We start from the raw sequence: 115,343 nt of genomic DNA on the forward strand, positions 1-115,343 counted from the left end.
TTGCTGAATTTCACCCGTCGAGGCCTGGGTGCGGCTTGCCAGGGTTCGCACCTCGTCAGCCACCACGGCAAAGCCACGGCCCATTTCCCCGGCGCGGGCGGCTTCGATGGCGGCGTTCAAGGCGAGCAGGTTGGTTTGTTCGGAAATGCCGCGAATCACCGACAGCACCTGGTCAATGGACGCCACTTCGTTGGCCAATTCGCCGACGGCGCCAGACGCCTCGCCGATGTCGTCGGACATTTGCTCGATCTGCTTGATTGAACCGCCGACCACTTGCCGCGCTTGCACGGCTTCGTCGCGGGCACTTTGCGAGGTACTGGCAGCGCTGCTGGCGTTGCGGGCGATTTCCTGAACGGTAAGGCCCATCTCATGCACGGCGGTGGCGACCATGTCGGTCATTTCCTGCTGGCGCCCGGCACGGCCGGCGGTGTTTTCCACCACGGTGGCCACTTGGTCGACAGCGGTGCGCAGCTTGACGCTGGTGCCGAGCACGGCGCTGATCAAGTCGCGCTGGCTGGCGATGAAGCGGTTGAAACCTCGGGCCAGATCGCCCAATTCGTCCTGGCGCGTTTCATTCAGACGGCGGGTAAGGTCACCGCCACCGCCACCGATTTCCACCAGGGCATCGGTCACCTGCTTGATCGGACGCACCAGCCCACGGGCCAGCAGCACCACCAGTCCCAAGGAGAACAGCGCCACCGCAAGACCGATCAGGCTGCTGGTGATCAGCGCCTGGTTGGCGTCGGCATAGATTTCCGCCTCGGGCACTTCGCTGACCAGTAGCCAACCCAGGGTTTTCAAGGGCTGCGCCACGGCCAGGTAAGCTTCGCCGTCGCGCTCGAAGTGCACAGCCTTGCCGCTGTCGACCAGCAACTTTCCGGCGGCTTCGCTCCCCAGCAAGTCGCTGAGTTGGCGGGTGTCGTTGAATTCGGCCTGTGGGTGAATCTTCACTTTGCCGTCGGCGCTAACCAGAAAGATTCGCCCGGTTTTGCCAAAGTGAAAGTTGCGCACCAGATCGGACATCGCCTGCAAACCGTAGCCCAGCCCGGCCAAGCCAAGGGTTTTGCCATTGGCGGTGATGCGCTGGTTGATAAACAGCGTCGGCTGGTTGGTGGTTTTGTCGGTGTCGATCTGCACCACGCGGTTCTCGCTGCCATCGACAAAGCTGTAGAACCAGCCGTTCTCGGAGGGGCCGCGTGTAAGCGTGCGATCCAACTTGGTTTCGGTGAGGTAATGGCCGCTGTCGGCCGCGACAATAAAGGTGGTCAGCGCCTTTTGCTGGCCTTGCACGCCGCGCAGGTAGCGCATGAACGCTTCCTGCTGGGCCGGGTCTTCGCCGTTGGCCAGCCATTCCTCGACCATGCTGTTTTCCGCAATGCTGCGGGCGGCGGTGAGGGGTTCGGTGAGAATCCGTTCCAGGTCATTGCCAATGGCGGTCACGCTGGCCGGCAAGGCCTGCTCGACCAACGCCTTCTCCGCAAGGCGGTTAACCACGGCGGCATAAATGCCGACAACAATCAGAATGCTCGCCAGCAGAGCGGCGCCCATGCTGAGGATTAATTGCCACTGAATACTGCGTTGCCAGAGGCGCATGGGCGGTTACCTGTATGGGCTTGGAGGGAGATTGAAGGCAGATTGTATACAAAGCGACTGACTTTTCGGTCAGCAAATTTCATTGTTATGACTACACGCTTTGTTCTTATCGACCGCCGCTATTAGTAGCTTTAGCTCCTAATCGGCTCTCCCGCTGACCACTCGTCAGGGTTTTCGCTTGGCCTCGCCCTGGGCCACGGTCCACGGCACTAACTGGGCGCTCAAGGCATCGCTGGCCTGACCAAAGGCACGCACCACGTCAGCCACTTGCGCGCTGCTTGCCGGCTGCTGCACATCGAAGCGCCGTGCCGCGAGAATTTTACGGCTGGCGCTGTCCACCAGTTGCACGTCCAGGCGCACCACCACCGCTACTTGGCCGTCGTGATATTCGGCCTGGAACGCACGCAGGTCGCTGCTCAACACCACATCGGCCTGAAGCTGCGCGTCGTCGCTGCTCACCTGCTGAACGCGACCGTCGGCCTGGAAGCCATCGAGCAGTCGATTGCGCAGCAGCACCGGGCCGGTGTCGCCCCAGCGCGCGCCTTGGTAATTGCTGATCACACTGCCCTGCGGGACCACCGCGATGCGCGGGCTGTCGAGCACCATGGTCGCCTGCGGTTTGGCCACGCGCAGCGACCAACTCACCGGCGCGCCCGCGCTAACAGCCGACACCGGCGCAGCAGGCAGTTGGTAAATGGTGCTCGGCTCGGTTTTCGGCAAAATTGAACAGGCCGATAACAGGCTCAACAGCCCGAGCATCAACAACGGGCGATGGGCGCGCGGGGTCATGGTTGGAACTCCTTGTTCTTCTCGCCGCCGAGCAGGTAGCCGGCCGGGTCTTCCTGCAGGCGACGGGTAATCGCGCGCAGGCTGCTGAGGGTTTCGCGCAACTCGCCAACCGCCGGGCCAATGGCGCTCAGGCCCTGGGCGCCGGCATTCAGCGAATCGCGGTTTTCATTGAGCAGGTTTTCAATGCTCTGGCTGGCACGGTCCAGCGCGGCCATGGCGTCGCGGGCGCTGTTGAGCGCTTCCTTGCCTTGCTGATCGAGCAGGTTGTTGGCGGTGGCCATGACCTTGCTACTTTGCTCCAGGGTCACGCTGGCTTGGCGCGAAGCGGCGGCCAGTTGTTTGACGATGGCGCGCATGTCCTCGCGCTCATCGGCAATGGCGCCAGTGGCTTGTTCAAGGTGATCGAGCGTGCGGCTGACCCGCGCTACGTTGTCGGGCGACACCAATGCGTTGGCGCTGGCGGCCAGCTTGTTGATGTTGGTCAGCAGGTCTTCACCACTGGCCAGCAGGGCCGTGATCGGCGAACGGTCGGCGACAATCACCGGCACTTTGCCGGTCTTGCTCAGCAGGCGCGGGCTTTCGGGCGAGCCGCTGTGCATCTGAATAAACGAGCCACCAGTAATGCCCACCAGCGACAACTTGGCGTGGGTGTCTTGCTTGACCGGCGTATCCGCCGCAACGCGAATGCGCGCGCGGACTTTGCGCGGGTCTTTAGGGTCGAGTTTCAAGGCGATGACTTCGCCCACTTTGATGCCGCTGTACTGCACGGTGCTGCCGGGCGACAAACCGTTCACGGCCTCATAAAAGACGATGTCGTACAGGGCGAATTCGCGGTCAGCCGTGGACTTGGCCAGCCACAGGCCGAACAGCAGCGCGGCGCCGACGGCAATCACCGTGAACAAGCCGATCAGCACGTGATGGGCGCGGGTTTCCATATCAGTTGTTCTCCGTTAAACGGGCGCTGGCTTGCAGCGCGGCACGGCCACGGGGGCCATGAAAGTAATCGTGAACCCAAGCGTCCGGCGTGGCCGCCACGGTGGTCAGGTCGCCGGCCACCAGCACGCGTTTCTGCGACAGCACCGCCACCCGATCGCAGATGGTGTACAGCGTGTCGAGGTCGTGGGTGACGAGAAACACCGTCAGGCCCAACGCATCGCGCAGGGTCAGAATCAGTTGGTCAAACGCCGCCGCACTGATGGGGTCGAGGCCGGCCGTGGGTTCGTCGAGAAAGACGATTTCCGGGTCCAGCGCCAAGGCGCGGGCCAGCGCGGCACGTTTCACCATGCCGCCCGAGAGCGAATCCGGGTACTTGTAGGCCGCCGTTTCCGGCAATCCGGCCAGGGCCAGTTTCACCACGGCCAGGCTTTCAGCCTCATCGCGGCTAAGGCCGGCGTGCTCAATCAGCGGCAAGGCAATGTTTTCCAGAACCGTGAGCGAGGAAAACAGCGCGCCGGACTGAAACAACACGCCAAAGCGGCGTTCCACCTGCGAGCGTTTTTCCGGCGACAAACTCAGCAAGTTTTCGCCAAACACTTTTACGCTGCCCGCCGTGGGCCGTTGCAGGCCGACGATGGAGCGCAGCAGCACCGACTTGCCGGTGCCCGAACCGCCGACAATGCCGAGAATTTCACCGCGCATGACGTCCAGGTCCAAGTGCTCATGCACCACCTGCGCGCCAAAGGCGTTGGTGAGGTCGCGAACCTCGATCAGGGCGCTCGCTTGTGCACTCACCAGCCCATCTCCATAAAGAACATTGCCGCCACCGCATCCAGCAGAATCACCACAAAAATCGACTGCACCACCGCCGAGGTCGTGTGCTCACCCACCGACTGCGCGCTGCCGCTGACCTTGAAGCCTTCGAGGCAACCAATCACGGCAATCAAAAACGCAAACACCGGCGCCTTGCTCAAGCCCACCAGCAAGTGCTGCACCTCAATGCCCTGAAGAATGGTCAGGTACATGGTCGGCGAAATATTCAGCACCAGCAGGCACACCACGGCGCCGCCGAGAATGCCGGACAGCATGGCCAGAAACGTCAGGATTGGCAGCGACACCAGCAGCGCCAGCACGCGCGGCAGCACCAGCAACTCAATCGGGTTGAGGCCCAAGGTGCGAATGGCGTCGACCTCTTCGTTGGCCTTCATCGAACCGATTTGCGCCGTAAACGCACTGGCCGTGCGACCGGCCATGAGGATGGCGGTGAGCAGCACACCGAACTCACGCAAAAAAGCGAAGGCCACCAGGTTGACCGTATAAATAGTGGCGCCGAAATTGGCCAGCACCGTGGCGCCGAGAAACGCCACCACCGCGCCGACCATAAACGTCAGCAGCACCACGATGGGCACCGCGTCCAGGCCGGTTTGCTCGATATTGGAAACCAGCGACGTAACCCGCCAACGGCGCGGCGCGAACAGCCCACGCAGCAGGGTTTCCAGCACCAGGCCAATAAACCCGAGCAGCGCCGCGACGCGCTCCCACAAACTCGCGACAAAGCCGCCGATATGCGCGAGCACATCGGCCAAGCCGGCACGGGGTTTGGGTTTTTCTGGTTGGCAGTAAGTACGCAGCGCGGCGCCCACGGAGTTGAGCAGCGCTTGCCGCGCGGGCGTAAGGGACGCATCGCTGGCCGCCAAATCAATCAAGCGCTCCGCACCGAGCAAGTCAGCCAACAGCGCTGCACCGGAGGTGTCGAGCGCCTGCAGGTCAGCGAGGTGAACAGCGGTGGCGCCATCGAGCCGTGGGCGCATGGTCGCCACGTCGCGGGCCAACTGGCTGTAATGGGACAAGGTCCAGTCGCCGCTGATCCTCAGCTGCGCAGGCGATGCGGCGGTGTCTAACTGTAAGGCTGAAGTCATGTAAAACGGCTTACTCATCCTGGGTGGCCGGTAGCGTAGCAACGGCAGGTTACATCACGCGCGCGTTAAGGTGTTTCTTGCTCTTGCGGCTTGCAGATGCGGCCGCAGTTTGTAGCAGCGAGCTGGCTCGCGAAGCTCTAGCCCGGCCCATCGTTTCCAGGATTCGCCAGCAAGCTGGCTCCTACACAGGCAATACCGTACAAATGGAACCGCCAGACGCTGCGCTTGCCCAAGCTTAACGTCGTTGTTCATGCACCCCGAGGACAGAGCATGCAGGTAGAAGGATTCTTCGATTGGCTTGGCCACGCGCTGGGCACGGTTATCCGCTTTATCGTCGACGGGCTGAGCGGCCTGTTGCACCTGATCGGCAACGCCGGCAGCCAGTTCCTGCATGGTCTGTCCAGCGCGCTGGGGATTACCCCATCGTTGCTGAGCATTGTCGCGCTGGTCATCGGTCTGCTGTTTCTCTACAGCGCCGTGCGCGCCTTTATGCGCCGCTCGGTGGTGCTGGGCATTATCTGGTTGCTGCTGGGGTTATGGCTGATCAGTCTATTGATCAGCTAAGCCTGCTGGCTTGCACATTTGTGTCGCCTTCTGCGTTTGCAACCGCGCGGGCAACTGCGAAGCTACACGCCATACACGCCCGGTAACGGGCGACGGACAGATGTAGAGGCTCACCATGCGAATCAGCTCCCAATTCGACAGCGGCAACATCGAGGTTCACGACCTCAGCAACGCGCAGCACCCGCTGCTGAAAATGCGCAAAGACCTCAACAGCGCCCACTTCCAGTGGTTCCACTTCAAGGCCGAAGACCTCACACCCGGCCAGCGCTACGACTTCAGCATCACCAACGCCGGCGAAGCTGCCTACAGCTGGGCCTGGCCCGGCTATAACGCCGCCGCCTCGTACGACCAAAAAACCTGGTTTCGCGTGCCCAGCACCTACGTCGACGGCACCTTGAGCTTCGGCCTTGACGTTGAGCAGCCGCAAATCTGGTTCGCCTACTTCGAACCCTATAGCCGCGAGCGCCACGACTGGCTAATCGACCAGGCGCTGGTCAAAGCCGACGCGCAATTGGTCGCCTGTGGCAAAAGCATCGAAGGCCGTGACATCCAACTGCTGCGTATCAGCCGCACCCCCAACGCACAGCGGAAAATCTGGATCATCGCCCAGCAGCATCCCGGCGAGCACATGGCCGAATGGTTTATGGAAGGCCTGATCGAACGCCTGAAAAACCGCGACGACGCCGAGCTCAACACCTTGCTCAGCAAAGCCGACTTGTACCTGGTGCCCAACATGAACCCCGACGGCGCCTACCGCGGCCACCTGCGCACCAACGCCGCCGGCAAAGACCTCAACCGCGCCTGGCAATCGGCCAACGAAACGCAAACCCCGGAAGTCTTCTTCGTGCAACAACACATGCGCGCCGTGGGCGTGGACTTGTTCCTGGACATCCACGGCGACGAAGAAATCCCCCACGTCTTCACCGCCGCCTGCGAAGGCAACCCCGGCTACACCCCGCGTATCGCAACCTTGGAAGAACGCTTCCGCCAACGCCTCGTCGCCCACGGCGCCGAATTCCAAACCCGCTACGGCTACCCCCGCAGCGAACCGGGCAAAGCCAACATGGCCCTGGCCTGCAACGCCGTTGGGCAAGAATTTGACTGCCTGTCCTTCACCATCGAAATGCCCTTCAAAGACCACAACGACACCCCAAACCCAACAACGGGTTGGGACGGCAAACGGTCAAAGCAACTGGCCAAAGATGTACTGAGCGTGACTGCCAGCATGGTCGATGAACTGCGATAAAACCCCACTCTCCGACGCTCGCCCCTGTAGGAGCGGCTTTAGCCGCGAGCTTTTGATTGCCTGTAATCAGCTCGTGATCTGGCTCGTGATCTGGCTCGTGATCTGGCTCGTGATCTACCGCTCTTGACCTACCCCGCACCGTTCATCGCAGGCCGAGTGGAGTCGTTGTGTAGGGGGTTGAGCGGCCGGGAGCCGCGAGAGGCGTGTCGGGCCAAGGATGGCCCGTCTCGCCGTGCCCCCGGAGCAAGGACGGAGCGAGGGAACCTGGAGCGCAGCGGAGGGCCAAGGTAGGGGCTAGACCTTTTGGTTACTTTTGGGTGGTCCGGCAATCCGGCAATGCTAAAAGTGACTCGCGCGTAAGGCGCGAAACAAGAACGTTCAGCGCACGCGGTTATGAATACCTTCGCCGATCCACCGTGTACGGCAGAAATACTGGATTCCCGCCTGCGCGAGAATGACGGGGTTTTGATAACGAGCGTGGCAGAGAAGCTCGCGCGTAAGGCGCGAAACAAAAATGTTCAGCGCATGCGGTAATGAATACCTCCACAACTGCGTCCGCCTGGAAATTCTGGATCCCCGCGTTCGCGAGGATGACGGAGGATCTGATAACGAACGCGGCAGAGAATACCTTCGCCCATCTACCGTGTAAGGCTCGAAATTCTGGATTCCCGCCTGCGCGGGAATGACGGAGGTTTTGATAACGATCGCAGCAGAGAAGCTCGCGCGTAAGGCGCGAAACAAAAACGCTCAGCGCACGCGGCTAAAGAATACCTGCGAAGTCCAACCCCAGACCGCCAGATCAAGGCGAGGCTCGGCCCTCGAGCCACCCCTCACCGCATTGAACTCAACCACCCCGTATGCGGCACACACTGATCCTGCTTACACGAAATCGACGCCACCGGCGGCCCCTGCCGCGCCAACTCAACCCGCACCGCCGCCGCGCCATACACCAAGCAAACCGCCAACAGCCCAACCGCGATCATGAATTTTCTTGTTCTTATAGTCATGGCAACACCTCCCGGAAAGAAGTCCGTACTTTCAGCGTAGGCCAGCCACCGCCGCTAGCATCAACCGTTTAGCCATATTCACCGCTCGTATAAGCACCTATGGCGTGCTCGGGCCGGCCTCTATACTGCGGCGTCCACAGGAGTCCCCGATGCTGCGCCACGCCTGGAACCACACCCCCACTCACCAGAAAGTCTGGGCGCTGGCCGCCCCGATGATCCTTTCCAATATTTCTGTGCCGCTGGTGGCATTGGTCGACAGCACCGTGGTCGGCCATCTGCCCAACGCCCACCAGCTCGGCGCCGTGGCGGTGGGCAGTACGTTGTACGTGATGATCGTCGGCATTCTCGGTTTCCTGCGCATGGGCACCACCGGCTTTGCGGCGCAGGCCAGTGGCCGTGCCGACGGCGGTGCGTTGCGGCAGGTGTTGGTGCAAGGCTTGGTGTTGGCGGCGCTGCTGGCGCTGACCCTGGGGTTGCTCGCGCTGCCGTTTGGCGACATGGCGCTGGGGCTGATGAATCCTTCCGCTGAACTGGATGAACAAACCCGCGCGTTCTTCCACACGCGCCTGTGGGGCCTACCCGCTGCGCTGGCCAATTTCGCGTTGATCGGCTGGTTTCTTGGTACGCAAAACGCGCGGGCGCCACTGGCGATTCTGCTGGGCACTAACGTGCTGAATATAGTGCTGTCGTTGTGGTTCGTACTGGGGCTCGAGTGGGGCGTAGTCGGCGCCGCACGGGCGGCGGTGCTTAGTGAATGGGGCGGCGCGCTGTTGGGCTTGGCGCTAACCGGAGGGGCGCTGCGGCGCTATCCCGGGCGCACCCAGTGGGCGGCGATGGCGTTGTGGCGAAACTGGCGGCCACTGCTGGCGGTGAACCGCGACATCTTTATTCGCTCGTTGGCGCTGCAAGGTGTGTTCTTCCTGCTGACAGTCCAGGGCGCGCGCCTGGGCGACGAAACCGTCGCAGCCAACGCTCTGCTTCTTAATGGCTTACTGCTGACTGCCTATGCCCTCGACGGGTTTGCCCATGCCGTCGAAGCGCTGTGCGGCCACGCGCTGGGCAGTCGTGACCGGCAAGGCCTGCTGCGCAGTCTGGTGGTGGCCGGCGGCTGGTCGCTGATTGCCAGTCTGGTCTTTGCGTTGTGCTTTGCCGTAGGCGGTCACCTGTTTATCGCCCTGCAAACCGATATCGCCGCCGTGCGCCACACCGCCGACATTTACCTGCCGTACCTCGCCGTCCTGCCGCTGGTGGCTGTGTGGAGTTACTTGCTCGACGGCCTGTTTATCGGTGCCACCCGAGGCACGGGAAATGCGCGACTCCATGCTGCTCAGCGTGGCGCTCGCCCTGCCGCTGGCCTGGTGGCTGCAGGATTTCGGTAATCATGGGCTGTGGTTGGCGTTTCTGGCTTTCATGGGACTACGAAGCCTGTGTTTGGGTGTCTATGCTTATTACCTGACCCGCCACGACCTGTGGTTCGTTTCGCCAAGTCCCGAAGGTTCAGCGAATGCTCATACCGAAGAATCCCGTTAACGAACTTGTTCGTCAGGAAGTACTGGATAACCAGGAGCTGCTCGATACGCCGGCCGACCCTTATCTCGACGTGCTGGTGCGCATCGTCAGCGAGATGTTCGAGGTCAAGACCGTGCTCATCAGCCTGGTAGATCGCGAGCGTCAATGGTTCAAGGCGCGCCTCGGCCTGGAGGTTCCTGAAACGCCCCGCAGCGTGTCGTTCTGCGGCCACGCGATTCTGCAAGATGACGTGTTTATCGTCGAAGACACCCACACCGACTTACGTTTCGCCGACAACCCTGTGGTCACTGGTCCGCCGTGGCTGCGCTTTTACGCCGGGCAGCCCTTGTTTGCGCAGGATGGCCACGCCATTGGCACCCTCTGCCTGCTGCACCCGGCGCCCAAAACCCTCAACCGCAAACAGAAACAGCGGTTGCGCGACATGGCCACTTTGGCCGAAGGCTATTTGAAGCTGCGCCATGTCAGCGAGCAAACCGTGCAGCTGCGCGCCGCGTTGAGTCGCGAACAACGCAAAACCATGCTCGATACGCTCACCCAAGTGTGGAACCGCGCCGGTCTCGAACACTTCCTGCCCCGCGAACAATCGCGCGCCGAGGAACGCGGTATGCATCTGGGGCTGCTGTTCTGCGACCTCGACTATTTCAAACGGGTAAACGACGCTCATGGCCACGACGCCGGCGACAAAGTGCTATGGGAAAGTGCTCGCCGCATTGCCGCCGCGGTGCGCCCGCAAGACGTCGTGACCCGCAGCGGCGGCGAGGAATTTGTGGTGCTCACGCAAGTGCACGACGAACAGGAGTTACGCCTGATCGGCGAGCGTATCCGCACCGCCGTGACACGCACGCCCATACCAGCGGGTGATGTGGAACTGGCCCTGACCATCAGCGTCGGCTGCGCGCTGGCCGAGCCGCAGGAAAACCCCGAGCGGGCGCTCAAACGCGCGGACAAAGCGCTGTACCACGCCAAGGGCAACGGACGTAATCGTGTGGAGTTTGAAGAATTTGCCGGCAAAGGGCTGAACTGAACAACGCCTAATACCGCGCCGCTTTTTGTAGGAGCGAGCTTGCTCGCGAACCCTGAATACGTCGGAAAATGACGTGTGCAGGGTTCGCCAGCAAGCTAGCTCCTACAGGAGAAATACCTCCCCCAGACCGAGAGAGCCCAACATGGCCGCCGCTATCGCCGCGTACCTGCACTACCTATCGATCTTCCTGCTATTCGCCCTGCTCACCCTCGAACACCAACTGTTCAAACTGCCGCTAGACCTAAGCCGCGCCCGCAGCCTGATCCGCATCGACATCGCCTACGGCGCCACCGCCGGCCTGGTGCTGGCCACCGGCGCAGCACGCGTAATGTGGTACGGCAAAGGGTTGGACTACTACCTGAACAACAGCGTGTTCCACGCCAAGTTCGGCCTGTTCATTCTGGTCGGCCTGATCTCCGTCGTGCCAACCTTCGTGTTCCTCAACTGGCGCAACACCCTCAAAGCTGGCGAACTCCCCACCGTCAGCGCCAAGCAAGCGATGCTGGTGACCATGGTCATCCGCATCGAACTGCTACTCCTGCTGATCATCCCGCTGTTGGCTGCGCTGATGGCTCGGGGTTACGGGGTTATCGGCTCGTAGCGCTCAGTTTGAGCCGCTACTTATCCGGCAACGCATACGCAATCACGTAATCCCCCCGCTCCGGTGACTGACGGGCGCCGCCGGCGCTGATGACGATGTATTGCTTGCCGGTTTTCGGTGACACGTAGGTCATCGGGCCGGATTGACTGCCGACGGGCAGACGGGATTTCCAGATTTCCTTGCCGTTGCCGCTGTCGAAGGCGCGCAGGTAGAAGTCCTGGGTGCCGGCGAAGAACAGCAGGCCGGATTGGGTGGCCATGGAGGCGCCCAAGGTCGGCATGCCGATGGGAATCGGCAGGTGCATTTTGATGCCCAGCGGGCCGGTGTCTTGCACGGTACCGACGGGTACTTGCCAGACTAGCTTGCGGGTTTTCAGGTCGATGGCGGACAGGGTGCCAAACGGCGGTTTGGCACGGAATGCCGGCCACTGACAGAAAGCGCTGACGCATCGCGCCGAACGGCGTGCCGGACTGCGGCACTACGCCCATTTCGATGCCGCTGGCGCCAGCGGCAATTTTGTCGCGCGGGATCATGTAGTTGGCCAAGCCCAGGCGCATGTCGTTGACGAACATGTAGTGGGTGTTCGGGTCCACCGACACGCTGCCCCAGTTCATGCCGCCCAGGGAGCCGGGGAATTGCAAAGCCGGGTCCAGACCGGGCGGGGTATACACGCCTTCATGACGCATGCTTTTGAACTGGATGCGGCAGAGCAATTGGTCGAAAACGGTGGCGCCCCACATGTCGGCTTCGTACAGCTGCTGGTTGCCAATTGAGGGCATGTCGACCGAGAACGGCTGCGTCGGCGAGTAGCGCTCGCCCGGCACGTTGCCTTGCGGCACGGGGCGTTCGTCGACCTTGGCAATCGGCACGCCGGTGGCGCGGTTGAGCAGGAAAATTTCGCCTTGCTTGGTGATTTGCGCCAGCGCCGGCTGGGTGCCGCCGGCATCGTCTGGCACATCGTAAAGCAGCGGCTGGGCCGGGATGTCGAAGTCCCAGAGGTCGTGGTGGGTCATTTGGAAATGCCAACGGATGGCACCGGTGGCGGCTTCGACGGCGACTACCGACGAGCTGTATTTATCGTCCAGTTCGGTGCGGCTGCCCGCCCAGAAATCCGGTGTGGCGTTGCCGGTAGGCAAGTAGATGAGGCCAAGCTTTTCGTCGTACGCCATGGCCGACCACACGTTCGGCGTGCCGCGCGTGTAAGTTTGCCCTTCGGGTGGACGTTGGGTGGTTTGCGGGTTGCCCGGGTCCCACGCCCACACCAGTGCGCCGGTGTGCACATCGAAAGCACGCACCACGCCTGGCGGTTCCTCGGTGGAAAAGTTGTCGGCGACGCGACCACCCACGACCACCACATTGCCGGCCACCAACGGGGTTGAGGTTTGCTGGTAGTAGCCCGGCTTGACCTCGCCCATGTCCGTGGTCAGATCGACCGTGCCCTGGTTGCCGAAGTCGCTGCACGGCTCGCCGGTTTCGGCGTTCAGGGCGATCAGGCGGGCGTCGATGGTGGGCAGGAAGATGCGCTTGGCGCAGGCAGTCGGCGCGCTCGGCGCCGTGCTTGCTGCCGCGTTTTGAGCGGCAGGCTGCTCGCTCGGCGCGTCCTCGAAATAGCCCAGGCCCCGGCAGCGCTGCCAGTTGGGCGCCGAGCCTTTGGGGTCGAAGTGCCAACGTTCTTTGCCGCTGTCCACATCCAGGGCGAACACCTTGCCGTAGGCGGTGCAGTGGTAAAGCGTGTCGCCGATTTGCAGCGGCGTGTTCTGGTCTTCAGCGCCGGAGCCGCTGCTTTCAGGCAGGTCGCCGGTGCGGAAGGTCCAGGCCACTTGCAGCTTATTGATGTTGTCTTTATTGATCTGGTCGAGCGCGGCGAAGCGGTCGCCATGGGTGGTGTTGCCCCAATGCTTCCAGTCTTTCTGTTCCTGCCCTTTGACCACGGGTGTGACCGGCGCATCGCTGTCGGCGGCCACCATCGGCGTGGGCAAAAAGGCGTAGGCGCAGGTGGCAATAATCCCGACGGCCAGCACAGCGCTCAATACGTACGAAAAGCGCCCGGGCTCGTCGTGCAGCTCTGGCGACAGACGTACCAGCGTCGGGTAAAGCAGCGCGACGACCAGACCGATCACGGCAAAGACAAACAGCCGCGACACCAGCGGCCAGAATTCCAGGCCGGTTTCCCACACCGCCCAAATAGCCGAAAGCACCACGATCACACCAAACAACGCAGCCCCGTTCGGATTGCGCTTTGCAATCAGCACACCGGCGCCCAGGGTCGCCAAACCGCACAAGCCGAAGTACCAACTGCCGCCGAGCACGGCCAGGTAAGCGCCGCCCCCAATCAGGTACAAACCAACCAAGGCAATGGCAATGCCCACGGCCATTACCAGCCAGCGGGCCGCTTTGCCGGGGCGCCGGGCGCCAACGGTTATGGGATCTGTCATGCATCGTTCCTCGTGTTCGTTTGCCCGGTCGCGGCGGGCAATTGGCAATCAGATTGGCAACCAAACGCGGGCGGCCAAAACGGCGAGCAAGGGTGCAACATCCGGCGCCAGAGCGGCTGCGCTGAGGTGACTTTTATGCCGATAATCGCCCACTATGCCCATTCCGCATCGTTTGCGGTTTTCACTGACCTGTATAAAACCGGCCATGACTGCATTGAATCGAATCCCGCCTTACACCCTGCTACTCACCGCGCTCGCCGTCGCCACCGCCAACGCCGAGCAAGCCGTTCCAACCGTACAGCTCGATCCGCTGGTGGTCAGCGGCTCTCGCCAAGCGAGCGACAGCTTTCACCTGCCCTTCTCGGTAGACAGCGTAGATCGCCAGCAAATCAGCGATGGTCAGCTGGGCATCAACGCCTCGGAGGCGCTTAGTCGCGTGCCGGGGCTGGTGGTACAAAACCGTCAGAACTACGCGCAAGACCTACAAATTTCCTCACGCGGTTTCGGTGCCCGATCGGCGTTTGGCGTGCGTGGCATCAAGCTGATCACCGACGGCATTCCAGCCAGTACCGCCGATGGCCAAGGCCAGGCGGCGACCTTCAATCTGGACACCGCCGAGCGCATCGAAGTGCTGCGCGGGCCGGCGTCTACCCTGTATGGCAGCAACGCGGGGGGCGTGGTTCAGGTCTTTTCGCGTGACCCTGAAGGGCCGCCGACCGTGGGTGCCGAGACCATTTTTGGCAGCGACGGCCTGAACAAAAATCACCTGAGCGCTGAAGGCGCGAATGAAAAGGCCGGTTTTCTCTTGGACGCTTCGCGCATGGACACCGACGGCTACCGCGACCACAGCGCCGCCCGCCGCGACCAGACCTTCGCCAAGCTGAACCTCAAGCCGGACGACGACAGCAAACTCGCGCTGATTTTCAGCAGCCTGGAGCAGAACGGCACCCAGGATCCGCTCGGCCAGAGCTGGGACGCGTACAAGGCCGACCCGCGCTCGGTGGCGACCAACGCCGAAACCTACAACACACGCAAAAGCATCGACCACCAGCAGGTCGGGGCGAACTATGAACGCTACATCGGCAACGCGACGTTGCAGGCCACGGCTTATGCGGGCAGGCGCAGCGTGGTTCAGTATTTGTCGATTCTAAATTCGTCGGGGAGACGACCGTCATTACGCCGTCAAACGCCAACGGCGGCGGCGTTGTGTCGTTCGACGAGACGCTTCCACGAGGGCAGCCTGCGTTGGCTGCAACCTGTTGGTGAGGTCGACCTGGTGTTCGGCCTGGATTACGACCAGAGCGAAGACGACCGCCAGGGTTACCAAAACTTCAACGGCGACCAACTGGGCGTAAAAGGCGCCCTGCGCCGCGATGAAAAGGACACCGCCACCAGCCTCGACCCTTACGCCCAAGCCACTTGGCAGGTTGGCGACTGGACGTTGCAGGGCGGCGTGCGCTACAGCACCGTGGAAATCGACGTCGACGATCATTACCTGATTAATGGCGATGACAGCGGCAATCGGCGCTACGAACAGGCAAGCCCGGCCTTCAGCGTTGGATATGCCTTTACGCCTGAGCTGAACGGTTATGTCAGCGTGGGTCGAGGGTTTGAAACGCCCACCCAGGGCGAACTCGCGTACGCGCCGAACAACGTTTCGGGGTCAATTACAACCTCGACCCGTCCACCAGCACCCAATACGAGGTCGGCCTTAAAGCAGTGGCCGGCAGCGCCACGCGCATCAATGCAGCGGTGTTTCAGATCGAGACTGACGACGAAATCGTGGTATTCGCCAATCGCAACGGCCGCACCAGTTACCAGAACGCGGGCCGCACGCTACGGCGTGGTTTCGAGTTGGGCGTGGAAAGTCAGCTCAGCGAGCATTGGCGCGCAAACCTTGCCTATACGTATCTGCAGGCGCAGTACGACTCCAGCTTCGTCAGCGGCACCCGCGCCATCGACAGCGGCAACAACCTACCCGGCGTCCCGCGCACCACTTTGTTCGCAGAACTCGACTGGCAACCCATCGACGGCATCAGCACCGCCGTCGAAGGCCTGTACCGCAGCAAGGTCTATGTCGAAGACAGCAACAGCGCCAAGCCCGCGCCGGCGTACAGCGTGTTCAACTGGCGCGCGCGCTTCGAGCAAAAACATGGCGCCTGGACGGTTCACCAACTGGTGCGGCTGGACAACCTGTTCGACAAGCAATACGTGGGCTCGGTGATCGTAGGAGACGGCAACAGCCGGTACTACGAGGCCGCACCGGGGCGCAGTTGGTATGCGGGGGTGGGGGCTTCTTACCAGTTCGAGTGACTGGGTTTTCAGGATCAAAAGATCGCGGCTAAAGCCGCTCCCACAGTTATCTATTTCTTTTAGAGCACCGGCAAGCGCTGATCCAGCAACTGATACAAGGCCGACTCCGCCGGCCAATTACGCAAGAACCGCGCGCGGTCACGGGCGTAGGCGCTGGCGAAGCTGCTTTGGCTGCGGTGTTGTTGCATGGCATCCAAATCGATCAGCGTCCACTGTTCCTGGTGCCAGAACAGGTTGTGACCTTTGAAGTCGCCGTGGCTGATGCGCTCGAGGATCAGCGCGGCGAACAACCGGTCCAGTTGCACCAGTTCGTGCTCGGGCGGCGCGCTGTTCAGGTATGGGGCAAAGCGGGCGATCAAGTCTTCTTCGCCGCAGTAGGCGGTTACCAAATACGCGCGGCGGCGCAACCAGCACCAGCGGTGTTCGATTACAGCCAGCGGCAACGGCGTGGCGATGCCCAGCACCAGCAAGCGATTGCCTTCCAGCCAGCTATGCCAGGCGCGGCTCGGGCGCCAGAAGCGTTTCAGCCAGTGGGCGAGGTTTTTCACGTTGTAGCGTTTGACCACCAACGGCTCGCCATTCAGCTCAACCCGCGCCACGGTCGCAGCGCCGCCGGTTTTGTACAGGTGGCCGCTGTCGATGGCGGCATCCGGTGCGCTGAGCAAGGCTTGCAAGCGCGGCTCGGCCTGGCGCCGCACAACCCGCGCACCGAACGCGCCGATGCGGGCGCTGAACAGGCTGCAATCACGGGCGGCTTTTTTCAGGTAGTCGCGCACGCGCCAGCGACGCACGTTGGCGATTTCGCCGAGCAGTTTCTCCAGTGGCAAGGCGTGCTCGCCGTTGGCCAGCAGGTAGTGAATCAGCAGTTCTTCCAGAAACGGTTCCAGGTTGCCGGGCAACTGGGCGAAGAACACGCCGAGGTTGCGCAGCACTTCGTCCCGGCCCAACGGCTGGCCCGGCACTTGCGCTTGCACCCCGCCACCGTCGATCAGGTACAGCTGGCCGTTGTGCTGCAAGAGGTTGTCGGGGTGCAGGTCGGCTTGCCACAGGCCTTTGCTGTGCAATTTGCCGATGGCCTCCAGCGCTTGGGCCAGCACCGCTTGCTGGCCGTCAGAGGCTGGCGCTTCGTGCTCAACCAGACGCCAGGCATCGCCGATGCTCTGGGCGTTATCCAGGTATTCGAACAGCAGCCAGCCGCCCTCGCCTGGCTCAAAGCCTTCGGCCAATAGCGCAGGCGTCAGCAGCCCCTGGTCGAGGAGCAAATGCACGCCTTTGGACTCGCGATGAAAGCGCCGTTCCGCCTTGGGGCCGACCAGCAACTTTGCGAACACCTCGCGCCCGCGCCAGGTGGCTACACCGACATAACGGTGCCCCGGCAGCACGCGCAGCAGGGTGTGCAGTTGCAACGGTTCGCCGCCCACTTGCACGGTGATGGGCAGCGGTGGCGTGCGGCCGGCGCCGTTCAGTTGGCTCAGGCTCATTTACGCGCTGCCTTGTGGGCGCTGCGAGCGCCGAGTCGTTTGCTCCAGGTTTGCGCGCTGCCTTTGTCGCCCACATAGGCGAGCAGCAGGTGCCAGATTTCTTCCTGACTCCAACTGCTGGCACGGCGCAGCAACGGCTCAAGGTCTTTGATGCGGTCGCGCTTGCCGAAGACCAGGCGGCGGGTTTTTTCCAGGTCGATCAGTTGGGCGTCGAAGCCGTCAGCCGATTCACGCAAGAAAATATGTTTGGGGTAAAAGCAGCCGTGCATTTGATGGGCGCTGTGCAGACGGCGGGCCAGTTCACCGCACGCACGCAAAATGGCCATGCGCTGGGCTTCGCTGTGGCCGTTCCAGTCGCGCAGCCAATATTCAAGATCATTCCAACCGTCCAGCGCGCGGGTCAGCAGAATCGCCTGCTCGTTGCCGTCTACCCGGCGCTGGGCGAAAAACGCCGCGTGCAGCGCCGGAATGCCGAGTTTCTGGTAGCGCTCGATGTTGCGCAGCTCGCGGGCAAAGGTCGGTTCGCCGAAAGGGTGCAGCGGGCTGCGGGTCAGGTGGTTGGTCTGGCGTTTGAGGTAATAGGCGTGATCGCCCAGCACCAACCGCGACACCGAGCTGTAACCGCCCCGCTCGGTATTCGGCTCGTCCACCGCCTCCAGCTCCAGCGCCCACAGCGCGTCGAAGCTGTCGAGTTGGTGGGCGGCTAGAATCGCCCGGTCTTCAGCGGCGATAAAATCCTTCATTCCCGACCCTCAAAAAATTTCACGATCTTGCGGATCTGTTTTTTGTCCGCTTGGTTAAGCCGGGCGCGCCCGCTGTATTGCAGGTAGAAGCGCAGGCGCTGGGTGTTCGACAGCTTGTACTTGGCCACTTTGTCGAGGCAGGCGAGGTCTTTGATGATCCGGTAACGCAGGATAAACCCGCGCCAGAACGCGCCGTTGGGGCAGTCGATAAAAAACAGCGTGCGATGGTCATCGACCAGCAAGTTGCGCCATTTCAAATCGTTGTGGGTGAAGTGATGGTCGTGCATCACGCGCGTTCCGTGGGCCAACTGGCGGCTGACGCCATCGACCCAGGCCGGGTCTTGCAGCCGCGCATCACCTTTTTTTGCCATCCGCCCAAGGTCGTCGGTATTAGGCAGCTCGCGGGTAATCATGGCGCCGCGCACAAACGCGCCATTGCGCCGCTCGAAACCACGCGCCACCACTTCGGCGGTGGGCAGGCCCCAGTCGGCGAAACGTTGCAGGTTTTGCCATTCGCTGCGCACCCGTAGGCGCGCCAGGTATGGACGCAGGCCCTTGCCGGCGCTGCGGTAACGCTTCACGTAATAACCGACGCCGTCGCGCTCGACGCGGATCACTTCGGAAATCGGGTCGCGGGTCATGCGCTTGCCGGTCAGGGCGAACACTTCGTCGAGTCCACCGAAGTCGGCGTCCAAGTGTTGGTAGTTCGGGTGCAGGTGCCACGACGCCATCAGAGCGCGTCCCCGTAGCGCTGTTTGCGGTCGTACAGTTTTGCCGCTTTGCGTTCCAGCCACGCCAGCAGCGGCGCCTGTTCGCGCAGGATCTGGCGCAACGAATCGGTGCCATTGGCGGCTTGGAAATAAGTGCGCAGGAACCGCAGTTTGTCCCGTTGGGTCAGGCCGATATCCAGCGCCGAGAAATACAAGGCGGCGAGGTCTTTATCGCGCCAGCGGCGGCTGATTTTGTCACGGCTCTGGGCACGGTGCAGGTCGATGACGGAGAGTTTGAAATCATCGGCCGTCACCGGTTTATCGGTGTGCAGCAGGAAGTGGCAGATGTAGCAGTCGCGGTGGTTGACGCCGGCGCGGTGCATGGTGCCGGTCATGCGCGCCACTTCGTCAATCAGCGCCCACTTGAGCCGAGGCGCGGGCGGCTGCTTGATCCAGTCGATGCTGAAATCTTCGAGGCTGACGGTCGGCGCCAACTCTTCGGTGACAATAAACGAGTGCTGCGCCGCCGGGTTGGCGCCACGCTCGCCGTAAGCCACGGCGGTCATGGTCGGCACGCCTGCTTCGGTGAGGCGTTCGATGGCTTTCAGTTCCTGCCTGGCGCCGAGCACTGGCAGCTTGGCGGTGAACAGGTTTTTGAAGATTTCGCCCCAGCCAATGCCACGGTGAATTTTCACGAAATAGCCACGGCCGTCGACTTCGGTGCGCAAGGTGCGGCGGCCTTCCAGCTCGCGGTACACCTGGCCGTCCAGACGCTCGACCTCGGCAAAGGCGTCGCGCCCTGCCCACAAGTGTTTGAATGGTTCAGTCAGCATCAGCTTCATGGGCGCGCCTCCAGAATTACATCGGCTGCCCGTTGCGGCAGGCTGTAGAGGTCGGCGCTGTCGGCGAAGGCCAGGCCGTTGGCCGCCCAGGCCGCGCGCTGGGCGTCGTCTTCGAGCATGACGCGCAAGGTGCTGTTCAGCCGTTCCTGGTCGAACGGGCTGGGAATGACGCGCCCGCAATCGGCTTCTTCGATGTAGTGGGCATAGCCGCACACATCGGTAACCAGCACCGGCAATCCCGCCACCAACGCTTCAAGCAACACGGTGCCGGTGTTTTCGTTATAGGCCGGGTGAATCAACAGATCGGCGCCGAGCAAGAAGCGCGGAATATCGCTGCGACCTTTGAGAATCTGTACCTGCTCGCTAATGCCCAGCGCCGCCACTTGCAGCAGGAACGGCTTGGGATCGTCCTGACCGATCACGATCAGCCGCGTGCGTTTGCGCAGTTCTTTAGGCAGCGCGGCCACGGCTTTGAGGCTGCGGTCCAGGCCTTTGGTTTTAAAGCCGGAGCCGATCTGCACCAGCAGCAAGTCGTTGTCGCCCAGGTTGAACTCACGGCGGAACTCAGCGCGAATGTCGGCGGCATTGGCCGGCGCGCGACGGTCGGCGGCAATGCCCGGCGGCAGCAAATGAAAGCGCTCGGCGGGCGTGCCGTAGTGTTTGACGAACAGCGGCTGCTGCACCTCGGAAATCATCAGCACGTCGGTTTTCGCGCTGGGGGCGAACACGGCGCGCTCGTAGTCGGAGAAGTGTTTGTAGCGGCCCCATTTGCGGTACAGGGCGTTGCGCAGGTTTTGCGCTTTGTCTTCAAAGCAGCCGTCGGCGGCGTAGTACACGTCCAGCCCCGGCATTTTGTTGAAGCCAACCACGCGGTCCACCGGGCGTCTGGCCAGGTCGGCTTGCACCCAGGCCAGCAGCTTTTCGTTGCGACGGTGGTTGAACCAGGCTTTGACCGGCGCCACCAGCACTTCGAAGCCGGGAGGAATGTCGCCTTCCCAGATCAAGGTGTAGACGCGGATGCTGTGGCCACGCTGCTGGCACTCCAGGGCGATGCGCATGAAGTCACGCTGCAGGCCGCCGAAGGGGAAGTATTTGTAGAGCACAAAAGCCAGTTGCATTACACAGTCTCCGGCGCCAAGAGCAGGGCTTGTAACTCGGTGGCCACACGCTCGGGCAGCAGGTCATCGAAACAGGGTTTTTCGCGGTCGCCCAGACCCGCGTTCGGGCCGGTGGCGCACAGGTGAATCTGCGAACGGCCATAGGCGCCGACGCGGCCCGGCAAGGTCGGGCCGTACAGCGAAATGGTCGGCACATCCAGCGCGGCGGCCAGATGGCCCAGGCCGGTGTCCACCGCCACACAGGCTTGCGCCCCGGCGATCACTTTCGCCACGCCCGCCAGGTTTAATTTGGGCAGTACCACGGCGTTTTCCAACCCCGCGGCGATCCGTTCGGCGCGTTGCTGCTCGGCTTCGTTGCCCCACGGCAGGCGAATGGCGTAACCCAGCTCGCTCATCCGCTCGGCCAAACTGCGCCAATAGGCTTCCGGCCAGTGCTTGCTGGCCCACGTAGTGCCGTGCAGAAACAGCAAATACGGCGGCGCGCCGGGGTCGGCGAGCAAAGCGCGATTAAGGCCGTAGTCGCCGATAGTCGTTGGCAGCGGATAGTCCAGCGCCTGGGCGAACAACTGGCGAATGCGCTCCAAGGCATGCTGCTCGCGCGGCACGGCGTAGGTGCGGTCGTAGAAGCGGCAGGCAATCGGCTCGCGCGCCGAATCGCGGTCGCAGCCGGCGATGGGGCCGTTGACGTAGCGGGTCAGCCAGGCGCTTTTGAGCAGGCCCTGGGCGTCGATCACCAGGTCGTAACGGGTTTCACCGAGGCGCTGTTTGAAGCGTTTCCAATCGCCGTTCTTGAAGGTTTGCCAGAGGTTTTTCCGCCAGCGGCGGATCGCCACCGGAATCACCTGCGCCACGGCGGGGTGCCAGGCAGGAATTTCCGCGAAGCCCTCTTCCACCACCCAGTCGAATTGAATGCCGGGAATGGCGCGCGCCGCATCGGTGAGCGCCGGCAGGCTATGAATCACATCGCCGAGCGACGAGGTTTTAATCAGCAAAACCCGCATCAATCGACCTCGACCGGGTCTGGCGCGAGCCGTCCCAGCGCTTCCATCACCGGCCGTGGTTTCAGTTCGCGCAGGCAGTTGTAGTGACCAAAGCGACAGGTGCGGTCGAAGCATGGGCTGCATTCGATGCCCAGGCGCACGATTTCCACCTGATCGGCCAGCGGCGGCGTAAAGCCCGGGGAGGTAGAGCCGTAAATCGCTACCAGCGGACGGTTCAGCGCAGCCGCCACGTGCATTAAGCCAGAGTCGTTGGAGGCCACGGCCGAGGCGCAGGAGAGCAAGTCGATGGCTTCGGCCAGCGAGGTTTCGCCGGCCAGGTTGCGGGCCTCTTCGCGCAGGCCGGGAATCAGCCGGGCGCGAATGGCTTCGCCAACGGCGTGGTCGTTTTTCGAACCAAACAACCACACTTGCCAGCCGGCACGAATTTTCAGCTCGGCGACTTTCGCGTAGTGCTCAGCCGGCCACTTTTTCGACTCGCCAAACTCGGCGCCCGGGCACAGCGCCAGCACGGGGCGGTCCAGGCTCAAGCCGAACTTGGCCAAAGCGGCGTCGCGACTTTGCGGCTCAATGCGCAGGCTCGGCTGCGGGTACGGCTTGGGCAGCTCGGCGCCACGCTCGTAGGCCAGCGCCATAAAGCGCTCGATCATCAGCGGGTAGCGTTCTTTGTCGAGTTTGCGCACATCGTTGAGCACGCCGTAACGCAGCTCGCCTTTCCAGCCGGTGCGTTTGGGGATGCCGGCGAAAAACGGCACCAGCGCCGATTTCAGCGAATTGGGCAGCACAATGGCTTGATCGTACTGGCCCGCCAGCGACTTGCCGATGCGCCGACGAACGCCCAGTTCCAGCGCGCCATGGCCAAGGGGAAAACTCAGCGCACTGCGCACTTCGGGCATGCGCTCGAGAATCGGCCGGCTCCAGTCGGGCGCCAGCACGTCGATGTGGCAGTCGGGGTGGCGTTGCTTGAGGCACTGGAACAAGGTTTGCGCCATCACCATGTCGCCTACCCAGCTCGGCCCTACGATCAGTATGTTCATTCAAACTCCGCAAATGAGCAGGGAGGCGGTTAAGCCTCCCTGTCACTGCTTGATAGCGGTTGTCGCGGCGTTATTTAACAGCGGTGCGCCATTCGGCGTGGGCGCTGGTCTGGCCAGTTACCAGGTCGAAGTAGGCTTTCTGCAGTTTCTCGGTGACAGGACCACGGCTGCCGATACCGATGCTGCGGCCGTCGACTTCGCGGATCGGCGTGACTTCAGCGGCGGTGCCGGTGAAGAACGCTTCGTCGGCGATGTACACCTCGTCGCGGGTGATGCGTTTTTCCACCACCGGAATATTCAGCTCGCCGGCCAGGGTCAGCACGGTGCTGCGGGTGATGCCGTTCAAGCACGAGGTCACTTCCGGGGTGTAAAGGACGCCATCTTTGATCAGGAAGATGTTCTCGCCCGAGCCTTCGGCTACGTAGCCTTCCGGGTCCAGCAACATGGCTTCGTCGGCACCGGCCGATACCGCTTCCTGCAAGGCCAGCATCGAGTTGATGTAGTTGCCGTTGGCCTTGGCGCGGGTCATGGAAATGTTGACGTGGTGGCGGGTGAAGGAGCTGGTGCGCACCTTGATGCCTTTTTGCAGGGCTTCGTCGCCCATGTATGCGCCCCAGTGCCAGGCAGCGACGATCACGTGCACTTTCAAGGTGTCGGCGCGGATGCCCATGGCTTCAGACCCGTAGAACACCATGGGGCGGATATAAGCGGATTCCAGGTTGTTTTCACGCACGGCCGCACGGGTGGCTTCGTTGATCTGCTCTTTGGTGAACGGCATCTTCATGTTCATGATGTGAGCCGAATCGAACAGGCGGTCGGTGTGCGCTTGCAGGCGGAAAATCGAGGTGCCCTGCGGGGTGTTGTAAGCGCGAACGCCTTCGAATACACCCATGCCGTAATGCAGGGTATGGGTCAGCACGTGGGTGGTTGCGTCGCGCCATTGCACCAGCTCGCCGTCATACCAAATCACACCATCACGATCGGCCATCGACATCGTTCAGCTCCTCAGAAATTTGCTTCAGTAGGGTTGCTTGAAATACGAGAATTACGGGTTGGGTTCGCTTGATTCGGTTGTGCCGCTGCAGGGCGTTTCAACTGAGCCCCAGTTCGCGCCAGACGCGCATCACTTCCTGGCGTTCATGCTGGAATTGCTCGCCGCTGACGATGCCGGGCTGCTTCTGCAGCGCCAGGCGGTGCGAGGCGGAGCGGTAGGCTTTGTAGACTTCCTGCAGCAGCGTGACATCGGCTGCGGGCATCAAGCCCAGGCGTTCAAGGCCTTCCAGAATGCGAATGTTGTCGGTGTACTGCAACAGCGGCGGATACGCGCCGGACCAAGCCAAGGCCGCGTATTGCACCATAAATTCTATATCGACGATACCTCCGGCATCCTGCTTGAGATCGAACGGCGCAGCGGCCTCGAAGGTGTTTGCCGCGGTGCCGCCAGCGGTTTGCTTGCTGCCCAGGTTGTCGCGCATCTTGGCGCGCATCTCGCTGACTTCAGCGCGCAGTTTGTCCAGATCGCGGCTGCGGCCGAGCACTTGAGCACGCACCGCTTCGAAGGCTTGACCCACTCTTTCGCTGCCGACCAATACGCGTGCACGCACCAGCGCCTGGTGCTCCCAGGTCCAGGCTTCGTTCGCTTGATAGCGCTCGAACGCGCCCAGGGAACTGACCAGCAAGCCCGCCGCGCCGGAGGGGCGCAAGCGCATGTCCACTTCATATAACTGGCCGGAGTTGGTCTGCGCGGTGAGCAGGTGAATGATGCGCTGCCCCAGACGGTTGAAAAACTGTGCGCCGTCGATGGGCTTGGCGCCGTCGGTTTCGGCCTGCGGGTCGCCGTCGTGGATAAACACCAGATCCAGGTCCGAGCCGTGGCCGAGTTCGATGCCGCCGACTTTGCCGTAACCGACGATGATGAAATCCGGATCGCACAACCCACCGTCCGCGCGCTGCGGCGTGCCGTGCTTGGCCACGGTGTGGCGCCAGGCCAGCGCCAGCACTTGTTCCAGAATGGCTTCGGCCAGCCACGTCAGGTAATCGCTTACCTTCATTAAGGGCAGCGCCCCGGAGATTTCCGACGCGGCCACGCGAAGCCGGTGCGCCAGTTTGAAATGGCGCAGGGCTTCCATTTGCTGCTCAAGATCGTCTTCCGGAATGCGCGTAAGGCGCTCGCGCAATTCGGCGGCCAGCTCCGGCGCCAACGGCGGCTTGAACAGGCGGCCTTCATTCAGCAATTCGTCCAGCAGCAGCGGGAAGCGACTGATCTGTTCGGCAATCCACGGGCTCGCCGCGCACAGGGTCAAGAGTTGCTGCAACGCGCCGGGGTTTTCGGTGAGCAGCACCAGATAGGCCGAGCGCCGCGCCACCGCTTCAATCAACGGCAATACGCGTTCGAGCACCAGGTCGGGATTTTCGTGCTCCACCGCCTGCGCCAGCAGACGCGGAATAAAGGCATCCAGGCGCTCACGCCCCAGACGCTGCATGGCGCGCACCTGGTTGCCATTGCGCAGACCAGCCAGGCGGTGCAGCGCAGCGGCCGCGTCACTGAAGCCGGCGTCAGCCAGTTGCCGGCAGGCGCTTTCCTCGTCCAGCCCGTCTTCCCACAGGGGCAGCCACTCGCTGCCAACGCACAGGTCGGCCTCGCCGTTTTCGTCTTCATCCGGGTCGGCGATCACCTGCCCGAAGTGCCAGGCGATGCGCTCGCGCCAATACATCAGGCGCTCGTGGAACGCGGCCCAGGTGTCGAAGCCCATGATGAAGGCAACGCGGGCGCGGTCATCGTCGTTGTCCGGCAGCATTTGCGTCTGGCGGTCGGCGATGGCCTGGATGGCGTGTTCGGTGTAACGCAGAAACTCGTAGCCGTCGCGCATTTCGGCGACCACGGCAGGTGGCAAGTAGCCCTGCCCTTCCAGGGTTTTCAGCACCTTTAATAGCGGCCGCTGTTGCAGGCTGAGGTCGCGGCCGCCGTGAATTAACTGAAAGGCCTGGGCAATGAACTCCACTTCACGAATGCCGCCGGAGCCAAGTTTGATGTTGTCGGCCATGCCCTTGCGCCGCACTTCCTGCTGAATCAGCAGCTTCATGGCGCGCAGCGCTTCGATGGCGGAAAAGTCGAGGTAACGGCGGTAAACGAAGGGGCGCAGCAGGTCGAGCAACTGCGCGCCGGCCGCCTGGTCGCCGCCAACCACGCGCGCCTTGATCATGGCGTAGCGCTCCCAGTCGCGGCCCTGGTCCTGGTAGTACTGCTCCAGCGCGTTAAAGCTGAACACCAGCGAACCGGCCGAGCCGTGGGCGCAGGCGCATGTCGACACGGAACACAAAGCCATCGACGGTGATGGCGTCCAGCGCTTTGATCAGCCGCTGGCCGAGCTTGATAAAGAATTCCTGATTATCCAGCGAGCGCTTCACGCCTTCGGTTTCGCCGCCTTCGGGGTAGGCGAAAATCAGGTCGATGTCGGACGACAGGTTCAACTCCACCGCGCCCAACTTGCCCATACCGAGCACCACCATGTGCTGCGGCTCGCCACTGCGCCGGCCGATGGGCGTGCCGAACTGCTCGCAGTGACGCGGGTACAACCATTGATAGGTGAGGTCGATGCTGGTGTCGGCCAGGTCGGACAGGTCTCGGCAGGTTTGCGCCAGGTCGGCCAGGCGGTTGACGTCGCGCCAGATGATCCGCACTTGCTGGCGGTTACGCAGACGGCGCAGCACGTGGCCCAGTTGCGCTTCATCGGTGCAGGCCGTCAGCGCTTGCGCCATCTGTTCGCGCAGTTCGCCCGGTTGCAGCGCTCGTTCCAGCTCACCGCTGTCGGCCAGCGCCAGCAGCATGTGCGGATCACGGGTGGCTTGTTCGCTGACAAAATCGCTGGCGCCAACCACGCGTTTGAACGCCTCCACGCGCTCTGCCGGCCAGGCATCGAACTGCCCCGCTGCTTCGCCGAGGGCGTTGCGGAACGATTGGTCAGCGCGTTGGACGAAAGAAATAAGGGAGGGCGGCAGGGCGACGAGCGGCGGCAGGTTCATGATCTATCCTGTTTGATCTGCTATCACATACAAACCGCTGAGAGCCCCGGATTGTCGCGATTTTTGCGTTGTAATGTGTACACAATGTAGTTTTACTACTAAAGAATGTGTCCCAAGGGCTGAAACCTCCGTCGATTTGTAGTAAAACTACACGCGGCCGGTCCTACCTCCGGTAAATCCAAGAATTCACGTGCCCGCCCAAAAGGCCGGCAACGAACACAAGGTTTTCGATTCTGGAAGCCTTTCCGCCATGGAGCAAGCCATGCAAGACCTCGATCCCGTCGAAACCCAGGAATGGCTGGACGCGCTTGAATCCGTCCTAGACCGTGAAGGTGAAGACCGTGCTCATTACCTGATGACCCGTATGGGCGAACTGGCCACCCGCAGCGGTGCGCAACTGCCCTACGCCATCACCACGCCGTACCGCAACACCATCCCCGTGACCCACGAAGCACGCATGCCTGGCGACCTGTTCATGGAACGCCGCATTCGCTCGCTGGTACGCTGGAACGCCCTGGCGATGGTGATGCGCACCAACCTGCGCGATTCGGACCTGGGTGGCCACATCTCCAGCTTCGCCTCCAGCGCCACGCTGTACGACATCGGCTTCAACTACTTCTTCCAGGCCCCGACCGACGAACACGGCGGCGACCTTATTTACTTCCAGGGCCACGCCTCGCCAGGCGTTTACGCCCGCGCCTTCATGGAAGGCCGCATCAGCGAAGACCAGATGAACAACTTCCGCCAGGAAGTGGACGGTAACGGCCTGTCGTCGTACCCGCACCCGTGGCTGATGCCCGATTTCTGGCAGTTCCCGACCGTGTCCATGGGCCTTGGCCCGATTCAGGCGATCTACCAGGCACGTTTCATGAAGTACCTGGAAAGCCGTGGCTTCATCCCGGCTGGCAAACAGAAAGTCTGGTGTTTCATGGGCGACGGCGAGTGTGACGAGCCGGAATCGCTCGGCGCCATTTCCCTGGCTGGCCGCGAAAAACTCGACAACCTGATCTTCGTCATCAACTGCAACCTGCAGCGCCTCGACGGCCCGGTACGCGGTAACGGCAAGATCATCCAGGAACTCGAAGGCGTGTTCCGCGGCGCCCAGTGGAACGTGAACAAAGTGGTCTGGGGCCGCTTCTGGGATCCGCTGCTGGCCAAAGACACCGACGGCATCCTGCAACGCCGTATGGACGAAGTCATCGACGGCGAGTACCAGAACTACAAAGCCAAAGACGGCGCGTTTGTACGCGAACACTTCTTCAACTCGCCAGAACTCAAGGCGATGGTTGCTGACCTTTCCGACGACGAAATCTGGAAGCTCAACCGTGGTGGTCACGACCCGTACAAGGTGTACGCGGCCTATCACCAGGCGGTTAACCATAAAGAGCAGCCAACCGTCATTCTGGCCAAGACCATCAAGGGTTACGGCACCGGTGCTGGCGAAGCCAAGAACACCGCGCACAACACCAAGAAAGTCGATGTCGACAGTCTGAAGAAATTCCGCGACCGCTTCGATATTCCGGTCAAAGACGAAGAGCTGGAAAACCTGCCGTTCTTCAAACCGGAACCTGGCAGCGCCGAAGCCCGCTACCTCAGCGAGCGTCGTGCTGCACTCGGCGGTTTCGTGCCGCAGCGTCGGGCCAAGAGCTTCAGCATTCCGACCCCGCCACTGGAAAGCCTCAAGGCCATTCTGGACGGCAGCGGCGACCGCGAAATCTCCACCACCATGGCCTTCGTGCGCATCCTGTCGCAGCTGGTGAAAGACAAGGAAATCGGTCAACGCATCGTGCCGATCATCCCGGACGAAGCCCGTACCTTCGGTATGGAAGGCATGTTCCGTCAGCTCGGTATCTACCCTCGGTCGGCCAGCTCTACGAGCCGGTGGATAAAGACCAGGTGATGTTCTACCGCGAAGACAAGAAGGGCCAGATTCTCGAGGAAGGCATCAACGAAGCCGGCGCCATGTCTTCGTTTATCGCCGCCGGTACTTCGTACTCCAGCCACAACCAGCCGATGCTGCCGTTCTACATCTTCTACTCGATGTTCGGCTTCCAGCGTATCGGCGACCTGGCTTGGGCCGCTGGCGACAGCCGCACCCGTGGCTTCCTGATCGGCGGCACCGCTGGCCGCACCACGCTGAACGGTGAAGGCCTGCAGCACGAAGACGGTCACAGCCACATGCTGGCCGGCACCATTCCGAACTGCCGCACCTATGACCCCACCTACGGCTACGAGCTGGCGGTGATCATTCAGGACGGCATGAAGAAGATGACCGAAGAGCAACAGGACGTCTTCTACTACATCACCGTCATGAACGAGTCCTACGCCCAGCCCGCCATTCCGGCCGGCGTGGAAGAAGGCATCGTCAAGGGCATGTACCTGCTCGAAGAAGACAAGCGCGACGCGGCGCATCACGTGCAGTTGCTCGGTTCGGGCACCATCCTGCGTGAAGTGCGTGAAGCAGCGAAGATTCTGCGCGACGAGTTCAACATCGGCGCTGATGTCTGGAGCGTCACCAGCTTCAACGAACTGCGTCGCGACGGCCTCGCCGTTGAGCGCAGCAACCGCCTGAAGCCTGGCCAGAAGCCGAAGAAAACCTACGTCGAAGAATGCCTGGGCGGCCGTAAAGGTCCGGTCATTGCTTCCACCGACTACATGAAGCTGTTCGCTGAACAGATTCGTCAGTGGGTGCCGGTCAAGGAATACAAAGTGTTGGGCACCGACGGTTTCGGCCGTAGCGACAGCCGCAAGAAGCTGCGTCACTTCTTCGAAGTCGACCGTCACTTCGTGGTGCTGGCCGCTCTCGAAGCTCTGGCCGATCGCGGCGATATCGAACCGAAGGTGGTGGCAGAAGCCATCGTCAAGTTCGGCATCAACCCCGAAAAACTCAACCCACTGGACTGCTAAGGGAGCACAACGATGAGTGAATTAATCCGCGTGCCCGACATTGGCAGTGGCGAGGGTGAAGTCATCGAACTGATGGTCAAGGTAGGTGATCGCATCGAAGCCGATCAAAGCCTACTGACGCTCGAGTCGGACAAAGCCAGCATGGAAATTCCCGCGCCCAAAGCCGGCGTGGTGAAAAGCCTCAAGGTCAAACTCGGCGATCGCCTGAAAGAAGGCGATGAGTTGCTGGAGCTGGAAGTGGAAGGCGCCGAAGCAGCGCCAGCCGCTGCCGAACCGGCGGCCAAGGCCGAAGCCGCTCCGGCTGCCGAGCCTGCCAAAGCCGCCGACCCTGCCCCGGCGCCTGCTGCTCCGGCAGCGGCGGCCAGCAGTTCGGTTCAGGACATCAACGTTCCGGATATCGGTTCCTCGGGCAAAGCCAAAATCATCGAGCTGTTGGTGAAGGTTGGCGACACCGTTGAAGCCGACCAATCCTTGTTGGTGCTGGAATCCGACAAAGCCAGCATGGAAATCCCCTCGCCGGCTGCCGGCGTGGTGGAAAGCCTGAGCGTGAAGCTGGACGACGAAGTCGGCACCGGCGACCCGATCCTCAAGCTGAAAGTGGCAGGCGCTGCACCGGCTGCCGCGCCTGCTCCAGCAGCAGCGCCGGCCGCTGCTCCGGCGGCCAAAGCCGAAGCAGCGCCCGCTTCTGCTGCTGCACCAGCCAAAGCCGAGGCGGCACCGGCTGCCCCGGCAGCGCCAGCCAAAGACGGCGCCAAAACCCACGCCGGCCCGGCTGTACGCCAACTGGCCCGTGAGTTTGGCGTTGAGCTGAGCGCGGTAACCGCCAGCGGTCCGCACGGTCGTGTGCTCAAAGAAGACGTGCAGGTTTACGTCAAAGCCATGATGCAGAAGGCCAAGGAAGCACCGGCTGCCGGCGCTACCGGTGGCGCGGGCATTCCGCCGGTTCCGGAAGTCGATTTCAGCCGTTTTGGTGAAATTGAAGAAGTGCCGATGACCCGCCTGATGCAGGTTGGCGCCACCAACCTGCACCGCAGCTGGCTCAACGTGCCGCACGTGACGCAATTCGACTCCGCCGACATCACCGAGCTGGAAGCTTTCCGCATTGCGCAGAAAGCCGTGGCCGAGAAAGCGGGCGTCAAACTCACCGTGTTGCCGCTGCTGCTTAAAGCGTGCGCCTACTTGCTCAAGGAACTGCCGGACTTCAACAGTTCGCTGGCGCCGTCTGGCAAAGCAATCATCCGCAAGAAGTACGTCAACATCGGCTTCGCCGTCGACACACCGGATGGCCTGCTGGTGCCGGTGATCAAAGACGTCGACAAGAAGAGCTTGCTGCAACTGGCTGCCGAAGCCGCTGAACTGGCGGAAAAAGCGCGTACCAAGAAGCTCTCGGCCGACGCCATGCAAGGCGCCTGCTTCACCATTTCCAGCCTCGGCCACATTGGCGGCACCGGCTTCACGCCGATCGTCAACGCGCCGGAAGTGGCGATTCTCGGGGTCTCCAAGGCCACCATGCAGCCGTTGTGGGACGGTAAAGCGTTCCAGCCGAAACTGATGCTGCCGCTGTCCTTGTCTTACGACCACCGCGTGATCAACGGCGCGGCTGCCGCTCGCTTCACCAAACGTCTGAGCGACGTGCTGGGCGACATCCGCACCATGCTGCTGTAAGGCTAAAACGTTTCACACTTTCGGGCATGCCACGCTCGTACCTCAGCCCCGCCGTTTGGCGGGGTTTTTTTGCGTGTTTTTAGTGGAGACAGAAACCTAATAAAGCCCACCGTCATTCCCGCGCAGGCGGGAATCCAGAATTCTGGATGGGATAAACATTGCGTATCAACGCAAGATTCTGGGTCCCCGCCTTCGCGGGGACGACGGTGTAAAGGCGTGAAGATCAGCCCTTCTGCATATTGCGCAGCAGAAACGACAGCGCCTTGGCCAGCTGCGCCGCGCCTTGATGATCCCGGCGAATGGTTAGCCACGGGCTGCCGTCCTGGGGGTTTTTCAAGGTGCAGACCTGCTCACTCGGCAGGCACTCGTATTTGATGTACGGGTCGACGCCAAACACCTCCAGCCGCTGATTGCGCACGGCCACGTTCACCCCTTCGGCTTCACGGGTTTTCTGCTGGATCAGCAATTCCCCAGGCGCCCCCACGCTGAGCTGGTACACCTGGTCGCGACGCTCGGCCTGGCCCACCTGAAAGGCCGCGCGCACCGCGTAGGTGTCGAGCAGTTCGTTGCTTTGCGCCAACAACGCTTGGCGCTCGTCGCTGGTGAGGTAGAGCTTCTTCAATTCGTTGAGGTAGCTGTGCCTGTTCGGCACCACTCAACTCTGCCCTCCGGCTCTGCCGCCTGCGCGCTAGACGCGGCGAGCAATACCACAGCGATTGCAGGCAATATTCCCAGCCGCCTTGTCAGTCTTGTTCGCATGATGCACCCTTACCGATGAAGTGGCCCTGAGCCACTCGTTCAGCATACTGGAAGCGAGTCTCCCGATGAAAAGCCATACCGATGCCGCCAGCCGTCCGGCGGTCGAGGTTGTGACGCAGTTGCCAGTGCCTTCGCGGCTTGGCATGTTGCGTTTCGAGCGGCTTAATGAGGCGAGCTGGACCCTTCTGTTTTTAGACGCCGCGTGCGAAAGCCAATTGGGCCTCGCCGCCGGTGAGCTTTGTGGGTTGGTGGGTTCGCCCTACGCCAGCCTTATGGAGCCGGAAGAACGCTACCAGTTGCACGACACCATCCAACTGCAACTCAAAGACAGCCCGCACTGGCAAGTGCACCACAAGCTGCACACCCCCATCGGCATGCTGCATCTGGTGGAATTGGGTGAAGCCTTCAAGCAGCATCGGTCGGCAGCTGCTGCGCGGCTACTATTGCCGGCCGATGAGCCGCTGTTCCCCGACCGCCAGCCGCAGCAGTCAGAACTGCAAATCCAGAACAACCGCCTGCAAGCCTCCCTCGAACTGTATCAACGCTCTCAGGAAGAACACCTTCAGCACCTGGTTCGCAGCCGCGCCCAGCAGAGCATGATCGTGCGCCTGGCGCGCCACCGTTACAGCTCGGACAACCAGGTGTTCGAGGCCGCGCAGCTGATTACCAAGGCCGCCTGCGAGACCTTCAGCGTCGCCCGCGCCAGCCTCTGGTACCTGCGCCAGGAACAGCTTGAGCCGGTGACGATGTACAGCACCGACATCGGCCAACACGAACTGCCCACCCCAATCAACGCCAGCAAATACCCGCACTACCTCGCCGCCCTCCATAGCGGCCGCGCCATCGACGCCCACAGCGCCATGCGCGACCCACGCACCCGTGAGCTGGCTGAAACCCACCTGCTGCCCCGTGGCGTCAGCGCCATGCTCGATGCCAGCGTGCGCGTGGCCGGCGAAGTGGTGGCGGTGTTGTGCCTGGAACACGTGGGCACTGAGCGCGTGTGGCAGGCCGATGAAATTGCGTTTGCCGGCGAGCTGGCCGACCAGTTCGCCCACGCGCTGGTCAACCAGCAGCGCCGCAGCGCCAACAGTGAATTGCAGCTGTTCCGCCGCGCCGTCGAGCAAAGCGCCAGCGCCTTTTTGCTGATCGACCGCGAAGGCATCGTCGAATACGTCAACCCAAGCTTCACCGCCATTACCCAGTTCAGCCCGGAAGAAGTGCAAGGCCGGCGCCTGTCCGACTTACCGGCGCTGGCCAACCTCAGCGACCTGCTGTTCGACGCCCACTCCAACCTAGCCCAGCAAAACAGCTGGAACGGCGAATTCCGCAGCCGGCGCAAAAGCCTGGAACCCTATTGGGGGCACCTGTCGATTTCCAAGGTGTACGGCGGCGCCGGCGAGCTGACGCACCTACATCGGCATTTACGAAGACATCACGCAAAGCAAACTCGCCCAGCAGCGCATCGAGCGCCTGGCCTACACCGACAACCTCACCCGCCTCGGCAACCGCCCGGCCTTTATCCGCAGCATGGAAGAGCGCTTTTCGCGCAACAGCGATCAGCCCACCAGTTTGCTGCTGGTAGACATCGACAACTTCAAACGCATCAACGACAGCCTCGGCCACCAGACCGGCGACAAGCTGCTCATGAGCCTGGCCCGCCGCCTGCGCAACAGCCTCAACGCCAACAACAGCCTCGCCCGTTTCGCCAGCAACGAATTCGCCGTGCTGCTGGACAACTGCGACGTCGCCGAAGGCCAGCGCATTGCCGGGCAAGTGCTGCAAACCCTGGACAAACCGCTGTTCGTCGACAACCAGCTGATCAGCGTCACCGGCTCGGTCGGCCTGGCTTGCGCGCCGCTGCATGGGCAAGATTCCCACACCCTGATGAAGCACGCGGGCCTCGCGCTGCACAAAGCCAAAGCCAACGGCAAGCACCAGGTGCAGGTGTTCACCGAAGTGCTGAATGCCGAGGCCAACTACAAGCTGTTCGTCGAAAACAACCTGCGCCGCGCCCTGACCCAGAACGAACTTGAGGTGTTCTACCAGCCCAAGCTCGACCTGCGCACCGGCCAGCTCACCGGCATGGAGGCGCTGCTGCGCTGGAACCATCCGGAAAAAGGCATGATCAACCCGGACCAGTTCATCAGCGTGGCCGAAGACACCGGCCTGATCATTCCCATCGGCAAATGGGTGGCGCGCCAGGCCTGCCGCATGAGCAAGCAGCTGTCAGCGCTTGGCCTGGGCGACATTCAGGTGGCGATCAACCTGTCGCCCAAGCAATTTTCCGACCCCGACCTGGTCGGCTCGATTGCCGAGCCATCCTTCAGGAAGAACTGCTGCCGCCGCACCTGCTCGAGCTGGAGCTGACCGAAAGCCTGCTGTTGGAAGCCACCGACGACACGCGCGCCAGCAGCTCAATCGCTTGAAAAGCCTGGGCCTGACCCTGGCCATGGACGACTTCGGCACCGGCTATTCGTCGCTCAGCTACCTGAAGAAATTCCCCATCGACGTGATCAAGATCGATCGCAGCTTTATCAAAGACATCCCGGAAAATCAGGACGACATGGAAATCACCTCCGCGGTGATTGCCATGGCCCACAACCTCAAGCTCAAAGTCGTCGCTGAAGGCATCGAAACGGCCGCCCAGCTGAGCTTCTTGCGCCGACATAAATGCGATATCGGCCAGGGTTACTTGTTCGACCGCCCGATTCCCGGCCGCGACCTGCTCGACAGCCTGCGCCGTTACCCGTGTCGCCCGCAAAACTGAATCGGCTGTAACGTCTCGCCGCGAGCGAACTCTAAACACACGCTGAACTGCTACGTTTCAATCAACCACCCCATCAGGAGCCTGCCATGGTGCTGCGTTCGCAAATTCTCGCCCACAAGCTCGACCTGCCAACCGCCGAGCAAGCCCTGCCCGGCCGTGAAAGCCCGATGCCCGTGCCGGAGAAGCACTTCGTCAACGGCAACCCGCTGCAAGGTCCCTTCCTGCTGGTATGGAAACCGCGATTTTCGGCCTTGGCTGTTTCTGGGGCGCCGAGCGGCGCTTCTGGCAGCAACCGGGTGTTTATTCCACGGCGGCAGGTTATGCCGGTGGCCACACGCCAAACCCGACGTACGACGAAACCTGCTCGGGCCTGACCGGCCACACCGAAGTGGTGTTGGTGGTGTTTGACCCGAAGGTGACCAGTTACGACGCGCTGTTGAAAGTGTTCTGGGAAGCGCACAACCCAACGCAAGGCATGCGTCAGGGCAATGATGTGGGCAGCCAGTATCGCTCGGCCATTTACGCCACCAGCCCGGCGCAACTCGATGCCGCGCTGACCACCCAGGCCGCGTTCCAGAAGCAATTGGAAGCTGCCGGCTTTGGCGCTATTGCCACGGAAATCATCGAGGCGCCGGCGTTCTATTACGCCGAGGCTTATCACCAGCAGTACCTGGCGAAGAATCCGAATGGTTATTGCGGGTTGGGCGGCACCGGGGTTTGCTTGCTGTAAAACAGGCCGGCTATCGGTCGTTGGTGGCTGCAACCAACGACCGGGTTCACGCCCTTGCGAACGTCTAAGTGCGCCTGTAATACGCAACTTGTAGGATGACTCTCTGCCAGCCGTTTTCGCCGTTGCTGCGCGCGCAGCCGCAGCGCAAGCGCCTATAAAAAAGAGAGAGTCCGCATGAACACGTTAACCCTGGGGCGCTGCCGCCTGGTTGTAGGTTTCGCCGCGTTATTGAGTTTCGCCAGTGCCGTGCTGGCCGACGACGCACCTATCGTCATCAAGTTTTCCCACGTAGTCGCTGAAGACACGCCCAAGGGCCAAGGCGCGCTGCTGTTCAAAAAGCTCGCCGAAGAACGCCTGGCCGGCAAAGTGACCGTCGAGATTTATCCCAACTCCAGCCTGTTTGGCGACGCCGATGAGCTGCAAGCCTTGCGCGACAACAAGGTGCAGATTCTCGCGCCTTCGCTGGCCAAGTTCAGCGAGTACAACAAGCAGTTGCAGATTTTCGACCTGCCGTTCCTGTTCGATGACCTCGCCGCCGTCGACCGCTTCCAGCAACGCGCCAAAGGCCGTCAGTTGCTCAGCGCCATGCAGGAGCACAACATCACCGGCCTGGCCTATTGGCACAACGGCATGAAGCAGCTGTCGGCCACCAAAGCGCTGAACAATCCGGCCGACGCCAAAGGCCTTGCCTTCCGCATTCAGCCCTCGCCCGTGATCGAAAGCCAGTTCAACGCCCTGGGCGCTACGCCGGTAAAACTGCCGTTCGCCGCCACACTGCAAGCGATGCAAGACGGCAAAGTGCAAGGCACCGAAAACACGTGGTCGAACCTGTACAGCCAGAAATACGCACCGTTTCAGCCGTACATGACCGAAACCAACCACGGCGTGCTCGACTACATGTTGGTGGCCAATACCAAGTTCTGGTACGCCATTCCGCATGCCACGCGCACCGAGCTGGAAGGCATCATCGAAGAAGTGACCTTTGCCGTGAACAACGCCGCCGAGCAGCAGAACGTCGTCGCGCGCCAGCAGTTGAGCCAGGGTAAAACCCACCTCATCAGCCTCACCGAGCAAGAGCGCAGCACCTGGCGTGCGGCCATGCAGCCGGTGTGGAAGCAGTACGAAAGCGTGATTGGTGCCGACATCATCCACGCCGCCGAACAGGTCAATCGCAAGAGCGCCAACAAGCAATAGCTGGCTGTTAGCCATTAGGCAGGCTGCTTCGCCGGCAAAAGGCCGGCTAGACTTAGGCTTTATTGACCCAAGCCTCAAGTCTTTGCATGTCCGATTCCCGCAAACAGTACCTCGCGCCCGAACAGCTGTGCGTCGGCCTCTTCGTCCAACTGGACCTGGGCTGGTGGAGCACGACTTCGCCTTCAGCAGTTTCAAAATCAAAGACCAGGCCCAGCTCGACGCGCTGCTTCAGTTGAGCCTGCCGCGTGTACGTTACGACCCGGCGCGCAGCGACTGCGAGCCGCTGCCGCACCCGGACGAACTGCCGCCACCCATCGTTGAAGCGCCGCCCGCCGCGCCGCAGCCGCCCAGCGCCGAAGAGCTGGCCGCCCAGGCGCGCGCGGTGAAACTGAGCAAATTGCGCAAGCGCCTGGCCGAAGTGGACCGCAAGTTCATCCACACCAGCCAGATGGTCAAAGAGCTGACCAAAACCCTGCACCGCGCCCCCGAAGACGTGCTCAAACAAGCGGGCGAAGTGGTGCGCGAATTGGTCGGCACCATGATGGCCGAGGACGGCGTGGTGCTGCACAGCATCAACGGCAAGGCCGCCGAAGACGCCTACTCACATGCGCTGAACGTGACGGTGCTGTCGATGATGCTCGGCCGCCAGTTGGGCTACGACAGCGAGGCCTGCCATTCCCTGGGCCTCGGCGCGCTGCTGCACGACATGGGCAAGATCGACGTGCCAGCAAAGTGCTGCTCAAAACCGAACCGCTGAACCGCCCCGAGCAGCAGTTTCTGCAAATGCACACCGAATTCGGCCGGCGCCGTGGGCAGAAGCTGATGCTCGACGACGACGTGCTGCGCATCATCGCTGAGCACCACGAGTACTGCGACGGCAGCGGTTACCCCAACCAATTGCATGAAGCCGCCATTGGCCGCCTGAGCCGGGTGGTGAGCATCACCAACTTTTTCGACAACCTCTGCAACCCGCAGAACCCGCGCGACGCCATCAGCCCCCACGAAGCGCTGGCGCGGATGTTCAAGCAATACAAAGAACGCTTCGACCAGGTGGCGCTGAAAGCCTTTATCCGCTGCATGGGCGTTTACCCGCCGGGCAGCCTGGTGCAGCTTGAGGACGGCCGCTTCGGCCTGGTACTCGGCATGCACCCGACCTTGCCGCTGAAACCGACGGTGATCGTCTACGAGCCGAACGTGCCGAAAACCGAGGCATTGATCCTCAACCTGGAGCAAGAGCCGCAGCTGGCGATTGCCAAAAGCGTGAGGGTGTCGGAGCTGGATGAAGCGGCGCGCGAATATTTGAATCCACGGCAGCAGGTGAGTTACTACGTGGATCCGAAGCGGGGGAAATAACCTCGGCTCGCGATACTGTAGGGAGCGGCTTCAGCCGCGATGCTCTTGATCTAGCCGTTCCAGGAATCGCGGCTAAAGCCGCTCCCACAGGTAAGGCAGCGCTTATTCCGCAATCAACCAATCCAACCGCCAATTCCCCTCGCTCTGCGCCAACGTCTTGGCCAGCCACGGCAGCAGCTCTTTGAGCTCCTCCTCCAACCCCCACGGCGCATTGGCGATCACCAGCCCCGAACCGCTCAGGCGCGTGGCGTCGTCCGGGCTGTGCACGAACAGTTCGGCGCGCAGCAGTTTCGGCGCGGTGGATTTGCCCAGGCTTTGGTAGAAACGCTTGAGCTGGCTTTCATCCTTGATCGGGTACCAGATGGCAACGATGGTCTGGCGCATGCGGCCTATGCTTTCGTTCAGCGCGGTGACGCAGCGGTCCAGCTCGTCGCTCTGTTCAAACGGCGGGTCGATCAACAGCAGCGCTCGCTTCTCGGCCACCGGCAGCAAGGCGCGCGGCACATGCCAACCTTCGCCCAGGTGCACCGCCACACGGCGATCGCCGCGCATGTTTTCTTTGAGCAACTGGCCGTCTTGCGGATGTTTTTCGTTGAGCAGTACGCGGTCCTGGTCGCGGGTGAGCTGGCGCGCCAGCTCGGGCGAACCGGGGTAATAGCGCAGCTCGCCGTCGGGATTCATGGCCTTGAGCACGTCGAAATAATCGTCGGTGCTGGCCGGCAAATCGTCGGCGTTCCACAGCCGGGCAATGCGCTTCGAGCCATTCACCGGTGCGGCTCGCTTCATCGCCCTTGAGGTCGTACAAACCCAGGCCGGCGTGGCTGTCGAGGCACACGAACGGTGCTTCCTTGCGCGCCAGCAGCGCAATGATGCGGCTGATGATCAGGTGCTTGAGCACATCGGCGTGGTTGCCGGCGTGGAAGGCGTGGCGGTAGTTCATGCGAGAAGATCCTCGGGGCGCGCTGAGGCGGCGAAGTTTACCAGCCCGCCCCGGGGGCATGGCGACTGGGTTTTGCTGCTTTATCACTCCCTGTATGAAGCTAGGCGCTGCCCGCCGCGCGCAATAGACTCCGGCAACGTTGAATAAAACCGTCCCATCACAACAGGTACGCCGCATGTCCGAGACTCTTGCTCAGCTCCCGTAACCTGGCCTTCGAACTCTACGAAGTGCTGGATGCCGAAGCCCTGACCCAACGCGAGCGTTTCGCCGAGCACAGCCGCGAAACCTTCGATGCTGCCATCGACACCGCCCGCAGCATCGCCGAAAACCTGTTCGCGCCGCACTGCCGCAAGAACGACGAGCACGAGCCGCAATTGCGTTGACGGCGCAGCGGTGCTGATTCCGGAAGTAAAACCAGCGGTCGACGCCTTCCTCGAAGCGGGCTTTCTCAATGCCTCGCGTGACTTCGAAGCCGGCGGCATGCAGTTGCCGACGCTGCTGTCGCAAGCCTGCTTCTGCCACTTCCAGTCAGCGAACGCGGCGACCACCTCGTACCCGTTCCTGACCATGGGCGCAGCGAACCTGATCGAAAGTTTCGGCACTGAAGAGCAAAAGCAGCGCTTCCTGCAGCCGATGATCGACGGCCGCTTCTTCGGCACCATGGCCCTTACCGAGCCGCACGCCGGCTCTTCCCGTCAGACCTGCGCACCCGTGCTGAACCAGCAGGCGATGGTAGCTATCGGATCAAGGGCAACAAAATCTTTATCTCCGGCGGCGACCACCCGCTGTCGGAAAACATCGTGCACATGGTGCTGGCCAAGCTGCCCGACGCACCGCCCGGCGTAAAAGGCATCTCGCTGTTTATCGTGCCCAAGTTCCTGGTTAACGACGACGGCTCGCTGGGCAAACGCAACGACGTGATCCTGGCTGGCCTGTTCCACAAGATGGGCTGGCGCGGCACCACCTCCACCGCGCTGAACTTCGGCGATAACGGCGAGTGCGTGGGCTACTTGGTCGGCAAACCGCACGCCGGTCTGTCGTACATGTTCCAGATGATGAACGAGGCGCGCATCGGCGTCGGCATGGGCGCGGTCATGCTCGGCTACGCCGGTTACCTGTACTCGCTCGACTACGCCCGCCAGCGCCCACAAGGTCGCCTGCCCGACGGCAAAGACCCGAGCACCGCGCAAGTGGCGATCATCGAGCACGCCGACGTACGCCGCATGCTGCTCACCCAGAAAGCTTATGTAGAAGGCTCGTTCGACCTGGCCTTGTACGCCGCGCGCCTGTTTGACGACACGCAAACCCTGAGCACTGAAGAAGAGCGCAAAACCGCGCTGGAACTGCTCGACCTGCTGACGCCAATTGTTAAATCTTGGCCGTCGGACTACTGCCTGAAAGCCAACGAACTGGCGATCCAGATTCTCGGCGGCCACGGCTACACCCGCGAATACCCGGTGGAGCAGTACTACCGCGACAACCGCCTGAACCCGATTCACGAAGGCACCTACGGCATCCAGTCCCTCGACCTGCTGGGCCGCAAGGTTTCCATGAACGGCGGCGCGGCGCTCAAACAGCTGGTGAAGCTGATTCAAACCTGCTGCCAGCGCGCCGAAGCGCATCCCTCGCTCAATGCCTTGCGTGAGCCGCTGGAGCATCTGCTGTCGCGCCTGTCGACCGTCACCCTGTCGCTGCTGGGCGACCTGATGCAGGGCAAGGTCAACGAAAGCCTGGCCAACTCGGCGCTGTACCTGAAAGTGTTCGGCCACATGGTGATTGGCTGGCGCTGGCTGGAACAAGCCATCCGTGCCGAAGAAGGCCTGGCCAAAGGCAACGCCCAGGACCACGACTTCTACACCGGCAAACTGCAGGCCGCGCGCTACTTCCTGACCTGGGAAGTGCCCGCCATGCACCATGACTTGGCGATTCTGGAGGCCAAGGACGATACGTGCCTGGCGATGCAGGATGCTTGGTTTTAATTGAGGTTTGAGCGTTGACGTTTTGTTCTGATCGTTCCCCAAACCGTGGTCCGATCCGAAATTCTGGATTCCGAATCGTCGGACCGCCGCCTCCGCGGGAATGACGGTTATTTCTGTCCAAACTTCCGTCATCCCCGCGCAGGCGGGGATCCAGAGTCGCTAGCCAGACATATTTGTCTAAAGCGACCCCGGTCTTTCAAAGGGATGCGCATCGCTCCACCCAAGCCCCGCCCCAACGCGGGGCTTTTTTTTGACAGGCGCAGGAAAACGCGGGTTAGAATCGTCTGGCATGCCTGCTGCATGCTCTAAGCTACTTTCGATCTAAACCCGTTTACCTGGAGTTCCGCCTTTGGATGCCACCGCCATCAATAGCCTGTTCCTGATCGGCGCATTGCTGGTAGGCGCGAGCATTTTGGTGAGCTCGCTTTCTTCGCGTCTGGGCATCCCGATTCTGGTGATCATTCTGGGCGTCGGCATGTTGGCCGGCGTCGATGGCCCGGGCGGCATCGGTTTCAGCAACTACCCCTTTCCTATCTGGTGGGCAACCTGGCCCTGGCGGTAATCCTGCTGGACGGCGGTTTGCGTACCCGCGTGTCGAGCTTCCGCGTGGCGCTGTCGCCGGCCTTGTCGCTGGCCACCGTTGGCGTGCTGATCACCACCGGCCTCACTGGCATGGCCGCCGCCTGGCTGTTCAATCTCAACCTGATGCAGGGCCTGCTGATCGGCGCGATTGTCGGTTCGACCGACGCCGCTGCGGTGTTCTCGTTGCTGGGCGGCAAAGGCCTGAACGAGCGGGTAAACGCTACCCTGGAAATAGAATCCGGTAGCAACGACCCCATGGCGGTGTTTCTCACCGTTACGCTGATCGACATGCTCGCCAGCGGCCAGGATGAATTCGGCTTTGGCCTGTTACTGCATCTGCTGCGCGAATTCGGCATCGGTGCTGTTATTGGTCTTGGCGGCGGCTGGGTGGTGCTCAAGCTGGTCAACCGCATTCACCTGGCGCACGGTTTGTATCCGTTGCTGGTGGTCAGCGGCGGCCTGCTGACCTTTGCCCTGACCAACGCACTGCATGGCAGCGGCATTCTTGCCGTGTACCTGTGCGGTCTGGTGCTGGGCAACAAGGCCATTCGCTCGCGCCACGGTATTTTGCATATGCTCGACGGCCTCGCCTGGCTGGCGCAGATCGGCATGTTTCTGGTGCTCGGCCTGCTGGTTACGCCGGCCGACTTCTGCTGCCTATCGCCTTGCCGGCCCTGGCCTTGGCGTTGTGGATGATTCTGGTTGCCCGGCCACTGTCGGTGGCCGTGAGCCTGTTTCCGTTCAAGGCCTTCCATGACCGGGAAAACTGTTTATCGCCTGGGTCGGCCTGCGCGGCGCGGTGCCGATCATTCTGGCTGTGTTCCCGTTGATGGCCGGTCTGGAGCACGCGCAGCTGTATTTCAACCTGGCGTTCTTCATTGTGCTGGTGTCGCTGGTGCTGCAAGGCACCAGCCTGCCGTGGGTGGCGAAGTGGCTGCGGGTAACCGTTCCGCCGGAGCCGGCGCCAATCTCCCGCGCAGGCCTTGAAGTGCACCCCACCAGTCAGTGGGAGCTGTTCGTGTACCGCCTGGGCGCGGAGAAGTGGTGCATCGGCGCCGCCCTGCGCGAACTGAAGATGCCCGACGGCACGCGCATTGCCGCGCTGTTCCGCGGCACCGAGCTGCTGCACCCGTCCGGTAGTACCACGCTTGAAGCCGGCGACATGCTCTGCGTAGTCGGCCACGAACACGACCTGCCCGCCCTCGGCAAGCTGTTCAGCCAGGCGCCGAAACGCGGGCTGGACCTGCGCTTCTTCGGCGATTTCTTTGTGCTTGAAGGCGACGCCGAGCTCAGCGCCATTGCTGCGCTGTATGGCCTGAAAATCGGCGACGTGGATGGCAGCATGCCGCTGGGCCGGTTCATCGCCCACGAAATTGGCGGCGAGCCGGTTATAGGCGACCAGGTTGAATGGAACGGCCTGACCTGGACCGTCGCGGCCATGGAAGGCAACAAGATTCGCAAGGTCGGCGTCAAATTCCCGAAGGCAGCCGCCCCGGCCCCCGGCCTGTTCCTCTAAACTGCTCGCTTCCCGAGCCGCACGATTGGCGACCATGTCTCTGTTTCCTACTTCGCTCCGTACCCTTCTACGGCCAGCCTGCTTGGCCTCGCGCTGATCATTCCGTCTTTGCATGCCGCCGAACCCCCTGAGCAGCGCCGATGTTCAGCGCAACCTCGACGGTCACTGGCCGCACGCAAACTGGCCGAGCCTGATGCCTCGACTATCAAGCAGATCCTGGAAAACACCCTGGAACTGCTGGCGGAAAAAGGCGACGCCGAAGTTCGCCCGGACCCAGCTCAAGCAAAAGCTCGCCGAGGCGCCAAAGCTCACCGCCGACAGCCAGCGCGACCTGGCCAAACTCAAAGCCAACCCGCCGGACGCTTTTCGCGAGCGTTACGGCGCGCTGAGCATCCCGCAGCTTGAACAAAAACTGACCGACATCAGCACCCAGCTCAGCGACTGGCAAAAAGCGCTGGCCGTGGCCAATAGCGACATTCTTACCGCGCAAACCCGGCCCGAACGCGCCCAGGCGGAGATCAGTAACGGGCAGACGCGCATGCAGGAGATCGGCAACCTGCTCAAGGTGGGCAAAGAGGCCAACAAGCCACTGAGCCCTGAACGCCGCGACCAACTGAACGCCGAGCAGGCAGCCCTGGTGGCAAAAATGGCCTTGCGCCGCGCCGAGCTGGCGGGCAACAACGTGCTGCAAGACTTGGGCAACATCCAGCGCGACTTGCTGGTGGAACGCATCGCCCGTGCCGAACAACGCAGCAATGACCTGCAAACCTTGATCAGCGAAAAACGCCGGGCGCAGTCGGAAAAAACCTTGGTGGAATTATCCAAGGAGGCGCAGAACGCCGGCCCCGACAGCGTGGTAGCCCTGGAAAGCGCTGAGAACCTCAAGCTCTCCGACTACCTGCTGCGCGCCACCGACCGCCTCAACGACCTGACCAAGCAGAACCTGCTGACCAAGCAGCAACTCGACAGCGTCAACCAGGCCGATCAGTCGCTGGAAGAACAGATCAACGTGCTCAAGGGCAGCCTGCTGCTCTCGAAGATTCTTTATCAGCAGAAAGAATCGTTGCCGCAACTGACGATGAATCAGGACCTGGCCGACGAGATTGCCGACATCCGGCTCTACCAGTTCAACCTCGACCAGACCCGCGACCAATACGGCTCGCCGCAAGCCTATGTCGACAGTCTGTTGGCCAAACAACCTGCCGAGCAGGTGACGCCGGAGGTGCGCCGCACGCTGCTGGACCTGGCCAATACCCGCGCCGAACTGCTTGAGCGGCTTGAGCCGCGAGCTCAATGCGCTGCTCAACGAATCGATCACCCTGCAACTCAACCAGAAGCAGCTGCAAGCCACAGCCAAAGCCCTGCGCGCCACGCTTGAAGAGCAGATGTTCTGGATTCCCAGCAACAAGCCGCTGGACCTTTCGTGGCTGCGGGTTGCGCCGCGCTACCTGCAAAGCCAGCTGGCCGACCTGCCGTGGGGCGATGGGCTCCAAGCAGTTGTTCGAAGCCCTGGGCGAGCGGCCGTGGTTTTCCCTGCCGCTGGCGTTGGTCAGTGGCCTGCTGATCTGGCAGCGCAGCACCATCTATCGCAAGCTCGGCGAACTGCACGAAGACATCGGCCACTACAAACGCGACAGCCAGCTGCACACGCCCTTGGCATTGCTGCTGAACATCTTGCTGGCTTTGCCGGTGTCGCTGCTGCTGGCGTTGGGCGGGCTGGCACTGCGGGTGGATGCCCGTGGACTGAACGCCGCACTGGGCGGCGCGCTGCTGGAAATGGCCCAGGCCTGGCTGGTGTTTTACACGCTGTACCGGATTCTGGCGCCCGGCGGCATGGCCGAGCTGCACTTCCGCTGGCCGCGCCCGCAAGTGGCGTTTATCAGCAATCAGGTGCGCAAACTGGGGCTGGTGGTAATGGCCTTGGTGGCGGTGGTGAGTGTGGCCGAGCAGCAACTCGCTGCGCTGGCCGAAGACGTCATCGGCATCATCATCGTGCTTGCCTGTTTCTGCCTGATGACCTGGCTGCTGGGCAAATTGCTGCTCACCGAGCCGCTCAGGGAGCACGCGTCACCGTTCCGTCTGGTGATCGGTACGGCGTTCACCCTGTTGCCGTTTGCGCTGATCATCGCGGTCGGCTTTGGCTACTACTACACCTCGCTGAAGCTCACGGATCGGCTGATCAACACCCTGTACTTGCTGATCGTCTGGCTGATTATCGAAGCCGCGTTTGTGCGCGGTCTGGCTGTGGCGGCACGGCGTCTGGCCTATGCCCGCGCCCTGGCGAAACGTCAGGCGCAGGCCAAAGAGAACGTCGACGGCGAAGAAGTGCCGGTAGAAACCGCGCGGCTGGACATCGAGCAGGTCAACCAACAGTCGTTGCGACTGATCTCGCCTGGCGCTGCTGTCCGGCTTTATTGGCTGCCTGTATTTGGTCTGGGCCGACCTGATCAGCGTTTTCGCCTACCTCGACAACGTCACCCTCTACCAATACGCCGCCGGCACGGGCGCTGCTGCCACGCAGTTGCCCATCAGCCTGCTGGATGTACTCGGCGCGTTGCTCATCATCGGCGTCACCATCGCCCTGGCCAATAACCTGCCCGGTTTGCTGGAAGTGTTGGTGCTGTCGCGCCTGTCATTGGCGCAAGGCAGCGCATATGCGACGACCACGCTGTTGTCTTACGCCATTGCCGGCATCGGCATCGTCAGCACGCTGTCGACCCTGGGCGTGAGTTGGGACAAGTTGCAATGGCTGGTGGCGGCGCTGTCGGTGGGTATCGGTTTCGGTATGCAGGCGATTTTCGCCAACTTCATTTCCGGCATCATTCTGCTGTTCGAGCGTCCGGTGCGCATCGGCGACCTGGTGACCATCGGCACCGTGACCGGCACGGTGAACCGCATCCGCATCCGCGCCACGCACATCACTGACGGCGACCGTAAAGCGGTGATCGTGCCGAACCAGACCATTCTCACCAGTCAGCTGATCAACTGGACGCTGACCGACACCATCACCCGCATCGTGCTGACCTTCAATGTGCAGCGCGGCTCGGACCTCGAGCTGGTGCGCAAGCTGATGCTGCAAGCCACCCAGGAAAACTCCCGCGTGCTGCGCGACCCGGCGCCCACCGTGCAACTGACCGCCTACGGCGCCAGCACCCTGGATCACGAGCTGAAAATTTATGTGCGCGAACTGGGTGACCGCGGCCTGGCCACCGACGAATTGAACCGCCGTATCGACCAGCTGTTCCGCGACAACAACATCAACTCCAGCTCCACGCCGAAGATGGAAATTTTCCTCACCAATGCCGAAGGGAAGGAGCATCAGGTGGAGGCGGCTGAGGAAGCGCAAGCGCCGAAACCGACGCCGTGACATTAAACCTATCGCGGCTAAAGCCGCTCCTGCAGGTTTCGTGTTCTGTGGGAGCGGCTTCAGCCGCGATGCTGTTCGGCAGGTTTATTGACCCGTAGCTGGCGATAGCTGTCCACATCATTTCCGATCCCAGCCTTTTCGGACAACGCCTTTGAAAACCCTCGCCGATCTCAATTTCGATAACCGCTTCGCCCGTCTCGGCGATGCGTTTTCCACTGAAGTGCTTCCAGAGCCCATCGACGAACCACGTCTGGTGGTCGCCAGCCCGGCCGCCATGGCGCTGCTGGATCTGGACCCGAACGAAGCCACGAAACCGGAATTCGCTGAAATTTTCGCCGGCCACAAACTGTGGGAAAGCGCCGAGCCGCGCGCCATGGTGTATTCCGGTCATCAGTTCGGCTCGTGACAACCCGCGCCTGGGCGACGGTCGTGGGCTGCTGCTGGGCGAGGTGGTAAACGATGCGGGCGAGCATTGGGATTTGCACCTCAAGGGCGCCGGGCAAACCCCGTACTCGCGCATGGGCGATGGCCGTGCGGTGTTGCGTTCCTCGATCCGCGAGTTCCTTGCCTCTGAAGCCATGCACGCGCTCGGTATTCCCAGCAGCCGCGCGCTGTGTGTGGTGGGGTCGAGCACACCGGTGTGGCGCGAGAAGAAAGAAACGGCGGCCATGTGCTGCGCATGGCCCCCAGCCATGTGCGCTTCGGCCACTTCGAGTACTTCTATTACACCAAGCAGGAAGAACAGTTGAAGGTGCTCGGCGAGCACATGCTGCGCAGCCATTTTCCCCAGTGCCTGGAGCAACCGGAGCCGTACCTGGCGATGTTCCGCGAGGTGCTAGAGCGCAACGCCGAAATGATCGCCTACTGGCAGGCCTATGGCTTCTGCCACGGGGTGATGAACACCGACAACATGTCGATTTTAGGCATCACCTTCGACTACGGCCCGTTCGCCTTTCTCGACGACTTCGACGCGCGCTTTATCTGCAACCACTCCGACGACAGCGGCCGCTACTCCTTCAGCAACCAGGTGCCCATCGCGCACTGGAACCTGTCGGCGCTGGCCCAGGCGCTCACGCCGTTTATCAGCGCTGAAGCGCTGCGCGAAACCCTCAACCTGTTCCTGCCGCTGTACCAGGCGCACTACCTCGACCTGATGCGTAAACGCCTGGGCCTGTACCAACCGCATGATGACGACAACGGCCTGATCGAACGGCTGTTGCAGCTGATGCAGACCAGCCCGGTCGACTACAGCCGTTTCTTCCGCGAACTGGGCGAGAGCGCCCCGGCCGATGCGTTGAAACGCTTGCGCGAAGACTTCGTCGACCTGGCCGGCTTTGACGCCTGGGCCGCCGACTACCTGGCCCGCTGCGGCGATCTGGACGTCGCCGAACGGCGCACGCGGATGCACGCGGTCAACCCGAAATACATCCTGCGCAACTACCTGGCACAGCAAGCGATCGAAGCCGCCGAGCGCGGTGACTACAGCGAAGTGCGCCTGCTGCACGAGGTATTGAGCAAGCCGTTTGACGAGCAGCCGGGCATGGAACGGTTCGCCGAGCGGCCGCCGGAATGGGGCAAGCACCTGGAAATCAGCTGCTCTTCGTGATTACACGCCGGGCCGCTGGTCGTCGGCCATACTGCGTTGCTCCCTCACCTCACATGCTCACGTAGTTGACTACGCTGCGCTGTTCGGCTCGGGTGCGCCTTGTCTGGCCTTAGCCCAGCGGCCCTACCTCGGCGTCTATAAAAAGCCAATCGAGCCCCATCCGCACATGCTCATGGGTGCTGTCAATCAAGGGCAGCGGCGCCTCGCAGCCTTCGAGTAGCAGACCAATTTCCGTACAGCCCAGAATCGCCGCCTCGGCGCCTTGGGCTTTTAGCTCGCCCAGGCAATCGAGGTAGTAGCGTTGCGACGCTTCCGGAAACTGGCCCAGGCAGAGCTGCTGAAAAATGATCCGGTCAATTTCGGACTGCGCTTCGAGCGCAGGCACCAGCACCTCGATGCCGAAGCGCTCACTGAGGCGCTCGCGGTAAAACGCTTCCTGCATGGTGAAGCGGGTGCCGAGCAGCGCCGCCTTGCGGATGCCTTGCGCTTGCAACGCCTGCCCCACCGCATCGCCAATGTGCAGGAGAGGAATATCCACCGCCGCCTCGATGGCCGGTGCCACTTTGTGCATGGTGTTGGTCGCCAACAGCAGCGCCGTGGCGCCGGCGTTTTGCAGGCCTGCGGCGGCTTGCGCCAACACCTCGCCGGCGCCCTGCCAGTCACCACTTTTTTGCATGGCGGCGATCTGCGCGAAATCCACCGAATGCAACAGCAACGGCGCCGAATGCAGCCCGCCGAGCTGGTCGCGAACGCCTTCGTTGAGCAGGCGGTATACGTGACAGTCGATTCCCAACTCATGCCGCCTAGAACGCCGAGGGTGTGCATGGTGATCTCCTTGTTGTGAACCTGAAGGCTAGTGGGTTCGCAGGCGGGTACACAGATACAGCAACGGTTGGAGGCGGCGGCACAGTCGCGGTGCTTCCAAACGCTAAATTCCTAGATGGCATATAAACCTGCCCAATCAGTCTTAGACTCCTCTAAGCAAAGCTCTCTATCGTTGCGCCACCGAACGGCTAACCGCTCGCCCCGCTTAAGGCTCCGCTGTAGATGAAAATCCGCGAACTCGATTACTCCGCAAGCCCTCTCAATACCGAACACCAGGCAATGGGCTTGCCGCCGGTTGAAGACTACGTCTCCCATCCCGCCAATCACCCGGTATTGCGCATTGCCATGTGGCTGGCGGTGGCGATTCTGGTGAGCCTGCTGGGCTTTCTGGCGTGGCGCCTGTTCTTTGGTAACCACGAGAGCAGCGGCCTGGAAATTATCGAGAGCGCGCTGACCAGCCCGCTGTTCTGGAGCGCCGTGGCCGTGGGCTTTTTCGCCCAGGCTATCGACGGTGCGTTGGGCATGGCCTACGGCATTACCGCGACCACCTTCCTGCTCAGCGCCGGCGCCTCGCCTGCTGCGGCCAGCGCCAGCGTGCACATCGCCGAAGTGTTCACCACCGGCCTGTCTGGCATCTCCCACGTGAAGCTGGGCAACGTGAATAAATCGCTATTTTTGCGTTTGCTGATTCCCGGCATGATCGGTGCCGTGTTGGGCGCGGTGATCATCACGCAGTTCGACGGCAAGGTGCTCAAGCCCTTTATTTCTGCGTACTTGCTGATCATGGGCCTGTACATCCTGCGCAAGGCGTTCAAGCACATCGTGGAAAAACGCGAGCCCAAACACATCGCCAAGCTGGCGCTGTTTGGTGGTTTCGTTGATGCAGCGGGTGGCGGCGGCTGGGGTCCGGTAGTCACCACGACGCTGATTGGCTCGGGCAGCGACCCGCGCACCACCATCGGCTCGGTGAACTTCGCCGAGTTCTTCCTGACCATCGCCAGCGCCACCTCGTTCATTCTGCTGGCCGGCCAACCGAGCACCTGGTTGCTGGTGGCGGGTTTGGTGTTCGGCGGCTTGTTCGCCGCGCCCTTCGCGGCCTTGCTGTGCAAAAAGCTGCATGCGAAAACGTTGCTGATCATGATCGGCAGCCTGATCACGCTGATCAGCGCGTACAACATCTATATCAGTCTCACCGCTTGAAAGCGCCGGCCTGCGGCTCCAGATAGCGCGTATAGCCTCTGGAGCCTGACATGTCCGACCCTCTCGTCATTCCCTGCCCGCACTGCAACGGCCTTAATCGCATTCCTTCCGACCGCACTGGCGACAGCCCGCGCTGCGGCCGCTGCAAAGAGCCTGTGTTGCTGAGCACGCCGTTCGATCTCACCCAAGCCAGCTACGCCAGCCAGATTAAAGGCGACCTGCCGCTGCTGGTGGACGTGTGGGCCAGTTGGTGCGGCCCGTGCCAGGCGTTTGCGCCGACGTTCAAGCAAGCCGCCGGGCAGTTGCTCGGCCGGGCGCGCCTGGCCAAGCTCGACAGCGAAGCCAACCAACAGCTCTCCGCGCAGTTGGGCATTCGCTCGATTCCAAGTTTGCTGCTGTTCAAAAACGGCAAAGAAGTCGCACGCCAAAGTGGCGCGATGCCACTGGCGCAACTGCTCGGCTGGTTGAAAACCCAGGGCGTGTGACGTCACTTTTAGTCAGGCGCAGCGAGCGCCGCGGTCATTGTGGTGCGCCGTCTACACGCTAGGCTGGGGCCTTCCCTAATAAGAAGAGACTCCGGCCATGGCATTTCCCCTTGAGGTTGCGCGGCAGCTCACTGAAGAGCAGATCGCGTTCGTCAAACGCAGCCAGTTGAAGGCCGAGGTGCTGGAGCCAGGCTTTGTGCGGTTGTGCATGCCACTGGCCGGCAACCAGAACCATATCGGCAGCATGTACGCCGGCGCCCTTTTCACCCTCGCGGAAATACCCGGCGGCGCGCTGTTTCTCACCAGCTTCGACACCCAGCGCTTCTACCCAATCATCAAGGAAATGAACCTGCGCTTTCGCCGTCCGGCGACCGGCGATATCCGCGTGGAAGCGCGCCTGGACGCCGCCGACATCGAGCGTCTGCAAGCCGAAGCCGCCGAAACGGGCAAGGCCGAGTACGTATTGGAGTTGGCGCTGGTGGATGACAGCGGTGAGGTGGTTGCGCAGAGCCGAGGGCTGTACCAGCTGCGCAAGCACTAAGCGCAGGCTTAGCGGCCGAGCAGCTTGGCCAGGCCGACGTCCATCGGTGTTGGCTCGGCGACGTGATAGCGGCTTAGCAGCCGCCCGTTGTTGGCGCGGGAATGACGGATGTCGCCGTCACGTGCCGGCGCGTACGAGACGGCAGGCAAATTGCCAACCACAGCGCGAATATGCTCTAGCAACTGGTTGAGGCTGGTGGCGCGATTAAGGCCCACGTTGGCCGCGCCCTCTTCCACGCCGGGCAGTTCCAGTGCCTGCACCAGCAAGTCGATCAGATCACCCACATAAAAGAAATCGCGGGTCTGCTCGCCGTCCCCGAATACGGTGATCGGCAGCCCTTGCTGGGCGCGCTGAATAAAGATGCTGATGACCCCGGAATACGGCGAAGAAGGATCTTGCCGTGGGCCAAAGATATTGAAAAAGCGGAAGATCGCCGGCTCAAGGCCGTGCTGGCGGCGATAGAAGTCCAGGTACTGCTCGCTGGCCAATTTGTCGACGGCATACGGGGTGAGCGGCGCTTTCGGCGTGTCTTCATCAATCGCCAAGCCCTCGCCGTTGTTGCCATACACCGCCGCGCTGGAGGCAAACAGCACGCGCTTCACGCCGTGTTGGCGCATGGCCTCACACACATTCAGGGTGCCGACAAAATTGCTCTGGTGCGTGCTCACCGGATCGTCCACCGAGGCCTGCACCGAGGCCACTGCGGCCAAGTGCACCACGGCCTGGCAGCCTTGCACCGCCTGTGTCACTAACGCCGCATCGGCCACGCTGCCAACGCGCAATTCCAGCCGTGGGTTATCCAGCGGCAGATTGCTGCGCTTACCCATCGATAGATCATCCAACACGCGCACTGCATAGCCTTTGGCCAACAGGGCATCGACCAGGTTGGAGCCGATAAAACCAGCGCCCCCGGTAATCAGAACGGGACGATCAGGCATGGCGGTAATAACGGTCCAGAAGACTCGGCAAGCCGGCACGCCAGGCGCGCGGTTTGATGCCAAAGGTGTGGAGAATTTTCTTGCAGGCCAGCACGGCGTGCTGCGGTTCGTCAGCCGCATCCGGGCGCGCGGCATGGGCTTGAGCGCCCACTTCCTGCACCGCCAGTTGCCGGAAATTACGGGCTTCGGTCAGCACCGCCTGGCCGAGGGCCAGCGAGGTGGTCGCTTCGTATCCACCGTAGTGGTACGTGCCCCACAGCGGCGCCTGGCAATCGAGCTGTTTGATCACGGCAATCAGCACGCGAGCCGCGTCGTCGATAGGTGTGGGATTGCCGCGTCGGTCATCGGCCAGAAACAGCTCCGACTCGTGCTCGGCGCGGGCCAGAAAACGGCCCAGCAAACCTTCGGCACTGGCATCAAGCAGCCAGCCAAAGCGAATCAGCACATGCCGTGGGCACGCCGCCCGCACGCTCTGTTCAATGCGCCACAACGCCTGACCACGCAGACCAAGCGGTACCTGCTCTTCCTTTTCGCTGTAGGCAGTCGCGCGCGAACCGTCGAAAACGCGGTAGCTCGACGGCTGAACCAGGCGAATGGAGTGATGTTGGCAAAGTTCGGCGAGGCGCTCGACGGCGCGCTCTTGCGGGGCGAAACGCTCGGCGCCCACGGTTTCGGCCTGAAACCAGTCGAAGTAGTACGCGAGGTTTACCACCACGTCGGGACGGGTTTCATCGAGCAGCAAGGTCAGGCTGGTGGCATCCCAGCCGCCCTCGGGGGGCGCGGCGCGAGGAAGCCGATGTCATCTTCGGCTCCAAGGCGGATCAGCGCCTGCCCAAGGGCATTGCCGCCGCCCAGAAGCATCAGGCGCATTTGCATACGTCAGAAATGCCTGATCAGAACGGAATGTCGTCGTCGAAGCTGTCGTAGTTCGGCGCTGGCTGGGCCGCCGGTTGCGGTGCCGGGCGCGACTCGCGCGGCGCTTGCTGCTCGCGCTGCTGCGGTGCTGGACGCTGTTGACGGGGGCGGAATCGCCACCGCCGTTATCAGGACGGCCGCCCAGCAGCTGCATGGTGCCCTGCATGTCGACGATGATTTCGGTGGTGTAGCGTTTTACGCCGTCTTTTTCCCACTCGCGGGTTTGCAGCTTGCCTTCGATGTACACCTGCGAACCTTTGCGCAGGTATTCGCCGGCGATTTCAGCGACCTTGCCGAACAGGGCCACACGGTGCCATTCGGTTTTTTCGACTTTCTGGCCGCTCTGCTTATCGGTCCACTGCTCGCTGGTAGCCAGGCTCAGGTTGGTGACCGCGTTGCCGTTGGGCATGTAGCGTGTTTCCGGGTCCTGGCCGCAGGTTCCGACCAGAATGACTTTGTTAACCCCACGGGCCATAACGTTCTCCTAGGAATCGGCACGCGCGTCGAGCAAGGCGTCGAGCGCGGGGCGATCCAATTGTTCGGAATCGAATTTGATATACACGGCGGCTTCGTCAGCCACCACAACTGCATCTGTTACTCCGGTCACTGCTACAAGGCGCTCGACCAAGCCAGCATCGCGCACCGCAGCGGGCGAAAGCGGCAAGCGCAGGCTAGTGACATACGGAGGTTCGCGCATAGTAACAGCAATAATCAGCCAGATCCCACAGAGGGCAGCACATCCTAAGAACACCGTATCCAGGCCACCGTGCTGGAACAACCAGCCGCCCAGAATGCCGCCCAGCGCCGCGCCGAGGAACTGGCTGGTGGAGTAAACGCCCATGGCCGTGCCCTTGCCGCCAGCCGGCGAAACCTTGCTGATCAGCGACGGCAGCGAAGCCTCCAGCAGGTTGAACGCGGTGAAGAACACCACGGTGCCAACCACTAATTCGTGCAAGGTGCCGTCGGCCAGCCAGAAGAACACTTCGCAGCCCAGCAGCACAGCAACGGCGCCGAGCAGTACGCGCTTCATCTGGCGCTTTTTCTCGCCATAAATAATGAAGGGGATCATGGCGAAGAAGCCGACCAGCAGCGCGGTCAGGTATACCCACCAGTGCTGTTCTTTCGGCAGTTCGGCGCGCTCGACCAAAGCGAGCGGTAATGCGACGAAACTGGCCATCAATACCGCATGCAAAACGAAGATGCCCACATCCAGGCGCAACAAGTCTGGGTGGCGCAGGGTTTTGCCGAGGGCGTCTTTCGCCACACCGGATTCCCGATGCTGCAACGGCCCGGCCGAGCGCGGCACCCACCAGGCCACCAGCACAATGCCCACCAGCGCCATGGCGGCGGTGGCCAGAAACAGGCCCGACAACCCGAAGGCGCGCGTGAGCAGCGGCCCAACCACCATCGCCACCGCGAACGACAAACCGATGCTCATGCCAATCATGGCCATCGCTTTGGTGCGGTGTTGCTCGCGGGTCAGGTCGGACAGCAGCGCCATCACGGCGGCGGAAATCGCCCCGGCGCCTTGCAGCACGCGACCGGCGATCACGCCCCAGATGGAGTCGGCATTGGCGGCCAGCACGCTACCCGCCGCAAAAACGATGAGACCAAAATAAATGACCGGACGGCGGCCGATGCGGTCAGAGATGATGCCGAAGGGAATCTGCAAGACGGCCTGGGTCAGCCCGTAGGCGCCGATGGCAAGACCGATCAGTGCCGGCGTTGCGCCGGCCAGGTCCATGCCATAGGTGGCCAGCACCGGCAGGACCATGAACATGCCAAGCATTCGGAACGCAAAGACCAGCGACAACCCACTCGCTGCGCGGGTTTCGCTGCCACTCATGCGTTCGCTGTGCGGATCGTGCATGGAAGTACCTCAAGAAAATGCGCGCCGATTCTAACAGCCCGTATCCGGCATCGCACAGGCCGGCGCTTCCGGCTGGCTTGACAAGGCCCGTATACTCATCCGTTTTCGCCCGCCAAGCGAGGCTGCAATTGGACAAGATCCTGATTCGTGGGGCCCGGACCCACAACCTGAAAAATATCGACCTGACCCTGCCAAGGGACAAACTGATCGTCATTACCGGCTTGTCCGGTTCCGGCAAGTCTTCGTTGGCCTTCGACACGCTGTATGCCGAAGGTCAGCGCCGCTACGTGGAGTCGCTCTCGGCGTACGCGCGGCAATTTCTGTCGATGATGGAAAAGCCCGATGTCGACACCATCGAAGGCCTGTCGCCGGCGATTTCCATCGAGCAGAAGTCCACTTCGCACAACCCGCGCTCCACCGTCGGCACCATCACCGAAATCTACGACTACCTGCGCCTGCTCTACGCCCGAGTGGGTACGCCGCGTTGCCCGGACCACGATCTACCGCTGGAAGCGCAAACCGTCAGCCAGATGGTCGACCAGGTATTGGCCCTGCCCGAAGGCAAAAAGCTGATGCTGCTGGCGCCGATCATTCGCGAGCGCAAAGGCGAGCACCTGGCCGTTTTTGACGAGCTGCGTGCCCAGGGTTTCGTGCGTGTGCGGGTGAACGGCAAGCTCTATGAGCTGGACGAACTGCCCAAGCTGGATAAACAGAAGAAGCACTCCATCGACGCCGTGGTCGACCGCTTCAAAGCCCGTGGCGACCTGCAGCAGCGCCTGGCCGAGTCGTTTGAAACCGCGTTGAAGCTGGCAGACGGCCTGGCGTTCGTGGCGCCGATGGACGACGAAGAAGGGGAGGAAATGGTCTTTTCCGCGCGCTTCGCCTGCCCGGTGTGCGGCCACTCCATCAGCGAGCTGGAACCCAAGCTGTTCTCCTTCAACAACCCGGCCGGCGCCTGTCCGACCTGCGACGGCCTGGGCGTGAAGCAGTTTTTCGACACCAAACGCCTGGTCAATGGCGAGCTGACCCTGGCCGAAGGCGCCATTCGCGGCTGGGACCGGCGCAACGTTTATTACTTCCAGATGCTCGGCTCGCTGGCCAAACACTTCGGCTTCAGCCTCGACAAGCCGTTCGACAGCCTCAGCACCGAGCACAAGAAAGTCATCTTGAGCGGCAGCGGCAGCGCCAACGTCGACTTCCGCTACCTGAACGACCGTGGCGACATCGTTAAACGCGCCCACCCGTTCGAAGGCATCGTGCCGAATCTGGAGCGGCGCTACCGGGAAACCGAATCGACCACCGTGCGTGAAGAACTGGCCAAGTTCCTCAGCACCCAGCCGTGCCCGGATTGCCGTGGCACGCGCCTGCGCCGTGAAGCGCGGCACGTGTTTGTCGGCGAGCGCAACTTGCCGGCCGTCAGTGGCCTGCCGATTGGCGATGCCACGGAATACTTCGGCAGCCTGGCCCTGACCGGGCGCAAAGGCGAGATCGCCGAGAAAATCCTCAAGGAAATTCGCGAGCGCCTGCAGTTTCTGGTCAACGTCGGCCTCGACTACCTGACCCTCGACCGCAGCGCCGACACCTTGTCCGGAGGTGAAGCGCAGCGTATCCGCCTGGCCAGCCAGATCGGCGCGGGCCTGGTGGGGGTGATGTACATCCTCGACGAGCCGTCGATTGGTCTGCACCAGCGCGACAACGAACGCTTGCTGGCGACCCTGCGGCACCTGCGCGACATCGGCAACACGGTGATCGTGGTCGAGCACGATGAAGACGCCATTCGCATGGCCGACTACGTGGTCGATATTGGCCCCGGCGCGGGCGTGCACGGCGGCAACATCGTCGCTGAGGGCACCGCTGCAGAAGTCATGGCGCACCCGGATTCGCTGACCGGCAAGTACCTGTCCGGGCGCACCAAAATCCAGTACCCGGCCAAGCGCACGCCGCGCGACAAGAAGCTGTCGCTCAAGGTCAAAGGCGCACGCGGCAACAACCTGCGCAACGTCGACCTGGAAATTCCGATTGGCCTGCTCACCTGCATCACCGGGGTTTCCGGCTCGGGCAAATCGACGCTGATCAACAACACGCTGTTCCCCCTCAGCGCCACTGCGCTGAACGGTGCGACCACGCTGGAAGCGGCGCCGCACGACAGCATCGACGGCTTGCAGCATCTGGATAAGGTCGTCGACATCGACCAGAGCCCGATTGGCCGCACCCCGCGTTCCAACCCGGCGACCTATACCGGCTTGTTCACGCCGATTCGCGAACTGTTTGCCGGTGTGCCGGAAGCGCGCTCGCGCGGCTACGGGCCAGGACGTTTCTCCTTCAACGTCAAAGGCGGCCGCTGTGAAGCATGCCAAGGCGATGGCCTGATCAAGGTGGAAATGCACTTCCTGCCGGACATCTACGTGCCGTGCGACGTGTGCAAGAGCAAGCGCTACAACCGTGAAACCCTGGAAATCAAATACAAAGGCAAGAACATCCACGAAGTGCTGGAAATGACCATTGAAGAAGCGCGACCGTTCTTCGATGCCGTGCCGGCGCTGTCGCGCAAGCTGCAAACCCTGGTGGATGTGGGCCTGTCGTATATCAAGCTGGGGCAATCGGCGACCACGCTCTCGGGCGGGGAAGCGCAGCGGGTAAAGCTGTCGCGCGAGCTATCCAAGCGCGACACCGGCAAGACCCTGTACATTCTCGACGAACCCACCACCGGCCTGCACTTTGCCGACATTCAGCAACTGCTCGACGTGCTGCATCGCCTGCGCGACCACGGCAACACAGTGGTGGTGATCGAGCACAACCTGGACGTAATCAAAACCGCGGACTGGCTGGTCGATCTGGGCCCGGAAGGCGGTTCACGCGGCGGGCAGATCATTGCCTGCGGCACGCCGGAAGAAGTTGCCGAGATGCCGCAATCGCATACCGGTCACTTCCTCAAGCCGCTGCTGGAACGTGATAAAGCGTGATGTTCGCGCCATAAAAAAACCGGGCCACGTGCCCGGTTTTTTATGCCCCTCGGCACCCTGTAGGAGCGGCTTTAGCCGCGATGTTCCTAGCGTCAAAAGCATCGCGGCTAAAGCCGCTCCTACAGATGACCGAGGGCCTACGCTTGGCCGTCGCGATCCCGATAGCCCAGCAGATACAGCACGCCGTCCAACCCAAGCGTCGAAATCGCCTGTTTGGCCGATTGCTTCACCAGCGGCTTCGCACGGAACGCAACGCCCAAACCGGCAATCGCCAGCATCGGCAAGTCGTTGGCGCCGTCGCCCACGGCGATGGTTTGCTCCAGGCTCACGCCTTCCTGTTCGGCCAGCTGACGCAGCAAATCGGCTTTGCGCTGAGCGTCGACAATCGGCTCGATCGCCACGCCGGTCAGTTTGCCGTCTTCGATCTGCAGCTCGTTGGCAAACACGTAATCAATGCCCAGTTTGGCTTGCAGTTGCTTGGCGAAATAGCTGAAGCCGCCCGAGAGAATCGCGGTTTTGTAGCCTAGGCGCTTGAGTTCGGTGAACAGCGTTTCGGCGCCTTCGGTCAGGCGCAGCGAGGCGCCAATGGCGGCCAATTCGCTTTCCGGCAGGCCTTTGAGCAAGGCCAGACGCTCTTTGAAGCTGGCGCGAAAATCCAGTTCGCCGCGCATGGCGCGCTCGGTGATTTCCGATACTTTCTCGCCCACGCCCGCCACCTTGGCCAGCTCGTCGATCACTTCCGCTTCAATCAGCGTCGAGTCCATGTCGAACACCGCCAGGCGGCGGTTGCGGCGGAATACAGAGTCTTGCTGGAAGGCGATGTCAACGTTCAGTTCCTGCGCGACGCTGAGGAACTCGGCCCGCAGCGCGCCTGGATCGGCCGGCTCGCCGCGCACGGAAAACTCGATGCAGCCTTTGCTCTGGTCGGCGGGCGTGTCGAGCGGCATACGCCCGGAAAGACGGTCAATGTGGTCGATGTTCAAGCCGTATTTGGCGGTGATCGAACTCACGCGCTGCAATTGCTCGGCAGTCACGCGGCGCGTCAGCAGGGTAACGATGTGCCGGGCTTTGCCCTGGCCGCTGACCCATTGCTGGTAGTCGGCCTCGGAGACGGGCGTGAAGCGCACTTGCTGATCAAGTTTGTAGGCGGTGAACAGCACGTCCTTGAGCACCACGGAGCCCTGCTCGGTGCCCGGAATCTCTACCAGAATGCCGAACGACAAGGTGTTGTGGATAACGGCCTGGCCGATGTCGAGAATGTTCACGCCGCCCTGCGCCAGCACGCCGGTAATGGCGGCTGTCAGACCCGGGCGGTCTTCGCCGGTGATATTGATCAGAACGATTTCGCGCAAGGCGGACCTCCACAAGGCACGGCAGAAGCGTCAACGCATTGCCCACATAGGGCGCACACAGGGCGTTGAGGGTGAGGAAAAGGCGCACATTCTAACCACTTTCACCGCTATACGGGCACGCACAGCGCTTTGCCCTCCCCCATGCCCTCGTTATACTGCGCGCCAATTCCATTTCGAAAAGAGCCGCGCTCTGTGAACCGGCCCGCGCCTGTAAAACCCGACAACTTCTTCCTGCTGATCTTCCACGCGCTGCGCCAGCGCCGCGTGCCGTTGGCCTTGCGCATTGCCAGTCACAGCCTGTTGCTGGTGGCCGCGGCGCTGGTCATCTATGCCTTGGTCATGGGCATGCAGTTCAAGCAGGCGATGCAGCAGCAGGCCGACGCGCTGGGCCAGAGCCTGACCATTCAAACGGCCGCCTCGGCCACCGAGCTGCTGGTGTCCAACGACATTCTCAGCCTCAACGTGCTGCTCAATAACCTGGTGAAAAACCCGCTGGTGGCCCACGCCGCTATCTATAGCGTCGACAACCGCATCCTCGCCGAGGCCGGTTCGCGGCCCACGCAAAGCATGCTGGGTGAAACCGAGGGGCTGTATTCCACGCCCATCACCTTTCAGGAAGTGATCGCCGGCCACCTGCGCATCAGCCTGGACATGCAGCAATTCCAGCAGCCCATGACCATCAGTCTGCAGAGCATGGGCTTACTCAGTCTGATTCTGCTGGCCCTGACCTTGAGCCTGAGCCTGCGCTTGGGCCGCCATATTTCCACGCCATTGATGCAGCTGCGCCTGTGGCTGCGCGACCCGGATGACCCGGCACCGGCTGCCGGTCGCAACGATGAAATCGGCGATCTGGCCCGCCAACTGCAATCGCGCCTGGTGCCGGAAAAACCAAAACCGGTCGCGCCGCCGGAGCCTGAATATGACGAGGACGACTACGAAGACGACGAGCGCACCTTCGCCGAAGACGACGACGCCTACGTAGACGAAGACGCCGACGAGGAGCCCGAATTCGAAGTGCGCGACCTGCGCGATGACAGTTACGACAGCGACCATGACGACCTGCGCGAGCCACCGCGCCGCGTGCAGTCACCGCTGCGGGTAAAACCGATTCAGGCGCCGCTGGACGAAGACGACCCGTTCGCCGACCTGCAGGATCCGGTGCTCGACGTTGAAGAAGACGATTACGCCCCCGAGCAAAACAAGCCTGAACTGACCGCCGTACTGGCCATTCAGCTCGGCGCCCAGGAACAACTGCGCCGCTTGCCGCGTGCGCGCTTGATGGATCTGCTGCAACGCTACCGCGACTGCCTCGACCAGGCTGCCTCGCTGTACAACGGCGTGCTGCACACCCTGAAAGACGGCAGCAGCCTGATGCTGTTCAACAGCGACGACAGCGGCGAGGACTACCTCACCCACGCCATCTGCTGCGGCGAGCTGATGCGCGCCTTGGGCCATGCCCTGCAAATTGAAGTGGCCGACAGCGGCATCACCCTGCAACTGCAGCTCGGCCTCACCGCCGGCGAAGACCTCGGCGACCTTAGCCAGGGCGACCTGCTGCTCAGCGACACCGCCCAGGATGCCCTGGCGCTGTCGCAACACAGCCGCAACTTGTTGCTGGTCGAGCGCAGCATTGGCGACGACGTGCTGCTGCGCCAACGCGTACGCATTCGTCCGATTGCCAGCCCGGAAGGCGCGTGCTGCGTCGAACGCTTGCTGGAACCGTACCCGTCGCTGCTGGAGCGCCAACTGGCGCGCATGCACGAACAACCCGCCCGCCCTTGACCACCCTCATCACCCACCCGCTGCCCGTCCTGGCCATTGGCCTGGCGCTGGGCAGCCGGGTTATCCCCACGCGCTTGCTGCTGGCCGGCATAATCGCCGCCTGCCTGCCGGATGCCGACGTGCTGGCGTTCAAATTTGGCATCGCCTATGCCGACAGCTTTGGCCATCGCGGTGCGAGTCACTCCCTGCTGTTTGCCGCACTGATGGGCGTGCTGGGCCTGGATATTCGCGCCGCTGCTCAACAGTGGTCGGATCAAAGCCGGCGTGTTCCTGGCGCTGGCCGCCGCCTCCCACAGCCTGCTCGATGCCTTCACCAACGGCGGCCTGGGTGTGGCGTGGTTATGGCCCTGGAGCGAACAACGCTTCTTCGCGCCCTGGCGACCGATTGCCGTGTCGCCGTTTATCAACGGTTTCTTTAGCGAACGTGGGCTGGCGGTACTGGCCTCGGAGGCGCGGTGGGTGTGGTTGCCGTGTGCGGGTGTGGCGGTGACCGGAATCGTCGCCCGCAAGGCAATCAGACGGTAGGAGACGGACAGGCCGAGCTCTTATAAATGGCGGCCGTTACTCGGTCGAGGGTTTCTCCCACAGGCCTACAAGTCCTTGTAGGAGCGGCTCGGCGGCATTCCGATTAGCCGCGATGATCTTGACCACCAAAAGCATCGCGGCTAAAGCCGCTCCCACAAGGTCTCGAACCAATAAAAAAGCCCCGCACTTGGCGGGGTTTTTTTTGCCTCATCGGATCAATATTCCGGTTTGGCCTTGAGGTTCTGCTCAGCCGACTTGGCCAAATCCGGCGGCAAGAAGTCTTTGTCCGGGTTGTAGTCCGGCTTGAGGAAGCGCGCCAGGGTTTCCAGATCCGCCGGGCTCAACGGCGTACCAGCGGCCTGCTTCAGGCGCAGGTTGTCGAGAATGTAGTCGTAGCGGGCGTTGTTGTAGTTACGCACCGAACTGTAGAGCTGACGCTGGGCGTCGAGCACGTCGACGATGTTGCGCGTACCGACCTGGTAGCCGATTTCGGTCGCTTCCAGCGCGCTCTGGTTGGAGATGATCGACTGCTTGCGCGCCTGCACGGTTTCCACGTCGGTGTTTACCGCGCGGTGCAGGTTACGGGTGTTTTCCACCACTTGGCGACGCAGGCTTTCGCGCTGCTGCTCGGCCTGGTTCAGGCGCTGGTAAGCCTCACGCGCTTGTGAACTGGTAAGGCCGCCGCTGTAGATCGGGATATTCAACTGCAGGCCAATGCTGCGTTGCTCAACGTCGCCGTTGTAACGCGGCGCGCCAAAGGTGCCGCTGTTGACGTAGCCAAGGCTGTCGTTGTCGCCGCGCTGGTATTGCGCCACGGCATCAACGGTCGGCGCGTGGCCGGCCTTGCGTTGACGCAGGGTTTCTTCGGCGGCGTTAACGGCAAAGTTGCTGGCTTGCAGGTTGAGGTTCTGCTGCGCGGCGGTGTCGACCCAGGCTTTGGCGTCGTTCGGCGCGGGAGCCAGCACCGGCAGCGTGTGCTTGATGCCTTCAACCGAGTTGTAGTCGTGGTTGGTCAGGGTAATCAACGACTGGAACGAATCGTCTACCGAGCGCTGCGCCAGAATGCGGTTGGCGCGGGCGGTGTCGAAGCTGGCCTGGGCTTCAAGTACGTCGGTTTTATCCGAGAGGCCGACATCGAAGCGCTCATTGGCTTGGTCGAGCTGACGTTGGAACGCCGCCTCTTCGGCCTTGGTCGAGGCCAGGTTGTCTTGCGCGCGCAGCACAGCGAAATACGCTTCGGCGGTTTGCAGAATCAGGTTCTGTTCGGTGGCGGACAGTTCCAGCGAAGCTTGCTCGTCAATCGCTTCGGCCGCTTGCAGTTGGAACCAGCGGTCGGCGCGGAAAATCGGTTGGCTCAGGGTGGCCTGGTACACGGTGCCGCTACGGCTCAATGTCGGGGTCGCCGGCAGAGGTTTCCACTTTGGTGCGGCTGTTGTCGCTGGCGCCGCCCGAAATGTTCGGCAGCAGCCCGGCGCGGGCCTGAGGGCACCACTTCTTTACGGGCTTCATAGTCGGCGCGGGCGGCGGCCAGGTCGGCGTTGTTGTTGACCGCTTCCTGATAAACGCTCACCAGGTCTGTCTTGGCTGACAGGGGTGCTTCCGCTGCCCAGGCAGCGCCGCTTGATGCTGAAGCCACGGCAAGTGCCAGGGAAAGTCTGCGCAGCATGCTAATCATCCTAATTGGTGTGGCCCCTGAACCAGCGGCAGCGGGGCGGTGATGGGCAAGGCTAAGGGGCGCGCTGCAGGGGGTCAAGCGCCCTGAACGCGCCGTGAGTGTAGTTTGCGACAAGCTATGTTGCTTGCCCGCAACAATCATCTTTAGGCGACGCTGGCGTCGTCACGATCCGACGCATCAGTCAGACTTTTTTTGACTTCGGGGTTGGTTTTCTTCCGCCCCTTGTTTAGAGTGGCCGAGTTCTTGTCGGGGTGCCTTGAGTGAAAGGCTGAGATCGGTTAATCCGGATCCCGTTGAACCTGATCAGGTTAACGCCTGCGTAGGGAACAAGATTGCTCGCATGCCGTCCGTTTGCGAGTCCTCTGGCACCAGCCCCGGTGCACCTCTGCCCCCTTCAGGTCCACTCCGACAATCCCGTTCAGGATGACGTTGGAGAGCCTTGATGAGCACAAAACAACAACTAAAAAACTTGAGCGAGAGCGCCCAGGTCGATCAGCAATCGGTACAACCCTTCACTCGCTCGCAGAAGATTTATGTGCAGGGCTCACGCCCGGACATTCTCGTGCCCATGCGCGAAATCAGCCTCGACGTCACGCCGACCGGGTTTTCAGGACAGAGAGCGGGGCGAAATCAACGCGCCCGTGCTGGTGTATGACACCAGCGGCCCCTACACCGACCCCGCCGTACAAATCGACGTGCGCAAAGGCCTGGCCGACATCCGCTCGCCGTGGATCGAAGCCCGTGGCGACACCGAGCGCCTGCCGGGCCTCAGCTCCCATTTTGGCCAGGAGCGCCTGAGCAACCCTGAACTCACCGCCATGCGCTTTGCCCACGTGCGCAACCCGCGCCGAGCCAAAGCCGGCGCCAACGTCAGCCAAATGCACTACGCGCGCCAGGGCATCATCACCCCGGAGATGGAGTTCGTCGCCATTCGCGAGAACATGAAACTCCAGGAACACCGCGCCGCCGGCTTGCTCGACCAGCAACACCCCGGCCATAGCTTCGGCGCCAGCATTCCCAAAGAAATCACCGCCGAGTTCGTGCGCGAAGAAATTGCCCGCGGCCGCGCCATCATTCCGGCCAACATCAACCACGTCGAATTGGAGCCGATGATTATCGGCCGCAACTTCCTGGTGAAAATCAACGGCAACATCGGCAACAGCGCACTCGGCTCCTCGATTGAAGAAGAAGTGGCCAAGCTGACCTGGGGCATTCGCTGGGGTTCGGACACGGTCATGGACTTGTCCACCGGCAAACACATTCACGAAACCCGCGAATGGATCATCCGCAACTCGCCCGTGCCGATCGGCACCGTACCGATCTACCAGGCGCTGGAAAAAGTCGGCGGCGCGGCCGAAGACCTGACCTGGGAGTTGTTCCGCGACACCCTGATCGAGCAAGCCGAACAAGGCGTCGACTACTTCACCATTCCGCCGGCGTGCTCTTGCGCTACGTGCCGCTGACCGCCAAACGCGTGACCGGCATCGTTTCGCGCGGCGGCTCGATCATGGCCGAGTGGTGCCTGGCGCACCACAAAGAGAACTTCCTGTACACGCACTTCGACGACATCTGCGAAATCATGAAGGCTTACGACGTGTCGTTCTCCCTCGGCGACGGCCTGCGCCCCGGCTCGATTGCCGACGCCAACGACGCCGCGCAATTCGGTGAACTGGAAACCCTCGGCGAGCCGACCAAAATCGCCTGGAAGCACGACGTCCAATGCATGATCGAAGGCCCCGGCCACGTGCCGATGCAGCTGATCAAAGAGAACATGGACAAGCAGCTGGAATGCCGCGACGAGGCGCCGTTCTACACCCTCGGCCCACTGACCACCGACATTGCGCCGGGCTACGACCACATCACCTCGGGGAATCGGCGCCGCCATGATCGGCTGGTTCGGCTGCGCCATGCTCTGCTACGTCACGCCCAAAGAGCACCTGGGTTTGCCGAACAAAGATGACGTCAAGACCGGCATCATCACTACAAGATCGCGGCCCACGCCGCCGACCTTGCCAAGGGGCATCCGGGTGCGCAAATCCGCGACAACGCACTGTCCAAAGCACGCTTCGAATTCCGCTGGGAAGACCAGTTCAACCTGGCCTGGACCCCGACACGGCGCGCGCCTACCACGACGAAACCTTGCCCAAAGACTCGGCCAAGGTCGCGCACTTCTGCTCCATGTGCGGGCCGAAATTCTGCTCGATGAAAATCACCCAGGAAGTACGCGAATACGCCGCTAATCAACGCATCGAGGCGGTGGATATCGACGTGCAGCAAGGCATGCAGGAGCAGGCTGAGCGGTTTAAGCAGGAAGGTAGTCAGCTTTACAAAAAAGTCTAAGGCGGCAGCAACGTCCCCCTCACCCCAACCCTCTCCCGCGAGAGGGGGCGGATCGAGGCTACGGCGAACATTTGCGACACCTCAACGATCAGTCCCCTCGCCCCAGCGGGGAGGGCTAGGGTGAGGGAACCGGCCAGCCAGCCGAACCCCACACTCACCACCAACGCGTCCCCCGAGAACAAAAAGCCGTGAACACACCCAGCACCTATTCCCCCGATCTCGCCGTCCCGGCCAGCCAGCGCGTGTTCGGCGCGCGTGATCTGTTTCCCCTGTGGTTTCCCTCGGCATTGGCCTGATGGTGCTGCAAACCGGCGCCCTCCTCGCCCCCGGCCTGGGCCTGGCGTTCGGCTTGCTGGCAATCGCCCTGGGCACCGCCGTCGGCGTTTTGCTGCTGGCCGCCGTTGGCGTGATTGGCAGCGACACCGGCCTGGCGTCGATGGCGGCGATCAAACTCAGCCTCGGCAACCAGGGCGCCAGCCTGCCGGCGCTGTTGAATTTGCTGCAGCTGATTGGCTGGGGCTCGTTCGAAATTATCGTGATGCGCGACGCCGCCAGCCTGCTGGCGACACGCGCGTTCGGCGAAGAGAGTCTGTGGACCCAACCGCTGCTCTGGACCCTGCTGTTCGGTGCGCTCGTCACCTTGCTGGCCGTCACTGGGCCGCTCACATTCGTGCGGCAAGTGCTGCGCAAATGGGGCGTTTGGCTGTTGCTCGGCGCCTGCATTTGGCTGACCTGGAACCTGTTCGCCAAAGCCGATCTCGCCACCCTGTGGGCGCAGCGCGGTGACGGCACGTTGCCATTCGCCCTTGGTTTCGACATCGCTATCGCCATGCCGCTGTCGTGGCTGCCGCTGATTGCCGACTACTCGCGCTTCGGCAAACGCGCCGGCAGCGTATTCGGCGGCACCGCCGTGGGTTTCTTTATTGGCAACGTGTGGCTGATGGGCCTGGGCGTGGCGTACACCCTGGCGTTCGCGCCGAGCGGTGAAGCGAACGCGCTGCTGCTGGCATTGGCAGGGGCGGGCCTGGGTATTCCGTTGCTGCTGATTTTGCTGGATGAATCGGAAAACGCGTTCGCCGACGTTCACTCGGCGGCCGTTTCCAGCGGCACGTTTGTGCGTGTGAAAGTGGAGCATCTGGCGCTGGCCATCGGCGTGATGTGCACCGTGATCGCCTGCGTGGCCCCGCTGGCGCAGTACCAGAACTTCCTGCTGCTGATCGGCTCGGTATTTGCGCCGCTGTTTGGCGTGGTGCTGGTCGACCACTTCATCCTGCGCCGCCGCGCCAGCGCGGTCGTGCAGCACGCCTTGCGCTGGTCTGCTCTGGCAGCCTGGGCGGGTGGCGTGGCGACTTACCATTTGCTGGCTAACTTCTATCCAGAACTGGGCGCGACGTTGCCAGCGCTGATCGTGGCGGGCGTGTTGCAGTTTGGGTTGGGCAGCGTGGGCGCCAGAACAGCGGCCGCACAGGCGTAAAAAGCTCGCGGCTGAAGCCGCTCCTACAGGTTTACGATTTCTGTGGGAGCGGTTGGGCGGCATTCCGATTAGCCGCGATGCTTTTCGGGTTAACCACGACCCGGGAAATACTGCGGCTTCACAATGCCATTCAAGCGCGGGTACGGAATCTTCAACTCCGGATGACCCGAGGCGTACGGCGCAATGCTGTACACGTCGTACATCAGGCTCACGGCGCCAAAGGTCAGGCCGATGTTGTCGGTGCGCATAAACGGCCAGGTTTTGATGAATTCAGGATCTGATCCAGCTTGTTGGCCATCAGCCAACCCTTGTGCGCCAACTCGGCGGCCTGCCAAAAGGCGGCTTCCTGGCCGGGGATGAGGATGTCTTGCAGCGTCAGTACTTTGTGCAGTTTGCGGTCGTAGTTGATCAGCTGCCGACCCGGCATGCCGTGGGCGCCGCCGGTGAACAAGTAGCTGGACAATTCGATGATCACCAGGCCGTCATGCTGCTCGCGTACTTTGGCTTGCAGGTAGCTCGACCAACCCGGCTCGGCTGATTGCAGAAAGCTTTTTTTCGTAGCTCTGCAGGGTGGCCGGCAAGGTGGCGTCGGGGGTGTTGATGGTCATCTGGCGCAGACGCTGGTCGATCAATGCGGTCAGTTGCGGCTCGTCGGCAAAGCTCACGGTGTCGATATTGACCAACGGGCAATCGCTGCCTTGGCAACCCGGCTGAGTGTGTTCCCAGGCCGTGCGTTTAACGTCCAGCTTGTCGGTCAAGTCGGGCTGAAACAGGCTGGCGCAGCCGCCGAGCAGCAGGGCCAGAGCGAGCGGTGAACAGGCTTTCAACAGGGACATGGCATTCCTTGGCAGAGAGGCAAATTTACGCGGGTGAAAAACAGCAAGTGTCGGGCTTCGACTGCCGTTGCCGACATGAGTTCGGCGTTTGTGGCTTTGCGCGGGCGGCTATCCTCTCAGCCCGTCGGCATTCTTGAAAGGGGCTGCGGTGCTCGCCGAGGCAAGCTAGGATGACAGCAATCGACGTTTCAGTAGCGAATAGGTAACCGATGACCAAGACCTTCACGCCAGGCCCGGATGACGTAGAAATCATTGAGCGGGAAAACTGCTTCAAGGGCTTTTACAAGGTCGACCGCCTGCACCTGCGCCATCGCCAGTTCTCCGGCGAGATGGGGCAGAAAATCAGCCGCGAGCTGTTCGTGCGCCACGACGCCGTCTGCGTGTTGCCGTACGACCCCAAGGCCGACAACGTGGTGCTGATCGAACAGTTTCGCGTCGGCGCCATGACCAAAGGCGTTAACCCGTGGCTGCTGGAACTGGTGGCCGGGTTGATCGACAAAGATGAGCAGCCCGAAGAAGTGGCCCGCCGTGAAGCGGTGGAAGAAGCCGATCTGGAGTTGGGTGCCTTGTGGCCCCTACCCTCGTACTTCCCTTCGCCCGGTGGCTCGGATGAAAAAGTGCACCTCTACATCGGTCGCTGCGACAGCAGCAATGCCGGCGGCGTGCATGGTTTGGAAGAAGAAGGCGAAGACATTCGCGTACACGTAGTGCCCTTCGAAGAACGCCCTGGCGGCGGTTCGCGATGGGCGGATTTATAACGCGGCAACGATCATTGCCATTCAATGGCTGGCACTTAACCGTGCTGAAGTGAGGGGAATGTGGGCGTAACCCTGCTGCGCGACCGCTACCGCGTCGACCTGATCGAACTGCAAGCAGCCTGCGAGGCCAACTACGCGCGGCTGATGCGGCTGCTGCCAGCCATGCGTGATGAGCGCGGCTCGCGGCGCGTGGCGTTGAGTCAGGGCGAACGCTTGCTCGGTGTGCTGGCGCTGGATGTGTTGGAGGCCTGCCCCTACACCACCACGTTGCAGGTGAGGCAGGAACACAGTTTGCCGTGGTTGCCGATTCCGCGGCTGGAAGTGCGCGTGTACCACGATGCGCGTATGGCCGAAGTGGTTGAGCGCCGAGAATGCGCGGCGCTTTCGCAGCATCTACGCGTACCCCAATGCGGCGATGCACCAGCCGGATGAGAAAACCCAGTTGAACCTATTCCTCGGCGAATGGCTCAGTCATTGCCTGGCGTGCGGGCACGAACTGGAACCCTGTGCGGTAGACGTCCCTGCGTTTAGCCCATGCGGCGTCACGCAGTGACTCGTTCTCGAAAAAGAGAACTTTCGCTCTACCGCGCCACTTAACTGTGACCCATGTCCGCATCCTGCCTTTACCAGTAGCGTGCTAAACAATCATAATTCTCACCAAACCGCTCAAGGAGACGGCCTTGCCGAGCTCGTCCATTCCCTCTGCTGATTCGTCGGTGCTGCTGGTGCAGCTGTCCGACAGCCATTTATTTGCAGAAGCGGACGGCAAACTGCTGGGCATGGACACCCGTCACAGCCTGGAAAAAGTCATCGAACGCGTGCAGCTCGAGCAGCCGCACATCGATTTGATGCTCGCCACCGGCGACCTTTCTCAAGATGGCTCGCTGCAATCGTATAACCGTTTCCGTGAAATGACCGCCGTGCTGCCTGGCGCCGCGCGCTGGTTTCCGGGCAACCACGACGAATTGCCGGCCATGCAGCAAGCCTGCGTGGGCACCGAGCTGATGGCGCCGGTGCTGGATGTCGGCAATTGGCGCGTGACGGTGCTCGATTCCTCCATTCCTGGCGCCGTTCCTGGCTACCTCGAAGAAGCGCAGCTGAATCTGCTGGTCAATGCCCTGAGCGAAGCCCCGGACCGTCATCACCTGGTGTGTTTCCATCATCACCCGGTGTCCATTGGTTGCCGCTGGATGGAGCCCATTGGCTTGCGCAATCCGGATGAGTTGTTCGCCGTACTCGACCGTTTCCCACAAGTGAAAGCGGTGCTGTGGGGGCACATCCACCAGGAATTTGACCAGATGCGCAACGACGTGCGCCTGCTGGCCTCGCCGTCCACCTGTGTGCAATTTGCACCCGGTAGCGAAGAATTTCAGGTCGACGACACCGCGCCGGGCTACCGCTGGCTGCGCCTGCACGACGATGGCCGCCTGGAGACGGGCGTTTCCCGCGTCACCGGCATTCATTTCGTGGTCGATTACACCATCAAGGGTTACTGACCGCCGCAAGGCGTAACAGCCCAACGCACAACGACCCAACCAACGCCCACACCATCTTTGCTAAAGTGCGCCGCTACGGTTTTATGGAGTCGCCCGCGTGCTGACCGACACCCCCACCCTTCTTTATATACACGGCCTCAACAGCTCACCGGCATCGCACAAAGCCGGCCAGTTGAGCGGCGTCATGCAGCGCCTCGGCTGGGCCGATCAGGTGCGCATGCCTGCGCTGCATCACCACCCGCGCCAGGCCATGGCGCAGCTGGAGGAAGCGATCATGGAGCTGGGCAGCCCGACGCTGGTCGGCAGCTCCCTTGGCGGCTACTATGCGACCCACTTGGCCGAGCGCCACGGCCTGAAGGCGCTGGTGATCAACCCGGCGGTCAACCCTCACCGCCTGTTCGCTGGCCATCTGGGCACCCAGACCAACCATTACACCGGCGAAACCTGGAGACTGACCCTCGACCACGTCACCGCTTTGAGCGAACTGGAAGTGCCGGCGCCCGCCGACCCCGCCCGCTATCAGGTGTGGTTGCAGACCGCCGACGAAACCCTTGATTATCGGCACGCCCAGACCTTCTACCGGGACTGCGCCCTGCGCATTCAGGCAGGTGGCGACCATGGCTTCCAGGGTTTTGCCCAGCGCCTGCCGGCCTTGCTGGCGTTTGCCGGGTTTGCCTCGAGCACCTGGCGCGATTTCGACTTTTCCGACATTTAACGACTGACGAACGAGACCCCATGGCCCAGCAAGGTTCCAGCTCTTACAACGCAGACGCCATCGAAGTCCTTTCCGGCCTCGATCCGGTGCGCAAGCGCCCGGGCATGTACACCGACACCAGCCGTCCCAACCACCTGGCCCAGGAAGTCATCGACAACAGCGTCGACGAAGCCCTGGCCGGCCACGCCAGATCAGTGCAGGTGATCCTGCACGAAGACAACTCGCTGGAAGTGAGCGACGACGGCCGCGGGATGCCGGTGGACATCCACCCTGAAGAAGGCGTGCCGGGCGTTGAGCTGATCCTGACCAAGCTGCATGCCGGCGGCAAATTCTCGAACAAGAACTACCAATTCTCCGGTGGTCTGCACGGCGTGGGTATTTCGGTCGTTAACGCCTTGTCCACCAGCGTGGAAGTGCGGGTAAAACGCGACGGCAACGAATACCGCATGACCTTCGCCGACGGCTTCAAAGCCACCGATCTGGAAGTGATCGGCACTGTTGGCAAGCGCAATACCGGCACCAGCGTGCATTTCTGGCCCGACGGCAAATACTTCGACTCGCACAAATTTTCGGTCAGCCGCCTCAAGCACGTGCTCAAGGCCAAGGCCGTGCTGTGCCCGGGCCTGTCGGTGAGCTTTGAAGACAAAGCCAGCGGCGAAAAAATTGAATGGTTCTACGAAGATGGCCTGCGCTCGTATCTGGCCGATTCCGTCGCTGAGGTCGAGCGTCTGCCCAACGAGCCGTTCTGCGGCAGCCTGGCCGAGTAAAGAAGCCGTTGACTGGGCCTTGCTGTGGCTGCCCGAAGGCGGCGAAAGCGTGCAGGAAAGCTACGTCAACCTGATTCCTACCGCCCAAGGCGGCACCCATGTGAACGGCCTGCGCCAAGGCCTGCTGGATGCGATGCGCGAGTTTTGCGAATTCCGTAGCCTGCTGCCGCGCGGCGTGAAGCTGGCGCCGGAAGACGTGTGGGAACGCATCGCTTTTGTGCTGTCGATGAAGATGCAGGAGCCGCAATTCTCCGGGCAGACCAAAGAGCGCTTGTCCTCCCGCGAAGCGTCGGCCTTTGTTTCCGGCGTGGTCAAAGATGCCTTTAGCCTGTGGCTGAACCAGCACCCGGAACTCGGTCTGCAATTGGCGGAACTGGCCATCAGCAACGCCGGCCGGCGCCTGAAAGCCGGTAAGAAAGTCGAACGCAAACGCATCACCCAGGGCCCGGCGCTGCCTGGCAAGCTGGCCGATTGCGCCGGCCAGGACCCGATGCGCTCCGAGCTGTTTCTGGTGGAAGGTGATTCCGCCGGCGGTTCGGCCAAGCAAGCGCAGGATAAAGAATTCCAAGCCATTCTTCCCCTGCGCGGCAAGATTCTGAACACCTGGGAAGTGGACGGCGGTGAAGTGCTGGCCAGCCAGGAAGTGCACAACATTGCCGTCGCCATTGGCGTCGACCCCGGCGCGGCGGACCTTTCGCAGCTGCGCTACGGCAAAATCTGCATCCTCGCCGACGCCGACTCGGACGGTCTGCACATCGCCACCTTGCTCTGTGCCTTGTTCGTGCGGCACTTCCGCGCACTGGTCGATGCCGGCCACGTGTATGTCGCCATGCCGCCGCTGTACCGCATCGACCTGGGCAAAGAGATTTACTACGCCCTCGACGAAGCGGAACGCGATGGCATTCTCGACCGCCTGGTGGCCGAGAAAAACGCGGCAAGCCGCAGGTCGCGCGCTTTAAAGGGCTGGGCGAGATGAACCCGCCGCAACTGCGCGAAACCACCATGGACCCCAACACGCGCCGCCTGGTGCAGTTGACCCTGGAAGACTTCGAGCTGACCCAGGAATTGATGGACATGCTGCTGGCGAAAAAACGCGCGGGCGACCGTAAAACCTGGCTGGAATCCAAAGGCGACTTGGCCGAGGTTCTGACCCTGATGCGCCAGCTGTTCGCGGCCCTGCTGCTGATAGCTGCTCCCGTTTTCGCGCAAACCTCGCCCCCACCTGCGGCCGCCAAGCCGCAACCGGTGGTGGCCATGGATGCCGCCGAACCCGAGCAAGCGCCGGCGCCTGCGCCGCCTTTCGAAGAGCTGAAACTGCTCAGCGAACAGGCGGTAGACGGCATGCCGACTGGCAACTTGTCTGGCCTGGCATGGTGCGGCGATGCGCTATGGACGGTGTCCGACCGCGACGACGATCGCGTTTACCGCCTCATTAACAAAGGCGCCGTGCTTAAGGCCGAGGTGGAACTGTTCGACGCCCGCCTGCACCGCAAAGCCCGCTGCCCTGGGGCACGCGCGTGCGCAATTGGCTCGCCAGCCTGACCCGTGGCGGCGCCCTGGATTTCGAAGGCATCAGCTGCGATGCCAAGGGCAACCTGTACCTGGTCAGCGAAGCGGCGTCGGCCGTTCTGATGATTCCACCGGCCGGCACGGGCGAATGGCTGAACCTGCCGCCGGGCATGGTCCGTCAGGCGCGTGCCAGCGGCATGCTGCTGCATTTCAATGCGCTGTTCGAAGGGCTGGTGGTCGATGCCAAGGCCGAACGGTTGTGGCTGGCGGCCGAGCGCGAACGCCGGGGCTTGCTGGTGCTGCACAAGGTTGACGGTAGTTGGAAATGCGCCGGTGGCTGCGTGCTGATGAGCGAGGGCGGCGACGAACTGCCGCCGCCGCAAATGGGCACCAAACCCATGCCCAAAGACTTCGGCGACCTCGCCTTATACAAGAATCATCTGTACACCCTTGAGCGCCTGACCCACCGAATTTGCCGCCGCGCCGTGGACACCGGCGAAGCCGAACACTGCTGGTCATTCGCCAACGAAGCGCTGACCGACGCCCGCAAGTACGACGAACCGTGGGGCATGGCAGAAGCGCTGACCATCGATGAACAAGGTGCCTGGATCGGCCTAGACAACGGCAACAAAGCCCGTGGCGACGGTGAAGACCGCCCTATCGTCTGGCGCTTTGCCGCGCCGGCTGATGGCTGGAGCGCCAAGCCGTGACCGAACAAACCGTCGGCCGCCGCGCCGGTCGCGTGATGTGGGTGCTGTTCTGGGGCGCCGGCTTGGCGTTGGCCACGCACTTTTTCGGGCAGTGGGAAGAGAAAAAGCACAACCCGAACCAGGTGCCGAGCTCGTCCCACGGCCAAGGCTTTATCGAAGTGCGCCTGGCCGGAAATGGCCAAGGCCACTTTGTTTCGACCGGCGCCATTAATGGCAACACCGTGCTGTTTATGCTCGACACCGGCGCCACCGACGTGGCCATTCCCGGCGAGATGGCCGACGGCCTCAAGCTGGAACGCGGCGCGCCGGTAACCGTGAGCACTGCCAACGGCATGAGCACCGGTTACCGCACCCGAATCGACAGCCTGCAATTGGGCGAGATCGTCCTGCACAACGTGCGCGCCCTGGTGGCGCCCGGCATGCAGGGCGACGAAGTGCTGCTGGGCATGAGCGCACTCAAACAACTGGAATTCACCCAGCGCGACGGCACTTTGGTGCTGCGCCAGACCACCACACAATGAGGCACGCATGAGCGACTCTCTAGACCTGAGCCTGGACGGCGTGGAGCGGCGCTCCCTGGCCGACTTCACCGAGCAGGCCTACCTCAACTATTCCATGTACGTAATCATGGACCGCGCCCTGCCGCACATTGGCGACGGCCTGAAACCGGTACAGCGGCGCATCATCTACGCCATGAGCGAGCTGGGCCTGGATGCCGATTCCAAGCACAAGAAATCAGCGCGTACCGTCGGTGACGTGCTGGGTAAGTTCCCCCCCCACGGCGACTCCGCGTGCTACGAAGCCATGGTGCTGATGGCCCAGCCGTTCAGCTATCGCTACACGCTGGTCGACGGCCAGGGCAACTGGGGCGCGCCGGATGATCCGAAATCCTTCGCCGCCATGCGCTACACCGAGGCGCGCCTGTCGCGTTACTCGGAAGTGCTGCTCACCGAACTGGGCCAAGGCACCGCCGACTGGGTGCCGAACTTCGACGGCACGCTCGACGAACCCGCCGTGCTGCCGGCGCGCCTGCCCAACCTGCTGCTCAACGGCACCACCGGTATTGCCGTGGGCATGGCCACCGACGTACCGCCGCACAACCTGCGCGAAGTCGCCAGCGCCTGCGTGCGCCTGCTCGATGAGCCGAAGGCCACGGTTGAAGAGCTCTGCGAACACGTGCTCGGCCCGGATTACCCGACCGAAGCGGAAGTGATTACCCCGCGCGCCGACCTGCTGAAAATCTACGAAACCGGCAAAGGCTCGGTACGTATGCGCGCGGTGTACCGCGTGGAAGATGGCGACATCGTTGTTACCGCGCTGCCGCACCAAGTGTCGGGCGCCAAAGTGCTGGAACAGATCGCCGGTCAGATGCAGGCGAAAAAGCTGCCGATGGTCGCGGACCTGCGCGATGAGTCGGACCACGAACACCCGTGCCGCATCGTCATCATTCCGCGTTCCAACCGCGTCGATGCCGACGAGCTGATGCAGCATCTGTTTGCCACCACCGAGCTGGAATCCAGCTACCGGGTGAACATCAACATCATTGGCCTGGACGGCAAACCGCAGGTGAAAAACCTGCGCGACCTGCTCAGCGAATGGCTGGTGTTCCGCATCGGCACCGTGCGCCGTCGCCTGCAATTCCGCCTAGATAAAGTCGAGCGCCGCCTGCACCTGTTGGACGGCTTGCTGATCGCCTTCCTCAACCTGGATGAAGTCATTCATATCATCCGCACCGAGGACCATCCCAAGTCGGTGCTGATGGAGCGCTTTGCGCTGACCGACACCCAGGCCGATTACATCCTCGACACCCGCCTGCGCCAATTGGCACGGCTGGAAGAGATGAAAATCCGTGGCGAACAGGAAGAGCTCGCCAAGGAACAAGCCAAGCTGCAGGCCCTGCTGGGCAGCGAAACCAAGCTGCGCAAACTGGTGCGCACCGAGCTGATCGCCGACGCCGAAACCTACGGCGACAACCGCCGCTCGCCCATCGTGGCGCGCGCCGAAGCCAAAGCACTGTCGGAAACCGAGCTGATGCCCACCGAGCCGGTCACCGTGGTGGTGTCGGAAAAAGGCTGGGTGCGCTGTGCCAAAGGTCACGACATCGACGCCACCTCGCTCTCCTACAAAGCCGGCGACGAATTCAAAGCCTCGGCACCGGGGCGCTCGAACCAATACGCGGTATTTATCGACTCCACCGGGCGCAGCTACTCGCTGGCCGCGCATTCGCTGCCGTCCGCACGGGGCCAGGGCGAACCGTTGACCGGCCGCCTGACGCCACCGCCAGGCGCCACGTTCGAATGCGTGTTGCTGCCCGAGGACGACGCGCTGTTCGTCATCGCCTCCGACGCCGGCTACGGCTTCGTGGTGAAAGGTGAAGACCTGCAAGCCAAGAACAAGGCCGGTAAGGCCCTGCTCAGCCTGCCCAACGGCGCCAAAGTGTTGCTGCCGCAACCGGTGGCAAACCGTGAGGAAGATTGGCTGGCGGCGGTGACCACCGAAGGCCGCCTGCTGCTGTTCAAGGTTGCCGACCTGCCGCAACTGGGCAAAGGCAAGGGCAACAAAATCATCGGCGTGCCGGGTGATCGCGTGGCCAATCGCGAAGAGTTCGTCACCGGGCTTGCCGTGCTGCCAGCCGGCGCCACGCTGGTGCTGCAAGCCGGCAAGCGCACGCTGTCGCTGAAAGCCGATGATCTGGAGCATTACAAAGGCGAACGCGGCCGTCGCGGCGACAAACTGCCCGTGGCTTCCAGCGTGTCGATGGATTGCTCGTCGAGGCGTAACGGCACGAACGGCGCGCATTACCGCTTGAAGCGCGCCGTTCGCTACCAGATCGGCGCGTTTTGCCTGCCTGCGCCGCTCTAAATCGCCATCACGAAGCACGCCGTAACCTTCGCAAGGCTGGAGTCACAGGCAGGTTTGTCGGATGATAGCCGGCCTTGGCCCAGTGTTTTGACTGCAAGCGGCCCCGCGCCGCTGCCTGGATGAACTGGAGATGATTTCGTTGCGAATTCCCTCGCTGCTGTTACTGACCAGCCTGTTGAGCATGGTCGGCTGCGTCGCTCAGCAACCAGTGACGTTGTACCAACTCGACAGTGGCAACCCGAAAATGCCCGTCGCCAACAAAGGCGTCGCGGTGCTGCTGGGGCCGGTGTCCATCGCCGACTACCTGCAACAACCCACCCTGCTGCAACGCCAACCAGACGGCAGCCTGACGCCCGCCACCGAAGCCCGCTGGGCCGGAGCGCTGGGCGCGGATATCGATCAGGTATTGCTGCGCCAACTGGCCTCGCGCCTGGAAACCCAACGTCTGGTCATGGCGCCTGGCGGTGCCGGGTTCGTGCCCGACGTGCAAGTGGAATTGACCATCAGCCGCATGGACTCAGGTCCGCTGCAACCAGCGGTGTTGGACGCGCAGTGGCGCTTGCTGGACCGTCGCGGCCAACTGCGTGACAGCCGCCTGATTCATATCGAAGAACCGCACCTGGGCGGCTCGGCCGATCAGGTTCGGGCGCAGAGCGTGGTGTTGCGGCGCTTGGCCGAGCAGTTGGCGACAGCCATCAAGCCGATGTCGGAACAGCCCATCGCTGAAGAAACGCGCAAGCCAGCTGCGGTGCCCACACCGGCCAAAACGCCGGAACCCCCGCAAATTCCCAAGGCGGCGCCGGTCAGGCAGCAGACCGAAGTGTTCCGCTTCTAGGAAGAAAAAAACCGCCCCAGATGGCGGTTTTTTTATGCGCGGCGTAACAATCAAAAAGCATCGCGGCTAAAGCCGCTCCCACAAGTTGCACAGCCTGTAGGAGCGGCTTTAGCGCGGTGCATTGCCTGGCCACCGTCTTACTTCAGCAACGAACCCAAGCCGACAAGCAACCGCTCAAGCGCGCCCTTGTTGCGCTGCATCACCGCCAGCCCCGCCGCGCTCATCAGCTCGGCTTGCTGCGGTTGCTGCCACAGCTCGCCCACCGCTTCGGCCAGCGCCTGGGCGTCGTTCACTTCGCGCAAGGCTTGGGCATCGCGCAATTGCGCAGCGATATCGAGAAAGTTGAATAGATGCGGTCCGCTCAATACCGGTTTGCCCAGCGCCGCCGGTTCCAGCAGGTTATGCCCGCCATTGGCGACCAGGCTACCGCCGACCAGAGCGATATCCGCCAGCGCATAGAGAAACAGCAGCTCGCCCATGGTGTCGCCGAGCAGCACTTGCGTGGTGTCATTGACCGGCGCGGCGGTGGAGCGGCGCACGGTGTTCAGGCCGGCCTTGCCACATAACTCGAATACGCTGTTGAAGCCGTTCTGGGTGGCGCGGCACCAGAATCAGCAGCGCATCGCGGCGCTCGGCGAGCAAGCGTTGGTGGGCGGCCAGCACGATTTCGTCTTCGCCGGCATGGGTGCTGGCGGCGATCCACACCGGACGGCCTTCGGCCTGCCATTCAATGCGCAGCGCGTGGGCGCGTTGCAGCAGTTCGGGGTCAATGCTGAGGTCGAACTTGATCGAGCCGGTCACCGTTACGCATTCAGGCCGCGCGCCCAAGCTGCGAAAAGCGTTCGGCTTCGGCGTCGGTTTGCGCGGCCAACAGGCTCATCTCTGCCAGCATCGGCGCGGTCAGCTTGGCGAAACGCCCGTAGCCGCGCGCCGACCGCTCGGACAAGCGCCCGTTGGCCAGCGCCACCGGAATGCCCCGTCGCGCGCACTGGTGAATGTGGTTGGGCCACAGCTCGGTTTCCATGATGATCGCCAACCTCGGTTGCGCGCGGTCGAAAAACGCGCCGCCGCCCACGGCAAGTCATACGGCAGATAGCAATGTTGAATCAGCGGGTCGCCAGCAAACAGCGCCTGAATGCGCTCGAGCCCGTGGGCGTCATGCAGGTGACGGTGATCGGCAGCTGCGGATAACGCTGGCGCAGAGCGCGCACCATCGGCGCGGCGGCGATGCTCTCGCCCACCGACACGGCGTGCACCCATATGCCGCCGGTTTTCAGCGGCGGCAAACCGATAGCGAAGCGCTCATTGACGCGTTGGCCGTAGGCCGGCGCCTTGCGGGCGCGAAGCAACAGACGCAGCGCAATCAGCGGCAGGGCCAGGTGAAACAGTACGGTGTAGAGGGTTCTATTCATGCCGCGCAGTTTACTGAGTTCACCATCAAGATGAAGCGCCTCGCTTAGCCGATTGCTTGCAGGTGCTCAGCAAAGCAGTCGGCCAGCCACACGGCGGCGGGCCCCAAGGCTTCATCACGGCGACAGAACCAATTCGACCACCAGCGGCGGCGGCGTCCAGTCGCTGCGCAGTTCCACCAGTTGATTGAGATAGGTCGGGTATTGCGCGACGTGGCGCGGCAACCAGGCCCAGCCCAAGTTACGCATCACCAACTCAGCCATGGAATAAAAGCTGTCGGTACGCCACACCGCCGGGCTAATCTGCTCGCCGCCCGGGTAGTGCCGTTCCTGCGGCGCCATGAGCAGCTGCCGGTGTTGCGCCAGCGCATGTCGGTCAACGTAGTGCGCCTTGGCCAGGGCGTGCCCGGCGCCGCACACGGTGACCATCTCGATCGTGCCCAGGCGCTGACGCTCTAAGGCGCGCGGCATGTTTTCGTGGTGGAACAGCAAGCCAAGGTCAGCGCGCCGCTCCAGCAGTTTCCCCGCCACATCGCCCTGCGCGCCGCTGGATAACTGCACTTCCAAGCGCGGAAATTGCCGGGCCAGCGCTTCGAGGCTATCGAGCACAGGTTGGTAGGGCATGGCCTCATCTTGTGCCAGACGAAGGCACGCTTCTTCGCCCTTTACCAATCCCATGGCGCGACCTTCCAAGCGCTCGCACTGGCGCAAGATTTCCCGCGCATCTTCCAGCAGCACCTGTCCGGCCTCGGTGAGACGCGGTTGACGGCCGCTGCTGCGGTCGAACAGCAACATGCCCAAGTCGGCCTCCAACAGCGCAATAGCGCTGCTCACCGCCGACTGCGCGCGCCCCAAACGCCGGGCAACCGCCGGAGAACGACTGGCTTTCCGCCACGCTGACAAACAACCGTAACTGCTCGAAGTTCCACTGCATGGCGGCAACCCATCTCTAAATCAGATAGCTAATGACTTTATCCCATCGCCACAGCGCTTAGAATCCCGCCATCGAAACAGTCGCCTATATAGGGAGCGCCGCCATGTCCGGTTACCTGTACCTCGGCATCGCCATTGCCTCGGAAGTGATCGCCACCACCTCAATGAAAGCCATCGACGGCTTCAACAAGCCGCTGCCATTGGTGCTGGTGATCGTTGGCTACGCCATTTCCTTCTGGATGCTGACGCTGGTGGTGCGCAGCATTCCGGTCGGCGTGGCGTACGCAGTGTGGGCCGGGTTGGGCATCGTGCTGGTGAGCATTGCGGCGGCGATTATTTACAGCCAGAAGCTGGATGTGCCGGCCATGCTGGGCATGGCCATGATCGTGGCGGGGGTGGTGGTTATTCAGCTGTTTTCCAGCACGACTGGCCACTAACACCAGCGCGCTTTTCGTAGGAGCGAGCTTGCTGGCGAATGGGCCCCGTGCCAGCAGCGCTTCGCGAGCAAGCTCGCTCCTACAGAAACAGCAAGCCGCCCCTACCCTCAAAACCCAGCGTTATACTGCCGCCCTGTTTTTCTGAAGGCAGCTCCCATGTCCCAAGCCCTTAGTACTGACATTCTCATCGTTGGCGGCGGCATTGCCGGCCTGTGGCTCAATGCGCGCCTGCGCCAGCAAGATTCGCCACCCTATTGGTTGAAAGCGCCAGCCTGGGCGGCGGGCAGAGCGTGAAGTCGCAGGGCATCATTCACGGCGGCGCCAAGTACGCGTTACACGGCGCGCTGACCGGCGCATCCGAAGCCATCGCCGATATGCCGCGCCGCTGGCGCGAGGCGCTGGAGGGCAGCGGCGAGCTGGACTTGCGCGGCGCGCGCGTGCTTTCCAACGCGCATTACCTGTGGTCTCCCGGCACCCTGGCCGGCAACCTGACCAGTTTTTTCGCCAGCAAAGCCGTGCGTTCGCGCGTCGATCAAGTCAAAGGCGCCGACCTGCCGCCCGCCCTGCAAGACCCCAAATTCAAAGGCAAGGTGTACCGCCTCAATGAGCTGGTGTTGGATGTGCCGAGCCTGATCCAGCGCCTGGCCGAACTGGCGGGTGACAGCTTGCTCAGCGGCGAGCACATCGAACCACTGCTGGAAAACGGCGAGCTGGCGGGCCTTACGGTCGACGGGCGTGAAATACGTGCCCAGCGCGTGGTGCTCAGCGCTGGCGCCGGCAATGCCGCATTGCTCACGGCGCTCGGCCAGAGCCAACCGTTGATGCAGCGCCGGCCGCTGCACATGGTGATGGTCAAGGGGCCGACCCTCAAACCGCTGTACGCCCATTGCCTGGGCGGCGGCCCCAAGCCCCGCGTCACCGTCACCAGCCACCCGACCGCTGACGGCCAATGGCTGTGGTACCTGGGCGGCGACCTCGCCGAAGCCGACGGCGTTGCCCGCGACGGCCAGGCGCAAATTGCCGCCGCGCAGAAAGAGCTGAGCAACCTGCTGCCGTGGGTCGATTTCAGTCAGGCGCATTGGGCCACCTTGCGCGTCGACCGCGCCGAGCCTGCGCAAAGCGGCCTGGTTCGCCCCGACAACGCCTTCCTCACCGAAAGCAAACGGCTGCTGATTGGCTGGCCCACCAAACTGGCGCTGGCCCCGGATTTCGCGGATCGCGTGTTAGCCGCTCTGAAGCGCGACAACGTGCAGCCGGGCAATCACCCGGCCCTGCCCGAACTGCCACGCCCACCCGTAGCGCCAACAGCCTGGGAGACGCTGCTGCCATGAGCCAGAAAACCCTGCACGATCTGCATCGCCCGCTCGGCAGCACCGGCCTGCGGGTGTCGCCGCTAGGGCTGGGCACCGTCAAGCTGGGCCGCGACCAAGGGGTGAAATACCCGAATGGTTTTCAGATTCCCGACGACCATGAAGCGCGCCTGCTGCTGAGCCTGGCGCGCGAGCTGGGCATCAACCTGATCGACACCGCGCCCGCCTATGGCCGCAGTGAAGAGCGGCTGGGGCCGCTGCTGCGTGGCCAGCGTGATGAATGGGTGATTGTCAGCAAGGTCGGCGAAGAATTTACCGACGGCCTTTCGCATCATGATTTCTCCGCCGCCCACACCCGACTGTCGGTCGAGCGCAGCCTTACTCGCCTGGAAACCGACCGCATCGACCTGGTGCTGGTGCATTCCGACGGCAACGACCTCGACGTGCTGCACCAACATGAGGTGTATCAAACCCTGGCGGCGCTAAAGGCAGAGGGCAAAATCGGCGCGTACGGCTTTTCCGGCAAAACCGTCGAAGGCGGCTTGTTGGCGCTGGAGCAAGGCGACTGCGCGATGGTCACCTACAACCTCAATGAGCAGGGCGAACGCCCGGTGCTCGACTACGCTTGGCAGCACGGCAAAGGCATTCTGCTGAAGAAAGCCCTGGCCAGCGGGCATGTGTGTCTGGAACCGGGCGTTGATCCGGTGCGTGCCAGCTTCGAATTGGCCTTTGCGCACCCGGCTGTTGCCAGCGCGATAGTCGGAACCATCAATCCGCTGCACCTGTCACACAACGTCTCTACAGCCGCGTCCGTTATCCACTCTCTCGGGCGGGGTTAAAACAATAACGACCGCCATTCGCTGAGCCGTAACAATCATCAGCGAGCATGCGCAGTAGCTGTCCCCAGGAAGGAGCCGATATGCCGAAGGTCCTCGTCCGCAAGGCCCCCACTGATTTCAAAACCTTGGCGCTGCATGTCGAAGCCAGCGCCACCGGCCTGAGCTACCAGGGCATTGGCCCACCGCTGAATTTTTCCCAGGTGCTGGATCGCCGCCAGCCCCTGCCGCTGGATAACGCCGAGCGGTTTCAAGTCGATCTGGCCAACTTGGGCGTGTCTGTTCGCCTGACGCTGAACTGGCAAGGCCGCGATTACTGGGTACTGGTTCGCCAGCGCCGTCTGGACCGTGGCGATGTGGTGCTCAAGCTGATTTCCGGCTACGTGCCGGCCCACGAACTCAACCTGCCGCTGCTGACCGCCATTCAGGAAGTCGCCGAAGAATGCTTGCTGGAAACACCGGAAGGCTGGCTGGGCGGGCGTTTCGGTGACACCTGGCTGCCCACGCCGTACCACAGCGCCCTGCGTTACCGCGAATCGACAAGCTTCAGCCTAAGTCCGTTATCCGGCGCGGCGCGACCGATTCGTTGTGGCAACCTGACCCTGATCGAACGCCCGCGCGCCTATGTGCACGTGCCGACTTCGTCGTTGCAGCTGGTTTACGACCTGCGCCTGGAACTGCCGAAAGAAGCGCGTCTGCTCAGCCTGTTTCACGTCGACGAGCGTTTGGAAGACGGCAAACTGGTCGCCCGCCTCGACCGCACCAAACCCGACCTCTATCTGATTCCCTTGAACCAGGGCAAACCGAGCGCGGAGCTGCTTACCCTCAAGCAAGGCGCGCTGGTGCCGGCCAGCACGCGCGGTATTTTCCTCGCCGAAAGCTTTGCCCCGCAGGAAGGGTGGTTAGTGCGAGAAGAACGGGTTCGCTGGAAAGACTGGGTTGCCCAGCAAGGATTGGGCGCAAAAAAGCCCCAGGCGAGAGCGGTGGCTAGCTGAAAAGCTCGCGGCTAATCGGAATGCCGCCCAACCGCTCCCACAGAAACGCACGACCTGTGGGAGCGGCTTTAGCCGCGATGCTTTTGATTAACGCGCTACTTCAATTCGCTGGAGCTTTTGCCCAGCAACCGCCGCGCCACGATCAGCAGTTGTATCTGCTGGGTGCCTTCGAAGATGTCGAGAATCTTCGAATCCCGCGCCCATTTCTCCAGCAGCTCGTCCTCGCCATAGCCCAATGCACCCGCCAGCTCCACGCATTTAAGCGTCACTTCGTTCGCCACGCGTCCGGCCTTGGCTTTGGCGATGGACGCTTCCTTTGAGTTGGGCAGCTTGTTATCGGCCATCCACGCCGCTTTCAAGGTGAGCAGCCGCGCGGCTTCCCACTCGGCTTCCAGGCGGTACAGCGTCGCCTCGGCATGGCTGACGGCAAGCAAGGGCTTGGCGTAGTCGAAGCGAAAGGTGTCTTTGAGCAATTCGCGCGTGCGGTCCAGCGACGCTTTTGCCACGCCGATGGCCATGCCGGCCACCAGCGGCCGCGTGTTGTCGAAGGTTTCCATCACCCCGGCAAAACCTTTCTGCACGTCCACTTCCGGATTGCCGAGCAGGTTGGCAGCCGGCACCCGGCAGTCGTTGAAGCTGATGGAGGCGGTGTCCGACGCTTTGATGCCGAGCTTTTTCTCCAGCCGCGTCACGCTCATGCCGGGCGTGCCGTGTTCGACCACGAATGACTTGATCGCCGCGCGGCCCAGGGCTTTGTCCAGGGTGGCCCAAACCACCACCGAGTCAGCCCGCTCGCCGGAGGTGACGTAGATTTTTTCGCCGTTGAGCACGTAGTGGTCGCCCTCCTTGCGCGCTGTGGTGCGAATGGCGGCGGAGTCGGAGCCGCAGCTCGGCTCGGTGATCGCCATCGCCGCCCAGGTACCGTTGAAGCGTTGCAACTGTTCGTCGTTGGCCACAGCGGCAATGGCAGCGTTACCCAAGCCTTGGCGCGGCATGGCCAGCAGCAAGCCGACGTCGCCCCAGCACAACTCCATCACGCCCAGCAGCGCCGACAGATTACCGCCGTTTTTCACGCCCTCTTCCACCGATTTAGCCGCGCCGCGCTTGCTCGCCGAGGTGGCGCCGATGGCGTCTGGCGAGCCGGCGTTCATGCCGTCCAGCAGGGCGGCGAGCAGGTCGAGTTCTTTCGGGTAAGCGTGTTCGGCCTTGTCGTATTTACGCGAAATGGGGCGGAAATAGTTAGCCGCCACTTGGTGCGCCTGGTGCACCAGGCCAGAGAACTTTTTCGGGGTTTCCAGGTTCATGTGCGTAACTCCTGCTCACAGTTGCAGGCCGCCGGCCATTACGGCCACGGCGCGCAGGTCGCGGTACCAGCGCTCGGCTGGGTGTTCTTTGGTAAAGCCATGGCCGCCCAACAACTGCACCGCGTCGGTGCCGATCTTCATGGCTTTCTCCGCGCATAACAGGCGAGCCAGATACGCCTCGCGGTGAAATTCCAACCCTTGCTCGGAGCGGGCGCAGGCGCGCCAGACCAACATGCGCATGGCGTCCAGCTCGATGGCGATGTCGGCGACCATAAACGCCACGCCCTGGCGATGGCTGATCGGCTCGCCAAAGGCGATGCGTTCGTTGCAATACGTCGTCACGTAGTCCAGCGCCGCCTGGCCGGTGCCCACAGCCAGCGCACACCAGGCCAGCGCGGCGTGGTCCAGAAAGCTCTGGTAACTGAAATGCTCGGCGTTCAGGCGCTGTTCAGCCGGCACTTTCACGCCCTTGAGTTTGACCCGCGCCGTGGCGCCGGCCTTGAGCCCCATGCCCGGCTCGGGGAAACGTTGCAGCCCTTTGCTGCCGGCCTCGACGATAAACAGCGCCGGACCATTTTCGGCGCGCGCGGCGATGATCAAGTGGCTGGCGTCCAACCCACGCAGCACCAGGCATTTCTCGCCGCTGAGGGTGTAATGCTTGCCCTTGCGCTTGGCTTTGGTGCCCAGCTTGAGCGGGTCGAACAGCGCTTCGGGCTCGTTGACGGCAATGGCCATCACCGGCGCACTGGCCTCGCCCACAAACGCCGGCAACCAGCGTTGCTGCTGCTCGGGCGAGCCCCAACGGCGAATGCAATTGGCGGCTGACAACGGCACCAGCAACGCGGCGGCCAGCGACATATCGCCCTTGGCCAACGCTTCGGCGATCAAGGCATTGCTCACCGTGGTGCGCTCGCCGGCCATGCCGCCATGGGCTTCGCTGACGCCATAAAACGTCAGGCCCAGGTCTTGCGCCTGATTGAGCAATTCAGCGGGGACGGCAGCATTGGCGTCGGCGTCGTGGGCGGCGGGACGCAGCACATCGCTGGCAAAACCGGCGAGCATATCGACGAGCATTTGCTGCTCTTCGCTAAGGGACAAATCGAACAGCGCGTCCGGGTCGACCTTGCGCGGCGTGCGGCTGCCTCCTTTTTGCGCGCGATCAGCGGCCATGCGAAAGCTGGCGCGGCTGCCGCTGTAAACCAGTTTTTCGAAGGGTTTGCGCAGGTTCAGGCGATCAGGCCAATCGGCCTGCGCCATGCGATTGAGAAGGGCCAGAGCGCGGCCTTGTACATCGGCATTCATGGGCATCTTTCCGTCCAGGATGAAGATGCCCGCAGCATGCGCGCGTCAAAACGCCGCGCCTATGACCGCTACGCCGGGGGTGATTGGCAGGTCAGCCAAAGGGAGGACGCAGTGCGCCTTGCGGCTGAAGCTGCCCAGGCACCACCGATTCGTTGCCGATGTGCAGATCTACTGTAGGAGCGGCTTTAGCCGCGATGCGGTGCGCCTGCGCAAAAGCGATTCGGAGTAAACCAGTCAATCACCGCGCCTGGATTCCCGCTTTCGCGGGAATGACGTAGGGGGGAGGCCCCTCGGTGGGCTGCGCCATGCGCACCTCGGCCAACGGGTTATTTACGCTCGCGAATCTTGTTAACGATGGCCGTCGTGGAGCTGTTTTCCACCAACCCCAACACCCGCACTTCGCCGCCGTAGGCTTTGACGATATCGGCACCGACAACCTGCTCAACGCCGTAGTCGCCGCCTTTCACCAACACGTCCGGTTTAACCGCACGCAGCAGGTTTTCCGGGGTGTCTTCGCTGAAGCACACCACCCAATCCACGGCGCCGAGACCGGCGAGCACGGCCATGCGGCGGTCGACCGAATTGATCGGCCGACCCGGGCCTTTCAGGCGGCTAACCGACGCGTCGTCGTTGACCGCCAACACCAGCCGATCACCTTGCGCGCGAGCCTGTTCCAGGTAGGTCACGTGGCCGGCGTGAAGAATGTCGAAGCAGCCGTTGGTGAAGACAATTTTTTCGCCATGGGCGCGGGCGTCGTCGATGCTGGTCAGCAGTTGATCCAAGGTCAACACGCCGCGCTCGGAGCCTTCTTCACGCTGCACGGCGCGGCGCAGTTCCGGCGCGCTGATGGCGGCGGTGCCGAGCTTGCCGACCACGATGCCGGCCGCCAGGTTGGCCAACGCCACGGCTTGCGGCAGTTCCTCACCGGCAGCAATGGAGGCGGCCAGGGTGGAAATCACGGTGTCCCCTGCGCCGGTCACATCAAACACTTCACGGGCACGGGCTGGCAGATGCAGGGCTGCATGATCGGGACGCAGCAGGGTCATGCCGTGCTCGCCACGGGTCACCAGCAAGGCGCCCAATTCCAGTTCGCGCATCAGCTCGGCGCCCTTGGCGACCAGCTCGGCTTCGTCGGCGCAGCGGCCGACGATGGTTTCAAATTCGCTGAGATTCGGGGTGATCAGGCTGGCGCCACGGTAGATGGCGAAGTCTTTGCCCTTGGGGTCGGCCAGCACCGGAATGTTGCGTGCGCGGGCGGCCTGGATCAGCTCCTGGTGGTTCTTCAGCGCGCCTTTGCCGTAGTCCGATAGCACCAGCACTTTGATGCCGTTGAGCTGGCTTTCGACCGAGGCGGTGAGCGCCACGGTGTCGGTTCTGAACGGTTCTTCGAAGTCCATGCGCAGCAGTTGCTGATGACGGCTCATGACCCGCAGTTTGACGATGGTCGGCTGGCCGGCAATACGTTGGAACTGGGCGCTCACGCCAGCGGCCTGCAGGCTGTCGGCAAGGCTGACGGCGGCTTCGTCTTCGCCGGTCACGCCCACCAGACGAGCCGGCGCGCCCAGGGCGGCGATGTTCAGCGCAACGTTGGCGGCGCCACCGGGACGGTCTTCAATCTGGTCAACGCGCACCACGGGAACCGGCGCTTCCGGGGAAATCCGCGAGGTGCCGCCGTGCCAGTAGCGGTCGAGCATGACATCACCGACCACTAAAACTGAGGCCTGATCAAAACGGGGCATGGACAACTTCATGGACTCTCCGGGGACGCTTAAACGCGGCAAAAAATATAGCACAGCGAGGTACGCGCCCAGCCTCAAGCGGCCGGGCGCTGCGCCTCAATCAGGTAAACGGCGGACCCAGAACAGCTCGTGCCGTCGGACCGCTTTGCGAAAGAACTCATCCTCACCGGTGGCCGGCCAGCGGCGCCCGGCGAGGAACTGTTGAATAACGCGGCGCAGGCGCTTTTTCAGCGGCGGCCGCCCTTGCAAATCGTGCTGCATGCCCAGGGCCATGGCTTTGTCGATCTGCGTGGCCGCACCCAATACCGGGCTCCACAGCAGGTCCGCCGGCAACGCGTCGATGGCGGGCGGCAAAGCAATGCCGTTGCCCGCCGGGCCCATGGGCCAACGGTCGTTGTCGTGCAGGTGGTTGGCGTAGAACAACAAGGTGTGCGGTTTCCAGGTGCTACGGGCGATAGCCTGACGCAGGGCCTCGGTGGTGGCGACGTGGTCGGCGTGCGGATCCAATTCCGGGTGCGGGGTAACCACAACGCTTGGGCGGAAATGCTCCAGGGCAAACACCAGATCGGCGAGCAAATTATTCCAGCTCGGCACGCCATCGCCGTCACTCGGCAAGCGCAGCGGATTAAGCCGCCGCACGCTGCGCCATCGCTTTCGCCCGACTCGCGCGAGCCAAACGCCTTGTCCGGTTCGGCGGCCATGGCCGGCAACTGCAGGCAGTAATAACCCAGCTGCAGACAATGGCTGGCGGGCACGCCGCCCCACAGCGGCACGGTCAGGCTGTCCCAGGCGCGCAAGCGGCCCTTGAGCGAGGCGGCCTCGGCGCGGGGCAAGCCCATCTGCTGGAAGCGTTCGGCTTCGATTTCGCCCTGAGTCAGGGTCACTATGCTGACGTTTTTGCTGCGGCTGTAGAGGCCGAAGGCGGCCAGCTCGGCGTCGTCGGCATGGGGAGCCAGAATCATCACCGGCTCTTCGGCGTAGTCCGGATTGCTCAGGCAGAACAGTTCGCCAGCCGATGCCAGGCGGCAGAAGCGGCCCTTGATGGTCAGCTGTCCTTGCGCCAAGGCGGCGGCCTGCCCGGACACATTGAGGTAGCGCCGCCCCGCCACGCCGCGCTCGAAGTCCTGTCGGTCATCGCCCACCAGAACGTGCGGATCCAGCAAGCGGCCGAGCAAGGTGGCGCGCACCCGTACCGACAAAATCAGCGTATCGCCTTCAACCACCGCATCGCGCAAGTGCACCGTGCCGTCGGCCAGCGTCACAGCAAAACGTGGCGTGCCGGCGGGGAAGCGGTACAGGTAGTCGTCTTTAGGGGAGTAGAACAAATGGTCGGCGAACCAGGCCTCATGCCCAATCCAGCCCAGCACCAGCAGCAGCGGCACCAGCCACCAGGCGACAATCAGCCCCAGCAGCGCCAACACAACCAGGGCGACGGCGAGGAACAGGCGCTTGTTACGCCGATGCTGTTTGAGAAGCTGCTGCTTGCGTGTGCTCATGGGAAAACCTGGGGCTCTATACCTGAAACACCGGCACGCTATGGCACCAGCGGTCTTTGTATTCGCGGTCGGCGCGGCCGAAGGAATAGCGCAGCGGTTTATTTAATGCGCGGGCGGCGGCCCAGGCGTCTTGGGTGTTGACGAAGCTGAGCACGCTGCCGGGGCTGAACTCGCGGTTCTGCGGGTCGACACCACCGTTTATGTACTCAAGGCTCACCCAGTTCGGCGCCTGCACCTGATACAGCACTTGAATCGCTACCGGCAGGTCGTTGAGGTAAATCAGCGAGCCGGTCATGAATTCACGCAACAGGGCGAACACCTCGGCCAGATGCGCCTTGCCGGTCGCCTCGAAGCCCCAGCGGCGCTGGAACAGGTCGGCATAAATGCTCGCCTGTTCAGCGGGCGTCAGATCGAGCATCGGCCGAATCACCCCGCCCGCCTCTTCCAGCAAGCGCTGCTCGCGGCGCTGGTTGTAGCGGAATTTTTCGAATAATCCTCGGGGGCGCGGGCCAGCGCCAAGCCTTCAGGTTGCGGCTTGAGCGTGTCGATCCGGCCGCTGTTCAGCTCCGAGACATAGCGCATGCGCTGGCGCACCGGCACCTGAACATCGGGCGCCACCGGCAGAATGATCTCGGCATTGCCCAGATCGAACAGCCCGCGTTTGCCCTTGGCCTTGAGCACGTCTTTGGACAAGGCCAAGTGGCGACCCCAGCACGGCACGGCGGCGACCAGTTCAGCGCCGGCGAACCAACCGAGGTAGCGCACGGGAAGCCCCGCCAGGCCGGCGAGGCGCTCGATGACCTGCGGATGAGTGGCCACGCTGCCGCCGAAGCGGTTCCAGGCGGCGGCGTAAGCGTCGGCTTCGATCAGGGTCCAGCCACGTTCACGCCAGCCCCGCCACACGCGACCGATCATGCCGGGAAGCAGCTCGGCTTCGGCTTCGTCGCCGTCTTTGAACTGCTTGGCGTGCAAGCGCGAGTAGTAGCCGTTCAGGGCCAACAACTCGTCGTGGCTGCCGCGCTCGACGATCTCGCCTTGGTCCATGACCAGAATCAGATCGGCCTTTTCAATGGTGCTCAGACGGTGGGCAATCACCAGCGTGGTACGGCCCTGCATAACCTTGTCGAGGGCGCCCTGAATATGGCGTTCGGATTCGGTATCCAGCGCCGAGGTGGCCTCGTCGAGAATCAGCAGTGGCGCGTTTTTCAGCAGCGCACGGGCAATGGCCAGACGCTGACGTTGGCCACCAGACAGCAGCACGCCGTTCTCGCCAACCAAGGTGTCGTAGCCTTGCGGCATCTTCTCGATGAACTCGGCCGCATACGCATCTTCAGCCGACTGGCGCACGGCATCGAACGGCGCGCCGGCCAAATCGCCATAGGCAATGTTGTTGGTAACGGTGTCGTTGAACAGGGTGACGTGCTGGGTCACCAGCGCGATATGACGGCGCAGGTTGGTCAGCTTGAAGGTTTCGATTTCCAGACCATCGAGCAAAATTTCGCCCTGGTTGTGGTGATAGAAACGCGGAATCAAATTGGCCAGCGTCGACTTGCCGCTGCCCGAGCGGCCCACCAGGGCGACCATTTGCCCAGGCTTGGCGACGAAGGAAATGTTGCTCAGTACCTCACGCTCGGTGCCAGGGTATTGGAAGCTCAGATTGCGCACTTCCAGCAGGCCTGTGGCGCGTTCCAGCTCCACGGTGCCGGTGTCCACTTCCGGCTCTTCATCGAGCTGCTCGAAGATGCTTTCCGCGCCGGCCAGACCTTTCTGAATGGTGGCGCTGACTTCTGACAGTTGGCGGATCGGCTTGGGCAGCAGGCCGGCGGCGGTGATGTAGGCCACCAGTTCGGCGGGCGAGGCATCACCCCGGAAGTACAGCACCAGGTACATCAGCACGGCCATGCCGATATAAATGACCAGTTGCAGGCTGGGCGTGTAGATCGACTGGGTGCGCGTCATGCCCAGGCTGCGGTTCATGTTGTCTTCGCTGGCTTCGCGGAAACGGGTTTTCTCGTAGGTTTCGCCGCCGAAGCTGCGCACCACGCGATAGCCCTGAATGGTCTCCGAGGCCACGTGGGTGACGTCGCCCATCGCCACCTGGATCTTCTTACTTTGGCTGCGAAACTTCTTACTGGCGGTCGTTACCAGCACCGCAATAACCGGCAGGATGCACAGCAGCACCGAGGTCAGTTTCCAGTTGCTGTAAACCAGATAACCGAACAGAAACACCACGGTCAGGCCTTCACGAATCACCACCTTGATAGCATCGGTGGCGGCCCCGGTGACCATGGTCACGTTGTAGGTAATACGGGAAATCAGGTGGCCGGAATTGTGGTTATCAAAGTACCGGTTGGGCAGCGTCAGCAGACTGTTGAACAGCGCCACCCGCAGGTCGTGGACCAAGCCGCGGGAGACTTTTGCAAGGTAGTAGTTGCCCAGAAATGAGCCTATGCCCTGATAGACGGCAATGAGTACAATCAACAACGGCACGCCAAGGACCATTGAAACGCCGAGAAACTTGGTGTCGTTGGTGCCTTCCAGGGCGCGGATAAAGTGTTTGAGCATGTCGGCCAGCAACGGTTGGCTGGACGCGAAAATCACGAAACCGACAATACTGATCGCAAAAGCACCCCAATACGGCAGCACATACTTGAGCAGTCTCAAATAGACTTTCAGACTGGATTGCTCACTGGTTTTGGCCATTCGGCACGCCTCATACGACTGGCTTGAGAGAAAAGATGCGGATTGTAGCAGCGAACGAATTGCAAGATTGGCTCGACCACGGCGAGCTTCTGGAAAAAAGACAGTTTTGGGCCGAAGGTGGTGCGCTTGGCGGACGGCCGCTTGCTCAAGATCATGCGCAGTCGCCGCACGCCGCTTCTGGCCCGCTTGCTGCCCTCGGCACAACGTTTCAGCCGCAATGCGCAACGCTTGCAACAGGCCGGCATCGCCACCCCGACCATTAATGAAAGCGTGTGGATTGACCGCGAAAAAGCGGTCAGCGCTTGCCTCTATGAGCCCCTGCCAGGCGAGCCGCTCGACGGCCTGTTCCGCCACGACAAACCCCGGTTTATCAAACTGCTTCCGCAGTTGGCGGCTTACATCTATCGCCTGCATCAGCGTGGCATTTACTTCCGCTCGCTGCACCTGGGCAACATCTTGCTCACGCCTGATGGCGACTTCGGCCTGATTGATTTCCTCGACTTGCGCTTCAAGCGCGCGCCGCTGAATAAGCGCCTGGTGCGGCGAAACTTCGAACACTTGCGCGGCTATTTACAGCGGCGCAAGGTCGAGGGTTTTCCGTGGGACGATTTGCTTGCGGCTTACGCGCGGGCCAGCAGCGCGTCGAGCTGATCGCGCTGCAGCTTGGGAATCAGGCGCTCCGGCAGCCGGCTTTGCGCCGACAGGTTGTACACCTGAAATTGCGGCTTGATCACACGCTCAGCCAGTAGCTGAAAGCTCGGCAGAATGTAGTCATCGAAGTCGCCATCCAAGCGACTGGGCACCGCTTTTTCGCCGTCCTCATAGAAGCGGCCGGCCTTGGTGTTCAAGTCCACGCCCACCAGCAGCACCTGTGTAAACCCCAAGTGATAGGCCAGTTGGATGCCCGCATAGGGCACGGTGCGGCCGTTGAAGTAGCCTTTCTGTAGATTGCGACTGAACCCGATGCGGTTCGGCTTTTGCCGGAACCAGGAATAGTTGCACTCGATGTCGTCGTCGTGGCGCATCGCCCGCGCGAATTGCCGTGGGCTCAAATGCCGGTGCGCCTCGTCGCAGCGCCCTGCGCGCTCGAAACGAAACACCGAGCGCCCTTCCAAGGCGTCCGGCACGGTGCCCAGCAGGGTTTCAATCACGCGCGGGGAAAGCACCAAGTGGCGAGCATGCTCGACCGCTTGCAGCATCAATGGCAGACGGTTGCGAACGAAGCTGCTGTCGTCACACAGGTAATAATCCGGCGCCATGCCGACAGAGGTGAAACGGCAGATCGAGCCGTTCAACGCCATCATCGGGTACTGGCCGTATTGCTCCAGCGGGAAATTTTTAGTGGACGGCCCGGACGCCACGATAAATACCGGACCAGAGCGGCTGTTGCGACACGCGTCGAATGATTCGAACGGCACCGATTTATTCGAAAGGTAAAACTCGCCCATCCAAGGCGTCCCTCTTTTCATGGAGGCGTCGAGAATCGACACCACTCCCTATGATTTTCGATAAACGTGACAGCGCGGGGTTCAGACTGATTTAGGTTCGCCCAACTTTCGGCTGGCCAGCACCAGACTCAGGCCAATCGGCAGCCAGGTGACCAACCAATCGGCATTGGGCTTGAGCCACACGCCGATGCCATCGGTCATCAGCGACACCGTCGCAAACACCCAGATCGCCAGCAGCGCCTGCCCGAGCGGCTCGGCGCGGTGGCGCCAGGCGCGCCAGGCCACGCTGGCCCACAACGTCAGGTACAACGCCAAGCCGATGACACCTTCACGCGCGCCGATATTCAGGAACAAGTTGTGCGGGTGCTTGAAGGTGCGGTTCAGCTCGGGCACAAAAATGCCGTATTCGTTGAAGCCGTAGCCCAACACCCCATTGCCCAGCATCAGGTTCAGACCGCCAGCCCACAACGTCGGACGCGCCGAGGCGCCACGCTGAGTGAGCACATCCGGGCAGATCACAGCGACAACGGCAATCGTAATGACGCCAAGTGCAATGAGCGCGTAACCGCGGCGAGAACGCAGTGCCACCACCATCACAACAAAGGTCATTACCAAGGCGAGCCAGACGCCACGCGTCTGGTTGATGACCAGAAACGCGACATAGCCCAGCGCTGCCACGGCCAGCAGGCCCAACTGCCACATCGGCAAGCGTTGCGTTGGGCGCAGGAAATAGGCGAGCAGTGCCAGAGCGCCCACGGCATGAGCCGCCATGATCGCGGTATTCCAAACGCCCAAGGCAACCACACGCCCAAAAGGCGGCGGGTTCAAAAAGGAAATGCGCTACCGAGGCCAGTGACAGCACGCCGCCGAACAGGGCTGCGCCGAACAGCCACGTCTCGATGCGGATGCGTGCTTGTGAGGCCAGTACGATGCCCAGCAGCGATAACGTCACGTAAAGGGTGACCTTGTAATCGCCGATCAGGTCATCGCTGCCTTTAATGGCCAGCACCAGCCAGGTCCACGCCATGAACAAGCCGAACAATGCCAGCTCAGGTTGCTTCAGTGCGGCGCGAAAATCGGCGCGAAACAGTGCCGGAATGACCGGCAGCCACAACAGCGCAATGATTGCCTGATGGTAGTGCTTAGTGGGGAGAAACCAGGCGAAGCACAGCAGCGCCGTTAACCCCAGACATGCCCAACTCGGCAACGAAACCTTGCGCAGTACTGCAATACCTTTCATCCATCAACCCTTGTTCAACATGCGCTGTGCCACTCGTTTCAACTGCGCAGCGTCGGCGTTTTGCCAGCTGCCTTTAATGCAATAGTCATGCGCCAGGTAGCGCAGGAAGTTGCGTTTCACGCGTTCATCCAGCGGCCAATCCGGGAAGCTTGTGGCCGCCGCCACCAGTTCGTCGGCGGAGTCGGCGTGCATGACCACGCCGGGAATATTGAAAAATGCCTGACCGAGGGTGAGCACCGGCTTGCCCAATAACAAACTCTCCAGCCCCACCGTCGAGTTCAGCGTGATTACGAACTGGCTTTGCTCGATCAACTGCTGAGTGGCATTGCCGTTGGCAAACAACAGGCGTTCATGGGTGCGTTGGTGCAGATCGGGATACACCTCGCGGCTCGACGGGTGTTCCTTGAACACCACGGTCATGCCGGTTTGCGCTGCCAGCCTTTCGCCCAAAGCAAACAGCTCACGCATGTTGCCAACCCACGGGGAAAACAGGCGCACTTGCGTGTCGCGGTCGTCCTGGAAGGGAATGAACACGTAACGCGGCGGCAGCTCGATAGGCACCAGGTCGCTCACGCGCGGCTTGCGTGGAATCAGCGTCACCTCGTCCTCACCGTCGGCTGCCTCGGGCTCGGGGTAGTTGAGATAGAACGCCTGATCGCGCGGCACGGAGTTGCGGAAGTTCACGCCTTTGGCATCCAGCGTGGTGGTGTCGGGCAATAAGCCATTTTCGAAGAAGAAGGTGCCACAGGTGGCTGGCTTCAGCGCCAGCAGCAATTGGCAGTAACGGTGCGAGCCGTTCCACATCACCAGATTCTTCGGCTTTTCGCGCTTGAGCAAGGCGTTGGCGCGCAGGGCGATCCAGGCTAATTCCAGGCGCAGCAAGGCGCGATAAAACGAGCCTTCGTATTTATTTTTGACCCGCCGCTCCTGGCATTTTTCCTCCACCAGATGCGCCCAGTCGATACGCGAAATAATGGCCGGCAACTGCCAAGGACGCGGCCACGGCATTTGCCCCGGCACCACGACCTTGCCCTCCAGCTCCGTCTCGTTGAGCAGGCGCTGGAAATAAATGCTTTGGTGTTTGGCCAGGGAGAAAAAAAGAAACTGGGTCATGGTCGATCCGTGCCATTCAAAGGGGCGTGCTCGATGTCGTCGGGTAGGGGCTGATCGCGCAGCAAGCACTCGAGGACACGCACGTTCTGCGCCAAGCCTTGCGAGCCATGAGACAGATGAAACAGCGCGAAGGCGCGAGCCACTTTCACCTGTTCGTCGTAAGCACCGACGATCTGCTCCAGGCGCTGCTGGAGCGCGGCCGGCGTTTCGATCCGCGATCCGAAAAAGCGCTCCTGGGCGAAAATGTCGCCATCCTCGCTGAGGTTGGCGTACAGCACCAGGCGACCGGCCAAGCCAGCCTCAATCACCGCATTGGACATGATGTTAACCACCACCGACGCCTGGCCCAGCGCCTCGGCCAATGAGCATTCGGCGGCGAGCAGTTGCACGTTGGGCAACTCATCGGCCACGGGCCGCCAATAACCGGCCTGGCTGCGCGGGTGGCGCTTGATCAACACCTGCCAGTTCGGGTTGGCAGCAGCCCAATCGCGGAGCAAGGCATAGGTGCGCTGATAGCCGGGCTCTTTCTCTTTGTCCGGCCCAACGCCGAGCACCAGCAGACGCTTTTGTTGCGGGTCGGCAAACGGTAAGTCATACGCGCTGTCGATCATGTGCGAGCCGGCCAACACGGCGGTCGAGTCGCCAAAGCGCAACGTCCGCGCCAGCAGCGCTTCCAGCGAACTGCGGCCGAATAGCAGGTAATAGTCGTAGTCGTTCATGCCCAGGCGGCGTGAGCTTTCCACCGTTGAGGCATGGGCCAACTGCACCAGCGGCCGGCCGCGCGTGTTCATGGCCAAACGCAGAAAAGGCGAATACAGGCTGCCGTTGCGGTCGTTGAGCAGCACCGCTGGCTGATGGTGATTGACCAGCCATTGCGCGTAGGCGGCGTAACCGAAATAGCGCAGTGGCAGCGGTTGCGGCGGCGCGTTGAGCAAGCGCTCGCGGCACATCATTCGTGGGCTCTGCAACGCCGTTTCGATCAACGAATGACCGCGCTCGCGCATGGCCTGGATAAAGGCTTTTTTGCGGGCAAAGGCGATCACTTTGGGGGCCGACTGCAACAGCAAGAAGTCACACGGCTCGGCGGCGTGTTGCGCGGCCAGACAACGCCTGGCACGCCAGCCGAAGCGCAGGTCGGCCAGCGCCTCGCGAGCGAACCGTAACGCGCTACCGACTACGCCGTAGCGCTCGCGCAGCAACTGCCAGCGGTAACGGTCCAGCGCGCGTGCGCGGTCAGCCCAAAGGGTTTCGGTGGGGCGAGAAATCATCGTTTCCCGGCCATCATTGGCAAGGCCCAAAAAGCGCACCCGTACGGCTTCATCGGTGAAGCGCTCGCGCAACCGCATGGCCATGCGCGCACGGCATTCAGGCAGGCGCTCAGCTTCCCCCGCCTGGCGTTGCAGCTGGCGCGCCAACTCGGCAGCGTCGCCCAGCGCAAACAACAGCCCGACACCGGCCACCACTTCCGCACCGCCGCCGCAGTCGGTGCAAATAACCGGCACGTCGGCGGCCATGGCTTCCAGCAAAACCATGCCGAACGGCTCGTGATCGGAGCTCAAAGCAAACACATCGAAGGCGCGAAAATAGCGGCGACCGTGGGCCACCTGGCCGAGAAAACGCACCTGCTCGGCCACGCCCAGATGCTGCGCCAGCGCCTTGAGCGGAGCCTCGAGCTTGCCGCTGCCCATGATCACCAACAGGCTGTTGGCCGGCAGGTTTGGCAAGGCTTCAGCAAAACCGCGAAGCAACGTGGTTTGGTCTTTGTCCGGGTGCAGACGGCCGACGTTGCCGACAATCCACGCATCGCTCGCCAGGCCCAACGCTTCACGGGCCTGCTCGCGGCTGAGCAGCTCGGCTTGAATGGCGGCCGGGTCTACGCGGTTGTACAGGGTTTCAATGCGCTCAGCCGGCCAGCCTGGCAGGCTTTCGCGCAGGTCATCGCGCACGGCGTCAGAACACCCCGAGCAAGCTCAGGCGGCGCTTAAACCAGTTGGCGAACATAAAGCGCGAGCGCCGACGATAATCGCCAAAGGCGTGGTGCACGCCGATCACCGGCAAGTTGCTGCCGAGCAAGGCGACGTACACCGGTTTGAAGCGGTGGGCGATGCAAAACGCGAACTGGCGTTCGCGGGTGATGCGTTTGATGTCGCGAATGGCCGCCAACTTCAGGCCGCGCACCTCGGCGCTGTGGTAGCCGAGAAAAATCACTTCGTCCGACCCCGACCCCGCCTCCACGGCGGCGCTCGGTTCACCGGTCAGGTAGACGGTGGTGACCTTGTAGGGCGTGCCATCGAAAAGGCTGGCGTACTGACGGGCGCAGTCCAGGAACGGCCCGTCATAACCATGGCAGAACTGCAGAACGCGCAGCTCAGTTGAGCGTGTCATACCCGTCCGCGCCTTCCTTGATCACCAAAATGTCTTCCATGATCAGGTACTGCAGATCCGAACCGAAGAACATGTTCAGCGCGTCGGTAGGCGAGCAGATCATCGGCTCGCCACGACGGTTCAGCGAAGTGTTCAGCGACACGCCGTTGCCGGTCAGGCCTTCCAGGGCCTTCATCATGTCGTAGTAGCGCGGGTTGTATTCGCGCTTGAGCACCTGGGCACGGGAGGTGCCGTCTTCGTGCACCACTTCCGGCACACGGGTTTTCCACTCTTCAGCCACTTCAAAGGTGAAGGTCATGAACGGTGCTGGGTGATCGACCTTGATCATCTGCGGGCCGACGGTGTCGAGCATCGACGGGCAGAAGGGGCGCCAGCGCTCGCGGAACTTGATTTGTTCGTTGATGCGGTTGGCCACGCCGGCAATGCTTGGGCAACCAATGATCGAGCGACCGCCGAGGGCACGCGGACCAAACTCCATGCGGCCCTGGAACCAGGCCACCGGGTTGCCGGCAACCATGATTTCGGCGATGCGCTGCGGCATGTTGTCGATTTGCTTCCACTTCGGCTTGCTCACGTGGCGCGCGCAGGCGGCAATCACGTCTTCGTTGGAATACGAAGGGCCGAGGTAAACGTGTTCCATCTTCTCCACTGGCACACCGCGCTTGTGCGAGATGTACGCGGCGGCGCCAACGGCGGTGCCGGCATCACCGGAGGCCGGCTGCACGAACAGCTCTTTGACTTCCGGGCGGGCAATGATGCGCTGGTTGAGTTTGACGTTCAGCGCGCAGCCGCCGGCGAAGGCAATTTTGCCGGTTTCCTTGAGGATGTCGCCCAGGTAGTAATCCATCATTTGCAGCGCGAGCTTTTCGAACAGCGCTTGCATGCTGGCGGCGTAATGAATGTATGGATCGTCGGCAATATCGCCTTCGCGTTTCGGTCCCAGCCACTCGATCAGCTTGGGCGAGAAGTAAAAGCCCTTGCCGTTCTCTTTATAGCGACGCAGGCCAATGACGTTGGCGTACTCGGTGTTGATGATCAGCTCGCCGTTTTCGAATTTGGCCAGGCGCGAGAAATCGTATTTGCTGGCGTCGCCATACGGCGCCATGCCCATGACCTTGAACTCGCCGTCGAGCATTTCAAAGCCGAGGAACTCGGTGATCGCGCCGTACAGGCCGCCGAGGGAATCCGGGTCGAAGAACTCTTTGATCTTGTGGATCTTGCCGTTCTCGCCATAGCCGAAAAAGGTGGTGGCGTACTCACCTTTGCCGTCGATGCCCATGATCGCGGTTTTCTCGGTGAAGCCCGAGCAGTGGTAGGCGCTGGAAGCGTGGGCCAGGTGATGCTCGACCGGCTCGATTTTGACTTTTTTCGGGTCGAAGCCCAGTTGCTCGAGGCACCAGACGATCTTGTTGCGGTAGCGCTTGTAGCGACGATTGCCCATCAGGATGGCGTCGAGCGAGCGGTCCGGCGCGTACCAGTAGCGCTTGGCGTAGTGCCAGCGCGCTTTGCCGAAAATGCTGATAGGCGCGAACGGAATGGCGACCACATCGACGTCCGACGGTTTGATGCCAGCCTGTTCCAGGCAGAACTTGGCCGATTCGTAGGGCATGCGGTTCTTGGCGTGCTTGTCGCGCACGAAGCGCTCTTCTTCGGCGGCCGCGATCAACTTGCCGTCGATATAGAGCGCAGCGGAAGGATCATGACTGAGGGCGCCGGAAAGGCCGAGAATCGTCAATGCCACGGGAAACCTCTTGCAACGACGCAGGACCAATGCCTGCGCGAAAAGTCGGACGGCAAACCGAGGGTCGCCTGATAAAGCCGGGGATTATAGCCGCTGCGTAGCGCTGGGCGCGAGCGTGGCGCCAAAGCCCGAACGCGCCGTGGCGATCAGAAACGTCTGTGATTTCAAGCGCAACTTGCTGCGTTTGCTGTGGGAAAGCTTTAAGCAAGAGACTTTGACTCGCCATTTGCCTAACCTGTATATACAAGTGTATATAGGTGCTCGTCATCCTTTCACCGGCATTTTTCCAGGACGTCTTCCATGTCGAATCCACTGCTGCTTCAGCCCGGCCAACTTTCCCTCGAACAGCTACGCGCTATTTATCAGCAGCAATGCCCTGTCGAACTCGATCCGGCCGCCAAAGCAGTGGTCGACACCAGCAACCGCACGGTGCTGGAAATCATCGACAACAAGCGCACGGTTTACGGCATCAACACCGGCTTTGGCCTGTTGGCGCGCACCTCGATCCCGACTGAATCGCTGGCCAAATTGCAGCGCAACCTGCTGCTGTCGCACTGCACCGGCACCGGCCCGCTGCTGGATGACGCAAGCGTCGGGCTGATCATGGCGCTGAAAGTGGGCTCGCTGGCGCGCGGCTTTTCCGGCATTCGCTGGGAAGTGATCCAAGCCCTCGCCGCGCTGTACAACGCCCAGGTGTATCCGTGCATTCCCTCGCAAGGCTCGGTCGGCGCTTCCGGCGACCTGGCGCCGTTGGCGCATATGTCCGCCGTGCTGATCGGCATCGGCCGCGTTCGTCACAACGGCCGTGAAATGGACGCCGTTGAAGGCCTGGCCATTGCCGGCCTGACGCCGATGGTGCTCGGACCGAAGGAAGGCCTGGCGCTGATCAACGGCACGCAGGTGTCCACGGCGCTGGCGCTGCGCGGTTTGTTCGCGACGGAAAAACTGTTCAGCGCCGCCGTCGTGGCCGGAAGCTTGAGCGTTGAGGCGTTGAAAGGCTCAGCCGTGCCGTTCGACCCACGCATTCAAGCGGTGCGCGGTCAGGCCGGGCAAATTGATGTGGCGGCGTTCTACCGGGAGCTGCTGGGCAGCACCAGCGAGATTCGCGAATCCCATGCCGACTGCACCCGCGTGCAAGATCCCTACTCCCTGCGTTGCCAGCCACAAGTGATGGGCGCCTGCCTGGATCACCTGCGCTTTGCCGCGAACATTTTCCTGCGTGAGGCCAACGCCGTTTCCGACAACCCGCTGGTATTTAGCGCCGATGGCGACGTGCTGTCGGGCGGCAACTTCCACGCCGAACCGGTGGCCATGGCCTCCGACGTGCTGGCCCTGGCGATTGCCGAAATCGGCGCCCTGTCGGAACGACGCATCGCGCAACTGGTGGACCCGGCGATGTCCGGCCTGCCGGCATTTCTGGTGCGTGAAGGCGGCCTGAACTCGGGCTTCATGATCGCCCAGGTGACCGCCGCAGCGTTGGCCTCCGAGAACAAAACCCTCGGCCATCCGGCCTCCATCGACAGCTTGCCGACGTCGGCAAACCAGGAAGACCACGTGTCCATGGCCACCTTCGCCGCCCGCCGTCTGCTCGACATGGCCGGCAACAGCAGCGCCGTGGTCGCCATCGAACTGCTCGGTGCCGCCCAGGGCGTAGACCTGCACGCGCCGCTGAAAACCTCGCCGCTGTTGGTTGAAGTGCTGGAAATAGTGCGCCGCGAAGTGCCGCACTACGACGAAGACCGTTACTTCGCCCCCGACATCGCCGCCGCACGGGCGTGGGTGGAAAACGGCGTATTTGGGCAATGGCTGGCGTTTGATCGGTTGTATTAACAGCATCGAGGCTGAAGCCTCTCCCACAATAGATATGCCCCTGTGGGAGAGGCTTAGCCTCGATTTTTGATCGACTGAAGCTCAATCAAGCAATACGGATAGTCAGCCCGAAACCGCAACGTTTGCAGCCGGCCACCGCCGCCCTGCAAGCAGTCGTAGCGCCCCAGCTCCACTTCCCCGCCCTTCACGTCTACCCGCAACCCATCCCCGGCACTGAACACCAGCACGGTCGCCGCCGAGGTGAACACGCTGCTCTCCCCCGCTGCCATCCACTGCAATCGCGCGCTGCAACGCTGCGGTGAATAGATCAGGTTGAAGTCGCGAATCGCCCCGCCAAGCAAGCTGCACTGCACCTGGCTGTCGCCGGAAAATGCGTACGCATCCAACGCCTGGAGCGGGCGGCCCATTTGGCCATCCACTTCAAGCTGCATGCCCTCACCTTCCAGCACGGTGATGATGCGTTGATAGCCGGTGAATGCCGAGAACGGTCCCGGCTGGGTGACGTCGGCGATGGACAGGCGCCAGGCGAATGCCTCAAGCCCGTCGCCATCGCGGGCGATTTCAAGGGTGCTGCCGCCGCCGTTTTTCCACGGCATGCGCACGTAGTCAGCGGCGCGCAGCACCTGCCAACTCATGAGGCGAAGCGCCCTTCCAGACGATGGCGCGAGCCCGGGTACAGCAGACGCGCGACCGTTACGGTGCGGCGCCCCGACCAGGTACGGCGGCGAATCAGCAAGCACGGCTCGCCGCGTTCAATTTGCAGCAGCTTGCATTCGCTCGGCTCGGCCAGAATCGCTTCCACCACGTGCTCGCCTTCGCTCATCGGGGCGATTTGCATCAAGTAGGCGTACGGCGTGGCAACGGTGAAATCCTGGGTCAGGTAATCCGGGGCGACGCTGGCGTTTACGTAGCGGTCTTCGATCTGCACCGGCACGTCGTTTTCGTAGTGCACGATCACCGAATGAAACACCCGCTCGCCTTCGCGAACGTCCAGCGCCATGGCGCGCTCGGCGCCGGCTTTTTCTTCTTCCAGGCGCACCACCACGCAATGGTGGCGATGGCCGCGAGCGGCGATCTCATCGGCGATGTTGTGCACTTCAAACAGCGCCGACTGGCCTTTGGGCTCCGCCACAAAAGTGCCGACGCCCTGCATGCGCACCAACAGGCCGTCGGCCGTGAGTTCACGCAGGGCGCGGTTGATGGTCATGCGGCTGAAACCGAGTTGCGCCACCAGCTCGCTTTCCGACGGCACGCGGTGATGGGGCGGCCAGGCGCCGGTGTGAATCTGCGCGCTGATCATCTGCTTGACGCGCGCGTACAACGGCGCAGGTTCGTCGCCCAGTTGCGCGGCCAGGGTGGCCATCTCGGACTGTGGAGCGGACACAGCAATCTCCTCGGCAAAACTTCGCGGCTGGCGCGACGGTGGCGAGAGTTTACGTTTCACGTTTGCCTCTGTATATGTATATACAACCTGAATTCGCCCTGGAGCGCCCGGAACATGCCTGTTTTCTTTGCTGAGCGCGCCTTGCTGGCCGATGGGTGGGCGCGCAATGTGCGCCTGACCGTAGGCGCCGATGGCGTGCTGCAACAGATTCAAACCGAGGCCACCGACGAGGGCGCCGAGCGCCTGAGCGGCCCGCTGCTGCCGGGCATGCCCAACCTGCATTCCCATGCGTTTCAGCGCCTGATGGCCGGGTTGGCGGAAGTGGCCGGCAACCCCAACGATAGCTTCTGGACCTGGCGCGACCTGATGTACCGCCTGGTCGCCACACTCAGCCCCGAGCAGATTCAAATCATCGCGCGGCAGCTGTATATCGAAATGCTCAAGGCCGGCTACACCAGCGTCGCGGAATTTCATTACGTGCACCACGACGTCAACGGCCAGCCCTACGGCGATCCGGCTGAGCTGGGCTTGCGCATCAGCCAGGCGGCGAGCGACAGCGGCATCGGCCTGACGCTGCTACCCGTGCTGTATGCCCACGCGGGTTTTGGCGGTCTGCCGCCCAGCGAAGGCCAGCGGCGCTTTATCCATAGCAGCGACAGCTATCTCGCGTTGCAACAACGCCTTCAAGCCGCCCTGGCCGATCAGCCAAACCAGCGCCTGGGCCTTTGCTTTCACTCGTTGCGCGCCGTTACGCCGACACAAATCGAGCAGGTGCTGGCGGCCAGCGCCAGCGACAGCCCGGTGCACATCCATATCGCCGAGCAACAAAAAGAAGTGGACGACTGCCTGGCCTGGAGCGGCCAGCGCCCGCTGCAATGGCTGTTCGACCACGTCGCGGTGGACGCCCGCTGGTGCCTGGTGCACGCCACCCACGCCAACGCAGAAGAAGTGCGGCAGATGGCGGTCAGCCAAGCCGTTGCTGGCCTGTGCCTGACCACCGAGGCCAACCTGGGCGACGGCATTTTTCCGGCTGTGGATTACCTGGCCCAAGGCGGACGGCTGGGCATTGGTTCGGACAGTCACGTGTCGGTGAGCGTGGCCGAAGAACTGCGCTGGCTCGAATACGGCCAGCGCCTGCGCGACCAGAAACGCAACCGCCTCTACCGCAGCGACCAGCCCATGATCGGCCGCACGCTGTACGACGCCGCCCTGCTCGGCGGCGCACAAGCGCTGGGGCAGCCGATTGGCCAACTGGCCGTCGGCAAACGGGCAGATTTCGTCGTGCTGGATGGCGCCGACCCGTACATCGCCTGCGCTGAACAGGACGCCATTCTCAATCGCTGGCTGTTTGCCGGCGGTGATCGGCAAGTGCGCGATGTGATGGTTGGCGGGAAATGGGTGGTGCGCGAAGGGCGACACATTGACGAGCAGTGCAGTGCGCAGGACTTCGCCGGGGTACTGAAGGCGATGTTGGGGTGACCGGACGAGCTTCCTGCGCATCACGAGCCTGGATCCCGCGTTCGCGCGGACGACGGTGCTTAATCCGGAGTTATCCGCGGGTTCGGTTAGCAAAGCGAAGCCCAACGCCGTCGCCCACTCGACATTTATTCCACACGCACTGCTCGGACGTTTTTTTGCTGCGCACCGCGGGCATACTAGGCCGTCTTCATCCCGGTATCGCCCGCCCCATGCTTCGCACCCTGACTGCCATTGTTCTTGCTCTGCTGCTATGCCCGGCCGTAGCCGACGAGCGCGCGGATGCGCAAAAGCAACTCGACGCTGCCCAGCGCGACGTTGTCGAACTGCAAAAACTGCTGAAGAAAATCGAAGCCGACAAGTCCGGCATTCAAAAGCAGCTGCGTGGCACGGAAACCGAAATGGGCGATCTGGAGAAGCAGATCAATACCCTTGAGCAGCAGCTCAAGAACAACGAGACCGAGATTCAGCGGCTCGAAGGCGAGAAAAAAAACTTGAGGGCGCGCGTATCGAGCAGCAGAGGCTGATCGGTATACAAGCCAGGGCGGCCTACCAGAGCGGGCGACAGGAATACTTGAAGCTGTTGCTCAACCAGCAAAACCCCGAAAAATTCGCCCGCACCCTCACCTATTACGACTACGTCAGCCAAGCCCGCCTCGACCAGCTCAACACCTTCAACGAAACCCTGCGCCAACTGGCCAATATCGAGCGCGAAAGCGCGGCGGAAAAAGCCCAACTCGCTGAGCGCAAAGGTTCTCTGGACGAGCGCCGCGACAAGCTTGCTCAGGTTCGCAAAGAGCGCCAGCAAGCCTTAGCCAAGCTCAACAGCGATTCCAAAAGCAGCGACCAAAAACTCAAAGCCCGCCGGCAAGAACAAGCGGCGCTGGGCAATGTGCTGAAAACCATTGAGGAAACCCTGGCCCGCCAAGCCCGTGAAGCCAAGGCGGCGGAAGAAGCGCGCAAGCGTGCCCAGGAAGAACAGCAACTGGCCATGGCCAACCGCCGCGTCGGCCCTGGCCAGAAGCCGGTCAGCGCACCGAGCGGCCCCGTAGTTTCCAGCGATGGCGCTGTGTATGGCGGCGCGTTTGCCGGCAGCCGTGGCAAGCTGCCGTGGCCGGTCAATGGCCGCATCGTTGCGCGATATGGAACCCAACGCGGCGACGACGCTCGTACAACATGGGACGGCGTACTAATCGGCGCCGCCGCCGGCAGCCAGGTGCGCGCCGTGCACGGTGGCCGTGTGGTATTTGCCGACTGGTTGCGCGGTTCGGGCCTGCTGGTAATTCTCGACCACGGCAACGGTTACCTCAGCCTGTACGGGCACAACCAAAGCTTATTGAAAGACGCGGGTGACATCGTCAAAGCTGGCGAGCCGATTGCGACTGTCGGCACCAGTGGCGGCCAGGACACCCCCGCGCTGTATTTTGCGATTCGTCAGCAGGGCCGCCCCAGCGACCCTGCGCAATGGTGTCGGGCGCAGGGATAGGCCCCGTACCTCTTAATAGTGGAGCTCGTTCGATATGCCGCATTTGTCTCGCCTTAATTCCCTGGCCCTGGCTATCGCGCTGGCGCTCGGCGCCCCGCTCCTGCACGCCGCCACTGACGTCGACGCCGCCACCGCACCGCCTGCGGCCAGCGCGCCAGCCGCGAACAAGGCGCCGCTGCCGCTCGACGAGCTGCGCACCTTTGCCGAAGTGCTCGACCGCATCAAAGCGGCTTACGTGGAACCGGTCGACGACAAAACCCTGCTGGAAAATGCCATCAAAGGCATGCTCAGCAACCTCGACCCGCACTCCGCCTACCTGGGCCCGGAAGACTTCGCGGAGCTGCAAGAAAGCACCAGCGGCGAGTTCGGCGGCCTGGGCATTGAAGTGGGCCTGGAAGATGGTTTCGTTAAAGTGGTGTCGCCCATCGACGACACGCCTGCCTCCAAAGCGGGCATCCAACCCGGCGACCTGATCGTAAAAATCAACGGCGAGCCCACCAAGGGTTTGTCGATGATGGAAGCCGTCGACAAGATGCGCGGCAAAGCCGGCGAGAAAATTCAGCTGACCCTGGTGCGCGACGGTGGTGAGCCGTTCGACGTGCAACTGACGCGCGCCGTCATCAAGGTCAAGAGCGTGAAGAGCCAAACCCTCGAACCGGGTTACGGCTACCTGCGCATCACTCAGTTCCAGGTCAACAGCGGCGACGAAGTCGGCAAGGCGCTGGCCAAGCTGAAGAAGGACAACGACGGTAAAAAACTTCGCGGCCTGGTACTCGACCTGCGCAACAACCCGGGCGGCGTGTTGCAGGCAGCTGTGGAAGTGTCTGACCACTTCCTTACCAAAGGCCTGATCGTGTTCACCAAAGGCCGCATCGCCAACTCCGAACTGCGCTTCTCCGCCGACCCGGCCGACGCCAGCGAAGGCGTGCCGTTGGTGGTATTGATCAACGGCGGCAGCGCCTCGGCTTCGGAGATTGTTGCCGGCGCCCTGCAAGACCACAAACGCGGCATCCTCATGGGCACCAACAGCTTTGGCAAAGGCTCGGTGCAAACCGTGCTGCCGCTGAGCAACGACCGTGCGCTGAAAATCACCACTGCGCTGTACTACACGCCTAACGGCCGCTCGATTCAGGCGCAAGGCATCGTGCCGGACATCGAAGTGGCGCGCGCCAAAATTACCCGCGAAGACGACGGCGAAAGCTACAAAGAAGCCGACCTCGCCGGGCACCTAGGCAACGGCAATGGCGGCAAAGACAAAACCAGCAGCGAGCTGAAAGCGCAGAGCGGCAAAGCCAACCTGCAAGATCAGGACTTCCAGTTGAGCCAGGCGTTGAGCCTGTTGAAGGGGTTGAACGTTACGCGTAGCCAGTAACGGTCTGCTCTAGCCGCGAGTGCTCTGGCAAAAGAGCATCGCGGCTAAAGCCGCTCCCATAGAGATCAGAAGATCAAAAGATCAATTGTGGGAGAGGCTTCAGCCTCGATGCTTTCTAACTACAGATAGTTAGCTGAAATCTTGTCCACGGTGCCATCGGCACGCATCGCATCCAGTGCTTTCTGCAAACGCTGAATCACCTCGTCCGGGGTGTTCAGGTTCATCGCCAGGAACAGTTGGTTATCGTTAAAGCGCAACACGGTCACCAAGCCGTTCACGCCTTCCTGCTTGGCCATGTAACGCCCCACCGGGTCGGTAGTGGCCCACAGGTCAATTTTGCCTTCCATCAATTTGCTGACGTTTTCCTGGTCGCGCAGCGCGTTCACCGGGGTCATGCCTTTGCCTTCCAGATACTGACTGACCGAAGCGTTCTTGTAGGCGCCGAGTTTGTAGGCGTTGGCTTCTTCAAGGCTGTTGAGCTTGAGCGTGCTGCCCGGCTTGGCCATCAGCACGGCGCTGGTGTTGGCCAGCGGGCCCACCCACTTGAACATCGTTTCGCGCGCTTCGGTGCGGGTGGTGGAGAACAGCCCGTAGTTGGCGTTGTCTTGCGTCAGCTTGTAGAGACGATCCCAGGGGAAGCGCAGGGTCAGGTTGTACTTGATGTCGGCGCGCTTGAACATTTCGCGCACCAGATCGGCGCTGATGCCATCGATGCCTTCGTCGCGGGCAAAATTTTTGTCGTCGACCGCCATGTTGAAAGGCGGGAAATTCTCGGTCAGCAGCACCACTTCATAGCCTTCCGGCAATTCAGCATGGGCAGCGGCGGCGGTCAGGGCCAAGCCCAGCAACAGCGAACGGGAGATTAACTTCAGCATGATGGTGTGATGTCCTATCGACAATTTTATTGTGAGCAGCCGGGCTTCGGCGCAAGCGCGCAATCGTACAGGGAGCGTTGGAGAAATTTGTGACACAGCGCTCAGAGCGGAGCGAGCGTTTCCCGGCACATAGCGACCGGGAGTGGCAGGGGCGAGATAGACGGTTTGCAGCAATCGCGGCGATCGGCTTTAGCCGCGATGCTTTTGGGGCCTACAGATAATTATTGGTCACGTCGTCCACGAAGCCGTCCTTGCGCATTTCATCCAGCGCCTTTTGCAAACGCTCAATCACTTCATCCGGCGTATCAACGTTCATGGCCAGATAAAGCTGCGCGTCGTTGAAACGCAAGGCGGTGGACAAACCACTCACACCTTCCTGCTTGGCCAGGTAGCGGCCGACCGGGTCGGTGGTGGCCCAAAGGTCGATTTTGCCTTCCATCAATTTGCTGACGTTTTCCTGGTCGCGCAGCGCATTCACCGGCGCCATGCCCTGGCTTTCCAAGTGCTGGCTGACGGCGTCGTTTTTGTAGGCGCCAACGGTGTATTTGCTCGCTTCCTTGAGGTTGCTCAACTTGAGTGTGCTGCCGGGTTTGGCCAGCAATACCCAGCCGGTTTTCGCCAGCGGCCCCACCCATTTGAACAGCGGCTTGCGCTCTTCGGTGTAGGTGGTGGAGAACAGGCCGTAGTTGGGTTTGTCGAGGGTCAGCTTGTAGAGACGGTCCCAGGGGAAGCGCAGGCTCAGCGAGTATTCGATACCGGCGCGCTTGAACATTTCGCGCACGATCTCGGCGCTGATGCCATCGATACCATCGTCACGAGCAAAGTTCTTGTCGTCGATGGCCATGTTGAAAGGCGGGAAGTTTTCGGTCAGCAACACCACTTTGTAGCCATACGGCAGCTCGGCATGGGCCAGCGTGCTTGCAGCCAGTGCAAGGCCCAACAACAGCGAACGGGTGAACACTTTCAGCATGATTTTGTCCTGTCTGCGATCGCATCGATCACACCGCGGACGGCATCGCTAAGCGTTCACCTGTGCATGCACGGACCCGGCACACGGCAGGTTAGGCCGCTGTTCGTTTCGTGGCGTGGCTCGAGAATATAGGTCGGTGCTCGGCAGGCTTGTGGCCCGCGTTGCGATGCTCTTCTTCTTGGAATGCCTATGTTGCAACGGGAACGTTTGGCCGCGCACCGTGGGTAGCGCGGCCGATTCGGCCCTACAGATAGCTGTTGAGGATTTCGTCGACGAAGCCCTCACTGCGCATCTTGTCCAATGCACCCTGCAGCTTCTGTACCACCTCATCGGGGGTCTCTTTATTCAACGCCAGGTAGAGTTGGGCTTTGTTGAAGCGCAGCACAGTTTGCAAACCGCTCACGCCTTCTTGCTTGGCCAGATAACGACCGGCCGGATCGCCCGTGGCCCACAAATCGATTTGCCCATCGCGCAGTTTTTGCGCGTTTTCCTGATCACGCAGCGCCAGGATTGGGTCGAGTTTGTGCTCGGTCAGGTACTCGGCAATGGCGTCACCTTTGTAGGCGCCAACTTTGTATTGTTTGGCGTCTTCGAGGCTGCTGAGGGTGATTTTGCTGTCAGGCTTGGCCAGCATGATCCAGTCGTCCGGGCCGATGGGGCCGACCCATTTGAAGGAGTCTTCGCGCTCGGGCAAACGCGCGGTGACGAACACGCCGTAGCCGGGTTTTTCCAGCGCCAGCTTATAAATGCGGTCCCACGGGAAGCGCAGGGTCAGGCTGTATTTGATACCGGCGCGCTTGAACATCTCCTTGACCACGTCGACGGCGATGCCATCAATGTTGTCTTCCTGGGCGAAGTTCTTGCCGTTGATGGCCATGTTGTAAGGCGGGAAGTTTTCGGTCAGCAGCACGATGCTGTAATCCGGGTCTACTTCGGCACGAGCACTGCCAGCGAGCACCAATACGGTGCTGACCAGCGAAAGCAGCAGGCGTTTGAACATTTCGGAATCTCTACTTCTGAAGGTATGTGAGGCGTAACGCGCAGTCCCGGTAGCTTAGTAACGGGCTGGGCGAAGCTCTATGCAACTTAGCAGCCAGAACGAATTGCTGCAGCCTGAACGACTCTGGATTCCGAAACGTCGGACCGCCGCTTCGCGGGAATGACGGTGGGGACAAGGATGTTGCGTTTATCCCGCGAAAATGGCGGTCCGACGATTCACAATCCAGAGCGTGGAGCAGCTCTAGCGCACCACAATGCCCCGGGCGGCCATATAGGCCTTCGCCTCAGGCACGGTGTATTCGCCAAAGTGGAAAATACTCGCCGCCAGCACGGCCGACGCTTTGCCTTCGATAATGCCGTCGGCCAGGTGCTGCAAGTTACCGACACCGCCCGATGCAATCACCGGAATGCCGACGGTTTCGCTGATGGCGCGGGTAACGCCCAGGTCGAAGCCGTTCTTCATGCCGTCCTGGTCCATGCTTGTCAGCAAAATTTCACCGGCGCCGAGGTCTTCCATCTTTTTCGCCCATTGCACGGCGTCCAACCCCGTCGGTTTGCGGCCGCCGTGGGTGAAGATTTCCCAGCGCGGTGTTTCGCCCGGTAGCGAAACCTTTTTGGCGTCGATGGCGACCACGATGCACTGAGCGCCAAAACGCGAAGCCGCTTCGCCAACGAACTCGGGGTTGAACACGGCGGCGGTATTGATCGACACCTTGTCGGCACCCGCATTCAGCAGGTTGCGAATGTCTTGCACGGTGCGCACGCCGCCGCCCACGGTCAGCGGAATAAACACCTGGCTGGCCATGCGCTCGACGGTATGCAGCGTGGTGTCGCGGCCATCGACGCTGGCGGTGATGTCGAGAAAGGTAATTTCATCGGCACCCTGCTCGTCGTAGCGACGGGCGATTTCCACCGGGTCGCCGGCATCACGGATGTTCTCGAATTTGACGCCTTTGACCACGCGGCCGTTGTCGACGTCGAGGCAAGGGATGATGCGTTTGGCCAGCGCCATGGTTCAGTCCTCAGCCGTTGTAGGCGTCGCAGTAAGCCTGGGCTTCGGCGACGTCCAGGGTGCCTTCGTAAATCGCACGGCCGGTGATGGCGCCGATAATGCCGGGCGCCTTGGCGTCCAGCAGGGCTTTGATGTCGCCCAGGTTGTGGATGCCGCCAGAAGCGATCACCGGAATTTTGGTGGCAGCGGCCAACGCGGCGGTGAACGGCACGTTGCAGCCTTGCATCATGCCGTCTTTGGCGATGTCGGTATAAACGATGGCAGACACGCCGTCGGCTTCGAAACGCTTGGCCAGATCAATCACCTGCACGGTGCTCACTTCGGCCCAACCGTCGGTGGCAACGAAGCCGTCTTTGGCGTCGAGACCGACAATCACTTTGCCCGGAAACGCTTTGCACGCTTCAGCCACGAATTCCGGCTGCTTCACGGCCTTGGTGCCGATGATCACGTAGCTCACGCCAGCTTTGACGTAGTGCTCGATGGTTTCCAGCGAGCGAATACCGCCGCCGATCTGGATCGGCAAGTTCGGGTAGCGCTTGGCAATGGCGGTCACCACTTCGCCATTCACCGGCTGGCCTTCGAAGGCGCCGTTGAGGTCGACCAGGTGCAAACGCCGGCAACCGCCTTCCACCCATTTGGCGGCCATGCTCACCGGGTCATCGGAGAACACGGTGGAGTCTTCCATCCGGCCCTGGCGCAAGCGCACGCAGGCACCGTCTTTAAGATCGATAGCGGGGATAATCAGCATCAGTCGAACCTGCTCAAGTCTTGGAATTCGGGGAAACGGGTCAGCTCTTTTCGAGCGCCCACAAGTCGCTTTCGATGCTCATGAACCTGTCAGCCAGGTGCGCCTGAACATCGGCAATCGCCTTGTTGTAAAACAGCGGCGCCACTTCGCGGGTAAACACCTCGAGCACTTCCTGGGCTTCAAAGCTGCCCAGCTCAAGCTCGAAACGGTCTTCCAGAAAGCGCTTGAGCACGGCCACCGCCGCAGCTTCCTGCGCCGGCTCCAGAGTCAGGCTGGGTGCTTTCTGTTTGCCGCGGCTCATTACCAGCGACCGTCCCAAGCGGCGAAATTCTGCAAAAGCTGCAGGCCGTGGGTGTGGCTTTTTTCCGGGTGGAATTGCACGGCGAAACGCGAGCCATCGGCCAGCGCGGCGGCAAAGTCGACGCCGTAATGACCGCGACCGGCTACCTGGCGAGCATTGGCCGCTTCGATATAGAAGCTGTGCACAAAGTAAAAACGCGCCAGGTCAGGAATGCTGTGCCACAGCGGGTGATCGACGGTTTGCGCCACTTCGTTCCAGCCCATGTGCGGCACTTTCAGCGCTTCGTCGTTTTCGACCAGGTCTTTGCCGAAGAAGCGCACCTGACCGGGAAACTGGCCGATGCAATCGACGCCGCCGTTTTCTTCGCTGTGATCGAGCAAAGCCTGCATGCCGACACAAATGCCGAGGAAGGGACGGTCCTGGCTGACTTCACGCACCAGGCTGTCGAAGCCCAGGCGGCGAATTTCAGCCATGCAATCGCGGATGGCGCCAACGCCGGGAAACACCACACGGTCGGCTTCACGAATCACAGCGGCATCGCTGGTGATCTGCACCCGGCCGGCACCTACGTGCTCAAGCGCCTTGGCCACCGAGTGGAGGTTGCCCATGCCGTAATCGATGACGGCTACCGTCTGCATTACAGGCAGCCCTTGGTCGATGGCATTTGCCCGGCCATGCGCTCATCCAGCGTCACCGCCATGCGCAGCGCGCGGCCGAAGGCCTTGAACACGGTTTCGATCTGGTGGTGCGTGTTGTAGCCGCGCAGGTTGTCGATGTGCAGGCTGACCAGCGCGTGGTTAACGAAGCCCTGGAAGAATTCCTGGAACAGGTCGACATCGAAGCCACCAACGGTGGCGCGGGTGTACGGCACGTGCATTTGCAGGCCCGGGCGACCGGAGAAATCGATCACCACGCGCGACAGCGCTTCGTCCAACGGCACATAGGAATGGCCGTAACGCACGATGCCCTTCTTGTCGCCGATGGCTTTGGCAAAGGCCTGACCGAGGGTGATACCGACGTCTTCCACCATGTGGTGGTCGTCGATATGCAGATCGCCTTGGGCTTCGATATCCAGGTCGATCAACCCGTGACGGGCGATCTGATCGAGCATGTGCTCAAGAAAAGGCACGCCAATGGCAAAGCGCGCTTTGCCGGTGCCATCCAGATTGATAGACGCCTTGATCTGGGTTTCCAGAGTGTTGCGTTCGACGGATGCCGTACGTTCGGCCATCACCAGCTCCACGAATCTTAATGCGAAAGGGCCCGCATTATAGGCCGGCTTCCGGGTCGTCGGCCATGCTGCGTTGCGTCCTCGCTTTTAATGCTCACGTACTTGAGTACGCTGCGCTTAAAAAGCTCCGGGGCGCCTTGCATGGCCTTAGCCCCGAAACCCTTGATCGAGAAATGACAAAGCCGACATTACGTCGGCTTTGTTGTGAAGCGCGGGTTAACTCACTCAGCTAAACAAGACCACGGTCTTAAGCAGCGTCACCCAAATACCCCAAGCGAGCGGGATACCTACGGCCAACCACGCAGCAATAACCAACGGCTTGCTCTTCGGATCCGCAGTCCACTCCAGATTGGCGGCGGTCTGCACGGCGTTGTCGTTACCAATGGCACGCTCGGCCGCCAGCTCGGCGTCGGTCATGAAGTGCTTGGCGGCAACTGGCTTGACCAGCGCGTTGCAGATGAAGCCCACCACCAACAGCCCCGCCAGAATGTACAAGGTGATGTCGTAGGCATCGGCCTTGGCCACGCCAACGCTCAGTTGGTATTCGCGGATGTAGTTCACCAGCACCGGGCCGAGGATGCCGGCGAACGCCCAGGCAGTCAGCAGGCGACCGTGAATGGCACCAACCATTTGCGTACCGAACAGGTCGGCCAGGTAAGCCGGCACCGTGGCGAAACCGCCGCCGTACATCGACAGAATCAGGCAGATGCTGAACACGAAGAACGCCACGCTGCCGAGGTGACCGGTCCACGGCACCAGCGCGTAGAGCATGAAGCCCAGGGCGAAGAACACGAAGTACGTGGTTTTGCGGCCGATCAAGTCGGAGAACGACGACCAGAAGAAACGACCGCCAATGTTGAACAGACTCAGCAAACCGGTGAAGCCGGCAGCGATGATCGCGATCTGCGCCAGTTGCTCAGGGCTCAGCTCGCCAAAGCTCTGGTGCGTACCGATCAAGCGACCGGCGAACACTTCCTGCAGCAGTGGCGATGCCATGCCGATGATGCCGATACCGGCCGACACGTTCAGGCACAGCACAGCCCACACCAGCCAGAACTGCGGAGTTTTCCAGGCTTTGCTGACGTGCACGTGGCCCTTGGTGATCATTTCGTCGTTGGCTTTTTTCACCGGCGGCGTCCAGCCCTCAGGCTTCCAGCCGGTTGGCGGAACGCGGTAGGCCAGCGCACCACCCATCATGAACACGAAGTAGATAACGGCCATGACGGCGAAGGTTTGCCATACGCCGACGCCGTCCGGGCCAGCGAAGTAACCCATCAGCTGTGCAGCCAGCGGCGCGCCAACCATGGCGCCACCACCGAAACCCATGATCGCCATGCCGGTAGCCATACCGCGCTTGTCCGGGAACCACTTCACCAGCGTCGATACCGGCGAGATGTAGCCCAAGCCCAGGCCGATACCGCCAATCACGCCCGAGCCCAGCCACATGAGCCAGATTTGGTGGGTGTACACACCCAACGCGGAAATCAGCAGACCACCGCACCAGAACACAGCGGAAACCACACCGGCCTTACGCGGGCCAGCATGTTCCAGCCAGCCACCGAAAATGGCGGCCGAGCAACCGAGGAATACGAAGAACAAGGTGTACAGCCAACCCAACATC

Annotated in this window: 70 protein-coding genes, 30 pseudogenes and 1 riboswitch (2 of these 101 running past the window's edge); of the genes and pseudogenes, 46 read left to right on the forward strand and 54 right to left on the reverse strand. The window is 62.0% G+C overall.

Annotation, left to right across the window (positions count from 1 at the left end; all coding sequences use genetic code 11):
* From ACZZZP_RS20340 to ACZZZP_RS20365, 6 genes and pseudogenes are all read right to left on the reverse strand, one after another.
* A protein-coding gene (locus ACZZZP_RS20340; RefSeq protein ID WP_463384761.1) for a methyl-accepting chemotaxis protein crosses the window boundary here: on the reverse strand, window positions 1-399 show its 5' portion. 339 nt of this gene lie to the left of the window's left edge; the window shows 399 of its 738 coding nt (coding positions 1-399); it begins with the start codon at window positions 397-399; the stop codon falls past the left edge of the window.
* Window positions 400-525: 126 nt separating this feature from the next.
* Window positions 526-1,593, reverse strand: a pseudogene (locus ACZZZP_RS20345) (PDC sensor domain-containing protein); the annotation flags it as partial.
* A 165-nt stretch (window positions 1,594-1,758) separates the two neighbouring features.
* Window positions 1,759-2,382 (reverse strand): ABC-type transport auxiliary lipoprotein family protein, encoded by a 624-nt coding sequence (locus ACZZZP_RS20350; protein WP_463383911.1) that lies wholly within the window; start codon window positions 2,380-2,382, stop codon window positions 1,759-1,761.
* A complete protein-coding gene (locus tag ACZZZP_RS20355) occupies window positions 2,379-3,317 on the reverse strand; it encodes an MlaD family protein (RefSeq protein WP_463383912.1) in 939 nt (312 codons plus the stop codon). Before ACZZZP_RS20355 ends, ACZZZP_RS20350 begins: the two co-directional genes overlap by 4 nt.
* A 1-nt stretch (window position 3,318) precedes the next feature.
* Window positions 3,319-4,113, reverse strand: a complete 795-nt coding sequence (locus ACZZZP_RS20360) for an ABC transporter ATP-binding protein (RefSeq protein ID WP_463383913.1) — start codon at window positions 4,111-4,113, stop codon at window positions 3,319-3,321.
* Complete coding sequence (locus ACZZZP_RS20365) at window positions 4,110-5,237, reverse strand: MlaE family ABC transporter permease (RefSeq protein ID WP_463383914.1); 1,128 nt, start codon at window positions 5,235-5,237, stop codon at window positions 4,110-4,112. The genes ACZZZP_RS20360 and ACZZZP_RS20365 overlap by 4 nt, the downstream gene beginning before the upstream one ends.
* 270 nt (window positions 5,238-5,507) lie before the next feature.
* On the opposite strand from ACZZZP_RS20365, the gene ACZZZP_RS20370 reads away from it, so the two are divergent.
* From ACZZZP_RS20370 to ACZZZP_RS20390, 5 genes and pseudogenes are all read left to right on the forward strand, one after another.
* Complete coding sequence (locus tag ACZZZP_RS20370) at window positions 5,508-5,801, forward strand: hypothetical protein (protein WP_122493265.1); 294 nt, start codon at window positions 5,508-5,510, stop codon at window positions 5,799-5,801.
* Window positions 5,802-5,916: 115 nt separating this feature from the next.
* Entirely contained in the window at window positions 5,917-7,047 is a 1,131-nt protein-coding gene (locus tag ACZZZP_RS20375; RefSeq protein ID WP_463383915.1) for a M14 family metallopeptidase, read from the forward strand.
* A gap of 1,156 nt (window positions 7,048-8,203) precedes the next feature.
* A pseudogene (locus ACZZZP_RS20380) lies at window positions 8,204-9,584 on the forward strand (MATE family efflux transporter).
* The gene (locus ACZZZP_RS20385; RefSeq protein WP_122493268.1) at window positions 9,559-10,608 is read left to right on the forward strand and encodes a sensor domain-containing diguanylate cyclase; all 1,050 of its coding nucleotides are present in this window, start codon (window positions 9,559-9,561) and stop codon (window positions 10,606-10,608) included. Before ACZZZP_RS20380 ends, ACZZZP_RS20385 begins: the two are co-directional and overlap by 26 nt.
* Before the next feature lie 142 nt (window positions 10,609-10,750).
* Window positions 10,751-11,209, forward strand: coding sequence for a DUF2214 family protein (locus ACZZZP_RS20390; protein WP_463383917.1), 459 nt, complete (start codon window positions 10,751-10,753; stop codon window positions 11,207-11,209).
* Window positions 11,210-11,225: 16 nt separating this feature from the next.
* On the opposite strand, the pseudogene ACZZZP_RS20395 reads toward ACZZZP_RS20390, so the two are convergent.
* Window positions 11,226-13,584, reverse strand: a pseudogene (locus tag ACZZZP_RS20395) (glucose/quinate/shikimate family membrane-bound PQQ-dependent dehydrogenase).
* Between the two features lie 265 nt (window positions 13,585-13,849).
* Between ACZZZP_RS20395 and ACZZZP_RS20400 the strand changes: the two are divergent.
* Window positions 13,850-15,235 (forward strand): annotated as a pseudogene (locus ACZZZP_RS20400) (TonB-dependent receptor family protein); the annotation flags it as partial.
* Window positions 15,236-15,363: 128 nt separating this feature from the next.
* Window positions 15,364-15,957 carry a TonB-dependent receptor domain-containing protein gene (locus tag ACZZZP_RS20405; RefSeq protein ID WP_463536970.1) on the forward strand — a complete coding sequence of 198 codons (594 nt, stop codon included), beginning with the start codon at window positions 15,364-15,366 and terminating at the stop codon, window positions 15,955-15,957.
* A 59-nt stretch (window positions 15,958-16,016) separates the two neighbouring features.
* Here ACZZZP_RS20405 and ACZZZP_RS20410 read toward each other — a convergent pair whose 3' ends face one another.
* The 9 genes and pseudogenes from ACZZZP_RS20410 to glnE all read right to left on the reverse strand — a co-directional run bounded on the left by ACZZZP_RS20410 (window position 16,017) and on the right by glnE (window position 26,909).
* A complete protein-coding gene (locus tag ACZZZP_RS20410; protein WP_463383920.1) occupies window positions 16,017-17,438 on the reverse strand; it encodes a lipopolysaccharide kinase InaA family protein in 1,422 nt (473 codons plus the stop codon).
* Complete coding sequence (locus ACZZZP_RS20415; protein WP_463383921.1) at window positions 17,435-18,181, reverse strand: lipopolysaccharide kinase InaA family protein; 747 nt, start codon at window positions 18,179-18,181, stop codon at window positions 17,435-17,437. The genes ACZZZP_RS20410 and ACZZZP_RS20415 overlap by 4 nt, the downstream gene beginning before the upstream one ends.
* On the reverse strand, window positions 18,178-18,912 hold the full coding sequence (locus ACZZZP_RS20420) for a lipopolysaccharide kinase InaA family protein (RefSeq protein ID WP_463536800.1): 735 nt from the start codon (window positions 18,910-18,912) through the stop codon (window positions 18,178-18,180). Before ACZZZP_RS20420 ends, ACZZZP_RS20415 begins: the two co-directional genes overlap by 4 nt.
* A complete protein-coding gene (gene rfaP, locus ACZZZP_RS20425) occupies window positions 18,912-19,733 on the reverse strand; it encodes a lipopolysaccharide core heptose(I) kinase RfaP (protein ID WP_463383922.1) in 822 nt (273 codons plus the stop codon). Before rfaP ends, ACZZZP_RS20420 begins: the two co-directional genes overlap by 1 nt.
* Window positions 19,730-20,851 carry a glycosyltransferase family 4 protein gene (locus tag ACZZZP_RS20430; RefSeq protein WP_463383923.1) on the reverse strand — a complete coding sequence of 374 codons (1,122 nt, stop codon included), beginning with the start codon at window positions 20,849-20,851 and terminating at the stop codon, window positions 19,730-19,732. Before ACZZZP_RS20430 ends, rfaP begins: the two co-directional genes overlap by 4 nt.
* Window positions 20,851-21,852 (reverse strand): lipopolysaccharide heptosyltransferase I, encoded by a 1,002-nt coding sequence (gene waaC / locus ACZZZP_RS20435; protein WP_463383924.1) that lies wholly within the window; start codon window positions 21,850-21,852, stop codon window positions 20,851-20,853. Before waaC ends, ACZZZP_RS20430 begins: the two co-directional genes overlap by 1 nt.
* Complete coding sequence (gene waaF / locus ACZZZP_RS20440) at window positions 21,852-22,886, reverse strand: lipopolysaccharide heptosyltransferase II (RefSeq protein ID WP_463383925.1); 1,035 nt, start codon at window positions 22,884-22,886, stop codon at window positions 21,852-21,854. Before waaF ends, waaC begins: the two co-directional genes overlap by 1 nt.
* A gap of 70 nt (window positions 22,887-22,956) precedes the next feature.
* Complete coding sequence (locus ACZZZP_RS20445; protein WP_122450663.1) at window positions 22,957-23,880, reverse strand: branched-chain amino acid transaminase; 924 nt, start codon at window positions 23,878-23,880, stop codon at window positions 22,957-22,959.
* 97 nt (window positions 23,881-23,977) lie between these two features.
* A pseudogene (gene glnE, locus ACZZZP_RS20450) lies at window positions 23,978-26,909 on the reverse strand (bifunctional [glutamate--ammonia ligase]-adenylyl-L-tyrosine phosphorylase/[glutamate--ammonia-ligase] adenylyltransferase).
* 262 nt (window positions 26,910-27,171) lie between these two features.
* Between glnE and aceE the strand changes: the two are divergent.
* Window positions 27,172-29,816 (forward strand): annotated as a pseudogene (aceE, locus tag ACZZZP_RS20455) (pyruvate dehydrogenase (acetyl-transferring), homodimeric type).
* Between the two features lie 12 nt (window positions 29,817-29,828).
* Window positions 29,829-31,481, forward strand: a complete 1,653-nt coding sequence (aceF, locus tag ACZZZP_RS20460; RefSeq protein ID WP_463383928.1) for a dihydrolipoyllysine-residue acetyltransferase — start codon at window positions 29,829-29,831, stop codon at window positions 31,479-31,481.
* Window positions 31,482-31,704: 223 nt separating this feature from the next.
* On the opposite strand, the gene ACZZZP_RS20465 is transcribed toward aceF, so the two are convergent.
* Window positions 31,705-32,133 carry a hypothetical protein gene (locus tag ACZZZP_RS20465; protein WP_463536801.1) on the reverse strand — a complete coding sequence of 143 codons (429 nt, stop codon included), beginning with the start codon at window positions 32,131-32,133 and terminating at the stop codon, window positions 31,705-31,707.
* A gap of 172 nt (window positions 32,134-32,305) precedes the next feature.
* Between ACZZZP_RS20465 and ACZZZP_RS20470 the strand changes: the two genes are divergently transcribed.
* The 7 genes and pseudogenes from ACZZZP_RS20470 (at window position 32,306) to ACZZZP_RS20500 (ending at window position 38,284) form a co-directional block, all read left to right on the forward strand.
* A complete protein-coding gene (locus ACZZZP_RS20470; RefSeq protein WP_463536802.1) occupies window positions 32,306-34,273 on the forward strand; it encodes a GAF domain-containing protein in 1,968 nt (655 codons plus the stop codon).
* A 1-nt stretch (window position 34,274) separates the two neighbouring features.
* A complete protein-coding gene (locus ACZZZP_RS20475; protein ID WP_463536971.1) occupies window positions 34,275-34,607 on the forward strand; it encodes an EAL domain-containing protein in 333 nt (110 codons plus the stop codon).
* A gap of 55 nt (window positions 34,608-34,662) precedes the next feature.
* Entirely contained in the window at window positions 34,663-35,007 is a 345-nt protein-coding gene (locus ACZZZP_RS20480; RefSeq protein ID WP_463536803.1) for an EAL domain-containing protein, read from the forward strand.
* A gap of 86 nt (window positions 35,008-35,093) precedes the next feature.
* Window positions 35,094-35,737 (forward strand): annotated as a pseudogene (msrA, locus tag ACZZZP_RS20485) (peptide-methionine (S)-S-oxide reductase MsrA).
* A gap of 174 nt (window positions 35,738-35,911) precedes the next feature.
* Window positions 35,912-36,931 carry a DctP family TRAP transporter solute-binding subunit gene (locus ACZZZP_RS20490; RefSeq protein WP_463383932.1) on the forward strand — a complete coding sequence of 340 codons (1,020 nt, stop codon included), beginning with the start codon at window positions 35,912-35,914 and terminating at the stop codon, window positions 36,929-36,931.
* 163 nt (window positions 36,932-37,094) lie between these two features.
* Window positions 37,095-37,688, forward strand: a complete 594-nt coding sequence (locus tag ACZZZP_RS20495; RefSeq protein WP_463536804.1) for a DUF3391 domain-containing protein — start codon at window positions 37,095-37,097, stop codon at window positions 37,686-37,688.
* Window positions 37,664-38,284: an HD-GYP domain-containing protein gene (locus tag ACZZZP_RS20500; protein ID WP_463536805.1), complete on the forward strand. Its 621-nt coding sequence runs from the start codon at window positions 37,664-37,666 to the stop codon at window positions 38,282-38,284. The genes ACZZZP_RS20495 and ACZZZP_RS20500 overlap by 25 nt, the downstream gene beginning before the upstream one ends.
* Window positions 38,285-38,386: 102 nt before the next feature.
* On the opposite strand, the pseudogene ACZZZP_RS20505 reads toward ACZZZP_RS20500, so the two are convergent.
* Window positions 38,387-39,224 (reverse strand): annotated as a pseudogene (locus ACZZZP_RS20505) (23S rRNA (adenine(2030)-N(6))-methyltransferase RlmJ).
* Window positions 39,225-39,412: 188 nt separating this feature from the next.
* Between ACZZZP_RS20505 and ACZZZP_RS20510 the strand changes: the two are divergent.
* The 4 pseudogenes from ACZZZP_RS20510 (at window position 39,413) to selO (ending at window position 48,274) form a co-directional block, all read left to right on the forward strand.
* A pseudogene (locus tag ACZZZP_RS20510) lies at window positions 39,413-41,203 on the forward strand (acyl-CoA dehydrogenase).
* Between the two features lie 349 nt (window positions 41,204-41,552).
* Window positions 41,553-43,301: pseudogene (locus tag ACZZZP_RS20515) on the forward strand (potassium/proton antiporter).
* Window positions 43,302-43,335: 34 nt separating this feature from the next.
* Window positions 43,336-46,668 (forward strand): annotated as a pseudogene (gene mscK / locus ACZZZP_RS20520) (mechanosensitive channel MscK).
* 151 nt (window positions 46,669-46,819) lie between these two features.
* A pseudogene (selO, locus tag ACZZZP_RS20525) lies at window positions 46,820-48,274 on the forward strand (protein adenylyltransferase SelO).
* 109 nt (window positions 48,275-48,383) lie between these two features.
* Here selO and ACZZZP_RS20530 read toward each other — a convergent pair.
* Window positions 48,384-49,067, reverse strand: coding sequence for an aspartate/glutamate racemase family protein (locus ACZZZP_RS20530; protein WP_463536806.1), 684 nt, complete (start codon window positions 49,065-49,067; stop codon window positions 48,384-48,386).
* A 254-nt stretch (window positions 49,068-49,321) separates the two neighbouring features.
* Here ACZZZP_RS20530 and ACZZZP_RS20535 point away from each other — a divergent pair, with 254 nt between their 5' ends.
* The 3 genes from ACZZZP_RS20535 to ACZZZP_RS20545 all read left to right on the forward strand — a co-directional run bounded on the left by ACZZZP_RS20535 (window position 49,322) and on the right by ACZZZP_RS20545 (window position 51,325).
* Window positions 49,322-50,299, forward strand: a complete 978-nt coding sequence (locus ACZZZP_RS20535) for a sulfite exporter TauE/SafE family protein (RefSeq protein WP_463383938.1) — start codon at window positions 49,322-49,324, stop codon at window positions 50,297-50,299.
* A 50-nt stretch (window positions 50,300-50,349) separates the two neighbouring features.
* On the forward strand, window positions 50,350-50,784 hold the full coding sequence (gene trxC, locus ACZZZP_RS20540; RefSeq protein WP_463383939.1) for a thioredoxin TrxC: 435 nt from the start codon (window positions 50,350-50,352) through the stop codon (window positions 50,782-50,784).
* A 97-nt stretch (window positions 50,785-50,881) separates the two neighbouring features.
* On the forward strand, window positions 50,882-51,325 hold the full coding sequence (locus ACZZZP_RS20545; protein WP_122493294.1) for a YiiD C-terminal domain-containing protein: 444 nt from the start codon (window positions 50,882-50,884) through the stop codon (window positions 51,323-51,325).
* Between the two features lie 8 nt (window positions 51,326-51,333).
* Here ACZZZP_RS20545 and ACZZZP_RS20550 read toward each other — a convergent pair whose 3' ends face one another.
* The 4 genes and pseudogenes from ACZZZP_RS20550 to ACZZZP_RS20565 all read right to left on the reverse strand — a co-directional run bounded on the left by ACZZZP_RS20550 (window position 51,334) and on the right by ACZZZP_RS20565 (window position 55,048).
* On the reverse strand, window positions 51,334-52,263 hold the full coding sequence (locus ACZZZP_RS20550) for an NAD-dependent epimerase/dehydratase family protein (RefSeq protein WP_463383940.1): 930 nt from the start codon (window positions 52,261-52,263) through the stop codon (window positions 51,334-51,336).
* Window positions 52,256-53,139 (reverse strand): annotated as a pseudogene (locus ACZZZP_RS20555) (sugar nucleotide-binding protein). Before ACZZZP_RS20555 ends, ACZZZP_RS20550 begins: the two are co-directional and overlap by 8 nt.
* A complete protein-coding gene (locus ACZZZP_RS20560) occupies window positions 53,063-53,653 on the reverse strand; it encodes a single-stranded DNA-binding protein (RefSeq protein WP_463536807.1) in 591 nt (196 codons plus the stop codon). The pseudogene ACZZZP_RS20555 and the gene ACZZZP_RS20560 overlap by 77 nt, the downstream one beginning before the upstream one ends.
* A gap of 9 nt (window positions 53,654-53,662) precedes the next feature.
* Window positions 53,663-55,048, reverse strand: a complete 1,386-nt coding sequence (locus tag ACZZZP_RS20565) for an MFS transporter (protein ID WP_463383941.1) — start codon at window positions 55,046-55,048, stop codon at window positions 53,663-53,665.
* 128 nt (window positions 55,049-55,176) lie between these two features.
* On the opposite strand from ACZZZP_RS20565, the gene uvrA reads away from it, so the two are divergent.
* Window positions 55,177-58,011 (forward strand): excinuclease ABC subunit UvrA, encoded by a 2,835-nt coding sequence (uvrA, locus tag ACZZZP_RS20570; protein WP_122493298.1) that lies wholly within the window; start codon window positions 55,177-55,179, stop codon window positions 58,009-58,011.
* Between the two features lie 137 nt (window positions 58,012-58,148).
* Here the strand turns inward: uvrA and serB are convergent, their stop codons facing one another.
* On the reverse strand, window positions 58,149-59,363 hold the full coding sequence (serB, locus tag ACZZZP_RS20575; RefSeq protein ID WP_122493299.1) for a phosphoserine phosphatase SerB: 1,215 nt from the start codon (window positions 59,361-59,363) through the stop codon (window positions 58,149-58,151).
* Between the two features lie 192 nt (window positions 59,364-59,555).
* Here serB and ACZZZP_RS20580 point away from each other — a divergent pair, with 192 nt between their 5' ends.
* Both ACZZZP_RS20580 and ACZZZP_RS20585 read left to right on the forward strand, forming a co-directional pair.
* Window positions 59,556-61,145: a histidine kinase gene (locus ACZZZP_RS20580; protein WP_463383942.1), complete on the forward strand. Its 1,590-nt coding sequence runs from the start codon at window positions 59,556-59,558 to the stop codon at window positions 61,143-61,145.
* Window positions 61,142-61,670, forward strand: a pseudogene (locus tag ACZZZP_RS20585) (metal-dependent hydrolase). Before ACZZZP_RS20580 ends, ACZZZP_RS20585 begins: the two are co-directional and overlap by 4 nt.
* A gap of 215 nt (window positions 61,671-61,885) precedes the next feature.
* On the opposite strand, the pseudogene ACZZZP_RS20590 reads toward ACZZZP_RS20585, so the two are convergent.
* Window positions 61,886-63,336, reverse strand: a pseudogene (locus tag ACZZZP_RS20590) (TolC family outer membrane protein).
* 246 nt (window positions 63,337-63,582) lie between these two features.
* Window positions 63,583-63,688, forward strand: a riboswitch (TPP riboswitch).
* A 99-nt stretch (window positions 63,689-63,787) separates the two neighbouring features.
* On the opposite strand from ACZZZP_RS20590, the pseudogene thiC reads away from it, so the two are divergent.
* Together thiC and cytX are read left to right on the forward strand one after the other, a co-directional pair.
* Window positions 63,788-65,685, forward strand: a pseudogene (thiC, locus tag ACZZZP_RS20595) (phosphomethylpyrimidine synthase ThiC).
* Window positions 65,686-65,873: 188 nt separating this feature from the next.
* Window positions 65,874-67,159, forward strand: a pseudogene (cytX, locus tag ACZZZP_RS20600) (putative hydroxymethylpyrimidine transporter CytX).
* Between the two features lie 89 nt (window positions 67,160-67,248).
* On the opposite strand, the pseudogene ACZZZP_RS20605 reads toward cytX, so the two are convergent.
* Window positions 67,249-67,995: pseudogene (locus tag ACZZZP_RS20605) on the reverse strand (RsiV family protein).
* Between the two features lie 209 nt (window positions 67,996-68,204).
* On the opposite strand from ACZZZP_RS20605, the pseudogene ACZZZP_RS20610 reads away from it, so the two are divergent.
* The 9 genes and pseudogenes from ACZZZP_RS20610 (at window position 68,205) to ACZZZP_RS20650 (ending at window position 77,647) form a co-directional block, all read left to right on the forward strand.
* Window positions 68,205-68,823: pseudogene (locus ACZZZP_RS20610) on the forward strand (NUDIX domain-containing protein).
* A pseudogene (locus ACZZZP_RS20615) lies at window positions 68,814-69,306 on the forward strand (DUF1249 domain-containing protein). Before ACZZZP_RS20610 ends, ACZZZP_RS20615 begins: the two co-directional pseudogenes overlap by 10 nt.
* Before the next feature lie 127 nt (window positions 69,307-69,433).
* Complete coding sequence (gene cpdA, locus ACZZZP_RS20620) at window positions 69,434-70,249, forward strand: 3',5'-cyclic-AMP phosphodiesterase (RefSeq protein WP_463383947.1); 816 nt, start codon at window positions 69,434-69,436, stop codon at window positions 70,247-70,249.
* 97 nt (window positions 70,250-70,346) lie between these two features.
* Window positions 70,347-70,964 carry a YqiA/YcfP family alpha/beta fold hydrolase gene (locus tag ACZZZP_RS20625; protein WP_463536808.1) on the forward strand — a complete coding sequence of 206 codons (618 nt, stop codon included), beginning with the start codon at window positions 70,347-70,349 and terminating at the stop codon, window positions 70,962-70,964.
* 20 nt (window positions 70,965-70,984) lie between these two features.
* Window positions 70,985-72,880 (forward strand): annotated as a pseudogene (parE, locus tag ACZZZP_RS20630) (DNA topoisomerase IV subunit B); the annotation flags it as partial.
* 105 nt (window positions 72,881-72,985) lie between these two features.
* Window positions 72,986-73,950, forward strand: a pseudogene (locus tag ACZZZP_RS20635) (esterase-like activity of phytase family protein).
* A 35-nt stretch (window positions 73,951-73,985) separates the two neighbouring features.
* Window positions 73,986-74,471 (forward strand): retropepsin-like aspartic protease family protein, encoded by a 486-nt coding sequence (locus ACZZZP_RS20640; RefSeq protein ID WP_463384763.1) that lies wholly within the window; start codon window positions 73,986-73,988, stop codon window positions 74,469-74,471.
* 7 nt (window positions 74,472-74,478) lie between these two features.
* Window positions 74,479-76,730 (forward strand): annotated as a pseudogene (gene parC / locus ACZZZP_RS20645) (DNA topoisomerase IV subunit A).
* Window positions 76,731-76,942: 212 nt separating this feature from the next.
* Window positions 76,943-77,647, forward strand: a complete 705-nt coding sequence (locus tag ACZZZP_RS20650) for an ABC-type transport auxiliary lipoprotein family protein (RefSeq protein ID WP_122493312.1) — start codon at window positions 76,943-76,945, stop codon at window positions 77,645-77,647.
* A 137-nt stretch (window positions 77,648-77,784) separates the two neighbouring features.
* On the opposite strand, the gene ACZZZP_RS20655 is transcribed toward ACZZZP_RS20650, so the two are convergent.
* The 5 genes and pseudogenes from ACZZZP_RS20655 to ACZZZP_RS20675 all read right to left on the reverse strand — a co-directional run bounded on the left by ACZZZP_RS20655 (window position 77,785) and on the right by ACZZZP_RS20675 (window position 79,990).
* Window positions 77,785-78,186 (reverse strand): glycosyltransferase, encoded by a 402-nt coding sequence (locus ACZZZP_RS20655; RefSeq protein WP_463536809.1) that lies wholly within the window; start codon window positions 78,184-78,186, stop codon window positions 77,785-77,787.
* Window positions 78,155-78,448: a hypothetical protein gene (locus tag ACZZZP_RS20660; RefSeq protein ID WP_463536810.1), complete on the reverse strand. Its 294-nt coding sequence runs from the start codon at window positions 78,446-78,448 to the stop codon at window positions 78,155-78,157. Before ACZZZP_RS20660 ends, ACZZZP_RS20655 begins: the two co-directional genes overlap by 32 nt.
* A gap of 10 nt (window positions 78,449-78,458) precedes the next feature.
* Window positions 78,459-78,671: a glycosyltransferase N-terminal domain-containing protein gene (locus ACZZZP_RS20665; protein ID WP_463536811.1), complete on the reverse strand. Its 213-nt coding sequence runs from the start codon at window positions 78,669-78,671 to the stop codon at window positions 78,459-78,461.
* A gap of 82 nt (window positions 78,672-78,753) precedes the next feature.
* Window positions 78,754-79,059, reverse strand: a complete 306-nt coding sequence (locus tag ACZZZP_RS20670; RefSeq protein WP_463536812.1) for a glycosyltransferase N-terminal domain-containing protein — start codon at window positions 79,057-79,059, stop codon at window positions 78,754-78,756.
* A 44-nt stretch (window positions 79,060-79,103) separates the two neighbouring features.
* A pseudogene (locus ACZZZP_RS20675) lies at window positions 79,104-79,990 on the reverse strand (LysR family transcriptional regulator).
* A 103-nt stretch (window positions 79,991-80,093) separates the two neighbouring features.
* Here ACZZZP_RS20675 and ACZZZP_RS20680 point away from each other — a divergent pair.
* The 4 genes and pseudogenes from ACZZZP_RS20680 (at window position 80,094) to ACZZZP_RS20695 (ending at window position 83,567) form a co-directional block, all read left to right on the forward strand.
* Complete coding sequence (locus ACZZZP_RS20680; protein WP_122493315.1) at window positions 80,094-80,426, forward strand: DMT family transporter; 333 nt, start codon at window positions 80,094-80,096, stop codon at window positions 80,424-80,426.
* Between the two features lie 156 nt (window positions 80,427-80,582).
* Window positions 80,583-81,757, forward strand: a pseudogene (locus ACZZZP_RS20685) (NAD(P)/FAD-dependent oxidoreductase).
* Window positions 81,754-82,575 carry an aldo/keto reductase gene (locus ACZZZP_RS20690; RefSeq protein ID WP_463383950.1) on the forward strand — a complete coding sequence of 274 codons (822 nt, stop codon included), beginning with the start codon at window positions 81,754-81,756 and terminating at the stop codon, window positions 82,573-82,575. The pseudogene ACZZZP_RS20685 and the gene ACZZZP_RS20690 overlap by 4 nt, the downstream one beginning before the upstream one ends.
* Before the next feature lie 80 nt (window positions 82,576-82,655).
* Window positions 82,656-83,567, forward strand: coding sequence for a metal ABC transporter ATPase (locus tag ACZZZP_RS20695; protein ID WP_463536813.1), 912 nt, complete (start codon window positions 82,656-82,658; stop codon window positions 83,565-83,567).
* A 95-nt stretch (window positions 83,568-83,662) separates the two neighbouring features.
* Here ACZZZP_RS20695 and ACZZZP_RS20700 read toward each other — a convergent pair whose 3' ends face one another.
* The 6 genes and pseudogenes from ACZZZP_RS20700 to msbA form a co-directional block, all read right to left on the reverse strand.
* Window positions 83,663-84,871, reverse strand: coding sequence for an acyl-CoA dehydrogenase family protein (locus tag ACZZZP_RS20700; RefSeq protein ID WP_463383952.1), 1,209 nt, complete (start codon window positions 84,869-84,871; stop codon window positions 83,663-83,665).
* 15 nt (window positions 84,872-84,886) lie between these two features.
* Window positions 84,887-86,179 (reverse strand): acyl-CoA dehydrogenase family protein, encoded by a 1,293-nt coding sequence (locus tag ACZZZP_RS20705; protein WP_463383953.1) that lies wholly within the window; start codon window positions 86,177-86,179, stop codon window positions 84,887-84,889.
* Between the two features lie 320 nt (window positions 86,180-86,499).
* Window positions 86,500-87,924, reverse strand: a complete 1,425-nt coding sequence (gene hldE, locus ACZZZP_RS20710) for a bifunctional D-glycero-beta-D-manno-heptose-7-phosphate kinase/D-glycero-beta-D-manno-heptose 1-phosphate adenylyltransferase HldE (RefSeq protein WP_463383954.1) — start codon at window positions 87,922-87,924, stop codon at window positions 86,500-86,502.
* An 84-nt stretch (window positions 87,925-88,008) separates the two neighbouring features.
* Window positions 88,009-89,408, reverse strand: a pseudogene (locus ACZZZP_RS20715) (PIG-L deacetylase family protein).
* Between the two features lie 16 nt (window positions 89,409-89,424).
* Window positions 89,425-90,323, reverse strand: a pseudogene (locus ACZZZP_RS20720) (GNAT family N-acetyltransferase).
* 48 nt (window positions 90,324-90,371) lie between these two features.
* Window positions 90,372-92,111: pseudogene (gene msbA / locus ACZZZP_RS20725) on the reverse strand (lipid A export permease/ATP-binding protein MsbA); the annotation flags it as partial.
* A gap of 126 nt (window positions 92,112-92,237) precedes the next feature.
* Here msbA and ACZZZP_RS20730 point away from each other — a divergent pair.
* Entirely contained in the window at window positions 92,238-92,762 is a 525-nt protein-coding gene (locus ACZZZP_RS20730; protein ID WP_463536814.1) for a lipopolysaccharide kinase InaA family protein, read from the forward strand.
* Here the strand turns inward: ACZZZP_RS20730 and ACZZZP_RS20735 are convergent.
* The 6 genes and pseudogenes from ACZZZP_RS20735 to ACZZZP_RS20760 form a co-directional block, all read right to left on the reverse strand.
* The gene (locus ACZZZP_RS20735; protein ID WP_463536815.1) at window positions 92,732-93,529 is read right to left on the reverse strand and encodes a lipopolysaccharide core biosynthesis protein; all 798 of its coding nucleotides are present in this window, start codon (window positions 93,527-93,529) and stop codon (window positions 92,732-92,734) included. The two genes, ACZZZP_RS20730 and ACZZZP_RS20735, sit on opposite strands and share 31 nt — an antisense overlap.
* Window positions 93,530-93,640: 111 nt before the next feature.
* Window positions 93,641-94,330: an O-antigen ligase family protein gene (locus ACZZZP_RS20740; RefSeq protein ID WP_463536816.1), complete on the reverse strand. Its 690-nt coding sequence runs from the start codon at window positions 94,328-94,330 to the stop codon at window positions 93,641-93,643.
* 472 nt (window positions 94,331-94,802) lie between these two features.
* The gene (locus tag ACZZZP_RS20745; protein WP_463536817.1) at window positions 94,803-95,912 is read right to left on the reverse strand and encodes a capsular polysaccharide export protein, LipB/KpsS family; all 1,110 of its coding nucleotides are present in this window, start codon (window positions 95,910-95,912) and stop codon (window positions 94,803-94,805) included.
* Window positions 95,909-97,180 (reverse strand): capsule biosynthesis protein, encoded by a 1,272-nt coding sequence (locus ACZZZP_RS20750; protein ID WP_463536818.1) that lies wholly within the window; start codon window positions 97,178-97,180, stop codon window positions 95,909-95,911. Before ACZZZP_RS20750 ends, ACZZZP_RS20745 begins: the two co-directional genes overlap by 4 nt.
* Window positions 97,177-98,297, reverse strand: a pseudogene (locus ACZZZP_RS20755) (glycosyltransferase). Before ACZZZP_RS20755 ends, ACZZZP_RS20750 begins: the two are co-directional and overlap by 4 nt.
* Entirely contained in the window at window positions 98,281-100,038 is a 1,758-nt protein-coding gene (locus ACZZZP_RS20760) for a carbamoyltransferase family protein (protein ID WP_463383962.1), read from the reverse strand. Before ACZZZP_RS20760 ends, ACZZZP_RS20755 begins: the two are co-directional and overlap by 17 nt.
* Window positions 100,039-100,338: 300 nt before the next feature.
* Between ACZZZP_RS20760 and hutH the strand changes: the two genes are divergently transcribed.
* Window positions 100,339-101,868 carry a histidine ammonia-lyase gene (gene hutH, locus ACZZZP_RS20765; protein WP_463383963.1) on the forward strand — a complete coding sequence of 510 codons (1,530 nt, stop codon included), beginning with the start codon at window positions 100,339-100,341 and terminating at the stop codon, window positions 101,866-101,868.
* 53 nt (window positions 101,869-101,921) lie between these two features.
* On the opposite strand, the gene ACZZZP_RS20770 is transcribed toward hutH, so the two are convergent.
* Both ACZZZP_RS20770 and hutC read right to left on the reverse strand, forming a co-directional pair.
* Entirely contained in the window at window positions 101,922-102,503 is a 582-nt protein-coding gene (locus ACZZZP_RS20770) for a HutD/Ves family protein (protein ID WP_463383964.1), read from the reverse strand.
* Window positions 102,500-103,231 (reverse strand): histidine utilization repressor, encoded by a 732-nt coding sequence (hutC, locus tag ACZZZP_RS20775; RefSeq protein ID WP_463536972.1) that lies wholly within the window; start codon window positions 103,229-103,231, stop codon window positions 102,500-102,502. The genes ACZZZP_RS20770 and hutC overlap by 4 nt, the downstream gene beginning before the upstream one ends.
* Before the next feature lie 135 nt (window positions 103,232-103,366).
* Between hutC and ACZZZP_RS20780 the strand changes: the two genes are divergently transcribed.
* The 3 genes and pseudogenes from ACZZZP_RS20780 to ACZZZP_RS20790 all read left to right on the forward strand — a co-directional run bounded on the left by ACZZZP_RS20780 (window position 103,367) and on the right by ACZZZP_RS20790 (window position 107,586).
* Window positions 103,367-104,731, forward strand: a complete 1,365-nt coding sequence (locus ACZZZP_RS20780) for a formimidoylglutamate deiminase (RefSeq protein WP_463383965.1) — start codon at window positions 103,367-103,369, stop codon at window positions 104,729-104,731.
* A 209-nt stretch (window positions 104,732-104,940) separates the two neighbouring features.
* Window positions 104,941-106,214 (forward strand): annotated as a pseudogene (locus ACZZZP_RS20785) (murein hydrolase activator EnvC family protein).
* 34 nt (window positions 106,215-106,248) lie between these two features.
* Window positions 106,249-107,586: a S41 family peptidase gene (locus ACZZZP_RS20790; RefSeq protein WP_463383967.1), complete on the forward strand. Its 1,338-nt coding sequence runs from the start codon at window positions 106,249-106,251 to the stop codon at window positions 107,584-107,586.
* A 119-nt stretch (window positions 107,587-107,705) separates the two neighbouring features.
* Here the strand turns inward: ACZZZP_RS20790 and ACZZZP_RS20795 are convergent, their stop codons facing one another.
* From ACZZZP_RS20795 to ACZZZP_RS20835, 9 genes are all read right to left on the reverse strand, one after another.
* Window positions 107,706-108,461, reverse strand: a complete 756-nt coding sequence (locus ACZZZP_RS20795; protein WP_463383968.1) for a substrate-binding periplasmic protein — start codon at window positions 108,459-108,461, stop codon at window positions 107,706-107,708.
* 211 nt (window positions 108,462-108,672) lie between these two features.
* Window positions 108,673-109,431, reverse strand: coding sequence for a substrate-binding periplasmic protein (locus ACZZZP_RS20800; RefSeq protein WP_122493338.1), 759 nt, complete (start codon window positions 109,429-109,431; stop codon window positions 108,673-108,675).
* 244 nt (window positions 109,432-109,675) lie between these two features.
* The gene (locus ACZZZP_RS20805; protein ID WP_463383969.1) at window positions 109,676-110,431 is read right to left on the reverse strand and encodes a substrate-binding periplasmic protein; all 756 of its coding nucleotides are present in this window, start codon (window positions 110,429-110,431) and stop codon (window positions 109,676-109,678) included.
* 240 nt (window positions 110,432-110,671) lie between these two features.
* Window positions 110,672-111,442, reverse strand: coding sequence for an imidazole glycerol phosphate synthase subunit HisF (hisF, locus tag ACZZZP_RS20810; RefSeq protein ID WP_122449511.1), 771 nt, complete (start codon window positions 111,440-111,442; stop codon window positions 110,672-110,674).
* Window positions 111,443-111,452: 10 nt separating this feature from the next.
* Window positions 111,453-112,190, reverse strand: coding sequence for a 1-(5-phosphoribosyl)-5-[(5-phosphoribosylamino)methylideneamino]imidazole-4-carboxamide isomerase (hisA, locus tag ACZZZP_RS20815; RefSeq protein WP_122493340.1), 738 nt, complete (start codon window positions 112,188-112,190; stop codon window positions 111,453-111,455).
* Window positions 112,191-112,230: 40 nt separating this feature from the next.
* Window positions 112,231-112,491, reverse strand: coding sequence for a DUF2164 domain-containing protein (locus ACZZZP_RS20820; protein ID WP_122449509.1), 261 nt, complete (start codon window positions 112,489-112,491; stop codon window positions 112,231-112,233).
* Entirely contained in the window at window positions 112,491-113,129 is a 639-nt protein-coding gene (hisH, locus tag ACZZZP_RS20825; RefSeq protein WP_463536819.1) for an imidazole glycerol phosphate synthase subunit HisH, read from the reverse strand. The genes ACZZZP_RS20820 and hisH overlap by 1 nt, the downstream gene beginning before the upstream one ends.
* Window positions 113,129-113,722, reverse strand: a complete 594-nt coding sequence (hisB, locus tag ACZZZP_RS20830; RefSeq protein WP_122493343.1) for an imidazoleglycerol-phosphate dehydratase HisB — start codon at window positions 113,720-113,722, stop codon at window positions 113,129-113,131. Before hisB ends, hisH begins: the two co-directional genes overlap by 1 nt.
* Window positions 113,723-113,947: 225 nt before the next feature.
* Window positions 113,948-115,343 carry the 3' portion of an OFA family MFS transporter gene (locus ACZZZP_RS20835; protein ID WP_463536820.1) on the reverse strand. Its footprint extends 254 nt past the window's final position, so 1,396 of the gene's 1,650 nt are visible here — the last part of the coding sequence; its start codon lies off the right edge, out of view — the gene reads right to left on this strand; it ends in the stop codon at window positions 113,948-113,950.

The organism is Pseudomonas sp. AC211, assembly GCF_979258055.1.

Coding starts and splice junctions, on each gene's coding strand:
- ACZZZP_RS20745 (WP_463536817.1), bottom strand. CDS start 95,912: ATGACCCAGTTTCTTTTTTTCTCCCTGGCCAAACACCAAAGCATTTAT.
- ACZZZP_RS20640 (WP_463384763.1), top strand. CDS start 73,986: ATGTGGGTGCTGTTCTGGGGCGCCGGCTTGGCGTTGGCCACGCACTTT.
- hutH (WP_463383963.1), top strand. CDS start 100,339: ATGTCGAATCCACTGCTGCTTCAGCCCGGCCAACTTTCCCTCGAACAG.
- aceF (WP_463383928.1), top strand. CDS start 29,829: ATGAGTGAATTAATCCGCGTGCCCGACATTGGCAGTGGCGAGGGTGAA.
- rfaP (WP_463383922.1), bottom strand. CDS start 19,733: ATGAAGCTGATGCTGACTGAACCATTCAAACACTTGTGGGCAGGGCGC.
- ACZZZP_RS20820 (WP_122449509.1), bottom strand. CDS start 112,491: ATGAGCCGCGGCAAACAGAAAGCACCCAGCCTGACTCTGGAGCCGGCG.
- ACZZZP_RS20740 (WP_463536816.1), bottom strand. CDS start 94,330: ATGGCGGCTCATGCCGTGGGCGCTCTGGCACTGCTCGCCTATTTCCTG.
- ACZZZP_RS20770 (WP_463383964.1), bottom strand. CDS start 102,503: ATGAGTTGGCAGGTGCTGCGCGCCGCTGACTACGTGCGCATGCCGTGG.
- ACZZZP_RS20385 (WP_122493268.1), top strand. CDS start 9,559: ATGCTCATACCGAAGAATCCCGTTAACGAACTTGTTCGTCAGGAAGTA.
- trxC (WP_463383939.1), top strand. CDS start 50,350: ATGTCCGACCCTCTCGTCATTCCCTGCCCGCACTGCAACGGCCTTAAT.
- hldE (WP_463383954.1), bottom strand. CDS start 87,924: ATGAAGTTGTCCATGCCCCGTTTTGATCAGGCCTCAGTTTTAGTGGTC.
- ACZZZP_RS20800 (WP_122493338.1), bottom strand. CDS start 109,431: ATGCTGAAAGTGTTCACCCGTTCGCTGTTGTTGGGCCTTGCACTGGCT.
- ACZZZP_RS20695 (WP_463536813.1), top strand. CDS start 82,656: ATGCCGAAGGTCCTCGTCCGCAAGGCCCCCACTGATTTCAAAACCTTG.
- waaC (WP_463383924.1), bottom strand. CDS start 21,852: ATGCGGGTTTTGCTGATTAAAACCTCGTCGCTCGGCGATGTGATTCAT.
- ACZZZP_RS20370 (WP_122493265.1), top strand. CDS start 5,508: ATGCAGGTAGAAGGATTCTTCGATTGGCTTGGCCACGCGCTGGGCACG.
- ACZZZP_RS20490 (WP_463383932.1), top strand. CDS start 35,912: ATGAACACGTTAACCCTGGGGCGCTGCCGCCTGGTTGTAGGTTTCGCC.
- ACZZZP_RS20470 (WP_463536802.1), top strand. CDS start 32,306: ATGAAAAGCCATACCGATGCCGCCAGCCGTCCGGCGGTCGAGGTTGTG.
- ACZZZP_RS20535 (WP_463383938.1), top strand. CDS start 49,322: ATGAAAATCCGCGAACTCGATTACTCCGCAAGCCCTCTCAATACCGAA.
- ACZZZP_RS20795 (WP_463383968.1), bottom strand. CDS start 108,461: ATGCTGAAGTTAATCTCCCGTTCGCTGTTGCTGGGCTTGGCCCTGACC.
- ACZZZP_RS20565 (WP_463383941.1), bottom strand. CDS start 55,048: ATGCACGATCCGCACAGCGAACGCATGAGTGGCAGCGAAACCCGCGCA.
- ACZZZP_RS20445 (WP_122450663.1), bottom strand. CDS start 23,880: ATGTCGATGGCCGATCGTGATGGTGTGATTTGGTATGACGGCGAGCTG.
- ACZZZP_RS20410 (WP_463383920.1), bottom strand. CDS start 17,438: ATGAGCCTGAGCCAACTGAACGGCGCCGGCCGCACGCCACCGCTGCCC.
- ACZZZP_RS20415 (WP_463383921.1), bottom strand. CDS start 18,181: ATGAAGGATTTTATCGCCGCTGAAGACCGGGCGATTCTAGCCGCCCAC.
- ACZZZP_RS20365 (WP_463383914.1), bottom strand. CDS start 5,237: ATGACTTCAGCCTTACAGTTAGACACCGCCGCATCGCCTGCGCAGCTG.
- ACZZZP_RS20560 (WP_463536807.1), bottom strand. CDS start 53,653: ATGGCCCGTGGGGTTAACAAAGTCATTCTGGTCGGAACCTGCGGCCAG.
- ACZZZP_RS20705 (WP_463383953.1), bottom strand. CDS start 86,179: ATGCCCATGAATGCCGATGTACAAGGCCGCGCTCTGGCCCTTCTCAAT.
- ACZZZP_RS20390 (WP_463383917.1), top strand. CDS start 10,751: ATGGCCGCCGCTATCGCCGCGTACCTGCACTACCTATCGATCTTCCTG.
- ACZZZP_RS20420 (WP_463536800.1), bottom strand. CDS start 18,912: ATGGCGTCGTGGCACCTGCACCCGAACTACCAACACTTGGACGCCGAC.
- ACZZZP_RS20665 (WP_463536811.1), bottom strand. CDS start 78,671: ATGGAAACCGAGCTGTGGCCCAACCACATTCACCAGTGCGCGCGACGG.
- ACZZZP_RS20545 (WP_122493294.1), top strand. CDS start 50,882: ATGGCATTTCCCCTTGAGGTTGCGCGGCAGCTCACTGAAGAGCAGATC.
- ACZZZP_RS20805 (WP_463383969.1), bottom strand. CDS start 110,431: ATGTTCAAACGCCTGCTGCTTTCGCTGGTCAGCACCGTATTGGTGCTC.
- hutC (WP_463536972.1), bottom strand. CDS start 103,231: ATGGCCACCCTGGCCGCGCAACTGGGCGACGAACCTGCGCCGTTGTAC.
- hisF (WP_122449511.1), bottom strand. CDS start 111,442: ATGGCGCTGGCCAAACGCATCATCCCTTGCCTCGACGTCGACAACGGC.
- ACZZZP_RS20350 (WP_463383911.1), bottom strand. CDS start 2,382: ATGACCCCGCGCGCCCATCGCCCGTTGTTGATGCTCGGGCTGTTGAGC.
- hisB (WP_122493343.1), bottom strand. CDS start 113,722: ATGGCCGAACGTACGGCATCCGTCGAACGCAACACTCTGGAAACCCAG.
- ACZZZP_RS20750 (WP_463536818.1), bottom strand. CDS start 97,180: ATGATTTCTCGCCCCACCGAAACCCTTTGGGCTGACCGCGCACGCGCG.
- ACZZZP_RS20680 (WP_122493315.1), top strand. CDS start 80,094: ATGTCCGGTTACCTGTACCTCGGCATCGCCATTGCCTCGGAAGTGATC.
- ACZZZP_RS20430 (WP_463383923.1), bottom strand. CDS start 20,851: ATGCAACTGGCTTTTGTGCTCTACAAATACTTCCCCTTCGGCGGCCTG.
- ACZZZP_RS20780 (WP_463383965.1), top strand. CDS start 103,367: ATGCCTGTTTTCTTTGCTGAGCGCGCCTTGCTGGCCGATGGGTGGGCG.
- hisH (WP_463536819.1), bottom strand. CDS start 113,129: ATGCAGACGGTAGCCGTCATCGATTACGGCATGGGCAACCTCCACTCG.
- waaF (WP_463383925.1), bottom strand. CDS start 22,886: ATGAACATACTGATCGTAGGGCCGAGCTGGGTAGGCGACATGGTGATG.
- hisA (WP_122493340.1), bottom strand. CDS start 112,190: ATGCTGATTATCCCCGCTATCGATCTTAAAGACGGTGCCTGCGTGCGC.
- ACZZZP_RS20375 (WP_463383915.1), top strand. CDS start 5,917: ATGCGAATCAGCTCCCAATTCGACAGCGGCAACATCGAGGTTCACGAC.
- ACZZZP_RS20690 (WP_463383950.1), top strand. CDS start 81,754: ATGAGCCAGAAAACCCTGCACGATCTGCATCGCCCGCTCGGCAGCACC.
- ACZZZP_RS20650 (WP_122493312.1), top strand. CDS start 76,943: ATGATTTCGTTGCGAATTCCCTCGCTGCTGTTACTGACCAGCCTGTTG.
- ACZZZP_RS20355 (WP_463383912.1), bottom strand. CDS start 3,317: ATGGAAACCCGCGCCCATCACGTGCTGATCGGCTTGTTCACGGTGATT.
- ACZZZP_RS20790 (WP_463383967.1), top strand. CDS start 106,249: ATGCCGCATTTGTCTCGCCTTAATTCCCTGGCCCTGGCTATCGCGCTG.
- ACZZZP_RS20550 (WP_463383940.1), bottom strand. CDS start 52,263: ATGCCTGATCGTCCCGTTCTGATTACCGGGGGCGCTGGTTTTATCGGC.
- ACZZZP_RS20700 (WP_463383952.1), bottom strand. CDS start 84,871: ATGAACCTGGAAACCCCGAAAAAGTTCTCTGGCCTGGTGCACCAGGCG.
- ACZZZP_RS20670 (WP_463536812.1), bottom strand. CDS start 79,059: ATGAATAGAACCCTCTACACCGTACTGTTTCACCTGGCCCTGCCGCTG.